Annotated in this window: 113 protein-coding genes and 1 pseudogene (1 of these 114 only partly in view); 72 read left to right on the top strand and 42 right to left on the bottom strand. The window is 68.8% G+C overall.

Annotated elements, in window-relative coordinates:
- Positions 1–1,135 carry the 3' end of a serine/threonine-protein kinase gene (locus IG98_RS47275; protein WP_169750174.1) on the top strand. Its footprint begins 1,310 nt before the window's first position, so 1,135 of the gene's 2,445 nt are visible here — the last part of the coding sequence; its start codon lies beyond the left edge, outside the window; it ends in the stop codon at positions 1,133–1,135.
- A gap of 8 nt (positions 1,136–1,143) precedes the next feature.
- On the opposite strand, the gene IG98_RS0125110 is transcribed toward IG98_RS47275, so the two are convergent.
- Positions 1,144–1,863: a hypothetical protein gene (locus tag IG98_RS0125110; RefSeq protein WP_030916887.1), complete on the bottom strand. Its 720-nt coding sequence runs from the start codon at positions 1,861–1,863 to the stop codon at positions 1,144–1,146.
- Between the two features lie 66 nt (positions 1,864–1,929).
- Between IG98_RS0125110 and IG98_RS0125105 the strand changes: the two genes are divergently transcribed.
- The 3 genes from IG98_RS0125105 (at position 1,930) to IG98_RS0125095 (ending at position 3,867) form a co-directional block, all read left to right on the top strand.
- Positions 1,930–2,724: an ABC transporter ATP-binding protein gene (locus tag IG98_RS0125105; protein WP_030916885.1), complete on the top strand. Its 795-nt coding sequence runs from the start codon at positions 1,930–1,932 to the stop codon at positions 2,722–2,724.
- A gap of 130 nt (positions 2,725–2,854) precedes the next feature.
- Positions 2,855–3,610 (top strand): sulfite exporter TauE/SafE family protein, encoded by a 756-nt coding sequence (locus tag IG98_RS0125100; protein WP_030916882.1) that lies wholly within the window; start codon positions 2,855–2,857, stop codon positions 3,608–3,610.
- Between the two features lie 29 nt (positions 3,611–3,639).
- A complete protein-coding gene (locus tag IG98_RS0125095; RefSeq protein ID WP_030916880.1) occupies positions 3,640–3,867 on the top strand; it encodes a hypothetical protein in 228 nt (75 codons plus the stop codon).
- Between the two features lie 70 nt (positions 3,868–3,937).
- On the opposite strand, the gene IG98_RS0125090 is transcribed toward IG98_RS0125095, so the two are convergent.
- The 5 genes from IG98_RS0125090 to IG98_RS0125070 all read right to left on the bottom strand — a co-directional run bounded on the left by IG98_RS0125090 (position 3,938) and on the right by IG98_RS0125070 (position 8,779).
- Positions 3,938–4,804, bottom strand: coding sequence for a Rieske (2Fe-2S) protein (locus tag IG98_RS0125090; protein ID WP_245651696.1), 867 nt, complete (start codon positions 4,802–4,804; stop codon positions 3,938–3,940).
- A gap of 89 nt (positions 4,805–4,893) precedes the next feature.
- A complete protein-coding gene (locus IG98_RS0125085) occupies positions 4,894–5,448 on the bottom strand; it encodes an HD domain-containing protein (protein WP_245651701.1) in 555 nt (184 codons plus the stop codon).
- Positions 5,449–5,549: 101 nt separating this feature from the next.
- Complete coding sequence (locus tag IG98_RS0125080) at positions 5,550–7,715, bottom strand: molybdopterin-dependent oxidoreductase (protein ID WP_030916869.1); 2,166 nt, start codon at positions 7,713–7,715, stop codon at positions 5,550–5,552.
- A 136-nt stretch (positions 7,716–7,851) separates the two neighbouring features.
- Positions 7,852–8,532, bottom strand: a complete 681-nt coding sequence (locus IG98_RS47270; RefSeq protein ID WP_051752842.1) for a hypothetical protein — start codon at positions 8,530–8,532, stop codon at positions 7,852–7,854.
- Positions 8,519–8,779 carry a hypothetical protein gene (locus tag IG98_RS0125070; RefSeq protein WP_030916864.1) on the bottom strand — a complete coding sequence of 87 codons (261 nt, stop codon included), beginning with the start codon at positions 8,777–8,779 and terminating at the stop codon, positions 8,519–8,521. The genes IG98_RS47270 and IG98_RS0125070 overlap by 14 nt, the downstream gene beginning before the upstream one ends.
- A 465-nt stretch (positions 8,780–9,244) precedes the next feature.
- Here IG98_RS0125070 and IG98_RS0125065 point away from each other — a divergent pair, with 465 nt between their 5' ends.
- From IG98_RS0125065 to IG98_RS0125055, 3 genes are all read left to right on the top strand, one after another.
- Positions 9,245–10,105 (top strand): helix-turn-helix domain-containing protein, encoded by an 861-nt coding sequence (locus IG98_RS0125065; RefSeq protein WP_030916861.1) that lies wholly within the window; start codon positions 9,245–9,247, stop codon positions 10,103–10,105.
- 32 nt (positions 10,106–10,137) lie between these two features.
- Positions 10,138–10,344 (top strand): DUF397 domain-containing protein, encoded by a 207-nt coding sequence (locus IG98_RS0125060; protein ID WP_030916858.1) that lies wholly within the window; start codon positions 10,138–10,140, stop codon positions 10,342–10,344.
- A 423-nt stretch (positions 10,345–10,767) separates the two neighbouring features.
- Complete coding sequence (locus tag IG98_RS0125055) at positions 10,768–10,968, top strand: DUF397 domain-containing protein (RefSeq protein ID WP_030916855.1); 201 nt, start codon at positions 10,768–10,770, stop codon at positions 10,966–10,968.
- 133 nt (positions 10,969–11,101) lie between these two features.
- Here the strand turns inward: IG98_RS0125055 and IG98_RS0125050 are convergent, their stop codons facing one another.
- Positions 11,102–11,899 carry a catalase gene (locus IG98_RS0125050; protein WP_425428083.1) on the bottom strand — a complete coding sequence of 266 codons (798 nt, stop codon included), beginning with the start codon at positions 11,897–11,899 and terminating at the stop codon, positions 11,102–11,104.
- Between the two features lie 125 nt (positions 11,900–12,024).
- Between IG98_RS0125050 and IG98_RS0125045 the strand changes: the two genes are divergently transcribed.
- The 3 genes from IG98_RS0125045 (at position 12,025) to IG98_RS0125035 (ending at position 15,645) form a co-directional block, all read left to right on the top strand.
- Positions 12,025–13,134 carry a CapA family protein gene (locus IG98_RS0125045; protein WP_030916849.1) on the top strand — a complete coding sequence of 370 codons (1,110 nt, stop codon included), beginning with the start codon at positions 12,025–12,027 and terminating at the stop codon, positions 13,132–13,134.
- Positions 13,135–13,247: 113 nt separating this feature from the next.
- Complete coding sequence (locus IG98_RS0125040) at positions 13,248–14,966, top strand: SDR family oxidoreductase (RefSeq protein WP_030916846.1); 1,719 nt, start codon at positions 13,248–13,250, stop codon at positions 14,964–14,966.
- Positions 14,967–14,997: 31 nt separating this feature from the next.
- The gene (locus IG98_RS0125035) at positions 14,998–15,645 is read left to right on the top strand and encodes a TetR/AcrR family transcriptional regulator (protein WP_084195622.1); all 648 of its coding nucleotides are present in this window, start codon (positions 14,998–15,000) and stop codon (positions 15,643–15,645) included.
- Here IG98_RS0125035 and IG98_RS0125030 read toward each other — a convergent pair.
- The gene (locus IG98_RS0125030) at positions 15,621–16,316 is read right to left on the bottom strand and encodes a hypothetical protein (protein WP_157594496.1); all 696 of its coding nucleotides are present in this window, start codon (positions 16,314–16,316) and stop codon (positions 15,621–15,623) included. The two genes, IG98_RS0125035 and IG98_RS0125030, sit on opposite strands and share 25 nt — an antisense overlap.
- Positions 16,317–16,518: 202 nt before the next feature.
- Here IG98_RS0125030 and IG98_RS0125025 point away from each other — a divergent pair, with 202 nt between their 5' ends.
- Positions 16,519–17,025 carry a tetratricopeptide repeat protein gene (locus IG98_RS0125025; protein WP_245651695.1) on the top strand — a complete coding sequence of 169 codons (507 nt, stop codon included), beginning with the start codon at positions 16,519–16,521 and terminating at the stop codon, positions 17,023–17,025.
- An 81-nt stretch (positions 17,026–17,106) separates the two neighbouring features.
- Here IG98_RS0125025 and IG98_RS0125020 read toward each other — a convergent pair whose 3' ends face one another.
- From IG98_RS0125020 to IG98_RS47265, 8 genes and pseudogenes are all read right to left on the bottom strand, one after another.
- Complete coding sequence (locus tag IG98_RS0125020) at positions 17,107–17,976, bottom strand: hypothetical protein (RefSeq protein WP_030916837.1); 870 nt, start codon at positions 17,974–17,976, stop codon at positions 17,107–17,109.
- Positions 17,977–18,096: 120 nt separating this feature from the next.
- Positions 18,097–20,679: an ATP-dependent chaperone ClpB gene (gene clpB / locus IG98_RS0125015; RefSeq protein ID WP_030916834.1), complete on the bottom strand. Its 2,583-nt coding sequence runs from the start codon at positions 20,677–20,679 to the stop codon at positions 18,097–18,099.
- Positions 20,680–20,880: 201 nt separating this feature from the next.
- Positions 20,881–21,133, bottom strand: a pseudogene (locus tag IG98_RS0125010) (heat shock protein transcriptional repressor HspR); the annotation flags it as partial.
- A 2-nt stretch (positions 21,134–21,135) separates the two neighbouring features.
- Positions 21,136–22,335, bottom strand: coding sequence for a molecular chaperone DnaJ (dnaJ, locus tag IG98_RS0125005; protein ID WP_030916828.1), 1,200 nt, complete (start codon positions 22,333–22,335; stop codon positions 21,136–21,138).
- Positions 22,336–22,369: 34 nt separating this feature from the next.
- Positions 22,370–22,987 (bottom strand): nucleotide exchange factor GrpE, encoded by a 618-nt coding sequence (gene grpE, locus IG98_RS0125000; protein WP_030916826.1) that lies wholly within the window; start codon positions 22,985–22,987, stop codon positions 22,370–22,372.
- 28 nt (positions 22,988–23,015) lie between these two features.
- Positions 23,016–24,887 (bottom strand): molecular chaperone DnaK, encoded by a 1,872-nt coding sequence (dnaK, locus tag IG98_RS0124995; RefSeq protein WP_030916824.1) that lies wholly within the window; start codon positions 24,885–24,887, stop codon positions 23,016–23,018.
- Positions 24,888–25,143: 256 nt separating this feature from the next.
- A complete protein-coding gene (locus IG98_RS0124990) occupies positions 25,144–25,620 on the bottom strand; it encodes a hypothetical protein (protein WP_030916822.1) in 477 nt (158 codons plus the stop codon).
- 37 nt (positions 25,621–25,657) lie between these two features.
- The gene (locus IG98_RS47265) at positions 25,658–25,840 is read right to left on the bottom strand and encodes a PIN domain-containing protein (RefSeq protein ID WP_051752840.1); all 183 of its coding nucleotides are present in this window, start codon (positions 25,838–25,840) and stop codon (positions 25,658–25,660) included.
- Positions 25,841–26,058: 218 nt separating this feature from the next.
- On the opposite strand from IG98_RS47265, the gene proC reads away from it, so the two are divergent.
- From proC to IG98_RS0124940, 9 genes are all read left to right on the top strand, one after another.
- Positions 26,059–26,853 carry a pyrroline-5-carboxylate reductase gene (gene proC, locus IG98_RS0124980; protein ID WP_030916816.1) on the top strand — a complete coding sequence of 265 codons (795 nt, stop codon included), beginning with the start codon at positions 26,059–26,061 and terminating at the stop codon, positions 26,851–26,853.
- Positions 26,854–26,939: 86 nt separating this feature from the next.
- Complete coding sequence (locus tag IG98_RS0124975) at positions 26,940–28,178, top strand: MFS transporter (protein WP_051752838.1); 1,239 nt, start codon at positions 26,940–26,942, stop codon at positions 28,176–28,178.
- Between the two features lie 232 nt (positions 28,179–28,410).
- Positions 28,411–29,574: an acetoin utilization protein AcuC gene (locus IG98_RS0124970; protein WP_030916810.1), complete on the top strand. Its 1,164-nt coding sequence runs from the start codon at positions 28,411–28,413 to the stop codon at positions 29,572–29,574.
- Between the two features lie 292 nt (positions 29,575–29,866).
- The gene (locus IG98_RS0124965; protein ID WP_030916807.1) at positions 29,867–30,646 is read left to right on the top strand and encodes a phosphatase; all 780 of its coding nucleotides are present in this window, start codon (positions 29,867–29,869) and stop codon (positions 30,644–30,646) included.
- Positions 30,647–30,968: 322 nt separating this feature from the next.
- Positions 30,969–31,172, top strand: coding sequence for a helix-turn-helix domain-containing protein (locus IG98_RS0124960; RefSeq protein WP_012887307.1), 204 nt, complete (start codon positions 30,969–30,971; stop codon positions 31,170–31,172).
- Between the two features lie 305 nt (positions 31,173–31,477).
- Complete coding sequence (locus IG98_RS49020; RefSeq protein ID WP_018654693.1) at positions 31,478–31,576, top strand: 30S ribosomal protein bS22; 99 nt, start codon at positions 31,478–31,480, stop codon at positions 31,574–31,576.
- Positions 31,577–31,599: 23 nt separating this feature from the next.
- On the top strand, positions 31,600–32,625 hold the full coding sequence (locus IG98_RS0124950; protein ID WP_030916805.1) for an NAD-dependent epimerase/dehydratase family protein: 1,026 nt from the start codon (positions 31,600–31,602) through the stop codon (positions 32,623–32,625).
- Positions 32,622–33,593, top strand: a complete 972-nt coding sequence (locus IG98_RS0124945; protein WP_030916802.1) for a lysophospholipid acyltransferase family protein — start codon at positions 32,622–32,624, stop codon at positions 33,591–33,593. The genes IG98_RS0124950 and IG98_RS0124945 overlap by 4 nt, the downstream gene beginning before the upstream one ends.
- 160 nt (positions 33,594–33,753) lie before the next feature.
- On the top strand, positions 33,754–34,779 hold the full coding sequence (locus IG98_RS0124940; RefSeq protein WP_030916799.1) for an alpha/beta fold hydrolase: 1,026 nt from the start codon (positions 33,754–33,756) through the stop codon (positions 34,777–34,779).
- A gap of 45 nt (positions 34,780–34,824) precedes the next feature.
- Here the strand turns inward: IG98_RS0124940 and IG98_RS0124935 are convergent, their stop codons facing one another.
- The 3 genes from IG98_RS0124935 to IG98_RS0124925 form a co-directional block, all read right to left on the bottom strand.
- Positions 34,825–35,709, bottom strand: coding sequence for an HAD family hydrolase (locus tag IG98_RS0124935; protein WP_030916797.1), 885 nt, complete (start codon positions 35,707–35,709; stop codon positions 34,825–34,827).
- A 96-nt stretch (positions 35,710–35,805) separates the two neighbouring features.
- Entirely contained in the window at positions 35,806–36,393 is a 588-nt protein-coding gene (locus tag IG98_RS0124930) for a DUF5667 domain-containing protein (protein ID WP_157594495.1), read from the bottom strand.
- A 273-nt stretch (positions 36,394–36,666) separates the two neighbouring features.
- On the bottom strand, positions 36,667–37,311 hold the full coding sequence (locus IG98_RS0124925) for a sigma-70 family RNA polymerase sigma factor (RefSeq protein ID WP_051752836.1): 645 nt from the start codon (positions 37,309–37,311) through the stop codon (positions 36,667–36,669).
- Positions 37,312–37,515: 204 nt separating this feature from the next.
- Between IG98_RS0124925 and IG98_RS0124920 the strand changes: the two genes are divergently transcribed.
- Positions 37,516–39,357 carry a putative quinol monooxygenase gene (locus IG98_RS0124920; protein ID WP_157594494.1) on the top strand — a complete coding sequence of 614 codons (1,842 nt, stop codon included), beginning with the start codon at positions 37,516–37,518 and terminating at the stop codon, positions 39,355–39,357.
- Positions 39,358–39,407: 50 nt separating this feature from the next.
- Here IG98_RS0124920 and IG98_RS0124915 read toward each other — a convergent pair whose 3' ends face one another.
- On the bottom strand, positions 39,408–39,656 hold the full coding sequence (locus IG98_RS0124915; RefSeq protein WP_030916784.1) for a glutaredoxin family protein: 249 nt from the start codon (positions 39,654–39,656) through the stop codon (positions 39,408–39,410).
- A 285-nt stretch (positions 39,657–39,941) separates the two neighbouring features.
- Between IG98_RS0124915 and IG98_RS0124910 the strand changes: the two genes are divergently transcribed.
- From IG98_RS0124910 to IG98_RS0124880, 6 genes are all read left to right on the top strand, one after another.
- On the top strand, positions 39,942–40,649 hold the full coding sequence (locus tag IG98_RS0124910) for a redox-sensing transcriptional repressor Rex (RefSeq protein ID WP_030916781.1): 708 nt from the start codon (positions 39,942–39,944) through the stop codon (positions 40,647–40,649).
- 145 nt (positions 40,650–40,794) lie between these two features.
- The gene (locus IG98_RS0124900; RefSeq protein ID WP_030916778.1) at positions 40,795–42,135 is read left to right on the top strand and encodes a glutamyl-tRNA reductase; all 1,341 of its coding nucleotides are present in this window, start codon (positions 40,795–40,797) and stop codon (positions 42,133–42,135) included.
- Positions 42,132–43,052: a hydroxymethylbilane synthase gene (gene hemC / locus IG98_RS0124895; protein WP_030916775.1), complete on the top strand. Its 921-nt coding sequence runs from the start codon at positions 42,132–42,134 to the stop codon at positions 43,050–43,052. The genes IG98_RS0124900 and hemC overlap by 4 nt, the downstream gene beginning before the upstream one ends.
- Positions 43,049–44,629, top strand: coding sequence for a bifunctional uroporphyrinogen-III C-methyltransferase/uroporphyrinogen-III synthase (locus IG98_RS0124890; RefSeq protein WP_030916772.1), 1,581 nt, complete (start codon positions 43,049–43,051; stop codon positions 44,627–44,629). Before hemC ends, IG98_RS0124890 begins: the two co-directional genes overlap by 4 nt.
- 281 nt (positions 44,630–44,910) lie before the next feature.
- Entirely contained in the window at positions 44,911–45,897 is a 987-nt protein-coding gene (gene hemB / locus IG98_RS0124885) for a porphobilinogen synthase (RefSeq protein WP_030916769.1), read from the top strand.
- 192 nt (positions 45,898–46,089) lie between these two features.
- Positions 46,090–46,731, top strand: a complete 642-nt coding sequence (locus IG98_RS0124880; protein ID WP_030916766.1) for a bifunctional DNA primase/polymerase — start codon at positions 46,090–46,092, stop codon at positions 46,729–46,731.
- Between the two features lie 25 nt (positions 46,732–46,756).
- On the opposite strand, the gene IG98_RS0124875 is transcribed toward IG98_RS0124880, so the two are convergent.
- The 3 genes from IG98_RS0124875 to IG98_RS0124865 are packed head-to-tail and all read right to left on the bottom strand — an operon-like array spanning position 46,757 to position 50,885.
- Positions 46,757–47,398, bottom strand: a complete 642-nt coding sequence (locus IG98_RS0124875) for a response regulator transcription factor (protein WP_030916764.1) — start codon at positions 47,396–47,398, stop codon at positions 46,757–46,759.
- Positions 47,395–49,584, bottom strand: coding sequence for a sensor histidine kinase (locus IG98_RS0124870; protein ID WP_245651694.1), 2,190 nt, complete (start codon positions 49,582–49,584; stop codon positions 47,395–47,397). Before IG98_RS0124870 ends, IG98_RS0124875 begins: the two co-directional genes overlap by 4 nt.
- Positions 49,585–49,628: 44 nt before the next feature.
- Positions 49,629–50,885: a sensor histidine kinase gene (locus IG98_RS0124865; RefSeq protein ID WP_030916759.1), complete on the bottom strand. Its 1,257-nt coding sequence runs from the start codon at positions 50,883–50,885 to the stop codon at positions 49,629–49,631.
- A 197-nt stretch (positions 50,886–51,082) separates the two neighbouring features.
- On the opposite strand from IG98_RS0124865, the gene hemL reads away from it, so the two are divergent.
- The gene (gene hemL / locus IG98_RS0124860) at positions 51,083–52,381 is read left to right on the top strand and encodes a glutamate-1-semialdehyde 2,1-aminomutase (RefSeq protein ID WP_030916758.1); all 1,299 of its coding nucleotides are present in this window, start codon (positions 51,083–51,085) and stop codon (positions 52,379–52,381) included.
- 621 nt (positions 52,382–53,002) lie between these two features.
- Here the strand turns inward: hemL and IG98_RS47260 are convergent.
- Positions 53,003–53,539 carry an ATP-binding protein gene (locus tag IG98_RS47260; protein ID WP_051752834.1) on the bottom strand — a complete coding sequence of 179 codons (537 nt, stop codon included), beginning with the start codon at positions 53,537–53,539 and terminating at the stop codon, positions 53,003–53,005.
- Positions 53,536–53,823 carry a hypothetical protein gene (locus tag IG98_RS0124850; protein ID WP_030916752.1) on the bottom strand — a complete coding sequence of 96 codons (288 nt, stop codon included), beginning with the start codon at positions 53,821–53,823 and terminating at the stop codon, positions 53,536–53,538. The genes IG98_RS47260 and IG98_RS0124850 overlap by 4 nt, the downstream gene beginning before the upstream one ends.
- Positions 53,824–54,077: 254 nt before the next feature.
- Between IG98_RS0124850 and IG98_RS0124845 the strand changes: the two genes are divergently transcribed.
- The 4 genes from IG98_RS0124845 to IG98_RS47255 all read left to right on the top strand — a co-directional run bounded on the left by IG98_RS0124845 (position 54,078) and on the right by IG98_RS47255 (position 56,160).
- Positions 54,078–54,935, top strand: coding sequence for a helix-turn-helix domain-containing protein (locus IG98_RS0124845; protein ID WP_030916750.1), 858 nt, complete (start codon positions 54,078–54,080; stop codon positions 54,933–54,935).
- Entirely contained in the window at positions 54,928–55,131 is a 204-nt protein-coding gene (locus tag IG98_RS49015) for a DUF397 domain-containing protein (protein WP_084195620.1), read from the top strand. Before IG98_RS0124845 ends, IG98_RS49015 begins: the two co-directional genes overlap by 8 nt.
- A 42-nt stretch (positions 55,132–55,173) precedes the next feature.
- On the top strand, positions 55,174–55,485 hold the full coding sequence (locus tag IG98_RS54895; protein WP_425428081.1) for a DUF397 domain-containing protein: 312 nt from the start codon (positions 55,174–55,176) through the stop codon (positions 55,483–55,485).
- A gap of 252 nt (positions 55,486–55,737) precedes the next feature.
- Positions 55,738–56,160, top strand: a complete 423-nt coding sequence (locus IG98_RS47255) for a DUF3592 domain-containing protein (protein ID WP_157594493.1) — start codon at positions 55,738–55,740, stop codon at positions 56,158–56,160.
- 240 nt (positions 56,161–56,400) lie between these two features.
- On the opposite strand, the gene IG98_RS45250 is transcribed toward IG98_RS47255, so the two are convergent.
- Together IG98_RS45250 and IG98_RS0124825 are read right to left on the bottom strand one after the other, a co-directional pair.
- Complete coding sequence (locus IG98_RS45250; protein WP_169750173.1) at positions 56,401–58,023, bottom strand: tetratricopeptide repeat protein; 1,623 nt, start codon at positions 58,021–58,023, stop codon at positions 56,401–56,403.
- Positions 58,024–58,152: 129 nt separating this feature from the next.
- Positions 58,153–59,040, bottom strand: coding sequence for an EamA family transporter (locus IG98_RS0124825; RefSeq protein WP_051752832.1), 888 nt, complete (start codon positions 59,038–59,040; stop codon positions 58,153–58,155).
- Between the two features lie 74 nt (positions 59,041–59,114).
- On the opposite strand from IG98_RS0124825, the gene IG98_RS0124820 reads away from it, so the two are divergent.
- Positions 59,115–60,086 (top strand): LysR family transcriptional regulator, encoded by a 972-nt coding sequence (locus IG98_RS0124820; RefSeq protein WP_051752830.1) that lies wholly within the window; start codon positions 59,115–59,117, stop codon positions 60,084–60,086.
- Positions 60,087–60,227: 141 nt separating this feature from the next.
- Here the strand turns inward: IG98_RS0124820 and IG98_RS0124815 are convergent, their stop codons facing one another.
- Complete coding sequence (locus IG98_RS0124815) at positions 60,228–61,094, bottom strand: DMT family transporter (RefSeq protein WP_030916735.1); 867 nt, start codon at positions 61,092–61,094, stop codon at positions 60,228–60,230.
- 135 nt (positions 61,095–61,229) lie between these two features.
- Between IG98_RS0124815 and IG98_RS0124810 the strand changes: the two genes are divergently transcribed.
- Genes IG98_RS0124810 through ccsB form a run of 5 tightly spaced genes read left to right on the top strand, consistent with a single transcriptional unit; the run spans position 61,230 to position 65,881 of the window.
- Positions 61,230–61,868: a histidine phosphatase family protein gene (locus IG98_RS0124810; protein WP_030916732.1), complete on the top strand. Its 639-nt coding sequence runs from the start codon at positions 61,230–61,232 to the stop codon at positions 61,866–61,868.
- A gap of 56 nt (positions 61,869–61,924) precedes the next feature.
- Positions 61,925–62,494: a TlpA family protein disulfide reductase gene (locus tag IG98_RS0124805; RefSeq protein WP_030916730.1), complete on the top strand. Its 570-nt coding sequence runs from the start codon at positions 61,925–61,927 to the stop codon at positions 62,492–62,494.
- A 27-nt stretch (positions 62,495–62,521) separates the two neighbouring features.
- A complete protein-coding gene (locus IG98_RS0124800; RefSeq protein WP_030916727.1) occupies positions 62,522–63,256 on the top strand; it encodes a cytochrome c biogenesis CcdA family protein in 735 nt (244 codons plus the stop codon).
- The gene (gene resB / locus IG98_RS0124795) at positions 63,256–64,911 is read left to right on the top strand and encodes a cytochrome c biogenesis protein ResB (RefSeq protein WP_030916725.1); all 1,656 of its coding nucleotides are present in this window, start codon (positions 63,256–63,258) and stop codon (positions 64,909–64,911) included. Before IG98_RS0124800 ends, resB begins: the two co-directional genes overlap by 1 nt.
- On the top strand, positions 64,901–65,881 hold the full coding sequence (ccsB, locus tag IG98_RS0124790; protein WP_030916721.1) for a c-type cytochrome biogenesis protein CcsB: 981 nt from the start codon (positions 64,901–64,903) through the stop codon (positions 65,879–65,881). Before resB ends, ccsB begins: the two co-directional genes overlap by 11 nt.
- Positions 65,882–65,917: 36 nt before the next feature.
- Here ccsB and IG98_RS0124785 read toward each other — a convergent pair whose 3' ends face one another.
- A complete protein-coding gene (locus IG98_RS0124785) occupies positions 65,918–66,217 on the bottom strand; it encodes a PLDc N-terminal domain-containing protein (protein WP_245651693.1) in 300 nt (99 codons plus the stop codon).
- 224 nt (positions 66,218–66,441) lie between these two features.
- On the opposite strand from IG98_RS0124785, the gene IG98_RS0124780 reads away from it, so the two are divergent.
- Together IG98_RS0124780 and IG98_RS0124775 are read left to right on the top strand one after the other, a co-directional pair.
- Complete coding sequence (locus IG98_RS0124780; RefSeq protein WP_245651692.1) at positions 66,442–67,179, top strand: hypothetical protein; 738 nt, start codon at positions 66,442–66,444, stop codon at positions 67,177–67,179.
- A 10-nt stretch (positions 67,180–67,189) separates the two neighbouring features.
- Complete coding sequence (locus IG98_RS0124775) at positions 67,190–67,429, top strand: hypothetical protein (RefSeq protein ID WP_030916713.1); 240 nt, start codon at positions 67,190–67,192, stop codon at positions 67,427–67,429.
- Positions 67,430–67,551: 122 nt separating this feature from the next.
- Here the strand turns inward: IG98_RS0124775 and IG98_RS49005 are convergent, their stop codons facing one another.
- Positions 67,552–67,791 (bottom strand): BldC family transcriptional regulator, encoded by a 240-nt coding sequence (locus IG98_RS49005; RefSeq protein WP_012887349.1) that lies wholly within the window; start codon positions 67,789–67,791, stop codon positions 67,552–67,554.
- A gap of 265 nt (positions 67,792–68,056) precedes the next feature.
- Here IG98_RS49005 and IG98_RS0124765 point away from each other — a divergent pair, with 265 nt between their 5' ends.
- Entirely contained in the window at positions 68,057–68,254 is a 198-nt protein-coding gene (locus tag IG98_RS0124765) for a DUF4229 domain-containing protein (protein ID WP_030916708.1), read from the top strand.
- Here IG98_RS0124765 and IG98_RS0124760 read toward each other — a convergent pair.
- Positions 68,238–69,503 (bottom strand): hypothetical protein, encoded by a 1,266-nt coding sequence (locus IG98_RS0124760; RefSeq protein ID WP_030916705.1) that lies wholly within the window; start codon positions 69,501–69,503, stop codon positions 68,238–68,240. The genes IG98_RS0124765 and IG98_RS0124760 overlap by 17 nt on opposite strands.
- 78 nt (positions 69,504–69,581) lie before the next feature.
- Between IG98_RS0124760 and IG98_RS0124755 the strand changes: the two genes are divergently transcribed.
- The 18 genes from IG98_RS0124755 (at position 69,582) to IG98_RS0124665 (ending at position 89,070) form a co-directional block, all read left to right on the top strand.
- Positions 69,582–70,307, top strand: a complete 726-nt coding sequence (locus tag IG98_RS0124755) for a demethylmenaquinone methyltransferase (protein WP_030916702.1) — start codon at positions 69,582–69,584, stop codon at positions 70,305–70,307.
- Positions 70,308–70,458: 151 nt separating this feature from the next.
- On the top strand, positions 70,459–71,736 hold the full coding sequence (locus tag IG98_RS0124750) for a geranylgeranyl reductase family protein (protein ID WP_030916699.1): 1,278 nt from the start codon (positions 70,459–70,461) through the stop codon (positions 71,734–71,736).
- Between the two features lie 121 nt (positions 71,737–71,857).
- Positions 71,858–72,217 (top strand): NADH-quinone oxidoreductase subunit A, encoded by a 360-nt coding sequence (locus IG98_RS0124740; protein ID WP_030916698.1) that lies wholly within the window; start codon positions 71,858–71,860, stop codon positions 72,215–72,217.
- Positions 72,218–72,219: 2 nt separating this feature from the next.
- Positions 72,220–72,771: a NuoB/complex I 20 kDa subunit family protein gene (locus IG98_RS0124735; RefSeq protein ID WP_030916695.1), complete on the top strand. Its 552-nt coding sequence runs from the start codon at positions 72,220–72,222 to the stop codon at positions 72,769–72,771.
- Positions 72,772–72,850: 79 nt separating this feature from the next.
- Positions 72,851–73,528, top strand: coding sequence for an NADH-quinone oxidoreductase subunit C (locus IG98_RS0124730; protein WP_030916692.1), 678 nt, complete (start codon positions 72,851–72,853; stop codon positions 73,526–73,528).
- The gene (locus tag IG98_RS0124725) at positions 73,525–74,850 is read left to right on the top strand and encodes an NADH-quinone oxidoreductase subunit D (protein WP_030916689.1); all 1,326 of its coding nucleotides are present in this window, start codon (positions 73,525–73,527) and stop codon (positions 74,848–74,850) included. The genes IG98_RS0124730 and IG98_RS0124725 overlap by 4 nt, the downstream gene beginning before the upstream one ends.
- 38 nt (positions 74,851–74,888) lie before the next feature.
- Positions 74,889–75,599, top strand: coding sequence for an NADH-quinone oxidoreductase subunit NuoE (nuoE, locus tag IG98_RS0124720; RefSeq protein WP_425428086.1), 711 nt, complete (start codon positions 74,889–74,891; stop codon positions 75,597–75,599).
- A gap of 88 nt (positions 75,600–75,687) precedes the next feature.
- A complete protein-coding gene (gene nuoF / locus IG98_RS0124715; protein WP_030916683.1) occupies positions 75,688–76,974 on the top strand; it encodes an NADH-quinone oxidoreductase subunit NuoF in 1,287 nt (428 codons plus the stop codon).
- Between the two features lie 67 nt (positions 76,975–77,041).
- Positions 77,042–79,525 carry an NADH-quinone oxidoreductase subunit G gene (locus IG98_RS0124710; RefSeq protein WP_030916681.1) on the top strand — a complete coding sequence of 828 codons (2,484 nt, stop codon included), beginning with the start codon at positions 77,042–77,044 and terminating at the stop codon, positions 79,523–79,525.
- On the top strand, positions 79,525–80,874 hold the full coding sequence (nuoH, locus tag IG98_RS0124705; RefSeq protein WP_030916679.1) for an NADH-quinone oxidoreductase subunit NuoH: 1,350 nt from the start codon (positions 79,525–79,527) through the stop codon (positions 80,872–80,874). The genes IG98_RS0124710 and nuoH overlap by 1 nt, the downstream gene beginning before the upstream one ends.
- Positions 80,861–81,376 (top strand): NADH-quinone oxidoreductase subunit NuoI, encoded by a 516-nt coding sequence (gene nuoI / locus IG98_RS0124700; RefSeq protein ID WP_030916677.1) that lies wholly within the window; start codon positions 80,861–80,863, stop codon positions 81,374–81,376. Before nuoH ends, nuoI begins: the two co-directional genes overlap by 14 nt.
- On the top strand, positions 81,369–82,205 hold the full coding sequence (locus IG98_RS0124695; RefSeq protein WP_030916674.1) for an NADH-quinone oxidoreductase subunit J: 837 nt from the start codon (positions 81,369–81,371) through the stop codon (positions 82,203–82,205). The genes nuoI and IG98_RS0124695 overlap by 8 nt, the downstream gene beginning before the upstream one ends.
- The gene (gene nuoK, locus IG98_RS0124690) at positions 82,202–82,498 is read left to right on the top strand and encodes an NADH-quinone oxidoreductase subunit NuoK (protein WP_030916671.1); all 297 of its coding nucleotides are present in this window, start codon (positions 82,202–82,204) and stop codon (positions 82,496–82,498) included. Before IG98_RS0124695 ends, nuoK begins: the two co-directional genes overlap by 4 nt.
- A gap of 66 nt (positions 82,499–82,564) precedes the next feature.
- Entirely contained in the window at positions 82,565–84,427 is a 1,863-nt protein-coding gene (nuoL, locus tag IG98_RS0124685; protein ID WP_245651698.1) for an NADH-quinone oxidoreductase subunit L, read from the top strand.
- Positions 84,427–85,956 carry an NADH-quinone oxidoreductase subunit M gene (locus IG98_RS0124680; RefSeq protein WP_030916663.1) on the top strand — a complete coding sequence of 510 codons (1,530 nt, stop codon included), beginning with the start codon at positions 84,427–84,429 and terminating at the stop codon, positions 85,954–85,956. Before nuoL ends, IG98_RS0124680 begins: the two co-directional genes overlap by 1 nt.
- Entirely contained in the window at positions 85,953–87,503 is a 1,551-nt protein-coding gene (gene nuoN / locus IG98_RS0124675; protein WP_030916661.1) for an NADH-quinone oxidoreductase subunit NuoN, read from the top strand. Before IG98_RS0124680 ends, nuoN begins: the two co-directional genes overlap by 4 nt.
- 14 nt (positions 87,504–87,517) lie before the next feature.
- Positions 87,518–88,513: a polyprenyl synthetase family protein gene (locus tag IG98_RS0124670; protein WP_030916659.1), complete on the top strand. Its 996-nt coding sequence runs from the start codon at positions 87,518–87,520 to the stop codon at positions 88,511–88,513.
- Positions 88,514–88,668: 155 nt separating this feature from the next.
- On the top strand, positions 88,669–89,070 hold the full coding sequence (locus IG98_RS0124665; protein WP_037971156.1) for a MarR family winged helix-turn-helix transcriptional regulator: 402 nt from the start codon (positions 88,669–88,671) through the stop codon (positions 89,068–89,070).
- A 4-nt stretch (positions 89,071–89,074) separates the two neighbouring features.
- Here the strand turns inward: IG98_RS0124665 and rarD are convergent, their stop codons facing one another.
- A complete protein-coding gene (gene rarD / locus IG98_RS0124660) occupies positions 89,075–89,995 on the bottom strand; it encodes an EamA family transporter RarD (RefSeq protein ID WP_030916652.1) in 921 nt (306 codons plus the stop codon).
- Between the two features lie 136 nt (positions 89,996–90,131).
- Between rarD and msrA the strand changes: the two genes are divergently transcribed.
- Entirely contained in the window at positions 90,132–90,821 is a 690-nt protein-coding gene (gene msrA / locus IG98_RS0124655; RefSeq protein WP_030916647.1) for a peptide-methionine (S)-S-oxide reductase MsrA, read from the top strand.
- A 178-nt stretch (positions 90,822–90,999) separates the two neighbouring features.
- Here msrA and IG98_RS45245 read toward each other — a convergent pair whose 3' ends face one another.
- Positions 91,000–94,536, bottom strand: a complete 3,537-nt coding sequence (locus IG98_RS45245; protein WP_084195616.1) for a BTAD domain-containing putative transcriptional regulator — start codon at positions 94,534–94,536, stop codon at positions 91,000–91,002.
- A gap of 335 nt (positions 94,537–94,871) precedes the next feature.
- Here IG98_RS45245 and IG98_RS0124645 point away from each other — a divergent pair, with 335 nt between their 5' ends.
- Entirely contained in the window at positions 94,872–95,189 is a 318-nt protein-coding gene (locus IG98_RS0124645; protein WP_030916640.1) for a hypothetical protein, read from the top strand.
- Between the two features lie 12 nt (positions 95,190–95,201).
- On the opposite strand, the gene IG98_RS0124640 is transcribed toward IG98_RS0124645, so the two are convergent.
- Positions 95,202–95,390 (bottom strand): hypothetical protein, encoded by a 189-nt coding sequence (locus IG98_RS0124640; protein ID WP_030916637.1) that lies wholly within the window; start codon positions 95,388–95,390, stop codon positions 95,202–95,204.
- A gap of 97 nt (positions 95,391–95,487) precedes the next feature.
- Between IG98_RS0124640 and IG98_RS0124635 the strand changes: the two genes are divergently transcribed.
- From IG98_RS0124635 to IG98_RS45240, 6 genes are all read left to right on the top strand, one after another.
- Entirely contained in the window at positions 95,488–96,066 is a 579-nt protein-coding gene (locus IG98_RS0124635) for a TetR/AcrR family transcriptional regulator (protein ID WP_030916634.1), read from the top strand.
- A gap of 140 nt (positions 96,067–96,206) precedes the next feature.
- Complete coding sequence (locus IG98_RS0124630; protein ID WP_030916631.1) at positions 96,207–97,085, top strand: SDR family NAD(P)-dependent oxidoreductase; 879 nt, start codon at positions 96,207–96,209, stop codon at positions 97,083–97,085.
- 418 nt (positions 97,086–97,503) lie between these two features.
- Positions 97,504–97,974 carry a hypothetical protein gene (locus tag IG98_RS0124620; protein ID WP_030916628.1) on the top strand — a complete coding sequence of 157 codons (471 nt, stop codon included), beginning with the start codon at positions 97,504–97,506 and terminating at the stop codon, positions 97,972–97,974.
- Positions 97,971–98,327, top strand: coding sequence for a hypothetical protein (locus IG98_RS0124615; RefSeq protein ID WP_030916624.1), 357 nt, complete (start codon positions 97,971–97,973; stop codon positions 98,325–98,327). The genes IG98_RS0124620 and IG98_RS0124615 overlap by 4 nt, the downstream gene beginning before the upstream one ends.
- An 89-nt stretch (positions 98,328–98,416) precedes the next feature.
- Complete coding sequence (locus IG98_RS0124610; protein ID WP_030916621.1) at positions 98,417–99,013, top strand: ArsR family transcriptional regulator; 597 nt, start codon at positions 98,417–98,419, stop codon at positions 99,011–99,013.
- A complete protein-coding gene (locus tag IG98_RS45240) occupies positions 99,010–99,381 on the top strand; it encodes a hypothetical protein (RefSeq protein ID WP_211264094.1) in 372 nt (123 codons plus the stop codon). The genes IG98_RS0124610 and IG98_RS45240 overlap by 4 nt, the downstream gene beginning before the upstream one ends.
- Before the next feature lie 420 nt (positions 99,382–99,801).
- On the opposite strand, the gene IG98_RS0124600 is transcribed toward IG98_RS45240, so the two are convergent.
- Positions 99,802–100,719 (bottom strand): DUF6891 domain-containing protein, encoded by a 918-nt coding sequence (locus IG98_RS0124600; protein ID WP_030916618.1) that lies wholly within the window; start codon positions 100,717–100,719, stop codon positions 99,802–99,804.
- Positions 100,720–101,082: 363 nt separating this feature from the next.
- Here IG98_RS0124600 and IG98_RS0124595 point away from each other — a divergent pair, with 363 nt between their 5' ends.
- Both IG98_RS0124595 and IG98_RS0124590 read left to right on the top strand, forming a co-directional pair.
- The gene (locus IG98_RS0124595; protein WP_030916615.1) at positions 101,083–101,394 is read left to right on the top strand and encodes a type II toxin-antitoxin system Phd/YefM family antitoxin; all 312 of its coding nucleotides are present in this window, start codon (positions 101,083–101,085) and stop codon (positions 101,392–101,394) included.
- A 2-nt stretch (positions 101,395–101,396) separates the two neighbouring features.
- Positions 101,397–101,915: a type II toxin-antitoxin system RelE family toxin gene (locus IG98_RS0124590; RefSeq protein ID WP_030916612.1), complete on the top strand. Its 519-nt coding sequence runs from the start codon at positions 101,397–101,399 to the stop codon at positions 101,913–101,915.
- Between the two features lie 419 nt (positions 101,916–102,334).
- Here the strand turns inward: IG98_RS0124590 and IG98_RS0124585 are convergent, their stop codons facing one another.
- From IG98_RS0124585 to IG98_RS51995, 3 genes are all read right to left on the bottom strand, one after another.
- On the bottom strand, positions 102,335–103,018 hold the full coding sequence (locus tag IG98_RS0124585; RefSeq protein ID WP_030916609.1) for an HAD family hydrolase: 684 nt from the start codon (positions 103,016–103,018) through the stop codon (positions 102,335–102,337).
- Between the two features lie 518 nt (positions 103,019–103,536).
- Entirely contained in the window at positions 103,537–104,793 is a 1,257-nt protein-coding gene (locus IG98_RS0124575) for a mannosyltransferase family protein (protein ID WP_157594492.1), read from the bottom strand.
- A 150-nt stretch (positions 104,794–104,943) separates the two neighbouring features.
- On the bottom strand, positions 104,944–105,123 hold the full coding sequence (locus IG98_RS51995; protein ID WP_281178521.1) for a multicopper oxidase domain-containing protein: 180 nt from the start codon (positions 105,121–105,123) through the stop codon (positions 104,944–104,946).
- On the opposite strand from IG98_RS51995, the gene IG98_RS0124570 reads away from it, so the two are divergent.
- The gene (locus tag IG98_RS0124570; RefSeq protein ID WP_281178519.1) at positions 105,037–105,777 is read left to right on the top strand and encodes an IS5 family transposase; all 741 of its coding nucleotides are present in this window, start codon (positions 105,037–105,039) and stop codon (positions 105,775–105,777) included. The genes IG98_RS51995 and IG98_RS0124570 overlap by 87 nt on opposite strands.
- Positions 105,778–105,909: 132 nt before the next feature.
- On the opposite strand, the gene IG98_RS0124565 is transcribed toward IG98_RS0124570, so the two are convergent.
- On the bottom strand, positions 105,910–106,995 hold the full coding sequence (locus IG98_RS0124565) for a recombinase family protein (protein WP_084195615.1): 1,086 nt from the start codon (positions 106,993–106,995) through the stop codon (positions 105,910–105,912).
- A gap of 410 nt (positions 106,996–107,405) precedes the next feature.
- Entirely contained in the window at positions 107,406–108,392 is a 987-nt protein-coding gene (locus IG98_RS0124560) for an NAD(P)-dependent alcohol dehydrogenase (protein ID WP_030916599.1), read from the bottom strand.
- A gap of 376 nt (positions 108,393–108,768) precedes the next feature.
- On the opposite strand from IG98_RS0124560, the gene IG98_RS0124555 reads away from it, so the two are divergent.
- Positions 108,769–109,392, top strand: coding sequence for a DUF2306 domain-containing protein (locus tag IG98_RS0124555; RefSeq protein ID WP_030916597.1), 624 nt, complete (start codon positions 108,769–108,771; stop codon positions 109,390–109,392).
- A 147-nt stretch (positions 109,393–109,539) separates the two neighbouring features.
- Here IG98_RS0124555 and IG98_RS0124550 read toward each other — a convergent pair whose 3' ends face one another.
- Both IG98_RS0124550 and IG98_RS0124545 read right to left on the bottom strand, forming a co-directional pair.
- Complete coding sequence (locus IG98_RS0124550) at positions 109,540–110,190, bottom strand: response regulator (RefSeq protein ID WP_030916594.1); 651 nt, start codon at positions 110,188–110,190, stop codon at positions 109,540–109,542.
- On the bottom strand, positions 110,187–111,332 hold the full coding sequence (locus IG98_RS0124545; RefSeq protein WP_030916591.1) for a sensor histidine kinase: 1,146 nt from the start codon (positions 111,330–111,332) through the stop codon (positions 110,187–110,189). The genes IG98_RS0124550 and IG98_RS0124545 overlap by 4 nt, the downstream gene beginning before the upstream one ends.
- A 320-nt stretch (positions 111,333–111,652) precedes the next feature.
- Here IG98_RS0124545 and IG98_RS0124540 point away from each other — a divergent pair.
- Positions 111,653–111,849 (top strand): YciI family protein (locus IG98_RS0124540; protein ID WP_030916587.1); only part of this gene is annotated, 197 nt, incomplete at its 3' end.

The following is a 111,849-nucleotide window of genomic DNA, read 5'->3' as shown; positions in this document are numbered from 1 at the left end:
CCTCGCCCCCGATGACGGTACGCGGAGGCCGTCGTCCTCGACTCCCGCCACGCGGTCCTCCACGGCCGCCTCGCGGGCTGCCACGTCGGCCCCGACACCTGCCGCGCAGGCCCTGACCTCGGCCCCCACGGCGAGCCTCACGACGCCGCCGACCTCCGAGCCGCTCGCCATGCCGCCCGCCCCGGTGCTCTTCGACGGTCAGGACGGCAAGGCGCTCAAGGGGCACAGCAGGGCCGTACAGTCCCTCGCCAAGGTCGAGATCAAGGGCAGGCCCACGGTGGTCTCGGGCAGCCAGGACGGTTCGCTCGGGATCTGGGATCCCGCCGGGCACAAGAGGCTTCACCGGCTCCGCGGCCACCGGGGCGAGGTCTACGCGGTCGCCACCGTCACCTTCGGCGGCACGCCCTACGCGGTGACCGGTGGCTACGACCACTCCGTCCGCCTGTGGAACCTGAAGACCCGCAAGAGCAGGGTTCTCGGCCATCACCCCATCGCGGTCTTCTCCGCCGCGGCGGGCGTGGTGAAAGGTTCACCGGTCGCCGTCACCGGGGACGGTGACGGCACGCTCTACTTCTGGAACCTGAAGAGCCGCAGATTGCTCAAAGTCGTCTCCGCGCACCGCGACGACGTCAACTGGCTCGCCTTCGGCAAGATCGGAAAGCGCTCCGTCGTCGTGTCCGCCAGTGCCGACAAGACGCTGAAGATCTGGGACCTCGTCACCAGGAAGCGGTACGGCAAGGTCTACCGGGGGCACAGCGGGCGGGTCTTCTCGGTGGCCTTCGGCAAGCTGGGCGACCGCACCGTGATCGCCTCGGGCGGCAAGGACAAGAAGATCAGGATCTGGGACCCGAAGACCTCCAAGACCATCGGCAGGCCGCTCAAGGGGCACGGAGGCAACGTCTACTCCCTGGCGTTCGGCACGGTGGACGGGCGCACCGTGCTGGTGTCGGGCAGCACGGACGGGACCGTCCGGCTCTGGGACCCGGCCGAGGGCAAACCCCTCGGCAAGGCGATCAAGGCACACAAGGGCGGGGTCTACTCGGTCGCCGTCATGACCGTCGGCGACCGCATGGTGGCCGTCTCGGCGGGCAAGGACCGCACCGTCAAGCTCTGGAAGCTGACCTCCGGCCGGTGACCAGGCCCTCAGACCAGCTCGGTGATGGCGTGGTGGGCGACCACGCGGGCCCGGCGCACCGCGCGGTCGAGCTCACGCAGGGCCTCGGCGCGTGCGGCGAGCTGGCCCGAGGTGAGTCCCCGCTCGTCGGCTATGCGGAGCACCGCGGCGAGACGGGCGGCCAGGGCGGCGACCCGATGGGCGCGGGCAGGGTAGCCGGGAGCCAGGCCGTCATCGATGATTCTCAGCTGCCGGTGGCCCTGGGCCGGACCCTCCACGCTGAGCAGGGCGTCGGTGGCCACCCGCATCGCGCGGGTCAGCTCATGCTCCGCGTCGGCGAGAGAGGGCAGATCGGGTGCCGCGGTCCGGGCCTCCAGCACGCTCCAGCGAACCCCGGCGTACGATGACCCGCGGTGGTCCTTTACCGGGACCAGGCCAAGGCATCTGTCACCGAGCACGGCTGTCGCCGCCTGTCCGGCCTCGATGGCCGCGGAGTTGAAGGGGGGCGGTCCGGTGAGTCCGAGCGGGTCGCCCGGGACGGGCAGGGCCAGTCGCAGCGACTTCATACCCTCGATCCGCAGGTCGGCGAGGAACCCACGGAGGAGAAGGTCGCCGCTTTCCGCGGCGACGACTTGGGGGCCGGCCTGTCGTTCCACGCGGTCGGCGGCCTCGTCGAGGCCGACCTGTCCGGCGAGCCAGGCGTTGCCCCAGCAGACCAGGGTGGCCGAGATCGGTGAATCAGGGTGCACCGATCCACGATATGCGCTCACCCTGCAATAGGTTTTGTTCCAGCGATTCACAAGGAGGCGTAAGGGATGGGCGGTCAGGTGCTTCGGCTACAGGACGTCACCGTCCGCAGGGACGGGGCGGCCCTGCTGCGGGAGATCGACTGGACCGTTCACGAGGACGAGCGGTGGGTCGTCATCGGTCCCAACGGCGCGGGGAAGACGACGTTGCTGCAGGTGGTCGGGGCGATGCTGTTCCCCACCGAGGGCATCGTGGAGATTCTCGGCGAGCGGCTCGGCCAGAGCGACGTCTTCGAACTGCGGCCCCGCATCGGGCTCGCGAGCGCCTCACTGGCGGAGAAGGTGCCGCCGGAGGAGAAGGTCATCGACCTGGTGCTCACGGCCTCGTACGCCATCCTCGGCCGATGGACGGAGGAGTACGACTCCCACGACGTCACACGCGCCGTCGAGCTGATCGACCAGTTCGGATGCGCCCACCTGATCCGGCGCCGGTTCAACACGTTGTCCGAGGGGGAGCGCAAGCGGGTCCAGATCGCCCGCGCGCTCATGCCGAACCCGGAGTTGCTGCTGCTGGACGAGCCCGCCGCCGGCCTGGACCTGGGCGGGCGCGAGGACCTGGTCCGCCGCCTGTCGACGCTCGCGCACGATCCGAAGGCGCCGACCATGGTGCTGGTCACCCACCACGTGGAGGAGGTGCCCAGCGGGTTCACCCACGCGCTGCTGCTCCGGCACGGCTCCGTGGTGGCCCAGGGGCAGATCGAGCAGGTGATGACGGCGGAGAACCTGTCGCGCACCTTCAGCGTCCCGCTCAGCCTGGACCAGGGGCGGGACGGCCGGTGGTACGCGCGGGCACACCAGCCCTGAGCCCGTTTCGGTTGTCCAAAAACCGGTAAAGCATACCCCTGCTGTGAGACAGCGGCCGGGCTCCTCCTAGCATCCGGTAAGTGCCGTGCACCTCGTCATGGGCGCGAGCCTCACCAGCAAAGGGGAGTTCATGACACCGTGGGAGGCGGCCGCGATCTTCGTGGCCGGCATCGGGGCCGGAGGCATCAACGCCGTTGTCGGCTCCGGATCTCTGATCACGTTCCCGACCATGGTCGCGCTGGGGATGCCGCCGGTCCTCGCCAACGTCTGCAACAGTGTCGGCCTGGTCCCGGGCTCGCTGACCGGCGCGCTCGGCTACCGGGCGGAGTTGAAGGGGCAGCGCCAGCGGCTGATCCGGCTGGGAATTCCGACGATCATCAGTGCGGTGATCGGCGGGGTGCTCCTGCTCTATCTCCCCGCGGAGACGTTCAACATCGTGGTGCCCGTCCTGATCGGCGTGGCGTGCGTGCTGGTGATCGCCCAGCCGAGACTCAACAGGTGGTTGAGCGCCCGGCGGCAGCACGCCCAGCTGCACGGCGGCCCCTGGCTCTGGGTCGGTGTCTTCGCCTGCGGCATCTACGGCGGTTACTTCGGTGCCGCGCAGGGCGTGCTGCTCATCGGGCTGCTCGGCAGCTTCCTCGACGACGGCCTGCAGCGGATCAACGCGGCCAAGAACGTCCTCTCGCTGCTGATCAACATGTCCGCCGCGGCGCTGTTCATCCTGATCGCGGAGATCGACTGGCTGGCGGTGCTGATGGTGGCGCTGGGCGCCGCGATCGGTGGTTTCCTCGGCGCGAAGATCGGCAGGAAGCTGCCCGCTCCGGTACTGCGCTGGTTCATCGTCTGCATCGGCGTGCTGGCGATAGTCAAACTGGTGTACGGGTGAACCTGCCTACTAGTGGGTACCAATTAGGTATGAAAGGTGACAAGGTCGAGGTTGTCATCGACGCAGGAGACAGTTCCCGTACCTACGAGGTCAGCGCCACCAGAGCGGGACGCCGCGTTGAGGTGGCCAACGCACGCGGCGGCGTCGTCGAGGTGAGCGAGGTCACCCGGAGCGGAACGGCCGTGCGCACCGCCCGGTTCATGTCCAGCCGGATCCTCGCCCTGGTGGAACACCCCGCCGACGGCAAGTCCGCATAGCCCGAACAGGCCCGAAAAGGTCAGGGCCGGTGGCAGGCCGGTTCTCGTCGCGCCCGGGTGAGGTGGTCCGTCATACCTGGGCGGGACGGACCTGGAGCACCCCGTCGCGGCGGACCCGGGTCTCGAAGGACGGCTGGGGGGCCGTGGCCGGGCCGTGTACGACGGCGCCGTCGGAGAGTCTGAAGGTGCTTCCGTGCCACGGGCAGACCACGCAGGCGGTGCCCTCCTCCGAGATCAGGCGCCCCTGGTGGAGCGGCCCGGCCAGGTGGGCGCACTGGTCGGCGAGGACCGTGACGTTGCCCCCGACCCGGAGCACGAACAGGTCGATGTAGCCGAGCCGTCGCGTCACCGGACGTCCGTCGGGCAGATCGCCGATCTCGCACAGGTCGTGCCAGCCCAGCGGGACCAGGTGGGCGACGGACTCGGCGTGGTTGGACCCGGCCGCCTGCCGGTAGGCGAGGTGGCCGCCGAGGTAGCCGCCCACGCTCGCGGCACCCAGCCCGACGAACGACAGCAGCCGCCCGGTCCGGTCGCGCCCGGTCATCCGGAACACCAGCGACCCGGCGTAGAGCCCGAGGGAGGCCAGGTTGGCGATCGCGTGCACGAACCCCACCCGCTGCTGCTCGCGGTGGAGCGCGGACCAGTCGACGATGCCCGCGGCCACCGCAGGGGTGGCGGTGGCGAGTCCACTCGCGACCAGCAGTCGCGACGCGCGTGGATCCGAGCGGGTCACGTCGAGCACCGCGGTCGCCGCCCAGAGGCCCAGGCTCAGGTTGGCGAGTGGTGGATGGAGTGGTTTGCCAAGCGGTACCCCGTGCAGCAGGTCACGGAGCAGGCCGGGGCCGATCCGCCGGCGTACGGCCTTGGCGAGTATGCGGATCGGCCGATCGGCCCTGGGCGACCGTTCGATCCGCTCGGTGAACTCGACCCCGGGCACCAGACGCTTAAAAGTTCGGCGCCCTGTTTTGACGGTTTCCTTCACTATCGCCCCCCTCTTGACCCATAGGGACCTACCCGGGAACGGTGTTATGCACGCGCCAAATGTCCTCGGCTGACAGAGAGAGCGATGATCTCGGTGGCGTAGGCGCCCAGCGTCGCCGACCCCTCCTCGATGATTTTCACCTTCTCCAGCACCTGTTCCGCCGTCACCTTGTAGAGCGACCAGGTTCCGCCCTCATTGTGGTGATTGGCCATGATGGGCGCGATCCGGTCGAGGGCCTTGGCGAACTTGGCCTCGGGAGTCCTGCGCTCCTCGAACTCGTCCCAGAGGTCGCGCAACCGCGCGGCCTGGTCGTCCGGGAGCAGCCCGAAGATCCGGTCGGCGGCCTTGCGCTCGATGCCCAACTGGGCCTCGACGGCGGAGGCGTCGTAGATGAAGGTGTCTCCCGCGTCGATCTCGACGATGTCATGGACGAGCAGCATCGCGACGACCCTGTCGAGGTCGGTGCCCGGTGGTGCGTGTTCGGCCAAGACCATCGCCAGCATGCCCACGTACCAGGAGTGCTCGGCGTCGTTCTCCCGCCGCGACCCGTCCATGAGGGTGTTGCGGCGGACGATGCGTCTGAGCTTGTCGATCTCCATGGCGAAGGTGAGCTGAGCCTGTAGACGGTCCTGTGCTAAAGGGGTGGTCACGCGCGCAAGCCTAATGCGCGTCGATCCCCCTTTTCCGAGCGATCATGGGATCATGCCCGACCGAGTGTGACGGGAACCCCGTTGAACACGGCGTTTCCCGAGGGTAGGTCCACGATGGAATCATCTGTCAGCGCGTTCACGTTGACCCCCGTGTGCTTGGCGGCCACCAGTTGCGAGGTGCCCGCGTGTCCCCATCCGTGGGGCAGGCTCACCACGCCCGGCATGATCGTGTCGGTCGGCTCCAGCGGCACGACCAACTCGCCGGCCGCCGAGCGCACCACCGCGTGCTCGCCCAGCCCGAGCCTGCTCACGTCGTCCGGATTGATCTGCAGGGTGCACCGGTTGGTCCCGCCGACCAGCGGGCCCACGTTGTGCAGCCAGCTGTTGTTGGAGCGCAGGTGGCGCCGGCCGATCAGCACGATCTCCGCGGGGGGCACGGTCAGCCGCCCGCGCAGCCGCGCGACATCCTCGACCAGCCGCGGCGGGGCCAGCTCCACCCGTCCCGAGGTGGTGCGGACGATCTCCGTCAGCCGAGGTTCCAGAGCGCCCAGGTCGATGCCGTGCGGATTCGCCAGGAGCGTGGCCAGAGAGAGCCCGTAGGGGCCGAGCCTGAGCATGGCGTCCAGCCGCATCTCGGCTCCGCTGTCACCGTCCAGCGAGGCACGCAGCTCGGCCGGGTCCCCGCCCTCCATCGGTGAGCCGGGCGTCTCGACCGCCTTGCGGAGCATCTGGTCGAGGATCAGCTCGTCGAGCAGGGCCGGGTCGGCGTCCGCCCCCTGCCCGGAGGCAATCATCGTCAGCCGCGCCATGATCTCGGCCTCGGAGGGACGTCCCGGCTCCAGCGGCAGGATCGGCGGGGAGAACCTCGCGTAGTTGCGGACTGCGACGAACAGCAGTGACAGGTCGTAGTGCGGCGACTGCATCACCCGGGGCGGCGGCAGGATGACGTTCGCGTGCCTGGTGGTCTCGTTCAGGTACGGGTCCACGCAGACCATGAACTCCAGATCGCGGAAGGCCGTGTCCAGCCGGGGACCGCCCGGCGCCGACAGCACCGGGTTGCCGGCCACCATGACCAGCCCCCTGACCTGCCCCTCGCCCGGTGTCTCGATCTCGTCCGCGAGGGTGGCCACCGGGAGCTCACCGTTCGCCTCCGGCAGTCCGCGGACGCGGCTGTGCCACCGTCCCGTGGTGTACGGCTTGCTCCTGCGGCCGTTCTCCACCGCGGTCTTCGCGAACATGACCCCGCCGGGGCGGTCGAAGTTGCCGGTCAGGATGTTGACGACGTCGACCAGCCACTGCGTGACGGTGCCGAACTCGACGGTGCAGGTGCCGATGCGGGCGTAGACGGCGGCGGTCGGGGCCGCGGCCAGCTCGCGCGCCAGCCGTACGATCTCCGCGGCGGGCACCCCGCAGATCGGGGCCACGGTCTCCGGGGCGAAGCCCTCTGCCAGCCGTCCGACCTCGTCCAGCCCGTTGACCTCGACGCCCACCGAGGTCAGATCCTCGGCGAAGAGGGTGTGCACGATGCCGAACAGCAGGTAGGCGTCGGTGCCCGGCCTCACGAACAGGTGCTCGTCGGCGAGAGCGGCGGTGCGGGTGCGGCGCGGGTCGACGACCACGAGCCTGCCCCCGCGCCCGCGCAGCGCCTTGAGGCGGCCGGGGAAGTCGGGGGCGGTGCAGAGCGAGCCGTTGGACTCCAGCGGGTTGGCGCCCAGCATCAGCAGGTAGTCGGTGCGGTCCAGGTCGGGCACGGCGATGGCCAGCGGGTCGCCGAGCATCAGGCCGCAGGAGACGTGTTTGGGCATCTGGTCCGCGGTGCTCGCGGAGAAGACGTTGCGGGTGCCGAGGGCGCGGATCAGGGGAGTGCCGTACAGGGCGCCCGCCATGGAGTGGGCGGTCGGATTGCCGACGTAGACGGCCAGAGACCGGCGGCCGTGTGTGTCGATCACGCCCTTCAGGCCCTCCTCGACCGTGCGGAACGCCTCGTCCCAGGACGCCTCGCGCCACGTCTCGCCCGTCCGGATCATCGGGACGCCCAGCCGGTCCGGGTCCTCGTCGAGGCGGCCCAGGCTTGCCCCCTTGGGGCAGATGAACCCCCTGGAGAACGGGTCGTCCGGGTCGCCCTTGACCGAGGTGACGTGCCCGGTGTCGTCGAGGGTGAGCCGGAGGCCGCAGACGGCCTCGCAGAGGGGGCAGGTCCGGTGCGCTGTTCTCATCGGCACTCCTGAGTTCGGCAAGTGAACCCATCATGGTCATAGGCCGGGGCGAGGGGAAGCCCCCGAGGGTGAACTCGGGGGCCTCGGTGCCTTCAGGAGAACGGAACGGCCGGTGGCACCCAGGTGGAGGGGAGGATCACGCGGCCCGTTGCCGGTGGTCGGCGGGCTGGTGCGGCCCCGGGGGCAGTGCGGCGGAGCGGATACCGGACTCCTCCCGCGCGGCCCGGTGGGCCCGTGGGCCGACCCAGTCCGTCCACCCGTACAACCGGTCGAGTCCCACCGGGGGGCCGGTGAACTCGTCCCTGCGGACGATCTCGACGGTCAGCAGGTGCGCCCATCTGCGGTGCCGAAGGACCACGGTGTCGCGGGCGTAGCACGCCGCCGCGATCTCGGCCGAGAACGCCTCGAAGTCCTCGGCGCAGATCCCGGCCCTGGCGAGAATCAGCGCCCTCTCCCCGGCGGCGGAAGGAGTGATCCACAGCACCAGCGGGAGCCGTCCCGAGCGGGTGTGTATCCCGGTCTCCACGCATGCCCTCTGGAGACGGTGCCGGGAGATCAGACACCACGCGTGCGTCCGCACCCACCTGCGCCCGGAGCGGGAGGCGGCGGGGACGCCGGAGGTGCAGGCCAGCAAGGCGCAGGGCCACCAGTGGCCCTGCCTGAAGGAGAGAGCCGCCGCGGCCAGGACGGTCGAGACGGCGGCGAGCAGGACGATCTCCGTCCGCCAGCGCCACAGCCCGACGAGGAGGCCCGTCCGGCCGGGTGGCCGACCGTCGGGGTGACCGTAGCGGTTGTTGCGGAGGTTACGTCGCGACATCGCCGCCCGCCCTCTTGCCGGGGACGGGCGCCAGGGCGAGGGCGGGAGCGGCGGTCCGCTCGGCCTTGAGGAGGTCGAACCGGGGCTCGCGGTAGTGCCTGCTCACGAAACCGGTCCTGGTCACGGTCCAGCCGAGCCGGTGGGCCCACTCGTCCTGGTCCATGCAGAGCTCTCGGTCGGTGATGTAGATCAGATCGAGGAGGAGGGTCTTGATTCCGCAGAGCCCCTTGGTACGGTGGAAGGACATAGGAGACTCCCTTCGTGGTTTCAACGTGGAGTTCTTGTGCCAACCGGGTCGGTGGCCGCCGGCCCGGTGCTTTTTTGCGCCCGATCGGGCGCCCACTGACGCGTGCGACTCTGGGCCGTCGCCGGCCGATCCTCTCCGCTTCCCCTGCTGGCCTCCCCGGTTCAACTCCGTCGTGCTGGAGACGGCGCCGTTGCCGATCAGGTGCGCGCCCGTTTCGCCCCGTGCGCGATCGCGAAGGCCCTCGAAGACATCCCCGGATGATCACCGGTGGATTCCCCGATCTTCTGGGAACCTTCCTGTTCTGATAGTCGCTCAGCAGAGATTTCCCTGCAAGACTTGCCGTAAGGAAAAAAGCAACGAACTTCTCCGAATACACTGCAAATGACAGTGTAATTTGCACTACCATTCGTCTGGTTCCTGTTGAGGCCATGACGTCCACCCGCCCGTCATGGCGAGGAGGTCGTGATGCCGGAACGTGGTAGTCCAGCGCTCCGCCGGCGTCGGCTGGGCATGGAGCTTCGTCGGCTGCGCGAAGGCCTGAACATGACCGGCGACGAGGTGTCCGACCGTCTCGGCTGGTCGACCGCCAAGGTCAGCCGCATCGAGACCGCCAAGACACTGGCCAAGGTGGAGGACGTCGAGGCGCTCTGCGGGCTCTACGGGGTCGACGAGCGCCTCCGGGAGGCTCTGGCCGCGCTGCGGCACGACGCCGCCCGGAAGGGGTGGTGGGAGCGATATCGGAGTTCCGTCCCCGATGACTACATCACGCTCATCGGAATGGAGGCGGAGGCCACCATGACACGAAACTGGGAACCCCAGGTCGTGCCCGGCCTTCTCCAGACGAAGGAGTACGCCCGGGAGGTCCTCGCCGCGGGTCAACACGCCAGCCAGTTACCGTCGAGCTGGTTTCAGGATCGCGCGGAGATCCGGATGATGCGCCAGCAGACCCTGCTGCACGCGCCGCGACCGCTTACGCACATAAGCGTCTTCCACGAGTCCGTGCTGAAGAACCAGTACGGCGACGCCCAGGTCATGCGAGACCAGCTGCTGCATCTGATCGAGATCTCCCGGTTACCGCACGTGGAGATACGGATCCTGCCCCAGGACGTTCCGCCGCCGGTGTCCACGGGCACCTTCGTGCACCTGACGTTCTCCGACTTCCCCGATGTCGTCTACCTGGAGTCCTTGTTCGGTGGACGGTTCATAGAGGACGCGGAAATGGTCTACGGGTACGAACGGGCCTTCGGCCATCTCGCGGAGCGGGCCCTGGACGAGGTGGCGTCGCAGGAACTGATAAGAAACACAACGGAGTACTGGGAAAGATAGCGGCAGGCCGCTATGCACATATTGGAAGACAAATGAACGATAAACATATCGGCGCCGCCGAGTGGAAGAAAAGCTCGCTCAGTTCCGTGAACGGGAACTGTGTCGAGGTGGCGACGCTGGACGGGGGCCTCACGGGGGTCCGGGACAGCAAGGAACGGTCAGGGCCGGTCCTGGTCTTCGCCCGCGAGGAGTGGGGAATCTTCATCGGCGCAATCAAGAAAGACGGATTAGATCTCTGAGAACTGAAAACGGCCCGCCGGCCGCGGGTCGTTTCCCCGGGCGCCTTTCACCGCGAAAGCGGAGACGGGCGCCCGTCGTTTCGATCGGCCGCATCGTCGGGGCGCCCGGCCGGTCGGAGTCCGCCAACTCGGCGTGTCACCGGCCGACACGGACATGAGGAAACGCGCTCACGAACACGGTTGACGTGTCGGTCGGTTGATCAGGACCCCGAGGCACCTCAGGCGCGTGCCCACGTTCCTGACGGGGAGCCCACACGGGGCCAGACGGTGGGGGAACCGGGCGCTCCACCGTCGCCGGTCCCTCGGTGTGGGTCCTGACCCGATAAACCCGCTGGTTAGCGGACTATTCCAGGTAAGGGTCTTGTCTTTCCTCCTCTTCTCAATGAAATTCTGACATTGGTACTGTTGGGTGAGAGGACGGGCATGGAATCAGGTGATGCGTTGATCTGGAAGAAGAGCAGCCACAGTTCCCTCAACGGTAACTGTGTGGAGGTGGCACGGCTCTCCGGACGTGAAGTGGGTGTGCGCGACAGCAAGGACCGGGAAGGACCGGTGCTCGTGTTCGGCCATGCCGGATGGGCCGCGTTCGTCGGTGGGGTGAAAGGTGGGGAGTTCGACCTCTGAACGGTTCCGCACCTCGGACGGGGGCTTGCCCAACGGCGGTCAGGCCCCTTTCGCGTGTCTCTCCAGGAGAGCTGGGAAAAGCCGTATGGCTCGCACCTGCTGGAGACGCGAGCCATACGAGGAGAAGGTGTGACTATTCGGCGGTGACGCCCAGGCCCTGGGCGACGCCCTGGCCGAGGTCCTTGTGGATGTTCGTCCAGTACTCCACGACGCGCTTCCTCATCTCGGCGGTGACCTCCGGGGCGGAGGCGTGGCCGACGACATTGCTCACCAGGTGGGCGCGGTCGGTGTCGGACAGCACGTTCTCCCACAGGGCGCGGGGCTGGACGAAGTCGTCGTCCTCGCGGTGCAGGGTGTAGGCGGAGCGGATGATCTCACCGGTCACCTGGTAGTTCTCGCCCGCGTACAGCGCCGGGTCGGCCGCGGGGCCGCCGACGGTGTTGGGAGCGTAGACCGGGTCGCCCGGGTTGCCGAAGCGCATCTGGCCGTCCTTGTTGTAGCTGTGGACGGGAACCTTCGGCGCGTTGACCGGCAGCTGCTGGTAGTTGGCGCCGATGCGGTAGCGGTGGGCGTCCGGGTAGGAGAACAGCCGACCCTGGAGCATCCTGTCCGGGGACGGGCCGATGCCCGGCACCATGTTCGCCGGCTCGAAGCCCGACTGCTCGACCTCGGCGAAGTGGTTCTCCGGGTTGCGGTTCAGGACGAACCTGCCGATCGTGATCTCGGGGTAGTCGGCGTGCGGCCACACCTTGGTCAGGTCGAACGGGTTGAACCGGTAGTCGGCCGCGTCCTCGAACGGCATGACCTGCACGTTCACCGTCCAGGACGGATGGTCGCCGTTTTTGATCGCGGTGTGCAGGTCACGCATGATCGCCAGCCGGGCCGTGGTCACCCGAGGGCCCGCCTGCCGGATCCGGTCCTCGTCCTCCATGGATGAGACGGTACGCTCTAAAGTTGAATTACTCAAATAAGCTACTTAGTCAGGTTTTGAGGAGTCGAATCTCGTAGGGCGAGTTGTGCCACACGGCGCGGGCGAGATGGCATCCTCGGATACCGATGGACACGTACAGCACCGCCCGACGACTTGCCCTGGCCGCCACGATCACCGCCTCGGCCGTGCTCCTCGCGGCCTGCTCCACGGCCGAGCCGGCCACCCCCGGCGCGTTCGCCGACGCCGAGAAGGAGCCGACCCCCCAGACGGAGCCCACCCCTACCCCCGAACGCAAGCCGTACACCATCTCCTTCGGTGGCGACGTGCACTTCGAGGGCGTGTTGCGGACCCGGCTGAACTCCGACCCGAAGACCGCGCTCGGCCCGATCGCCAAGGTGCTCAGCCGCTCCGACCTGGCGATGGTCAACCTGGAGACCGCGATCACCACCGGTGGCACCCCCGCACCGGGCAAGCAGTACACCTTCCGTGCTCCGGCGGCCGCGCTGACCGCGCTGAAGGCGTCCGGGGTGGACGTGGCGTCCCTGGCGAACAACCACGGCATGGACTACATGCAGAGCGGGTTGACCGACTCCCTCGCCGCCATAAAACGCGCCAAATTCCCGGTTGTGGGCGTGGGCCGGAACGAGGCCGAGGCCTACAAGCCGTGGCGGACCACCGTGAACGGCAACCGGGTCGCCATCATCGGCGCCACCCAGGTGCTGGACGCGGAGTTCGTCGGGGCCTGGACCGCCTCCGGCGACAAGGCCGGCCTCGCCTCGGCCAAGAACGAGGCGCGGTTGATCCAGGAGGTGCGCAGGGCCCGCAGGAACTCCGACACCGTGATCGTCCACCTGCACTGGGGCACCGAACTGCAGAAGTGCCCCAACGAGGCGCAGCGGAGCCTGGCGCCCAAGCTGGTCGCGGCCGGGGCGGATGTCATCGTGGGCGGCCACGCGCACATCCTGCTCGGCGGCGGCTACCTGAAGAACAGCTACGTCAACTACGGCATGGGTAACTTCGTCTTCTACAACTGGGGCCCGGAGACCGGCAGGACCGGCGTGCTCACCCTGACGATCAACGGTCGCAGGGTGCTCAAGGACCAGTGGACCCCGGCCAGCATCCAGGGCGGAGTGCCGGTCCCGATCACCGGGCTCGGCAGGCAGCAGGCCATCGCGAACTGGAAGGCGCTGCGCGACTGCACCGGACTGGCCGCCAGACCCGGTCAGTCCGGCTGACCGGCGGGCCGGCCCCGTCCTCCCCGCGCCGCCTTCGAAGATCATTCAGGGGTGTGCGCGGCCGGCCTCTGTTCGACTACTGTCTTGGACAATCGGTCCAACAGGAGGTCGCGGTGCGGTGGGTCGAGTCCGGCGACGTACGGCTGGCACTGTTCGAGCAGGGTGACCCCGCCGCCCCCACGCTCCTGCTGGTCCACGGCTACCCGGACACCCACCGGGTCTGGGACGAGGTCGCCTCGCTGCTGGAGGACCGCTTCCACGTGGTCCGCTACGACGTCCGCGGTGCCGGACTCTCCGGCGCCCCGCGTGCCACCGAGGGCTACGACTACGACCACCTGGCCGCCGACATGACCGCGGTCCTGGACGCGGTGGGCAAGCCGAAAGTGCACCTCGTCGGGCACGACTGGGGCTCCATCCAGGGCTGGAAGCTGATCGGCAGGCCGGGAATCGAGGAGCGGATCCTCTCCTTCACCTCCGTCGGAGGTCCGCATCTGGACCAGGCCGCCCACTTCGTACGGCACGGCCGTCCGCACGAGGTCGCCGGGCAGCTCCTGCGCTCCTGGTACATCGGCGCCTTCCAGATCCCCGTCATTCCCGAACTCGTCCTGCGCGCCGTGCTGCCGCGCGTGATGAGACGGTCCGTACGGGCGGCAGGGCGCCCGGGGCACCCCGCGGACACGCTCGTCAGGGACGGCCTGAACGGCCTCGGCCTCTACCGGGCCAACATGCTGACCCGTCGCGGGACGCCCGCCGAGCCCGTCTCCCGGACACCCGTCCAGCTCATCGAGACCACGAGGGACCCGTTCGTCTCCTCCGCGCTGCTCGCCTCGACACGCCTGTGGGTACCAAGGCTGTGGCACCGTCGCGTCCCCGCGGGCCACTGGGCGCAGCGCAGCCATCCCCGGGTGATCGCCCGCATGATCGCCGAGTTCGCCGAGCACATCGAGGGGGCACCGCCCTCCAGGGAACTGCGCGGGGACCGGCCCGGCAGGCGCGGGCCCTACGACGACCGGCTGGTGGTGGTCACCGGCGCGGGCAGCGGGATCGGACGGGCCACGGCCCGCGCCTTCGCCGCGCACGGCGCCGAGGTGATCTGCGCGGACATCGATCTCGGCGCGGCCCGCCGCACCGCGCAGGGCATCGTCGCGGGTGGGGGCACGGCGCACGCCCGGCAGGTGGACGTCGCGGACGCCACCGGGATGGAGGAGTTCGCGCGGACGGTCAGAGACCGGTACGGCGTGCCCGACATCGTGGTCAACAACGCGGGAATCGCAGTGGCCGGTCCGTTCCTCGACCACTCGGTCGACGACTGGCGGCGGACCCTGGACGTGAACCTGTGGGGCGTCATCCACGGCTGCCGCCTGTTCGCCGCCCAGATGGCCGAGCGCGGCCAGGGCGGTCACATCGTGAACGTGGCCTCGCTCGCCGCCTTCCTGCCCAGCCGGCTGCTGCCCGCGTACTCGACGTCAAAGGCGGCGGTGAAGATGCTCAGCGACTGCCTGCGTGCGGAGCTCGCCGGGCAGGGGATCGGGGTCACCGCGATCTGTCCCGGGTTCGTCTCCACCGCGATCGCGCGGAACGCCACGTACGTCGGCGAGCTCGCCGAGGGCACCGGCAGGCCCGCGGGGAGGGCACTGGCCGCGCGCGGGTACCCGCCCGAGCGGGTGGCCGCGCACATCCTGCGCGCGGTCCACCGTGACCTGCCCGTCGTCGCCGTGAACGCGGAGGGCAAAATCGGTTACGCGCTCTCGCGGATCTCCCCGGCGGCCGTACGTCGGCTGGCACGGCTGGCCGGTGGCGGCGAAATCTCGCGATTGGCGAATAAGCAATGACCTGACGGCGTCAGGCGGGCAAGATGGTGGGGTGTCCACCGTGCCTGCCGAGGAGCCCTGCGAAGCCCCGCTGCGGCGTCAGCCCACCCAGCGACGGAGCGCACGGCGCGTGGAGCGAATGCTCGACGCGTGCGCCGACCTGCTGGACGAGATCGGCTACGACGCGCTTTCCACCACACGGATCGCCGAGCGCGCGGGGGTCGCGATCGGCTCGGTCTACCAGTTCTTTCCCGACAAGCGGGCCATCGCCCAGGCGGTGACCCGGCGCCACATCGAAGGGTTCGTCTCCCGGATCGGGAGACGCTTCCTGTCGGAGGACTACGCGGGCTGGTGGGACGCGGTCGACGCGATCATCGATGAGTACGTGGAGATGCACAGGAGCGTGCCGGGTTTCCGGTCCCTGCACTTCGGCGACGTGGTCGACCTCAACCTGCTCGACGCCGGCTCCGAGAACAACACGGTGATCGCCGGACGGCTGCGCGGCCTCCTCCTGCAGGAGTACGGCCTGGCCGACAGCGAGGAGTTCGACCTGGCCATCCTGGTCGCGGTGGAGGCCGGAGACGCGGTGCTCAAGCTGGCGTTCCGCCGTGATCCGAACGGCGCCCCGGAGATCGTGGCCGAGGCCAAGCGTCTGATCCGTGGCTATCTGAACCGTCAGTTCGCCCGGGTCTCGGTCTGAGAGAGCTGGGGGAGAAGGTTCTCTTCGAGAGACTCGCCGGTGCCCTCACCCGGGTTCTCGCCGCCGATCGGGTCCGGCGTGGTGAACACGGGTCCCGCGTCGGCGAGCCGTTCCCGATACTGCCGGACCCTGCCCCGGCGTTCGAGCTGGGACCACCGCTCCTGCGTGAAGGTCCCGCCGGCCGCCTCGGCAGTCCCGGCCGTCCCGGTCTCCACATGCCTCTGCGCCGTCGGTCCCTGTGCTTCCGGCGGCCCCTGCGCTTCCAGCCCCTGCGGGTTCTGCCAGGCTGTTCCCGGTCTCTGGGTGCTCTGCCGTTGCGCGCGCGGCCGTCTCTCGCGTGGCCACTCCGCACCCGGCCGGATCGGCACCGCTACGACCGTGCCAGGTCCGGGCGGCGGCGTCCCCGACTCGACGCGGGAGCTCCGGACGGGCTCGGAGGCCTCGCGGCCGGAGGGGGTGACCGGTTGGAGATGTCGTGCCCGATTGACCCGCTCCATCCTCTTGATCCGGGCGGCGAGCTTCTCGTGACGGAGCCTGCTCTCCAGGGTGAGCAGATCCTGGTGAGCCTGATCGATCGCCTCCATCTTGACCGACAGATATCCGGCGGATCCCGGAACGATCACAGAGAAGGCCAGGAGAAGCATCAGGGTGAAGGCCGTCTGCCTGGACATGCCCATCGCAGCTCCTCCCAATGATGTGCTCCCCTAGCAGGAGTCGTCGCTCATATGCCCGTTTTGCTGGAGAAACACGCGTACCGTAGTCGTTCGTTTACTCAAGGTCATATGGCCAATACCTGCCGTTGGCCGTACACGGTCGAGCGTCGCTCGGTACTCTCGCGATGTGGCGCATGTGACACGTGAGCAACTTGATCGATTGCTTGAGCAGGCACTTCTGGCCGACGATCACGAGGCCCTGGCTCGGCGACTCGAGGCCCTGGTCGAGGCGTACGCGTCCGGCGACATGTCGCGGGCGGCGATCCTCGTGCTCGCCGCCGAGGAGTGGCGGCAGGCAGGACAGCCCGCTCGGGCCCTCGACTGCTTCCAGCGGGCGGTGGACGACGGGGGCGAGGTGAGCGTCGATCCCCGGGCCGGGATCGCCGACACTCTTTTCGAGCTCGAACGGCCGGACGAGGCGAGAGAGGTGATCGCGGGGATTCAGGCCGTCGGCGCGGTCACCGCGGCCACCGCTCTCACGGTCGCCGAGACGCTCGTCGCCTACGGAGACCTCGGGGAGGCCCATCGGTGGGCCACCGAGGGGGCGCACCGGGCGGTGGAGGGCGGCGGTGAGCACATCGCCCTGCTCAGAACCCGCTACCGGATCCGCGTCGACCTTGGACTCCCCGAAGACGAGCTCGACGCCCTCCTTGACGCCTCCTGCTGACGGCGGCCTGCTCTGAAACCAGGAAAGGGCCGTGCCCGTTGGGGCACGACCCTTCTTCCATGGTGGTTCGCGATTCGGTGGTTACCCCACATTGAGGCCCGGGATCGTCCTCTCCAACGCCGGGAGGACGGAAGGCTCCGCGCTGCCCTCCGTCGTGGCGGCCTCGCCCGCGGCGGTGTCCGGCACCGTGGCAGTCTCCGGTGCCGCGGGGGCCTCCGGGCGTGCGGCGGCCGGAGGCTCCACCACCGGCGTTTCGGCCGATGGCAGGTCCTCGGTGACGGCGTCCGCCTGGGCCGGCTGGGGCAGCGGTGCCGTGTCGTCGTCCGGCGTGACCGCCGCGGCGGCGGGTCGCTCGGGCGCCGGGGGCACCGGGGCTCGCAGCCAGCTGATGCCGTCGCTGGGAGCACCCGGCGCGCCCGGCAGGCCGGGCAGATCCGGCGCGTCGGCCACGACGCTCACCCAGGAGTTCGTCCACTCGTGGCCGGGAAGGCTCGACAGCCCGAAGGGCAGCGCGTGGAAGCCGCTGCCCGCGGCGACGCCTCCGGCATCGGCGAAGCTGACCAGGGCTGAGGCCTGGGAGAGATCCGGCAGGTTGGTGGCGTGTGCGAGCCGGTCCGCGGTCACCGGCATCTCGCCGGTGCCGGCGGACACCGATGCCCCGGCGCCGTTCGTCGCGACCGACGTCTCGCCGGTGTTCGCGGTCGCCGGCATCTCACCGGTGTTCGCGGTCACCGATGCCCCGGAACCGTCCGCGACCGCCGGTGTTCCGACGTCGCCGGCCCCCTCGCAGGCGGTCGCCATGGCCCCGGGTGCCTGCGGCGCCCCCACCGTCTCGTGCTCCTGGCAGGGCGCGACCTCCGCCGAGGCCGGAGAGACCATGGTCCAGCCGGCGCCGGCGGTGAGCAGCGCCACCGCGAGGATTCCCCTGATGTTCCGTGATGAGTTCGACATGCGCATCCCCCTGTTGCGTTCGGTAATCCGATGACTGTCGAACGTAACAGGGGGGTCTTGCCCAGGGGCGCGCTTAACCCAATGGTGGTCGAGCCATTACCGGGGCCCGTCCGGTGATGGTCAAGCCCTTACCGGGCCGATGTTCAGGGAGTCGCTCGCCTCGTCGAGGTCGACCAGCACCTCGTCGCCGTCCTGGACCTCGCCGGAGAGCACCTCCTTGGCCAGCTTGTCGCCGATCGCGGACTGGACGAGGCGGCGGAGCGGGCGCGCGCCGTACAGCGGGTCGTAGCCCGTCAGTGCCAGCCAGTCGCGTGCCGCCGGGGTCACCGTCAGCGTGAGCCGCCGGTCCGCCAGGCGCCTGGCCAGGTGGGTCACCTGCAGGTCCACGATCCGGGAGAGCTCCTCGGTGCCGAGCGCGTCGAACTGGATCACGTCGTCGAGCCGGTTGAGGAACTCGGGTTTGAACGAGCTCCTGACCGCGGCCATCACGGCGGTCCGCTGAGCCTCCTTCGCCATGCCCGGGTCCACCAGGAACTGCGAGCCGATGTTGGAGGTGAGGATCAGGATCACGTTGCGGAAGTCGACGGTCCGGCCCTGGCCGTCGGTGAGCCGCCCGTCGTCGAGCACCTGGAGCAGGATGTCGAAGACCTCGGGGTGGGCCTTCTCGACCTCGTCCAGCAGCACCACGGTGTACGGCCTGCGCCGCACGGCCTCGGTGAGCTGGCCGCCCTCCTCGTAGCCCACGTAACCGGGTGGGGCGCCCACCAGCCGCGAGACGCTGTGCTTCTCGCCGTACTCGCTCATGTCGATGCGGACCATCGCCCGCTCGTCGTCGAACAGGAAGTCCGCCAGTGCCTTGGCCAGCTCCGTCTTGCCGACGCCCGTCGGGCCGAGGAACAGGAAACTGCCGGTCGGCCGGTCCGGGTCGGAGATGCCGGCCCGCGCTCGCCGTACGGCGTCGGAGACCGCTTCGACCGCCTGCCGCTGGCCGATCAGCCGCCTGCCGAGTTCCTCCTCCATGCGGAGCAGCTTGCTGGTCTCGCCTTCGAGCAGCCGGCCCGCGGGGATGCCGGTCCACGAGGAGATGACCTGGGCGATGTCGTCGGCGCCGACCTCCTCCTTGACCATCGGGTTCTCGGGCTGGGCGGTCTTGCTGGCCTCGGCGAGCTTGGCCTCCAGGCTGGGCACCTCGGCGTACATCAGCCGCGAGGCGGCCTCGAAGTCGCCGTCGCGCTGCGCGCGCTCGGCGGCGCTCCGCACCTCGTCGATCTGCTTCTTCAGGTCACCGACCCGGTTGAGCCCGGCCTTCTCCTGTTCCCACCGGCCGACCAGGGCGTTGAGCTCCTCCTGGCGGTCGGCGAGTTCCCCGCGGAGCCGCTCCAGCCGCTGCAGACTGCTCTCGTCGGTCTCCTTGGCGAGCGCCAGCTCCTCCATCTTCATCCGGTCCACGTTCCGCTGGAGCTGGTCGATCTCGACGGGACGGGAGTCGATCTCCATGCGGAGCCGGGAGGCGGCCTCGTCGACGAGGTCGATCGCCTTGTCGGGCAGGAAGCGGGAGGTGATGTAGCGGTCGGAGAGGGCGGCGGCGGCCACGAGTGCGCCGTCGGCGATCTGGACCTGGTGGTGTGCCTCGTAGCGCCCCTTGAGGCCGCGCAGGATGGCGATCGTGTCCTCGACGGTGGGCTCGCCCACGTAGACCTGCTGGAACCGCCGCTCCAGCGCGGGGTCCTTCTCGATGCGCTCGCGGTACTCGTCCAGTGTGGTGGCGCCGATCATCCTCAGCTCGCCGCGGGCCAGCATGGGCTTGAGCATGTTGCCCGCGTCCATCGCGCCCTCGCCGGCGCCCGCGCCGACCATGGTGTGCAGCTCGTCGATGAAGGTGACGACCTGGCCGTCACTCTCCTTGATCTCTCCGAGCACCGCCTTGAGACGTTCCTCGAACTCGCCGCGGTACTTGGCGCCGGCGACCATCGCGCCCAGGTCGAGCGCGATCAGGCGCTTGTCGCGCAGGCTGGAGGGCACGTCACCCGCGACGATCCGCTGGGCCAGCCCCTCCACCACGGCGGTCTTTCCGACGCCGGGCTCGCCGATGAGCACCGGGTTGTTCTTGGTACGGCGGCTGAGTACCTGGACGACGCGCCGGATCTCCGAGTCGCGGCCGATCACCGGATCGAGCTTGCCGGCCCGGGCCCGCTCGGTCAGGTCGATCCCGTACTTCTCCAGCGCCTGGTAGGTGTCCTCGGGCGTCTCGCTGGTCACCCTGGCGTGCCCGCGTACCTTCTCGAAGGCGTCGAGCAGCGCGTTCGGGCTCGCGCCGCGCGATTTGAGCAGTTCGGCGATGGGGCCGCCGTCCGTGGCGAGACCGACCAGCAGGTGCTCGGTCGAGACGTAGTCGTCCTCAAGGCCGCGGGCCCGCTGGGCCGCCGTGTTCATCACGGTGAGCAGTTGCCGGGAGCTCGACGGGGCGCTGACCGTTGCGCCCTGTGCCTTCGGCAGGGCCGCGAGCTGCTTCTCGGCCTCGATCCGCAACTGCTTCCAGTCGGCGCCCACCGCTTCGAGCAGGGGCACCGCGGTGCCGCCGGTCTGGGCGAGCAGTGAGGTGAACAGATGGGCCGGGGCGACCTCGGGGTTACCTTCCGCGGCTGCCCGTCGGATGGCGGAGGAGACCGCCGCCTGACTCTTCTGGGTGAGCTTGTAGTCCATTGACTTCCCTCGTGTGGTTCAGGAGGTGCTGCCGGCGACGCCGCGCGCCGCGGTGAGGCCGCTCTCCTCGGTCCGGTCACCGGCGCGGCCTCACTGGGGAGAGTTCTCAGGCGGGGGGCAGTTGGTACTGGATGAGGGCCCGGATCATGTTCATCTCCGCGCGGAGACGGTGGTTCTCGTCACGCAGGCGCAGGGCCTCCGTTTCGAGAACCAGGATTCGCTTGATGCCCGCGAGGTTGATGCCCTCCTCCTGGGAGAGCCGCTGGACCTCGCGGAGCATCATGATGTCGCGGGTGGAGTACAGGCGTCCGCGTCCCGCCGTACGGCCTGGGCTGACCAGGCCGAGACGGTCGTACTGGCGAAGGGTCTGCGGGTGCAGACCTGACAGCTGGGCGGCCACCGAGATCACATAGACGGGTGTGTCATCCGACAGATCGAAGTAGTTGGCTTCCATGGCTACTCGCTTCTGGCCTGTTCGATGAGGTCAGCCCGTGGGTCACCACCCGAGGTGGCGTCGCGGAACTCCTCAAGGGCCCCTCTCGCCTTGTCCTCCAGGTGCTGTGGCACCAGAACCTCGATGGTGGCGAGCAGGTCGCCCTTGGTGCCGTCCTTGCGTGCCACACCCCTGCCGCGCACCCGGAAGGTGCGGCCGTTCGGGGTGCCCTCGGGGATGCGCAGCGTGACCGGCATTCCCTTGAGGATCGGCACCTTGATCTCGGCTCCCAGCGCCGCCTCGGTGAAGGTGACCGGGACGGTGACCGTCAGGTTCTCACCCGTCCTGCCGAACACGGAGTGCGGCTTGACGTGGATCTGGACGTAGAGGTCACCGGCGGGGCCGCCGTTCTCCCCGGGGGCGCCCTTCGCCTTGATCTTGATGCGCTGGCCGTCGCCGACCCCTGCCGGGATGCGGGCCTGGATCGTGCGGGTGCTCTTGCCCCGCCCGCTCCCCTCACACACCTGGCACGGGTCGTCCACCAGCAGGCCACGGCCCTTGCAGTCGCGGCACGGCTCGGAGAAGGCGAAGTTTCCAAGGTTGCGGCTGGCCGCCCCGGTGCCCTCGCAGGTCGGGCAGACCCGCGGGGTGGTGCCGGCCTTGGCGCCGGTTCCCCCGCATGCGGTGCACGCGGAGGAACTGGTCAGGCGGAGTGAGACCGTGGTGCCCTCCACCGCCTCGGAGAAGGAGAGCGAGACCTCGGACTCGATGTCCTGGCCGCGCCGTGCCCTGGTCGACGTTCCGCCGGGGCGGCTCGCGCCACCCCGGTTGAAGAGGCCGCCGAAGATGTCGCCGATGCGCTCCCCGGCGCCGCTCTGCTGGTTGGTGCCCCCGAAGAGGTCTCCCAGGTCGAACGGGAACCCGCCCGCGCCGGTACGCGGAGCCCCTCCGGCCCCCGCGTAGCCGCCCAGACCCGATCCGAACAGCGCCCGCGCCTCGTCGTACTCCTTGCGGCGCTTGGTGTCGGACAGGATGTCGTAGGCCTCGGAGACCTCCTTGAACTTGGCGGTGCTCTCGGAGGTCTCCGAGCTTCCGGGGTTGGCGTCAGGGTGATACCTCCTGGCCAGCTTCCGGTACGCCTTCTTGATCTCATCGGCCGTGGCGGTCTTGGGCACACCAAGGACGGCGTAGTAGTCCTTCTCCAAGTAGTCCTTGGTGCTCATCCACGTTCCTTCTCAGAGATTGGATCTTGGGGGGTCAGTTGTCGTCCGCGGCGGGCTCTTCGGGCTCGGCCACCGCGACTCGCGCGGGGCGGAGCACTCGCTCGCCGATCCGGTAACCGGGCTGCAGGATCTCCACGCAGGTCGGCTCTGTGACGTCGGGGGAGTAACTGTGCATCAGGGCCTCGTGCACCATCGGGTCGAACGGTTCGCCCTTGGTGCCGAAGGCGCTCAGCCCCAGTTTCCCCGTGGCCGCCTCCAGCGACTCGCTCACCTTGGCGAAACCGCCGGTCAGCTCGCCGTGGTCGCGGGCCCGGCCGATGTCGTCGAGGACAGGAAGCAGTTCGGTCAGCGCGCCGGCCACCGCCTGCTCCTTGACCACGGCCCGGTCCCGCTCGACCCGCTTGCGATAGTTGGAATACTCGGCCTGAAGACGCTGTAGGTCCGCGGTGCGCTCGGCGAGTTGGGTGGCCAGCTCGATCGAGGCGAGGTCCGATGCCAGGGAGGACGAGGACGACCTGTCGGCCTGCTCCTTGTCGCTCTGACCCGTGGCCTCCGCCGAGGCCGCCTCACGGACCTGTCCCGTCTCCGGGTCTATCTTCCGGTTGTCGCGGATCACCGGCTCCTCCTCGGAACCGTTCTCGCGCGTGCTCACGCTGCTGCTCCCCTCGACTTTCCGGCCGTCACTTGGTGCCGCTGTCGCGCTTCGGCTCGTCGTCCACGATCTCGGCCTCGACCACGTCGTCGTCCGCCTTCTGCCCGGCGGTGGCGTCCGCCCCGGGGGCGCCGGTCGGGGCCTCGGAGGCCTGCGACTGAGCGTAGATGGCGGAACCCATCTTCTGGCTGACCGTGGCGAGCTTCTCCGCGGAGGCGCGGATCTCGGACGAGTCGGTGCCCTCCAGAGCCTTCTTGAGCTCGGCGACGGCCTCGTTGACCTCGTTCTTGATGTCCTCCGGGACCTTCTCGGCGTTCTCGCCGAGGAACTTCTCGGTCTGGTAGACGAGCGAGTCGGCGTTGTTGCGCGTCTCGGCCTCTTCGCGGCGCTTCTTGTCCTCGTCGGCGTAGGACTCGGCCTCGCGCATCATGCGCTCGATGTCGTCCTTCGGCAGCGCGGAGCCGCCGGTGATCGTCATCGTCTGCTCCTTGCCGGTGCCGAGGTCCTTGGCGGAGACGTTGACGATGCCGTTGGCGTCGATGTCGAAGGTGACCTCGATCTGCGGGATGCCGCGCGGTGCCGGGGCGATGCCGGTCAGCTCGAAGGTGGCCAGCTTCTTGTTGTACGCCGCGATCTCGCGCTCGCCCTGGTAGACCTGGATCTGCACCGACGGCTGGTTGTCCTCGGCCGTGGTGAAGACCTCGGAGCGCTTGGTCGGGATCGTGGTGTTACGCTCGATGATCTTGGTGAAGATCCCGCCCTTGGTCTCGATGCCCAGGCTCAGCGGGGTCACGTCGAGCAGCAGGACGTCCTTGACCTCGCCCTTGAGCACACCGGCCTGGAGGGCGGCGCCGATGGCCACGACCTCGTCCGGGTTGACGCCCTTGTTGGGCTCCTTGCCGCCGGTCAGCTCCTTGACGAGGTCGGCGACGGCGGGCATGCGGGTCGAGCCGCCGACGAGCACCACGTGGGCGATGTCGGAGACCTTGATGCCGGCGTCCTTGACGACCTGGTTGAACGGGCCCTTGCACCGCTCGAGCAGGTCGGCGGTGAGCCGCTGGAACTCGGCGCGGGTGAGCTTCTCCTCCAGGTGGAGGGGACCCTCGGCCGAGGCGGTGATGTAGGGCAGGTTGATGGAGGTCTCCGACTGGCTGGAGAGCTCGATCTTGGCCTTCTCCGCGGCCTCACGCAGGCGCTGGAGGGCCATCTTGTCCTTGGTCAGGTCGACGCCGTGGGCGTTCTTGAACCGGGTGGCGAGCTCGTCGACGACGCGCTGGTCCCAGTCGTCACCACCGAGGTGGTTGTCGCCGCTGGTGGCCTTGACCTCGACGAAGCCGTGGCCGTCCTCCTGGCCGACGTCGAGCAGGGACACGTCGAAGGTGCCGCCGCCGAGGTCGAAGACGAGGATGGTCTCGTCCTTGTCCTTGTCCAGGCCGTAGGCGAGCGCCGCGGCGGTGGGCTCGTTGATGATGCGCAGCACGTTGAGGCCGGCGATGGTGCCGGCTTCCTGGGTGGCCTGACGCTGAGCGTCGTTGAAGTAGGCGGGAACGGTGATCACCGCGTCGGTGATCTTCTCGCCCAGGTAGGCTTCGGCGTCCTGCTTGAGCTTCTGCAGGACGAAGGCGCTGATCTGCTGCGGGGAGAACTTCTTGCCGTCGATCTCGACGGTCCAGTTGGTGCCCATCTCGCGCTTGACCGAGCGAATCGTCCGGTCGACGTTGGTGACGGCCTGCCGCTTGGCGACCTCCCCGACGAGGACCTCGCCGTTCTTCGCGAAGGCGACCACGGACGGCGTGGTCCGCGAACCCTGGGCGTTGGCGATGACGGTGGGCTCACCGCCCTCAAGAATCGAGACGACGGAGTTGGTCGTCCCCAGGTCGATACCTACCGCACGTGCCATGAGTACGTCCTTGTAGTCAAAGTTGAGTCGATGCCACTCATAGTGGAACCTCGCGTGAGGTTTGTCAAACGACTTGAGCCTATTGGACTCAACCTTCGGCCGCGTGGAAGCATTCCCGATTTCCGGGCAACAGGCGGGATCCTTCGCCACCTCCGACGAGGGAGCGCGCGTGGTCGTTCCCGGCGGTGACCGGAGGTCGTCCGGTCACCGCCTGCGGGGGGCTGTCCTGGACACGCGTCCCCCGGAAAGTGCCGCGTCAGCGGGCGCCGTCGACCACCTTGCGGGAGCCGAGCGGCTTCTTGAGCTTGACCGTCGTCACCTTCTGGATGGCGATCTCGATGCAGGCGACGTTCTGGGCCTTGCTGCTCGGGCCCTCCCACAGGGTGACGGTCACCCGCTTGGCGGTCTCTCGTACGGTGACCCTGTCGAGCACGTTGCACGGCTCCACCCCGGACCACCAGGTGATCCGCAGGCTCCGGCCGTCCTTCGACGGCTTGGCCTTCAGCCACCTGACCTTGCGGGGGTTGTCCGTGTGACCTTCTGGTTTCGTTGGCCTGGGAGCGCCGCCGGTGGGTTCCTCCCGGGGGGCCACGGTGTGGCTCGCCGGCTCCGAGGGAGCGCCGGGAAGGGCGGTGCTCCGGCTCACCGGCTGCGAGGGGGCGGTGGCGCTGGGTTCGGTGCCGCAGCCCAGGGCCACCAGGAGACTTCCGGCCAGGATGGGGGTCACGATCATACGCATACCCCTAAGACGGATCGGGCGCCTGGACGGTTCAGGGCGTCCGGATGTCGCGCTGTCGCACCTCGTTCACGACCGCCGAGACGGTGACGAAGTCGTTGTCGACGTGCAGCACGGTCAACCCGGGGGGCACGGCGGTCGCGCACAGCAGCAGGTCGATCGGCCCTGCGGAACGACGTCGCCCTTTCTGGGAGAGCTTGTACTGCGGGTTCTCCACCCAGTGCCACGCCGACTTGGGGACGGCCGCCAGGCGGCAGAGATCGTTGAGTTCCGCCTCCAGTTCGTCGCGGTGGGCCGGACCGGTCGCGGAGCGGAGGAATCCGGTTCTCGTGGGCTCGCAGATCCTCAGAGCCCCCCTGTGCGCGGGATGACTTCGCGGAAAGACGGGGCCGATAGGCTGCGAGGAGTTTCGATCCCTGATTTCGAGGTGCTCACATGATCGCGATTCTTGGAACCGGCAAGATGGGGGAGGCCCTGCTGTCCGGGCTGCTCAGAGCCGGGTTCAAGCCGGGCGACGTGATGGCGACGGCACGACGTGCCGAGCGGGGCGAGGCCCTCGCGAAGCAGTACGGCGTACGGGTGGTCTCCAACGCCGAGGCCGCCAAGAGCGCCGACACGATCATCCTCGCGGTCAAGCCGCAGGACATGGGGGCCCTGCTCGCCGAGATCGCGGCGCACCTGCCGGCCGACCGGCTGGTCATCTCGGCGGCGGCGGGGATCACGACCTCGTTCGTCGAGTCGCGGCTCGGCGCCGAGATCCCGGTGGTCCGGGTCATGTCCAACACGCCGGTGCTGGTCGACGAGGCGATGAGCGTGATCTCGGCGGGAGCGCACGCCTCCGAGGAGCACCTCAAGCGCGCCGAGGACCTGTTCAGCCCGGTCGGCAAGGTGCTGCGCATCCCCGAGGCGCAGCAGGACGCGGCCACGGCCCTGTCGGGCAGCGGTCCCGCCTACTTCTTCTATCTCGTCGAGGCCATGGTCGACGCCGGAATCCTGCTCGGCATGCCCCGTGCCGCCGCCCTTGACATGGTCACCCAGTCGATCGTCGGTGCGGCGATCATGCTCCGTGACTCGGGCGAGCACCCGGTGATCCTGCGCGAGGCGGTCACCTCGCCGGGGGGCACCACCATCGCCGCCATCGCCGAGTTGGAGCGGCACAGCGTCCGAGCCGCCTTCCTGGCCGCCATCGAGGCCGCCAGGGACAGGGGACGCCAGCTCGCCGAGGGCTGAGCCCGCCCCTGCCAGGAAATCTATTAGGAAATTTTCCTATATAACGGCATCATTTTCCGCGGAACTTCGGGGGAGATGGGGCCATCGTGGGGCAGGCCGTACTGGGTGATGATCAGCGGGAACTCGGCGGCCACTCCGTCTGGACGCGGAGCTTCCTGCTCTTCTTCACCGCCAGATCGATCTCCATGCTCGGCGCGTCGATGGTCCCGTTCGCGACGGCGGTGGGGGTGGGCGGGCTCGGTCACGGTCCCACCGGGGTGGGGCTGGCGCTGGCCGCCTGGATGGCGCCCTTCGCGGTGCTGATCCTGTTCGGAGGGGTGTTCGCCGACAGGTTCACGCCGCGCCGCATGATGATCGGCGCCGACACGGTCCGGATGGTGACCCAGGGGATCAGTGCGGCGCTCTTCATCTCCGGCAGGCCGGATCTCTGGCAGATCCTCGTCATCTCCGCGATCAACGGTGTCGCCGCCGCGATGTACCAGCCGGGGGTCTCCAGCACGGTCCCGCGGGTGGCGCGGGACGTGCAGCGGGCCAACGCCACCCTGCGTGTCTCCGAGTCGATCATGATGTTGGCCGGACCGGGGGTCGCCGGCGCCATCGTCGGCTTCTGGGGGGTCGGCGTCGTCTTCGCGATCGAGGCCGCGGGGTTCGCCGTCAGCGCGGTCTGCCTGCTCCTCCTGCGCCTGCCCGCGGTCGCCTTCCAGGCCGTGGCGCGGTCGGTCTGGCGTGACCTGCGCGGTGGCTGGCAGGAGTTCCGCTCCAGGACCTGGATGTGGTCGGTGATCCTGGTCTGGACGGTCTTCGGCGTCGCTCTGTTCGGCCCGATGATTCCGCTGGGCTCGGTGCTGATCACCGAGCGGCTCAGCGAGACCGCCTACGGCCTGGTCATGTCCGCCTCGGGTGCGGGCACGGTCGTCGGCGGTCTGATCGCCATGCGGGTTCGCCCGGGACGGCCGCTGATGGCCGGCGCGATCGGCCTGTTCGGCTTCACCCTGGAGCCGCTCTCCATCGCCCTGGCATCGCCGCAGGGGGTCCTCATGGCCGCGCATGTGATCGGCGGCGCGGGATGGGCGTTCTGGTCGGTCATGTGGGCCACCAGTGTCCAGACCCAGGTGCCCGTGGAGGCGCTCAACCGGGTCACCGCCTACGAGGTCGCCGGCTCGACCCTGTTCGTTCCGATCGGCCAGGTGCTCGCCGGTCCGGTGGCGGGGGTGGTGGGTGCGCCGCAGTTGCTGGCCGTGTCCTCGATCGTGGCGGTCGCCGGATGCGTCTCGCTTCTCCTGGTTCCCGCTGTCCGGGGACTGCGCCGGGTGCACCCCACCTGACCGTGTCGTCCCGGCCTCCGGCCAGGTGGAAGGGCTTTCCGGGCAGCGGTGTCGTGTCCCGGCATCCGGGACTGTTAATAGCAATAAATTCGGATATTTCGCTCAGGTGAAAACCGCCCGGTCCTCCAAGACGCGTGCGTAAACCGCATTCCGTACACGTGCGGTAACGTCGAGCCGGGAGTAGGAAGATCGGGCCGTGGCGCGCGGCGTCGCGACCAGACAGGGAGTGCGCATGAGCCGGTCCGTGCGGGTTGTCTGGGACGATGCGCTCATCTCCTATGATTTCGGTCCGGAGCACCCGCTCGCGCCCGTGCGGGTCGAGCTGACCATGGCGCTGGCCAGGGAACTGGGCGTGCTGGACCTGGTGGAGATGAGCGGATGCGCGCCCGCCACCGACGACGAGCTGGCACTCGTTCACAAACGTGACTACATCGAGGCCGTCAAACGGGTCTCCGCCACCGGGCGACGCGACCTGGCCTGTGGGCTCGGCACCGTGGACAATCCCGCCTTCGTCGGAGTCCACGAGGCGTCCGCACTGATCACCGGGGCCAGCCTGGCCGCGGCCCGCGCGGTGTGGACCGGCGAGGTCGAGCACGCGGTCAACGTCGCGGGCGGCCTGCACCACGCGATGCCCGCCCTGGCGAGCGGGTTCTGCGTCTACAACGACCCGGGTGTGGCGATCGCGTGGTTGCTGTCCCAGGGCGCGTCCAGGGTCGCCTACGTGGACGTGGACGTGCACCACGGCGACGGCGTGCAGGCGATGTTCTACGACGATCCCAGGGTTCTCACCATCAGCCTGCACGAGAGTCCCCGCACGCTCTTCCCCGGTACGGGCTTCCCCAATGAGAGCGGCGCGGAGGGCACCGCGGTCAACGTGGCCCTGCCCGCCGGATGCGGCGACGGCGACTGGCTTCGGGCCTTCCACGCGGTGGTCCCGCCGCTGCTGCGGGGGTTCGCCCCCGAGGTCCTGGTCACCCAGCACGGCTGCGACAGTCACGCCCTCGACCCGCTGGCCAACCTGATGCTCAGCCTGGACGGCCAGCGCATGGCGTATGCGGCGCTGCACGAACTGGCCCACGAGACCGCGGGCGGGCGATGGGTCGTGACCGGTGGCGGAGGGTACGAGCTGGTGCAGGTCGTGCCCCGGGCGTGGACCCATCTGATCGCGGAGGTGGCGGGCCACCCGCTCGACCCGAGGACCGCCACTCCCGAGGCGTGGCGCACGTTCGTCAAGGAACGGACCAACCAGTCGGCACCCCTGACGCTGACCGATGGCCGGAATCCGGAATTTCGCGATTTCTCCACAGGTTATGACCCAGCAGATCCGATCGATCGGGCCATCATGGCGACAAGAAAAGCCATCTTCCCCTTCCACGGCCTGGACCCCCTCCCGTAAGCGCGAGGCCGTTGGTGAACCCCTGAGGGTGCGCCGACGAACGGGCCCGAAAGCCACAGGAGACAAGGTAAATGATCTGCCTTGAGGGACTACTCGTGAGGACGCGCCGGTGACTGGACTGAGGAGAGAGGGGTTGCGAGGAACGAGCGACCCTGAACGACGAGGGAAGTCACCGGGTCCCAGCGGCCGAACCGCGACGCGCCGGCGTCGCTGACGACACGGAGCGAAGCGGATGAACGACGAGGGAAGTCACCGGGTCCCAGCGGCCGAAGCGCGACGCGAAGCGTCGCCGATGACTCGTGCCGAGCTTCGTGAGCACCTGGTCCGGACTCGGATCGCCGGTGATGTGGCGACCAGCCGGGAGAACAACCTGGACCACTACCGGTCGCTGGCCAACCGTGACCCGCACTACATGTTCGGGCTGACCGTGGACGGCGCCTGGTCCTATCGGGACGTGCTGGAGTTGATGGCCAAGTCCGCCGGTGTGGTGGCCGATCCGCTGCACCGGGAGGGCCAGGACACCATCGACCCCGACCGTACGATCGAGGCGGTCGAGAAGATGGGCGACGCGATCGCGGGAGTGCTCAGCGGGGAGAATCCGCGGATCCTGATCGCCACCGGGCACCCCACCGGCCTGCTCACCGTTCACCTGGCCCTGGCCCGGATGCTCCGGGCGCGTGGGGCGGCCCTGATGAGCCCGGCCGAGGGGTGGTCGTACTGGGGCAGCGGGTTCGGCCGCAGGCGCAAGATCCGTTATCTGGACGACGTCGCGATGCTCGACGACAAGGGCGCCCTCGTGCACACCCACGATCCCGCCCCGATGCGGGCCATGATCGCCGAGCTTGGCGCGGACCGTCCCGATCTGGTGATCGCCGACCACGGCTGGGCCGGAGCGGCGGGCGAGGCGGGCATCCTCACCGTCGGATTCGCCGACAGCAACGACCCCGCGCTCTTCGTCGGGGAGGCCGAGGGCAAGATCGCGGTGACCGTCCCGCTCGATGACAACGTGCTACCGAGGTATTACGAACCGCTGACGCACCATCTGGTCGCGAGGGTCGCGCGAGCCCTCTGAGACGGGGGATGCGCAAATCGGGCCATCCCTATACAGGTATTTCGCGCCTGCATTCCATGGAGCTCGCCGACCGTTTGCCAACTTTTTGGTGATTGTGGGCGACTCTAATAGGAGATAGTTGGTCCGTTCCAAGATCGAAAACAGGGGCACGGTCCGGCTGCTGGCCAGCGATTTTGTCGGTTTCGCTGACGTGAGGCTTAGAGGGCTGAGAAAATAGGGGGTTTGCGTGCCCGGCCTCTCGACTTACGCTGACGGCAGTACACGTGCGTGAGCAATGGCACCAGTGGGGATAACCCGGATACACGTGCGGAAGAGGCGTCCGATGGGTGCAGGCGAAAGACCTCTCAGCGAGGTGAAGTTCCTGACGGTGGCAGAAGTGGCCACTGTCATGAGGGTGTCCAAGATGACTGTGTACCGACTCGTGCATTCGGGCGAGCTGCCGGCCATCCGGGTCGGTCGATCCTTCCGGGTGCCTGAGCAGGCGGTGCACGATTATCTCAGGGATGCCTACATCGAGGCAGGTTGAGACAGGGGGCTCGGCGCGCCGAGCCGAGCGGCCGGTGGAGGGAACATTCGGCCGTGAGGTGGGCGAGGCGCGCTGACGGCTCGTGAGTCTGTCCCTTCCGGTCGTGCCGGAGCATGATTTCCGGTGCGACCTGTATGTGACAGGTCTCTGTCTCGTCGAGGTAGCGACGTGTGCGCCACGTCGTGAGTTGATGTGCCCGGGGTCCCCCCGGGGGCGATCCACCGTGGATCGCCGGTAGTCTGTTGTGCCGGTGTGTTATCGCATGCCGGTTTGACATTCTCGGCTACCAGCTACCTGGGGGTCCCGTGGGCTCTGTGATCAAGAAGCGTCGTAAGCGCATGGCGAAGAAGAAGCACCGCAAGCTTCTGAAGAAGACCCGCATCCAGCGGCGTAACAAGAAGTAACAGCGCGGATCTGCGAGGCGCCGATGACCCACACCGTGCTTGTCACCGGGGTCTCGCGCCACATCGGCGCCCGAGTGGCGAGCGTTCTCGCGGATGACCCGGATATCGACCGGGTCATCGGAGTGGATACGGTGCCGCCGCCCTCGCTCTCACGTGATGGCGGCGTACCTCTCGGCCGGACGGAGTTCGTCCGCGTCGATCTGCGCAGCCCCGACATCGCGCAGGTGATCGCGGCCGCCGACATCGACACAGTCGTTCACATGAGCCTGGTGAGCGCTCCTCCCCGGAGCGGTGGCCGGGCACTCATGAAGGAGCACAACGTCATCGGCACCATGCAGTTGCTCGGTGCCTGTCAGCGGTCCGCGACGGTCCGCCGTGTCGTCATGCGCTCCACCACCGCCGTCTATGGTTCCTCCCCGCACGACCCCGCGGTCTTCACCGAGAACGCCGATCCGGCCGAGCCGCCGAGCCACGGCTACGCCAAGGATGCCTCCGAGGTGGAGGGCTATGTCCGGGGCTTTGCCAGGCGGCGCCGCGACGTGGTCGTGTCGACGCTCAGGTTCGCCAACTTCATGGGTCCCGGCGTCGACTCCCCGCTGACGCGTTACTTCGCCCAGCCCGTCCTGCCGACCGTGTTCGGGTTCGACCCCCGGTTACAGTTCGTTCACGAGGACGACGCGGTCGAGGTGCTGCGGCGGATGGCGATGGAGGACCACCCCGGCACGTTCAACGTGGCCGGGGACGGCGTGCTGCTCCTGTCGCAGTGCGCGCGCCGGGTGGGCCTGCTCTCGCTTCCGATGCCCTCTCCCGTCTTCGGTCTCCTGGGCGACCTCGCCCGAGGCGCGGGGCTGGTCGACTTCTCCCCCGAGCAACTCCGCCTGATGTGTCACGGCCGTGTGGTCGACACCGCCCTGCTGTCCGAGGCTCTCGGCTGGAAGCCGAAGTTCTCCACCGCCACCGCCTTCGCGGATTTCGTCCGCGCGCGCGATCTGGCCGGTGGCCTTCCCGCCGTCATGATGGACATGCTGTCCCGGACGGTGACGGGATGACCGAGGCGGCAGGGGAGAGCCGGGAGGCCGAGGTGATTCCCATCACCCGCGCCCGCACCTTTGGCGAGCCCGTCTCCGAGGAGACGCCGGACGGGCCTTTCCCCGGGCCGTCGGCGGGCGGAGGCGACGATCAGAGGCTGGCCGAACTGCTCGCCTTCCTGCGGCGCCGGGTGACCGGAGAGTACGAGGTCGACGAGTTCGGATTCGATCCCGAGCTCACCGACAGGGTGCTGCTGGAGCTGATCCGCCCGCTGTACCGCCACTGGTTTCGCACCGAGACCGTCGGCCTGCACAACGTGCCCGACGACTCTGGCGCCCTGGTCGTGGCCAACCACTCGGGCACCCTTCCGCTTGACGGGCTCATGCTGCAGGTGGCCCTGCACGACGAACATCCTGCGCGCCGCGCGCTCCGCCTGCTGGGAGCCGACCTGGTCTACCGGCTCCCGGTGCTCGGCCACCTGTCCCGTAAGACCGGCCACACCCTCGCCTGCCGCGAGGACGCCGACCGGCTGCTCCGCAAGGGCGAACTCGTCGGCGTCTTTCCGGAGGGGTTCAAGGGGGTCGGCAAGCCGTTCTCCGACCGCTACCGGCTGCAGCGCTTCGGGCGGGGCGGCTTCGTCGCCTCCGCCATCCGCGCGGGCGTGCCGATCGTTCCCTGCGCCATCGTGGGCGCCGAGGAGATCTATCCCAAGATCGGTGACCTGCGTTTCCTGGCCAGGGCATTGGGCCTTCCCTACCTGCCGGTCACGCCGCTTTTCCCCTGGTTCGGGCTCCTCGGGCTGGTCCCGCTCCCGTCCAAGTGGATGATCAGCTTCGGTGAGCCGATCCGTACCGACGAGTTCGACCCGGCCGACGCCGACGACCCGATGCTGGTCCTCAACCTAACGGACCAGGTCCGGGAGACCATCCAGCAGCAGCTGGACGAGCTCCGGCTCCAGCGCGGTCACGCGTTCCCGCCCTTCTTCTGAGGCTCTCCGGCATCTCGCCGACCGGCATGGAGAACTGCCGTGCGAGCGCGCGCCCGGGGGACAACCGGGGACGGTTTTTATTAGTCACACTGTCTAACAACGGGTGCTTTCTGTCGGTATGGTGTGCTCAACATCGGTCTTCTGGATCAGGGGAGTGGTCATGGGCGCAGGCCGTACCGCGACAGGGGCCGCCATCGCCGGACTGGCCGTGGGGGCGGCGCTGGGAGTCGCCGTACGGCGGCGCAGGGCGTACGCGGGCACGGCGCTCGGCGGGCACCGCGGCCGGTCGGTCACCGTCACCACCGGCGACGGCGTACGGCTCGCGGTCGACATCGAGGAGGCCGGGGCGCCCGAGCTGGCTGTGATCTTCACGCACGGCTGGGTGATGAACAGGCACTGCTGGCACTTCCAGCGCGAGGCGCTCGCCGGCAGGGCCACCCTGATCTTCTACGACCAGCGCGGGCACGGCGCCTCCTCGGCAGGTGCCCTCGACGCCTGCACCGTCGACCAGCTCGGTGACGACCTCGCCGCGGTGATCGAGGCCACCGTGCCCGAGGGGTTGCCGGTGGTCCTCGTAGGCCACTCCATGGGCGGTATGACGGTCATGGCGTTCGCCGGGCGGCATCCGGAGACGTTCGCCGCCAGGGTGGCGGGAGTGGCCCTGCTGAGCACGTCGTCCGGGCAGCTGAGCGGCGGCACGTTCGGACTCCCCGGGCCGATCGGGCGGCTCGCCCCGCGTGTCACGCCCCTCATGTTCGAACGCATGCTGGCCAGGGGCACGCTCATCGACCGCAGCGTGGCCCTTAAATCTCGCACCAACCTGCCGGTGACCCGGTACGTCGCCTTCGGGCCCCGCGCCCCACGCGAGCACGTGCGCTTCGTCAACGACATGGCCGCGGCCACCCCGACGGAGGTCATGGTCGGTTTCTTCCGCGACTTCCTCATCCACGACAAGCTGGCCGCGCTGGCCGCGTTCGGCGGGGTTGAGACGCTTGTCATGGTCGGGGACCGTGACCGTCTCACTCCACCGGCGCACAGCAGGCGCATCGCCGAGGCCCTGCCAGGCGCCAGGCTGGTCGTGCTCCCCGAGGCCGGCCACATGATCGGCCTGGAACGTCCGGAGGCCGTCAACCGGGAACTGTCCGCGCTGCTGGACCGGATCACGGCCGCCCGTACGGCAGGCTGACCGGAGCCGGACCAGGCCGTCCTGCGGGCGCCGGAGCGGGGGGGGTCAGCCGCCGGAACGGTAGTGGCGGCGCAGCGCGATGGCGGCGGCGATGCTCCCCGCGAGCGCCCCGGCGCCCGCCGCGATGGGCAGGCCGATCAAGGTCGCCTTACGCCCCGTGCGGAAGTCCTTTATCTCCCAGTCGTTCTCCCTGGCGAAGTCGCGCAACTCGGCGTCGGGGTTGATCGCGGTGGCGTGGCCGACCAGGGAGAGCAGCGGCAGGTCGTTCGCCGAGTCGCTGTAGGCGGAGCAGCGGGTCAGGTCGAGCCCCTCCCTGCGGGCCAGAGCCCTGACGGCCTCCGCCTTGGCCGGGCCGTGGAGCAGGTCGCCGACCAGGCGGCCGGTGTAGACACCGTTCTCGGTCTCGGCGACGGTGCCGAGGGCACCGGTCAGGCCGAGGCGCTGGGCGATCACGCGGGCCAGTTCCACCGGGGTCGCGGTGACCAGCCAGACTCGCTGGCCGGCGTCGAGGTGCGCCTGCGCGATGGCGCGGGTGCCCGCCCAGATGCGGTCGGCCATCACCTCGTCGTAGATCTCCTCACCGAGCCGGATGATCTCCTCGACCTTGCTGCCCGCCACGAACGCCAGTGCGGTCTCCCTGGCCTCTGCGATGTGGACCGGGTTCTCGTCGCCGCGGATCCGGAAGACCGCCTGGCCGAGCGCGAACCTGAACAGGTCCTTGCTGGTGAACAGGCCCCGGGAGGCGAGGCCACGGGCGAAGTGGTAGATGGACGCGCCGCGCATCATGGTGTTGTCGACGTCGAAGAAGGCGGCGGCCACCGGGTCGGGTTCGGCCATCGGCATCGCCACGGCGGCCGCGGCCGCGACCTCTCCGGCCGCCTGCTCCCCGACCGTCGCCGTTTCGCCCCGTCGTCGTAGTAGCCGCCTCATAGCACCTCAGCTTAACCGGGACACGGGGGGAGATCAGTGTTAGCCAAATGCGACGTCTCGCTGTCATACGCCATGGCACGACCCGGACGGAACAGGTTAATCGGGTGGAGCCAGGCCGTCGATGTAGTTGAGGTAGACGTGGGCCTTGATCTGATCCTCGGCGTCCATCTTGGGGATCATCCCACTGATCTGGGTGCGTTGTTTCTGGACGAAGCGCTTGAGTTCCCTGGCGCTCGCGGCGTCACGGCGCCGGACCTGCCGGAGAGAGGTCACCGCGGAGCGGGTGGTGTCCTCCATCGCCTGGAGGGTCTCCCCGATCATGTCCTCGCGCTCGCCGGAGCCCAGGAGTTCCTCGACCTCGCGGGCGCGGGTCTCCGCGTAGCCGAAGGAGCGGCCGGCCCGCTCGGCCTCGTCGGTGCTCAGGTGGAACAGCGTCCTCTCGGCGGCGCGCTTGAGCGGGTAGAAGGTGTCACCGGGCATCGACCGGTAGGTCCATATACCGGAGGCGACCATCGCGGCCACCAGGGCGACGCTCAGCAGTTGCGTGAACAGCTCCGTACGAGGTCTGCGCCGGGAGTGGCGCGGGCCGGTCAGCGGCCGCTCCGAGAGGTCCTCTCCGGGAGGGGTCTGGGTGAGCTGCTCGCGGAGCCTGGCGTGGAACTCGGGACGGGGGGTGGTCGCCATACGGTTACCGAGGCGCGACACACGGTTTTGGATGTGAGCCTGCGATCTCCGCGAGATTCCGGGCAGCCACTTCCCCATGAACGCTCCCTGCCGCCCCCAGCTCATGATCCATCGGTGTCACTTGCCTAACGATGACTCCGCACGTCAGGTTACGCGCCGCACCGGCATCGGCATGGTGAACAATCCTCTGGTGCCCGGCCGGCCGCGGGATTCTCCCCGCGGGTTCCCCTCGCCGGGGTCTCCCGGGGCGGGGTAAGGGGTGCGGGCGCGGCGTCAGCCCAGGTCCGAGGGGAGCGCGCGGGCCAGGGAGCGGATCGCGCGGAACTGCAGCGCCTTGATCGCGCCGCTCTTCTTGCCCATGATGAGCGCGGTCTCCGCCAGCGACATGCCGTGCAGGAAGCGCAGCACCACGCACTCCTGCTGCTCGGGGCCCAGGTCGCGGACGGCGCTGAGCACCCGGTCACTGATCATCGAGATGACGACGGCGTTCTCCGGGATGTGCGGGCCGTCGAGCGGAGTGTCGATCACCTCGGCCGTTGTGACCTCAAGACGGTACCTGCCGGACTTGAAGTGATCGGTGATCAGGTTCCTCGCGATGGTCACGAGCCAGGCCCCGAAATCACGCCCTTGCCACGTGAAGTCAGTGATCCGGCGGAGCGCGCGGAGAAAGGTCTCGCTCGTGAGATCCTCGGCCAGCGGGTGTGAGCCGACCCGGAAATAGACATAGCGGTAGACCAGGGTGAGGTAGCGATCATAGAGCGTGCCAAAAGCATCCGTGTCTCCGGTTTTGGCACGCAAAACGAGCCTCCGGAGTTCTTCGGAGGCATCCTCACGCAGAGTGAGGTCGTTGCTGCGGACGGGCTGGGCCATCCCGACGGTTGTGGGGAGGTGCCCGGCGAGCGGCCACGTTTCAGGCATCCGGTATCCCTGAGGGGAAGGGGGTACGGCGTGCCTGATCACTCTAGGAAACCAAGCGGTAATTCCACAATCCACTTCGAAGCGCCGTGACTGGGGGTAATCGCCAGATACGGTGTGGGGTCGGTTCTTTCACGCCGACTCCGGGAGCCGACCAAGGGTTCGGCTACCGGTTAGGGGGTAATGTCCGGCAGCATTGGAGACACCATGGAAGTCCTCGTCGCTGTCATCGCCTTCGCTGGTGCATTGCTCGCCGTCATCGCCACCGGTGCTCTCATCAGCCGTCTTCGCAGTGAGCCCAAGGGCTGGCTGATCGCCTGGAGCATCACGACGGCGTCTCTCTCCGTCTCACTCGGAGTAATCGCCGTCGGCTACTTAACCGGGTTCGGGGCAGGAACATTTCGCGTTTATCAACTGACCGGATCCATGCTGGCACCCCTGTGGCTGGCGGTCGGAGCCATCCAACTGCTGGCCCGTAAGGGCGCGGCCAGGTTCGCCTCATGGCTCCTGGGGATCGCACTCACCGTCATCGCGACGGTGATCCTGGCGGTCGACCCGGTCCTGCAGGACAAGGACTTCGCCAAGGTCCTCCCGCTGGGTAGTCACCACTGGGACCTGCCGTCGAAATACCTGCTGCTTGTCGTCCACGTGATCGCCGCGATCGTGCTGCTGGCCGGACTGGTGCTCGCGGTCATGCGCTGGCGCGGCGGCGACGACTACGACGCCGACAACATGCACGCGCTCCTGGTGCTCGGCCCCACCGGTCTCGCCCTGGTGGGAGCCGTCAGCTTCGCGGTGCCCGGAATGTTCACCGCGCTGCTGCTCTTCGTCACCGCCGCCGCCGTCTGGTACGCCATGCTCCGCCCGCTCGCGCCCTACGAGGACGACGAGGAGGAGGCCGCGGACGACGACTGGGAGAACCGCCCCCCGACACTCCGGCCCCCCGAGTACCAGCCCCGCGACGTGCAGGTCGCCGGACGCAGGATGTCCCAGGAGGCCCCTGGCGGCCGAGCCCTGGCCGAGGAGCCTCCCCGCCGCTCCGGACTCGGCGACCTCGTCGCCGAGTACCGCGCGGGCGACCGGGACGTCGACTACGCGGCGCGCATGGGGCAGCAGCCTCAGCAGCCTCCGCCGGGCGACGACAGGTTCGGCGGACCCGCCACCGGGATGTTCATGGCGGGTGAGTACGGCATGCCCTCCCCCGACCAGCCGTTCGGCGGTGACCTTGGCGGACGGGGTGGCGCCCCCGGGGCACAGCCGCCGGTCACGGGTCAGTTCGGCATGCCCTCCCCCGACCAGCCGTTCGGCGGCGACCTTGGCGGACGGGGTGGCGCCCCCGGGGCACAGCCGTCGGTCACCGGTCAGTTCGGCATGCCGCCCGGGGGGCCGGCGACCGGCGAGTACGACATCCCGGCCCACGAGTTCGGCAGGCACGGGGCTGTCGGCCCCGGCAGGCAGTCCGGTCCGGGCACCGGTGAGTTCGGCAGGACCGCCGGGCCCGCCACCGGTGAGTTCGGCAGGCCGGGCAGTCTCCAGCCCATGCCCGCCGACCAGGCGTTCGGCGGCGCGCCCTCCCCGGGCATGGACCAGGGGCGAGGCGGTTTTCACGGCTATGACCAGGCGTTCGGCGCCGCCCCCTCAAGCGGTGCCAGGTACCCGGACAGCCCGGGGGGCCCGGGTGGGGCGGGTGACCCGCCGGGCGGCTCGGGCCGTCCCTCGCCGAGCATCTTCGGCATGCTGACCGTCTTCACCCTCCTCGACGGCACCGGTGAGAGGTTCGACCGGCTCGCCGAGGAGACCGTCGAGGCGGTACGCCGATCCGAGCCGGACACGCTCATCTACGCCTGTCACTCGGTGAAGTCGGCGCCGCTCCAGCGCATCGTCTACGAGATCTACCGTGACGAGGTCGCCTACAGCGACCATCAACGCCAGCCGCACACGGAGCGTTTCGTCACCGAACGCCAGCCGATGGTGCTCGCCACCAACGTCATCGAGCTCACCATGAACGCCGCGAAGGTGATGCCGCTCCCGACGGCCTTCAGGCCGTGAACGCGGCGCGCGGGCGGTGGTCGTCCGCGCGCCGGATCGGGGGAGACGTCTCAGGCGCCGAGGGCGGCGCGGAGACGGTTCTCGTCGACGCGCCAGAAGTCGTGCTGCACGTCGTCGACGAAGGTGACCGGGATCATCTCCCCGTACCGTTCCTGATCCTCCGCCGAGGCTGTGATGTCGCGTTCCTCCCATGGGACGCCGAGTTCGGCGGCGACCCGTTCGATCACCGCCCGCGCGTCGTCGCACAGGTGGCAACCGGGCTTGCCGAGCAGGGTGATGCGATGGTCTCGGGGTGACATGACCGCCACGGTAGCCGAGTCGGGGCGCCACGCCGGACTGCCCGTCGACCTGCGTGGCGGGCGGCGGGCAGGCCGGTGACGGTCGCCGGGGAACCTGCCGAAGGCACAGGTCAGGGCCCTGATGAGGGGGTCGGACCACGAACCGGCGGAGGGGATGGCCAAGATTGTGAACACTCACTTTGTGCACCGGTTCACAAAAGGACTAACCTGAATGACAGTGGCCTCACCTCGTCATCCGTCGCGTCCGGGCCGCGCCGGTCGCCTGTCCCCCTGGAGCTCCGGCACGTGATCCGCCGTCTGTCCCAAGCCCGCGAACGCGGCATACCCGAGGCGACCGTCGCCCGGCTGCCGCTCTATCTGCGAGCGCTGAACGGCATGGCCGAGCGTGGCCTGGCGACCGTGAGCTCGGAGGACCTGGCCGTCGCGGCCGGTGTCAACTCCGCCAAGCTTCGCAAGGACCTCTCCCACCTCGGGTCGTACGGCACCCGGGGGGTCGGCTACGACGTCGAATATCTGATCTACCAGATCTCCCGTGAGCTGGGCCTCACCCAGGACTGGGCCGTTGCCATCGTCGGAGTGGGTAACCTCGGTCGTGCGCTCGCCAACTACGGCGGGTTCGTCTCCCGAGGATTCAGGGTCGCGGCGCTGCTCGACGCGGACCCTGAAGTGGTGGGCGACCACATCGCGGGATTGAATGTGGAGCACATCGACGAGCTGGAAGCCGTGATACGACGGCGGGGAGTGTCGATCGTGGTGCTTGCGACACCGGCAGTGGCGGCCCAGCAGGTGGCCGACCGCGTCGTTGCCGCGGGGGTCACCAGCATCCTGAACTTTGCCCCCGTTGTACTTTCTGTTCCAGAAGGCGTCGATATCCGTAAAGTCGACCTGTCGATTGAACTACAGATCCTTGCGTTCCACGAGCAACGTAAGACGGATCGGATGACTGGGGGGCCCACGATGGCCGAGGAGTGGCCCGAGGCGGTGGACTTGTGAGGAAGCACCGCGCACGAACTGACGGGCACACACTCTTCAGGCCTTTCCGGGCGACCGCGATGAGCGTGATCACTACGACGCGTGCCACGAACATGGGGACGACGAGGGCGGACCGCGCCCTCTCGGGGAAGGCGGTGGAGGGTCGATGAGCGTTCTCGTCGTCGGCCTGAGCCACCGCACGGCCCCGGTGGCCCTGCTGGAACGGGTCTCCGTCTCCGGTGACTCGCTGGTGAAGCTGCTCCAGGACGTCCATCGGGATGTCCACGTCGTCGAGGCCATGATCGTCTCGACCTGCAACCGGGTCGAGGTCTACGTCGAGGTCGACCGGTTCCACGCCGCGGTGACGTCGATCTCCTGGCTGCTCAGCACCCATTCCGGCGTCTCCATGGACGAACTGGCCGCCCACCTGTACGTGCACTACGAGGATCGTGCGATCGAGCACCTGTTCTCGGTCGGCTCGGGCCTCGACTCGATGGTCCTGGGCGAGGGGCAGATCCTCGGCCAGGTGCGTTCGGCGCTCAGGCTGGCCCAGGAGCAGGGCACGCTCGGCCCGACGCTCAACGAACTCGTCCAGCAGGCACTCCGGGTGGGTAAGCGCTCGCACACCGAGACCGGCATCGACCGGGCCGGCGCCTCACTCGTCGGGGTCGGGCTCACGCTCGCCGAGCGGGCCCTCGGCCCTCTTGAGGGGACGCGGGCCCTGGTGGTCGGCGCGGGCTCGATGAGCGCCCTGTCGGCCGCGACCCTGCAGCGGGCGGGTCTCACCGACATCGTGGTGGTCAACCGGACCCACGAGCGCGCGGTACGGCTGGCGCAGACGGTCGGCGGCCGGGCCGCCGAGTTCGGCGACCTGGAGAGGGAGCTGGCAAGGGCCGACCTGGTCATCTCCTGCACCGGCGCCACCGACGTGGTCATCACCGCCGACATGGTCACTCCGCACCGGATGTTCATCCTGGACCTGGCCCTGCCGCACGACGTCGACCTCGCCGTACGGCGGTTGCCCGGCGTGACACTGGTCGACCTGGAGTCCATGCAGGAGAGCGGGGCCGATGCCGGCACCGACGACGGTGGCCGGGCCGAGGCCGTCACCTCCGTGCGCGGCATCGTCGCCGAGGAGGTCGCCGCCTACCTGTCGGCCGAGCGCGCCGCGCGGGTCACGCCGACCGTGGTGGCGCTGCGGAGCAAGGCGGCGCAGGTGGTCGAGACGGAGCTTGAGCGGTTCGTCGCGCGGCTTCCCGAACTCGACGGACACGTCAGGGCCGAGGTCACCCAGACCGTCAGGCGGGTGGTCGACAAGCTGCTTCACGAGCCCACCGTGCGTGTCAAGCAGCTGGCGGAGTCGTCGGCGGGCGATCATTATGCGGAAGCACTCCGCGAGCTGTTCAATCTTGACCCGAAGGTGCCCGAAGCGGTGCGGCGTATCGAGACGATCGACGTCGAGCAGGGTAGGAACACCGAGCCGAGCAAGAAGGAGGCAGGCTTGTGAGCAGCATTTCTCCTCCGCTCCGGCTGGGCACGAGGCGGAGCGTCATGGCGACCACGCAGTCGGGCCTGGTCGCCGACCGCCTCACCGAGCTGACCGGAAGGGCCGTCGAACTCGTCGGCGTCGTCACCTTCGGCGACGTGACCCAGGGCGACCTCACGCAGCTCGGTGGTACGGGCGTCTTCGTCAGCGCGCTCCGTGACGAGCTGATCGAGGGCTCGATCGACTTCGCGGTGCACTCGCTGAAGGACCTGCCCACCACGCCCGACCCGCGCGTGGTCATCGCGGCGATCCCGCCGCGCGACGACCCCAGGGACGCCCTGGTGAGCGTCGCCAAGCTGGCCGACCTGCCGTCCGGAGCGAAGATCGGCACGGGCTCCCCGCGCAGGATCGCTCAGCTCCGGATGATCCGCCCTGATCTCGACTACGTTCCCATCCGGGGCAACGCCGACACTCGGATCGGCAAGGTGACCTCGGGCGAACTGCAGGGGGTCGTGCTCGCCGCCGCCGGGCTCGGCAGGCTGGGGCGCGAGGCCGAGATCTCCCAGATCTTCGAGGTCGAGGAGATACTCCCCGCCCCCGGTCAGGGAGCGCTGGCCGTGGAGTGCCGCTCGGACAGAGCCGACATGATCGAGCTGCTGGGCGTGCTCGACGACGCGCGCACCCGCGCCGAGGTCACCGCCGAGCGCGCGGTGCTCAACGCCCTGGAGGCGGGGTGCGCCGCTCCGCTGGGCACGTACGCGGCCGAGCACGGGCACGATCTGTTTTTGACCGCCGCCGCCGTCGCCGTCGACGGCAGGCGGGCGGTGCGCAAGTCCGCCGCCGGGAGCTCTTCTGCGCCCATGGATCTTGGTCGCGACCTCGCGGCCGAGATGATCGCCGAAGGGGCCGGCACGTTGATAGGGGAGCAGGCACATTGAGCTCCGGAAGTACCACCTTCGAGCACCCGTCCGGGTTCGTCGCCTTTGTCGGTGCAGGGCCCGGCGATGAGGGGCTGCTCACGCTACGCGGTGCCGAACTGCTCTCCAGAGCGGACATCGTCATCCTCGATCAGGAGGCGTACGGCTCGTTGCTACGTCACTGCCGCGAGGGCGTCGAGATCATCGGCGCGGCAGAGGAGGGCGCCGTCTCGCTGAAGGCCGTCAAGGCAGCCAAGGGCGGCAGCTGTGTCGTGCGGCTGTGCGCGGGCGACCCGATGTTCTTCTCCTCGATCACCGAGGAGGTCGCGGCCTGCGCCAAGGCGGAGGTGGACTTCGAGATCGTGCCCGGCGTGCCCCCGGCCACGGCGGTGCTCACCTATGCCGGGATCCCGGCCGCGGTGTCGGTGCCCGAGTTCCGGGTGGTGGACGCGACCCAGATCAAGGACTGGTCCGCCTACGCCGCGGGAGCGGGCACTCTGGTGATCTACAACGGCGTCGCCGAGGCCGTACCGATCGGCAAGGCGCTGATCGCGGCCGGCCGTCCCGACTCGACGCCGGTGGCGATCAGCAGTGCGGGAACCACGACCGAGCAGCACACCGTGGTGACCACGCTGGGCCGGATCGGGCCCGATCTCAAGCATGCCGGGATGGTCGAGCCCGCGCTGATCGTGGTCGGGGAAGCCGTCGGCATGCGCGACCGGCTGTCCTGGTTCGAGACCAAGCCGCTGTTCGGCTGGCGGGTGCTGGTGCCCAGGACCAAGGAGCAGTCGGCCGGCCTGGTCGACCAGCTGCGTTCGTACGGCGCGGTGCCCGAGGAGGTCCCCACGATCTCCGTCGAGCCACCGCGCACCCCGCAGCAGATGGATCGGGCGATCAAGGGCCTGGTCACGGGGCGCTACGAGTGGGTGGCCTTCACCAGCGCGAACGCGGTCAAGGCCGTGCGCGAGAAGTTCGAGGAGTACGGCCTGGACGCCCGCGCGTTCGCCGGGCTCAAGGTCGCGGCCGTGGGTGAGAGCACCGCGCGGGCCCTGGTGGAGTTCGGCGTCAGGCCCGATCTGATGCCGTCCGGCGAGCAGTCGTCGGAGGGCCTGCTGGTCGAGTGGCCGCCGTACGACTCGATGCTCGACCCGATCAACCGGGTGCTGCTGCCGCGTGCCGACATCGCGACCGAGACGTTGGTGGCCGGGCTGATCGAGCTCGGCTGGGAGTGCGACGACGTGACGGCCTACCGGACCGTCCGTGCCGCGCCGCCGCCCGCCCCCACCCGCGAGGCGATCAAGGGCGGTGGGTTCGACGCGGTGCTGTTCACCTCGTCGAGCACCGTCCGCAACCTGGTCGGCATCGCGGGCAAGCCGCACAACGTCACGGTCATCGCCGTGATCGGCCCGCAGACCGCCAAGACCGCGGAGGAATTCGGGCTCAGGGTCGACGTCATGGCCGACAAACCTTCGACTTCCGCTCTCGCGGCGGCGCTGGCGGAGTACGGTGCCAAGCAGCGGCAGGCAGCGGTCATGGCGGGGGACGTCCCCCGCAGGCCCTCGCAGACCCGAAGAGGGGCCCGGCGCCGCGCCAAGTAACCTTGAACAAGGCGGCTGCCCACGCGAGAAGGGCGGGCAGGCCGTGCTCGACGGTCCTGCGCGAGCGCGCCGGGCCGTGACCGGCGGCGCCCCGGCAGGCGGTGCGTCGCCACAGGTGGTAGGGCGTGGCGACCGGAGTGCCGCGGAACGCGGTGCGTGATGTGCGGTGCCGGGCGGCGCGCCATGAGGCAGCGGCGCGTCGCGGCGAGCGGTGAGCCGGCACACACATCGAGCTCCTCCGGCCCGCAGTCCCTTACCGGCCGGGGGGAGGGGGAGACACCATGACGGCCCAGTTCCCTGTCGCACGCCCGCGAAGGCTCCGCCGCACGGCACCGATGCGCCGGATGGTGGCCGGTACCCGGCTGCACCCGGCGGAGCTGGTGCTGCCGATGTTCGTGAAGGAGGACATCGGCCAGCCGAACCCGATCGGCTCGATGCCCGGGGTGTTCCAGCACACCCGCGACTCGCTGCGCAAGGCCGCCCACGAGGCGGCCGAGGCGGGGGTGGGCGGGCTGATCCTGTTCGGTATCCCCGCGGTGAAGGACGGCAGGGGGTCGGCGGCCGACGATCCGGAGGGGATCGTCCAGCGAGCCGTCGCCGATCTGGTCTCCGACGTGGGTGACACGATGGTCGTGATGACCGACACCTGCCTGGACGAGTTCACCGACCACGGGCACTGCGGCATCCTGACCGGTGAGGGGGAGGTCGACAACGACGCCACCCTGGAGCGCTACGCGGCCGCGGCGGTGGCCCAGGCACGGGCCGGATCGCAGGTGATCGCACCGAGCGGCATGATGGACGGCCAGGTGGCGGCGATCAGGACGGCCCTGGACGGCGACGGCTTCGAGCAGGTGCCGATCCTCGCGTACTCGGCCAAGTACGCCTCGGCCTTCTACGGCCCCTTCCGCGAGGCGGCCGAGTGCGCTCCGCAGTTCGGCGACCGCAACGCCTACCAGCAGGACGCGGCGGGACCGGTCGGGGAGGCGCTGCGCGAGGTGCGACTGGACCTCGACGAGGGTGCCGACGCCGTCATGGTCAAGCCGGCCCTGGCCTACCTCGACATCCTGCGCCAGGTGCGCGACGCCGTGCACGTGCCGGTGGCGGCGTACCAGGTCAGCGGTGAGTACGCCATGGTCGAGGCCGCCGCCGCGAACGGCTGGATCGACCGGGATCGGGTGATCATGGAGTCGCTGGTCGCGATCCGCAGGGCGGGGGCCGACATGATCCTCACCTACTGGGCGACCGAGGTCGCCGCGAAGCTGAGATGAGACCGGCGGCACGTACCGAGAACTGGAGGTTAGTCGCTTGCTGGAGATACGTGTGCGTTAGAGTGCGATAACCGGTGCGGATGTGTCCCAGGTGGCGTAGACCCTGGGGGGTTTGACGTTCCCACTGACCAGAGCGTGGACAGGTCGTCGCATCCGGGTGGCACGCGGGATGCGCGGACGACGGAGGACACAATGGTCGGGGTACCGATGGTTCGTCGAAACAGACGACATGGCCATCCGAAGCAGATGATCAGTTCTGTGCTGGAGTACGCCGCGCTGGGCTGGGCGAGCTGTCTGGGCGCGCGGCCGCTGAGAGGCGGTTCGCGCTCCTGCTCCTGCGACCGCGTCGGCTGTCCCGACCCGGGATGCCACCCCCTCTCGGTGGCCTGGCAGATGCAGGCCACCACCGACCCCACCCTGCTGACCAACTGGTGGCGGTACGAACCCGAGGCGAATGTGATTCTCCCCACGGGGCGGGTGTTCGACGTGTTCGACGTACCGCTCGCCGCGGGGCGCACCGCCCTCGCGAGCATGGACTCCGCCGGAGCAGCCCAGGGCCCGGTCGCCGTCAACGGCGACCGGGCCCTGTTCTATGTGGCCACCCGTAACGTCTCCGACGACGAGGACGAGTGGTGGTCCTGCGCCCTCGATTTCGGTCCGTCCACCATCGACGAGATGCCCGGTCTGCGCTGGCACTGCCGCGACAGCTACGTCCTCGCCCCGCCCTCGCTCCTGCCCAGTGGCGGGCACTGCTCGTGGCTGCGCCCGCCGGACGGCCGCCCGCTGCCCGACCCGCTCCGCGTCCTGGAGTTTCTCGCCGACGTCTGCGAGTGACTCCGGTACGGAGGAGGCCGCCCGGTCAGGGAGAGCCCCCCAGGCCGGCCTCGCGGGCGCGGACGATCGCCTGGGCGCGGTCGGCCACCTGGAGCTTCATGAAGATGTTGGAGACGTGGTTGCGCACGGTCTTGCCGGACAGGAAGAGGATCCCGGCGATCTCGCCGTTGCCCCTGCCCTGGGCGACCAGCCCGAGCACCTCCCGCTCCCGCTCGGTGAGCTCGGGGAAGGCGGTACGTGATGGATCGGGCATGCCGGTGAAGTAGGCCAGGACGCGGCGGGCGATCTCGGGCCCGTAGATGGCCTCGCCGGCGGCGACGGCGTGCACGGCGCGGGCGATCTCCTCGGCTCCGGCCTCCTTGAGCAGGTAACCGCGGGCCCCGGCACGCATCGCGGCGAACACCGAGTCGTCGTCACGGAACATGGTCAGCACCAGCACCCCGATCCGCGGGCTGGTCCTGATGATCGTCCTGGTCGCCTCGATGCCGTTGCCGCCGGGCATCTGCAGGTCCATCACGACCACGTCGGGCTGGAGCTCGGCGGCCAGTGCCACGGCCTCCTGGCCGTCGGCGGCCTCCCCGACGACCTCGATGTCCATGACCCCCAGCAGGCCGCGAAGCCCCTGCCGGAAGACCGGGTGGTCGTCCACGATCAGTACTGTGATCACTTGGCCTCCTCCACCGGCAACTTGGCGATCACCTCCGTGCCGCCGCCCGGCCTGTGACCGATCACACATGAGCCTCCCACCTCCGCCGCCCGCTCGCGCATCGAGGTCAGCCCCACGCCCGCGACAGGGTTCTCGGGCAGGCCGATCCCGTCGTCGGCGACCTCCACGCGCAGCTCGCCCGGCAGGCGGCGCAGCCGGATGAGGACGGTGGTCGCGCCGGCGTGGCGGCGGGCGTTGGTGAGCGCCTCCTGGGCGATGCGGTAGGTGGCGACCTCGACGGCGGCGGGCAGGTCGTCCAGCGGGCCGTCCACGGTTACCGCGGTCTCTCCGGCGGCTGCCCGCAGCGCGCCCTCCAGACCCAGATCGTCCAGCGCGGGCGGGCGCAGGCCGTACACCAGCTCGCGGACCGACGCGATCGTCGCGATCATCTCCTCGCGGATCCGGACCAGCAGCCTCCCGACGGCCTGAGGATCGGTGTCGAGCCTTCTCCGCGCCTCGTCGAGGGCGAACGTGACGCTGGTCAGCGCCGGGCCGAGCCCGTCGTGCAGCTCCCTGCCCAGCCTGCGGCGCTCCTCGTCGCGGGTGGACCGGATGCGTTCCCGGGAGCGGTGCAGGTCGGCGGTGAGCCGTACGGCGTGTGCCAGCTCGGCGAGGTGCCTGGCGAGCACCTCCATCGGCTCGCGGCCCGGCCGGACCCCCGCCACCATCAGGGTTCCGACCCAGTCCGCGTGCCAGAACAGCGGCATCTCCGTCACCCCCGGCCGAAGCTCCCCGTCGGTGAACACGCGCGTCGCGCCCCGCCCGGTGCGGACCTCGACGCCGACCCCGGTGGCTCCCAGTGCCCCGCGGATCAGGGTCACGGCCTCACCGAGGGCCGCCGTCGGGTCCTGCGCTCCCTGCCCGGTACGGCCGAGCAGGCCGACGACCCGGTAGGGGTCGCGCTCGACGGCGAAGACCCGGTCCACCAACCGCTGCAGCCGTAGCCGTACGGGGTGGAAGAGACCGCCCACGGCCAGCGCGGAGACCAGCCCGGCGCCTTGGCCCAGGTCGCTGGCCAGGGCGCCGGCCAGCCAGATCAGCCCGAAGTAGACGCCTCCGGTGACCGCGACGAGGGAGCCGTAGACCAGCGCCCGGTTGAGCACGACGTCGATGCCGTAGAGGCGGTAGCGCAGCACCGACGCGATGATCGACAGGGGCACTCCGGCCATGAAGAGGGTCTCCGTGGCCCCCAGCAACCAGGAGCCGGTCGCCACCCGGAGAATCCAGGAGAGCAGAAGCACCGCCAGCGCGCCGACGTACCAGCCGATCTGGCGCCGGAGCTCGGTGTCGCCCGCCCGATAGCGGAAGACCAGCGAGAGCACGCCGAGCGCGGTGAGCGCCATCATCGGGGCGCCGATGTACGACTCCACGGCGGGGGAGATCTCACGCAGCGCCTCGACACCGAAGGGGTTCGCGATCGGCAGCTGGAGCTCGAACTCGGGATCCGGGGCCAGTCCCAGGAACAGCGAGTGCCCGACCATGAGGACCAGGTTGGCGTACAGGACCGGCCGCCAGCGCCGGGAGGGCAGCCGGCCGTCGGGGAAGAGCAGCGGCAGCAGCGAGATGAACACCGGAACGTGCCACAGCCACAGCCACAGTGCCAGCCACCCGAGGTAGAGGGTGATCCCTCCGGGGTCGGTGAGGTAGAACCAGTGGGCGGCACTGTAGGCCAGGTAGTAGAGGCCGCCGACCACCCCGCTGATCCAGAGCAGCCAGGGGACGAGCAGCCGGGGCCGGCGCGTGACGAGGAACGCGCCGGCGACCGGGAACAGGAAGACCGTCGGATCCAGGGTGATGAAGTCCTCGCGCCAGGTCGAGGCGCTCAACTCGACCAGCCAGACCGCCAGGAGGTTGCAGACCGGCGCCAGTACCGCGCCGGTCCAGACGAGAACGGCCAATGCCGTCCGCCGCCGGTTCCCCGCGGCCTGTGAGGTCAGGGGGTCCTCGTCCCTGGGGAAGGGCAAGGCGTCTGCGGTCGCGGGGGCGGTCGCGGGCTCTTCGTTGGTGGAGGAGGTCGTTCCGCCTCCGTTCCCGGGGACGGTCACGGGGTCCGCGGTCACGGGGTCCGCGGTCACGGGGTCTGCGGTCACGGGGTCCGCGGTCACGGGGTCTGCGGTCACGGGGTCTGCGGTCGCGGGGGAGGTCATGCCGGCTCCGTTGTCCGTGAGTGAGGTTTCGCCGGTGAAGGAGATCACGGTGCTTCCGTTCCGAGGGGTAGCCGGGCGACGACCTCGGTGCCGCCGCCCGGACGCGGCCCGATCGTGCACGAGCCGCCCGTCTCCGCCGCCCGCTCGCGCATGGAGAGCAGGCCCACGCCGCCGCGGACCTTTTCCGGCAGGCCGATCCCGTCGTCGGCGATCGAGAGCCGCAACTCGCCGCCCGCCGTCGCGGCGTCCGCCGTGCCGTCGGATCCGCCTTCGGTGACCGCCCGTACCACCTCGGCCCGTACCAGGGTGATGGTGGCCTGGCCATGCCGGCGGACGTTGGTGAGCGCCTCCTGGGCGATCCGGTAGGCCGCCACCTCCACCGCCGGGGGTACGTCGTTCAGTGAACCGGCCAGTGCGACGTCCACCCGCGGTCCCGGCGCGTCGGCCAGCGAGCGTAGCGAGCCGGTCAGGCCGAGGTCCTTCAGCGCGGGCGGGCGCAGACCGTACACCAGGTCCCTGACGTCGACGATCGCGGTGCCCATCTGGTCGCGCACCCGGATCAGCAGCCCCTCCACGGCCTCGGGGTCCCGCTCCAGCCGGATTCTGGCCTCGTCCACGGTCATCGCCAGGCTGGCCAGCGTCGGCCCCAGCCCGTCGTGCAGGTCGCGGCGGAGCCTGCGCCGTTCCTCCTCCCGGGTGGTGAGGATGTGCTCCCTGGACCGCCGGAGGTCCGCGGTGAGCCGTACGGCGTGCGCCAGCTCGGCCAGGTGCCGGGCCAGCACGTTCAGCAGGTCCGGTGAGGGGGCGGGACCGCTGCTGAGCAGTCGTCCGACCGGTTCCCCGTGCCAGACCAGCGGAGTTTCGACCGGCCGTTCCCTCAGCTCGCCGTCGGTGACGGTGCCGCCGTGGACCTCGACGGCCACGCCGTCGGCGCGCAGCGCCTGGCGGACCAGTACCGCGGCGGTGGCCAGCCCCTCGGCGGGGTCCACGGCCTCCTGCAGGGTGCGGCTCAGCCGGTCGGCCACCCGGTAGGGGTCGTGCTCGACGCGGAGCAGCCGGTTCACGGCACACTGCAGGCGCAGCCGTACCGGGCGGAAGATCGCGCCCACGGTCAGCGCCGCGACGAGCCCGGCCACCGGGTCCTCGCCACCGGACAGCGCGCCGGTCAGCCAGGTCAGGCCGGAGTAGATCCCCCCGGCGACCAGCGCCAGCGCGCCGTAGACCAGGATGCCGTTGAGCACGGCGTGGACACCGGATGGCCGGGCGGCGGGGGGATGTGCGGGGGGCGTCGTGACTGCCATATGGGCAGGATCTCCCAGGTGATGTCCCGGTGTCCCGGGGCAGAAGTCCCGTTCTGGAATGATTTTTTCTAGTTCTCGCTGGTTCGCGGGTGTGTCCGGTGGGGAAGGTGCTTCCCGGCTCTGTCTCTCCGGGGGGCGAGGCCGGGGCGGGAACGCCGCAGGCGGAGGCTCGTCCCGCGGTGACTACCCTGGTGGACGTGAGCCGTACTGAGAACTCCGAGGACCTGTTCGCCCGCGCACGTGAGATCGTCCCGGGAGGTGTCAACTCCCCGGTCCGCGCCTTCGGAGCCGTCGGCGGCACGCCGCGCTTCATGGCTGCGGGGCAGGGGCCCTACATCACCGACGTGGACGGCAACCGTTACGTCGACCTGGTCTGCTCGTGGGGGCCGATGATCCTCGGTCACCGGCATCCCGCCGTGATCGAGGCCCTTCAGGAGGCGCTGCGCGACGGCACCTCGTTCGGTACGGCGACGGCCGGCGAGGTCGAACTCGCCGAGGAGATCGTCGCCCGGGTCGACCCGGTGGAGAAGATCCGCCTGGTCAGCTCCGGCACCGAGGCCACCATGTCCGCGGTACGGCTGGCGCGTGGCTTCACCGGCCGATCCAAGATCATTAAGTTCGCCGGCTGCTACCACGGCCATGTCGACGCCCTGCTCGCCTCGGCCGGTTCCGGCCTGGTGACCTTCGGCCTGCCCGACACCCCCGGCGTGACCGGCGCCTCGGCCGCCGACACCGTGGTGCTGCCCTACAACTCGATCGAGGCGGTCACCGAGGCGTTCCAGGCGTTCGGCGCCGAGATCGCGTGCGTGATCACCGAGGCGTGCCCGGCCAACATGGGCGTCGTCCCGCCGCTGGACGGGTTCAACGCCAGGCTGCGGGAGCTGTGCACCGCGCACGGCGCCCTGCTGATCATCGACGAGGTGCTCACCGGCTTCCGGGTCTCGGAGGCGGGCTGGTACGGGCTCGACCCGGTCGACGCCGACCTGATGACCTTCGGCAAGGTCATGGGCGGTGGCCTGCCCGCCGCCGCGTTCGGCGGTCGCGCCGACGTGATGGCTCACCTCGCTCCCGAGGGGCCGGTCTACCAGGCGGGCACCCTGTCCGGAAACCCGCTGGCCTGCGCCGCCGGTCTGGCCACCCTGCGCGCCTGCGACGAGGGCGTCTACGACCGGGTGGACGCCGCGGCCCTGGTCATCGGCCGCGCCGCCGCCGACGCGCTGGCCGCCGCCGGGGTGCCGCACCGCCTGCAGCGTGCCGGGAGCCTGTTCTCCATCTTCTTCACGGACGAGCGGGTGGTCGACTTCGACGCCGCCCAGAGGCAGAACACCGCCGCCTATCGGGCGTTCTTCCACTCGATGCTCGACCAGGGCGTCTACCTGCCGCCGTCGGCGTACGAGGCGTGGTTCCTGTCCGCCGCCCATGACGACGAGGCGCTCTCCCGCATCGCGGACGCCCTTCCCGCCGCGGCCAAGGCAGCGGCTTCCGTTTCCGTTTAGCAGGCGGTCTGTTCGGGTTCTCCCTGCCGGGTGTGTTAGCGCTTTGGTGGGTGCTTTCGTGGGTGTGTGTTCGCGCTCCGGTGGGCGGGTGCTCCGGGCGGCCGTCGTTGGTGGCGGGTCTGGGGGTCAGGCCTTCGGCCTGGCGGGCGCGGTGGTCGCGGATTCTTATAAGCCGCCCGGAGCACCCACCCACCTCCGCGCACCCCTTGTCCCGCCGTACGCCCTGCGGGCCGTAGTCGCTTTCTTACGGGTTGCCCATCGGGCTCTTGGACGCTGAAGCAATCCGTACAGGGGTCGTTCTGGGTCCATCGCCGTAGCTGAAGCAGCGGTGCGGGAAGGAGCGCAGGGGGCTCGCCGTATTTCGTCAGGCCCGTCGTGACCTGTCGGCCGTTGGTCGGCTTGCTGCGGTTTGTCGTTGCCGGTCATGGCTTGGCTCGGGGGCGAGTGTGATCGTCTGGTAGGGCGCATCGCGGCTCGGGCCGCCACCGCAACCGGAGGGTGCCTCGCTCCGCTCCTCTAGCGTGGTCCAGCCGGACGGGCACACCGCGACTCGGACCGTCACTGTGACCGGAGGGAGGGGTACGCCTCGTGCGAGGACTTCGGTCAGGTGGGCCAGGTGGGTCAGTTGGAGAGGGGGCCGGGTCTGTCAGGTTCGTCGGTTCTGTTGGCTCGGTCGGTTTTGTTGGTTTCGTTGGTTGGGAGGTGGAACCAGACGGCGGTGCCTGCTTCGGGGTCGTGGTGGGTGCCCCAGGCGGTGGCCATGGTCTCGACCAGGAGGAGGCCGCGTCCGCCGTCGCTGTCGAAGTCGGTCGCGCGGACGAAGGGGAGGCTGGTGGCCGAGCCGTCGTCGATGACCTCGGCGTGGATCATGCCGCCGCCCAGGCCCAGGCAGACCGTGATCGATCCTGCTGCGGTCCGTCCGGAGTCGGAGTGGACGACGGAGTTCGTCACGATCTCGCTGAGCAGCAGCACCACGTCGTCGAGGGCGGAGTCGTCGACTCTGCCGGTGAGCAGGTCCCGTGCCCAGGCGCGGACCGTCGCGACGGAGCAGGCCAGGCCCGCGAACTCGGCGTGACCCAGCGGGTGCAGTACGGCCCAGCGTGCTGCGGTTGCCCGCTGGCGTTCGTAGCGGCAGGTGGCCTGCCCGTAGGTGTTCATGCGATCGCCGCCGAGACGATGACGTCGGCTGCGTTGTCGGCCCCGGCCCAGACCCCTTCACCCGGCCGCCACACCCTGGCCCACCAGGGCCGCCAGACGAACATCCAGCCGCAGGCGCGACGGATGACGGCGATCCGGACCCGGGTCTCACCCCCGGACATGATCTCCAGCACCGGCTGCCCCACCTGGGGCAACACCAGCGAGGTGCCCACCCCCAGGCCCCGCAGATCCCACCCCAGCCGTACCAGGTGAATCAATTGCTCTTGCGGATCACGTGCACTCATAGCACTGACCTCCTATTACGGATTTGTTCCGCGCGACGATGGCTTTTGGCAGGAATGTCCACATCTGAGCGATGCGAAGAGAACCCTGCCTTGCGACACCCTGAAGCTCTTCCGCTCCCAGCGATCTAGAGCAACGGAAAGTGATTGCATGGTCATGCTGGGTTAGCATGGTGCTGTCTGTCAATGCACAATGCAGATTGAAATTAATCTGCGTATCGAAGACGGCCGGGTAGCCGCTCCATCACACTGAGCGCATGTCGCCCACATACAGCCCAACTGTTCGGCTCCGGCGTCTGGCTCGTGAACTACGCAAGATGCGAGAAGAAAACGGGCTAAGCCCTGAGAGTGCTGCAATCCGTCTCGGATGGAGCCGTAGCAAGGTGAGCCGGATCGAAACAGGACGTACTCGCGCGAGTGCCTCCGACGTTGCCAATGTCTGCGACCTTTATGGTGCGGGCTCGTCGGTTCGTGCTGGTTTGATTCAACTCGCCAAGGAGGTCCGTCAACGCGGCTGGTGGACCGCCTACGCCGATGTGTTCACCGGCTCCTATATCGGATTGGAGGACGAAGCTGCCCTGATCCATCAATGGGAGGTGCAGCTCGTCCCGGGTCTGTTACAAACCGAGGACTACGCCCGCGCGGTGATCAGCGCTGGGAGACCCGAACCGCACGACGCAGAGGACATCCATCGACGGGTCATGGCTCGCATGGCACGGCGCACACTGCTCAGCAGGCCCGATGCGCCGGAACTCTATGCGGTAGTAGACGAAGGCGTTATCCGCCGCCCGATCGGTAATCCCGAATCAATGCGTGATCAGTTGCAGGCATTGCTGGTCGCGGCGCGCCGTCCCAATGTGACGATCCGCGTCCTTCCCTACCGTGCTGGAGCACACGCCGGGCTGGAAGGGGCGTTCACTGTCCTGTCCTTCACAGAAGAGGTCGATCCCGACGTCGCCTACGTGGAGGGCACCGCCGGTGATGTATATATCGAGAGCTCAGATCAGATAGATCGCTATAAAATGGCATTTGAGCGCATCTGTGATGCGGCTCTGCCCCAGGATGCATCCATGGGGCTGATCGCCGAGGCGAAGGAGCAGCTATCTCATGACTGATCCGACAAACGCTGTGTGGCGCAAGAGCAGCCTGAGCGGCAGCGGCAACAACTGCGTCGAGGTGGCCCACATAGACAACCAGTACCTTGTCCGTGACTCCAAGAATCCTGGTGGCGCCACACTTGTCTTCTCGCCAGGTGACTGGGCTGCCTTCCTTGGCCGTGTCAAGTCTGGAGACTTCGACACGCGCCCCTGATCGCGTGATGAGTTAAAGAGGGTTTCCGAGAGGTGCGGGACGGTGGAGAACCAGCCTGTGGACCTGTCTCACGCAGAGTGGCGCAAGAGTTCGCGCAGTAACGGCAATGGTGGAGCGTGTGTCGAGGTAGCGCGCAATCTGGCCGGGATCGTGGCCGTTCGGGACAGCAAGGACATCAATGGTCCAGCGCTGCTCTTCTCCCCTAGCGGGTGGCGGGCCTTTGGAGCGGCGAAGACGAGGGCTCCGTCGATCAGTTCGGCACGTTCGAAGAAACCGGGTTCACCGTTGGGGCCCTCGGAAAGGCGGTCGAGGTCATCGGCGTTCCAACCCTTCGGGGGTGGAGTGGGCCAGTGATCGAGTGCGGCACCCATGCGGGGCACTGTAATTCCGGGCCTGTGGTGACCGGACCGTTTCAGGGAGTTTTAACCTCGGCCCGGATGGTGGGCGGGGGCGCGGCGTCCCAATGATCTACAAGTCGTTCTCCACTGTCGGCCTCTAGCCTCATCCGCGGTCCTCCTGAGCCGGAGCGACTCGGCGCGGTGCGGGCCCTCGAACGGGACTGCGACAGCGGCCCTTGAAGGAGATGAGAAGGAGGCGGTGGTGGACATGAGCATCGTGCCATTGCTTGGCATCGTGCCATTGTTTGGAATCGTGGTCGGAGCGGTGTTCGTCGGGGCCGGCATCTGGGTGATGACTGTCGGGCAGCGGCTGCGGCGGCACGGGGTGCGGGTGCCGGGCGTCGTCGTGGGACTGCGCAGGTCCAGAGGCGGCAGCCGCCTGTACTATCCCACGCTGCAGTTCCAGACGGTGCAGGGCTCCGTGGTGGAGGCCGCGTCGGATCTGGGCTCCAACCCGCCGCAGGTCCGTCCGGGCCAGCAGGTCATGGTGGTCTACGACCCCGAGCGCCCCCAGCGCGCCCGCCTGGACGGGGTGGGCGGCAGAGGCGTGCTCCTCGGCGTGCTGTTCCTGACCGTCGGGGCGATCATCCTGGTGGTCCCCCTGGTCGTCGCGGTCAGCTTCTGGTTGTGAGGGCGGGGGACGTCCTCGCCTGCGGCCAGGACGTCCGGGACGTCTGCACCGTCGGCGCGGATGTCTGGGACGTTCGCTGGGACGTCCTGACCATGGGGGACGTCTGGGCGTGAGCCCGGTGACGGTGTCGCCGCCGGAGGCCACAGCGTCGAGCCGGATGACCTGGCCACCGCTTCAAGCAGGTCGGGGTTCACCCGCACGCCGTGTTACCGCGGATTCCCCGGCAGCCGAGCGGCCTCGTCATTGCCTGCCGACCTTGGTCAGAAAGTCGGCGAGGTGATGGCGCGTGCGCAGGTAGTCGTTCATGTGGTCCGAAGGCCGGGAGAGAAACAGTTGCTGATGGGCCCAGAGGGCCTTCTGCATCACGAGCACGGCGTCATCGGGCCGGCCCAGCCCGTCGTACGTCATGCCGAGGTTGGACAAACAGCGGGCCAGCTCGGGCAGGAAACGTCCCTTGTCCACCTCGATGAGTTCCCAGTGGACGGTGGCGGCTTCCTCCTGGACGGACAGGAGATCCTCGGAACGCTCCAGCCGCACGTAAACCGCCTCCAGGCGGCCCAGGGCGTTGGCGAGGTCGGGCAGAAAACGCTCCGGAGCGGCCTGGGCCAGCTGCCGGCACATGTTGACGGCCTCCTGCCCGATGGTCGCGGCGTCGTCGAGCCGCCCCGCGTTCGTGAGCCCCCTACCGAAGCCGACCAGGGAGCGGGCATAGTCCGGCATGAAGCGTCCGGGATCGAGCTCGGCCAGCTCCTGGCGGAGATGGGCGGCCTCCTGGAACTGGGGCAGAGCGTCGTCGTGTCGGCCCTGCTCGGAAAACGCGTGGCCGAGGTTGATCATAGAGCGGGTGTAACCCGGCACGTAGCGTTCGGGGTCGTACCCGACCAGCGCCCGGTGGACGGCGACGGCCAGCTCCAGCGGGGGCACGGCCTCGTCCGGCCGCCCCAAGCGGGTCAACGCCAGCCCCAGGTTGGTCAGCGTCGCTGCTTTCCCCTCATAGATGGCGCCGATCTGCGGGCTGTACGGGTCGCGCTGGCCGGCCATTACCTTGTTGTAGGAGGCGACGGCCTCCTCAAGCAGAGGCACTGCCTCGTCGAGGCGGCCCACCTCCATGAGCGTCACACCCAGCTCGCCCACGGCGATGGCCAGTTCCAAAGTGGGCCGGCCTGATCCAGCGTCGGCCAGCCGCCGGTGAACGGCGACGAGCTCCTCGATCACGGGCAGCGCCTCGCCGGGCCGGCCCAGGTCCGACAGCACCGTCCTGAGTCCGTCCAGGGCGCGGGCCAGGTCGAGCAGGTGCTCCTCGGGGTCGGTGGCGACCAGTCCGCGCCGGATGTCGGCGGCCTCCCTCAGCGCGGCCACGGCCTCGTCGTACCGGCCCAGACCATTCAGCGCCGACCCCAGCTCGCACAGTGCCGAGCCCAGGGCGTCCGGGATCGGAGACCCGGGATCGTCCCGGTAGTCGGGCACGACAGCCAGTTCCCGGTAGAGATCGACGGCCTCCTCCCACACCGGTACGGCCTCGTCGGGCCGGCCCAGAGCGGACAGCAACGCACCCAGGTCGGTCAGGGCGGGAGCGAGCTCAAGAGCGTGCAGGCCGCGGTCCGTACCGATCAGCCGCCGGAGGGCGGCGACGGCCTCCTCGAAGGCGGGCAGGGCTTCGTCGAACCGTTGCAGCTCTATCAGCGCTCTGCCCAGGTCGGATAGGGAGTGCGCCAAGGGCGGCAGATGGTTTTCGGGATCGGCCTTGGCCAGCCCACGGTGGACGGCGACCGCTTCCTGATATCGGCCGAGTTGCTCTTCCAACTTCCGTTCCTCCATGCCTCTCCCCGCGGCGGCAGCCGACTGGCTGTCCTCGGGCCTCATCGCACCTTCTCCTCGGCGCCGTGGGCCTATCGCACCAGGCATGAGGGCTGGTGACGAAGCTAGAGACCGTTACTGGGAAACGGCTTGTAGATCACTGTTAGGAGACTCTGCTCCTGGTTGCTGACGTTTTCAGGGAGTTTTCGCCTTGGTCCGGACGGGGGCGGGGAGTGTGGCGGTCGTGCGGGGGCGGGTGCCGGCGTAGAGGACGCCGGAGATGATCAGGGTGGCGGCGGTGAGTTTGACGGGGGAGATGGGTTCGCCGGTGAACAGGGCGGCGGAGGACATGCCGAAGACCGGGACGAGCAGGGCGGAGGGCGCGACCACCGAGGCGTCGTAGCGCTGGAGCAGGAAGCCCCAGATACCGAAACCGCCGAGGGTGGAGATCAGCGCCACGTAGAGCACGGACAGGCTCCCCTCCACCGAGAACTCCAGCCGGGGAACACCCTCCACCAGCAGGGACAGGCCCAGCATGGGCAGGGCCGCGACCGCGCTGATCCAGACCATGAAGCGGAACGAGTTGGGCGGGGCGGCGCTCCTGACCGCGATGTTGCCCGCGCTCCAGAAGAACGCCGAGCCGACGACCAGCAGGAACGCGCCGACGGGACCGTCGGTGCCCAGGTCGGCGGCGATCAGTACCAGCCCGGCGAGCGCGACGGCCATGCCGGTGATCCGCCGCGCGGTGAGCCGCTCCCCCAGCAGGACGACGGCCAGGACGGCGGTGAAGACCGCCTGAACCTGGACGACGAGCGAGGTCAGCCCGGCGGGCATGCCCGCCCGCATGCCCATCAGCAACAGGGTGTACTGGCCGACGCCGAGTGTGGCCCCGGTGACGAGCACCTTCCGCCAGGGCACCCCGGGGCCGCCGACGAACAGCAGCGCGGGGAAGGCGGCCAGGGTGAAACGCAGCGCCACGTAGAGCAGCGGCGGAAAGTGCCGGAGCCCGACCTCCATGACGACGAAGTTGAAGCCCCAGAGGGCGGCGAGGCCGATGGCGAGGAGGAGGTGCCGGGTACGCATACATCCATCGTCGTTTTCAGTGATATTTCAGCACAAGCGAGAATTTCTGGCTTATATCGTTTAGAGTTGCTTATATGTTGGATCTCAACCGGCTCAAGGCGCTGCACGCGGTCTCCGTCTACGGATCGGTGGGCGCGGCGGCCGAGGCGCTCATGGTCACCCCCTCCGCGGTCTCCCAGCAGCTGGCCAAGCTGGAGCGGGAGACCGGCGCGACCCTGCTGGAGCGCAACGGGCGCGGGGTTCGGCTGACCGACGCGGCGGGGCTGCTCGCCGACCACGCCGAGCGCATCCTCGCGCTGGTCGAGACGGCGGAGGCCGACTTCGAGGCACTGCGCGGGCAGGTCGTGGGGCGGCTGGGCATCGGCGCCTTCCCCACGGCGGCCAGGGGACTGATGCCCGCCGCGCTGGCCCTGCTGCGTGCCCGCCACCCCGACCTGCGGCTCCAGCTCATGGAACGCGAGCCCTCGCGGCAGATCCGCGAGGTGGCCAGGGGAGAACTCGACCTCGCGGTGATCCAGGACTGGATGAACCGCCCGCTGGCCATCTCCGAGGGGCTGTCCCGGGCGACGCTCTTCGACGACATCGCCGACGCGATCCTGCCCGCGGGCCACCCCCTGGCGGACCGCGCCGAGATCGAGCTGGCCGAGCTGTCCGGCGAGCAGTGGATCAGCTCCTCACCGGGCACGGTCTGCCACGACTGGCTGGTCTACACGCTGCGCTCGGCCGAGTTGGAGCCGGACATCACCTGCATGGCGGATGAGTACCCCACCCAGATGGCCCTCGTCGCGGCCGGGCAGGGATGCGCGATCATCCCTCGGCTGGGCCGTGACTTCGTCCCCTCCGGGGTGCGGGTCGTCCCGATCAGGTCGCGCCCGACCCGCAGGCTCTACGCGCTCTGGCGCAGTGACGCCGCCCGCCGCCCGGCGATCCGCGCCGCGGTCGAGGCGCTGAAGGCCGTCTCCGCCGATTTCCACATCCCCATCTCCGACTCCGCCGGATCGGCGCCGTCCATCGTCCTGGCCGGGAGCGTCCACCCGGTCGAGTGAGGAGGCGCGGCCACCGTGCCAGGTGCGCTCTCCCGTGAGGTCGGGGACGCGGCCGACGGGTGCCGCCTCACGAGGACGGCGACGTGCAGTCCGGGCGACCGCGGCGGGCAGCGGATCCGATGGATGTCCGGAGCGCGGGGCTCAGCTGAGAGCGATCGTCACCACGCCGCCGACGATGACGCAGGCGGCCAGCAGCCGCCTGGTCAGGTCGCCCTCGGCCAGCAGCCTGCCGCCGAGCAGCACCGCGACGAGCACGCTGACCTCCCGTACCGGGGCCACCGCGCTGATCGGCGAGAAGGTGAACGCGGTCAGCGCCAGCAGGTAGGAGAGCGGCATCAGCACCGCCGCACCCAGCACCCGCATCCGGTGCTCGCGCCAGACGGGCAGGACCAGCCCCCGGCGGTGGCCGCCGAGCACCGGTGCGGTCAGCACGAGGGTGCGGCCGAGGTCGCCGAAGTAGTTGAGCAGGATCGGCGCGACCGCGAAGGCGCTCACCACCTGCTTGTCCCAGACGGTGTACGCCGCGATGAACACTCCGGTGGCCAGCCCGAACCCGATGCCGCTCAGATCCCGGCGACTGGGCCTGCGAGCCATGCTGAGCAGGAAGACACCCACCCCGATCAGGCCGATCCCCACGATGCCCGCCAGGCCGGGGCGCTCGCCCAGGAACAGGACGGCGACCAGGCTGGCCAGCAGCGGCCCGGTGCCCCGGGCGATCGGGTAGACCATCGACAGGTCACCGTGCCGGTAGCCACGCTGGAGGAGCGTGAAGTAGCCCAGGTGCAGCGTGGTGCTCGCGGCGATCACTCCGAGGTCGGCCCAGGAGAGGCCGGTGCCGCCGAGGAGGAGATAGCCGAGCGCGACCGGGGTCCAGACCGCCGTGGACGCCGCGGCCACCATCCAGACGAAGACGATGCCGTCGGCGTCGGCCGCCTGCTTGCTCAGCAGGTTCCAGCAGGCGTGGGCGACGGCCGAGGTGAGAATGAGGGCGAGGGCGAACAGGCTCACGGGGGACCTTTCCGGACCGCCGGACCGCGGAACCTTAGCCACAAACGCCCCAGACCCTACTCGCCCTCGCCACGCGCTCCCAGTGGTCCACCTGATCGGCTGTGGGCCCATGGCTGTGGGTAGGCTTGCGGAACCATGGCTGAGACCACCGTCGTTCACCTCCTGCGCCACGGTGAGGTGCACAATCCCGCTAACGTTCTGTACGGCAGGCTTCCCGACTACCACCTCTCCGACAACGGCGTGCAGATGGCTGAGACGGTGGCCAAGGCGGTCGCCGGCCGCGACGTCGTCGCGCTGTTCTCCTCCCCGCTGGAGCGCGCCCAGGAGACCGCCGCCCCGCTCGCCGCGACCTTCCATCTGGACGTCACGCTCGATGAGCGGCTGATCGAGGCTGAGAACATCTTCGAGGGGCTCCCCATCGGCGGAGGCGACGGCGTCTTCCGCAACCCGCGTTTCTACCGCTACCTGTGGAACCCGCTCCGTCCCTCCTGGGGAGAGCGCTACCTCCACTTGGTCGACCGGATGAGCGGCGCGATCAACGCCGCTCGCCGGGCGGCGCGCGGTCATGAGGCGATCATGGTGAGCCACCAGCTCCCGATCTGGATCATCCGGCTCGCCGCCGAGGGCAGGCGCCTGCCGCACGACCCGCGCCGCAGGCAGTGCGCGCTGGCCAGCCTCACCAGCTTCGCCTTCGAGGGAGACCGTCTGATCAGCGTGGGGTACAGCGAGCCCGCGGCGGCGCTCGTCAAACGCCCCACTGTGCCGGGCGCCTGACACCGCCGGTACAGTGATTGCTCTACCGGTTGTAGTACAGGGAGCCTCCGTCACCCATGCGCGCACAATCCTTTGCCGCCGTCGCGCTGCTCGTCGCCGTGACCGGATGCGCCGGAAACCAGGGGGCGCAGCCGCAGGCCGGTGACACCCGGTTCATCGCGGGCGACGGCAAGATCACCCTGTTCCAGGCCGCCGACCGCAAGGTCGCGCCGCCGGTTGAGGGGGAGACCCTCGACGGGGGCACCGCGACACTCGCCGCGCACAAGGGCAAGGTCGTGGTGCTCAACTTCTGGGCCTCCTGGTGCGCGCCCTGCCGGGCCGAGGCGCCGGTGCTCAAGGACATCTCCGCCAAGACCAAGGCGGACGGCGTGGAGTTCCTCGGCATCGACTTCAAGGACCGCAAGGCCGACGCGCTCGCCTTCGAGCGGAGCCACAAGTCCGGTTACCCGAGCATCTTCGACCAGCCGGGCAAGGTCGCGCTCTCCTTCCAGGGCACGGTCCCGCCCGCGGCCATCCCCTCCACACTGATCATCGACCGCCAGGGCAGGATCGCCGCCAGGGCACTCGGCGCGGTCAAGTACAACGACCTCCTCGACGCCGTGACCAAGGTCGGTAATGAGAGCTGACGGCCCCGGGCGATGGCTGGGCCCGCGATGAGCGCCGACCTCGCGAGCACCGTCGCGAGCGGTTCGCTGGCGCTGGCACTGCCGATAGCGGTCGCGGCCGGACTAGTGTCGTTCCTGTCGCCGTGCGTGCTGCCGCTCGTGCCCGGCTACCTGTCGTACGTGACCGGCATGAGCGCCGATCCCAGGCGGGGGCGCATGGTCGCGGGCATCGTGCTGTTCGTCCTCGGGTTCGCCGTCGTGTTCGTGGCCGGAGGGGCGCTCTTCGGCGGGCTCGGCGCGATGTTGTTCGGCAACGTGGGGATCATCACGCGGGTGCTGGGCGCCCTCACGATCGTGCTCGGTCTGGCCTTCATGGGGGTCATCCCCGGCCTGCAGCGTGACTTCCGCATCCACCGGCTCCCGGCCGCGGGCCTGGCGGGGGCGCCCCTGCTCGGCCTGGTGTTCGGCCTGGGCTGGACCCCCTGCATCGGCCCCACCCTCGGGGTCGTGCTCACCCTCGGCCTGAACGAGGGCAGCGCCGGCCGCGGTGCGATACTCGCCTTCGCGTACGCGCTCGGCCTCGGCCTGCCGTTCGTGGCGGCCGGGCTGGCCTACAGCAGGGCCCTGAGGACCTTCAAGGCGGTACGCCGCCACTCACAGCTGATCACGCGGGCGGGCGGCGTCATGCTGGTCGTCGTCGGCGTCCTGCTCGTCACCGGGCTCTGGGAGCAGCTCGTCGCGACGATCCAGGGCTGGGTCGGCGGATTCGAGCCGGTGATCTGATGGGGCACATCGACCCCGGGGCGGGAGAGCGAGCGGTGGCCGAGCCGCAGACGAAGACGGAGACGGTGACCGCGAGCGGTCCTGAGGCAGGCGGGAAGAACGAGGAACGGCGGCCCGGGGGAATCGGGGTCGTGGGCTGGGCGCGCTGGTTCTGGCGGACGCTCACCTCGATGCGGACCGCGCTGATCCTGTTGTTCCTGTTCGCCCTGGCGTCCATTCCCGGCTCGATCTGGCCGCAGCGCGGCGTCTCCGACGCCAAGGTCTTCCAGTACTTCGAGGACAGCCCCCGGCTCGCCGAGTGGCTGGACAGGTTCTGGCTGTTCGACGTGTTCAGGGCCCCCTGGTTCGCCGCGATCTACCTTCTGCTCTTCCTGTCCCTGATCGGCTGCGTGCTTCCCCGTACCATGACCCACCTGCGGGAGTCGCGCAGGAAGCCGCCCGCGGCGCCGCGCAACCTGGGCAGGCTGCCGCAGCACGCCTCCTTCGAGGCTCCGCTGACCGTCGAGGAGGCCGCCGCCAGGCTGCGCGCCAAGCGGTTCCGGGTGACCACGGGGCCAGGCTGGGCCGCCGCGGAGAAGGGCTACCTGCGCGAGTCCGGCAACCTGCTGTTCCACGTGGCGCTGCTCGGCCTGCTGCTCGCGGTCGGGATCGGCACGCTCTACGGCTACCGGGGCAACGTGCTGGTCGTGGAGGGCGAGGGGTTCGCCAACACGGTCGCGGCCTACGACCGCTACATGCCGGGGCAGCAGGTGAACGCCGAGTCGCTGGAACCGTTCTCCTTCACGGTCGAGGACTTCCAGGCGAGCTACATCGCGAAGGGCGAGAAGACCGGGCAGCCCCTCGACTTCGAGGCCAGGCTCAAGGTCGAGGACGCCCCCGGCGCCCCCGTGCGCGACTACGTCCTCAAGGTCAACGAGCCGCTGAACGTCAACGGCACGCAGAGCTACCTGATCGACCACGGGTACGCGCCGACCTTCAGGATCACCGACGGCAAGGGCCAGGTCGCCTTCGACGGGCCGGTGCCCTGCCTGGTCGTCCAGCCCGCCAACTTCACCTCCGAATGTGTGATCAAGGTCCCGGACGCGCAGCCGGAGCAGCTCGGCATCCTGATCGGTTTCCTGCCGACGACGGTCCCGGTGGGCTCGGAGTGGGTGTCGGTCTTCCCCGGTGCCGCCAACCCCACGGCCCAGGTCTACGGTGCCTTCGCCGGTGACCTGGGCCTGAAGGACGGCCGGCCGCAGTCGGTCTACGAGCTCGACCCCGACAGCCTGAAGAAGATGAAGCCGCTGGTCATGAAGGCGGACCCGCTGGCGGTCAACGAGAAGCTCACGCTCCCGGGCGGTATGGGCTCCATCGAGTTCACCGGCGTCAAGGAGTGGATCGCCCTGCAGATCACCCACGATCCCGGTCGGATGCCGGCGTTCGTCGCCTCGGTCCTCGCCGTGGCCGGCCTCGTGCTGACCCTGACCGTCCGCCGCCGCAGGGTGTGGGTACGGGTCCACGACCAGGCCGGTCAGCCCGAGGGCGAGAGCCGGCGGGTCGACGTGGGCGGCCTCACGCGTACCGAGGGTGGTGATTTCGGTGAGGAGTTCACCGAGATCGTCTCCGCTTTGAACCCAGGAATTCCCAACCCAGGAGTTAAGGATGCCCGTTGAGGTCGATGCCGGCCTCGCCACCCTGAGCGATCAGCTCATCTTGGCGACGGTGCTGCTCTACGTCTTCGCAATGATCGCCTACGCCCTCGACCTGGCCTTCAGCCGGTCCGCGGGGGCGGAGGCCCGTGCCGCGAAGCGGCCCGCGCTCGCCACCGTCGGTGCCACCGTCGGCACCGGCGCCGACCCGGCCGCACCGGCCTCCGCCCAGGCGGAGACCGAGGAGCCCGAGGACAGGACGCCCCCCGCCTGGGTGGTGCGGGTGGGGATGGTGGCCGTCGGGCTGGGCTGGCTCGGCTGGATCGCCAACCTCGCCTCTCTCATCACCCGTGGCCTGGCCGTGGACCGGTGGCCGTGGGGCAACATGTACGAGTTCGTGGTCGCGATGTGCCTCGCGACGGTGGGCGCGTTCCTGCTCATGCAGCTCCGCTACCGGGTCCGCTTCCTGGGCGCGTTCGTCACGGTCGCGGCCGCCCTGTGCCTCGGTTTCGCCGTACGGTACCTGCACGTGCAGGCCGGTCCCGTGGTTCCCGCGCTGAACTCCTACTGGGTCGCGATCCACGTGTCGGCGGCGATCGTCGCCGCGGGGCTGTTCATCGTGGCCGCCGTCTCCGGCATTCTCTACCTGATCAGGAAGGACACGGCGGTCCGCCTGCCGTCCCGGCAGGACCTGGAGCGGGTCGCGCACCGGGCCATCGTGATCGGCTTCCCGATCTGGACCTTCGCCGTCATCGCCGGGGCGCTCTGGGCGGACAAGGCCTGGGGCCGCTACTGGGGCTGGGACCCCAAGGAGGTCTGGGCGTTCATCACCTGGATCGTCTACGCCGCCTACCTGCACGCCAGGGCCACCGCGGGCTGGAAGGGCAAGGCCGCCACGATCGTGCAGCTCGTCGCCTGCGCCTGCCTGCTGTTCAACCTGGTCGGGGTGAACATCTTCTTCGGGGGCCTGCACTCCTACGCCGAGGTTCCCTGAGCCCGGCGACGAGGACTGACCGGCCGAAACGGCCGGTCAGTCCTCGTCGCGCAGGCGGCGGTCGAGGTCCTTGAGGAAGTCGGGGTCGTCGTCGGGGCCCTTCGGGGCCTCGGGGCGCTGTGGCATGTCCTCCGCCAGGAGTGAGCGGGGCGCCCTGGGGCCGTACGGCCGACCGAGCAGCAGCCAGAAAAGCCCTCCGACGGCCAGCAGCAGCACCACGATGAGCACCCAGAGGAGCTTGGGCAGGTTTCTGGATTCCTCGTCCGGCGTGGTGATGACGTCGAACAGGCAGTAGAGCCAGAAGGCGAGTATCGCCAGACCGACAAGCAGGGGCATGCCCGAACTGTAAGCCATTGTGAGACCCGTTGCTGTCAGCCCTCCATTACGGATGACTGGCGAGGGTTCACCCGGTTAACGTGGAACCCGTTGACACGTCCCCAGGGGGTGTGATGGCACAGTCGGGCGACAAGGGCCGCCATCGACGGCGGTGGTGGCAGCGAGGTCCGGGCACGCGTACGGAGAGTGCTGTCAGGGAAGCTCCACGTGATGTTTCCCATGAGGTGCCTCGGGAAGCGGAGCGCCGGGTCGGGGCGGTCACGGCCCCGGTGGTCGACCGCCCGCAGTACACCTGGAAGGACTTCGAGCTCGACGACGAGCGTCCCCGGGCACAGCCCAACTCTCCGGACACCCCGGATCTGGGTGACGGCCTGCGCCACTGCGGACGCCTGGAGCGCATTCTGCACCGTCAGTGGGATTCGCGGTGGGAGATCCCGCCTCCGGAGGTCGTGCGGGCGGTGGAGAGCCTGGCCAGGCTGCCCGACCTGCTGAAGGACAAGCTGGCCGACGGTCTCGACGGAATCTACGTCGGCGCGGGCGGGGTGCCCGACCTGGACGACATGGGGTACCTGCGCGGTGCGCCGCTGCCCTCGGGCCGGGCGACCTGGGACATCTGCGCGGGAGCGTACGGCGACCGCAAGATCGTGGTGGGGGATCGACCCTCGCCCACCCCCGACGTGATGATGCACGAGGTCGGGCACGCCCTGGACGACGTGGACGCCCCCAACGGGGACTGGGTCTCCGACTGTCCGGAGTTCGCCGCCCTCTACGCCCAGTGCGTTCCCGTGCTGGCCTCGGGGTTCCATCTCCAGTCGGGCGACCTGGGCCGCAAGGAGTTCTTCGCCGACGCCTTCGCCGCGATCGTCTCCCGGCAGCGCCCCGCGCTGGTCGACATGCTGGGCGGCGACACGCGAATGGCGCTCAACGTCATGTTGTTCTTCAACCGGCGCTACGGAATCTAGGTGATCTGGGATGTACGTCGTCAGGCTCGCTGACGGTACTCTGCGCGTTCCGCAGACCCTGGCCGGCGATGACGGGCGTCTGATCGGCAACGCCTATGTCGAGGTGTCTCCGGGGGATCCCGACTACGACCGCTGGCTGGCCGAGTCGGTCACCGAGGAGGAGTGGGCCGAGCGGCGGCGGCGCTGGTTGGTGGAGAACGACGACCTGGAGCGGGAGTTCCTGGCTTTCAAGGCCGAGCAGGAGACCTAGGCCGATTCGGGTACGGGTGTGGTCACCGTCCGGGTCGTGTGGCACTTCACACGACTCCACGGTGACCCTGCGGCTTCCGGGTAAGGCGCGCAGGATCACCGATGGTGTGACGTCCTAAGTCGTCAGACGCGCGGGGACTCGCCTGCAGGCCGTTCGGCCGTCAAGACGTCCTCTCCACGCAGAAGGGCGTGCACTTCCGACTCGCGGAAACGCCGGTGCCCTCCGGGGGTACGGATGCTGCTGATGCGGCCTGCCGCGGCCCAGCGTGTAACCGTCTTTGGGTCGACCCGGAAGAGGGCGGCAACCTCTCCGGGCGTCAGCAGACGCTCGCTGCTACTCTCCACAATCTCTCCCCCTCGCATCCCGCTTCCTGCCAGCGGGCGGACAGGTAACCAGTGTGCCGAGCGAAGCCTGATTTATCCGTGGTTTTCAACAAAGATCACGGGTTGTTATCTACTGCCTGCCCGATTGTTATATGATAGAGCCTCTTTGGGACTCTCGTGGGTGTTTCTTTACGAAACTGGTCTGTTGTGAACACTAGCAGCGCTCGCAGTCAATGCGAAGGGTGCTCCCGTGACCACCACGGCCATGCCTGGGCGATGAGCGCGGTGACGTAGCCTCGACGTTGTGCATCCCGTCATCGTTTACACCGCGTCCCGGGTCGGTCTACTCGCCGTGAGCCTGGGAGTGCTCTATATCCTCGGCCTGCGTCATCCCCTGATCCTGCTTGTCGCCGCGTTCCTGGTCAGTGGTGTGGCCAGTTACGTCCTGCTCTCAAAGCAGCGGGACGCGGTAAGCGAGCGAATCACTAAGAATCGGGAGTGATCGGCGAGGGGAACATGCCGACTCGGGCATGGTACTCGTGACCAAGCCGGGTTGTGTCACTACCAACGAGTAATCCGCCGGGATGGGCCAGGAATGCCTTGACTCCGATTCCGCGTTCCCGGGTGGGGTTCCATGTCAGGGCCCTGCCGGTGTGGGGGTGGATCGCTCCGATTCCCGGACGCGCCACCGCTCCGGGCCCCGCCGAGTCGTGGCCGAACGGGTTGTCCAGCCACCGCTGGTGCCCGCCGACATAGACCGCCGCCCCCGTCGCCGCCACCGCGTACAACGAGTCGCCCCCGGTGTGGTTCACCCAGGTCGGTCGCACCTCGCCGCGGGCGCGGGTCTCGAAGCGCGCGGCCGTGTCGCACATCCTGTCCCGCCCCCCGGGGCCGCCGGTCGTGACGACGGCGAGATAGCTCCCGTCGGGGGCGAAGTCCAGGCCCCGCACGTAGCCGGGGAAATCGGCCATGCATCTGCCCCGGTAGGCGCCGGTCCGCCAGGGCGCGACCTTGGCCGGTGACGCGGTGACGTCGATCAGGCCGAGTTGCGGGCGCGACAGGCCGTCGAGAGTGGCGAAGTCGCCGCCGACCGCCAGCCTGCCGTGACTCAGGGAGAGCGCGTGGACCCTGGTCCTGCCACCCCTGGGCTCGTCCGGCCTGATCGCGAAGGTCGGGTCGACCGAGCCGGTGACGGCGTCCAGTCTGGCCAGTGCGGTGAGGGCGACGGGGCCGAGCCGGGTGAAGTCGCCGCCGACGTAGAGGTGGCGGCCCAGCCTGGCCAGGCTGGTGACCGTTCCGCCGCGGACCTGGGCGCCGAAGTGGGCCACCGGGGATCCGTCGGACAGCCGGAGCAGGGCCAGGCCCCGCGTCCGCGCCCCGTCGGTCGTGGTGAACCGGCCGCCCGCGTAGACGGTGTCATGCACCCCCGCCGCCAGGGCCTGGACCGGGCGGTCGAGGCGCGGTGCGAAGCCGGGCAGCACCCGTCCGGTGGCCAGGTCGTAGGCGAAGAGGTTGTCGCGCGGCAGCACCCTCGTGCTCCGGGCCTCACGTACCTCGCTGAACGAGCCTCCGACCACCACCGTGCCGCCCACCAGCGCGATGGCGTTGACGATCCCGTCGAGCACGTGGGGAGTGGTGTTCACCGGATCGGTCAGGACGACCCTGCTGTGCTCCGTGGTGCCGGCGGCGGCGGTACCGGGGAGCATCAGGATCAGGGCCGCGGCCAGCGGGTAAGCGGTTCTGGCAAACATTCGACAATTTTTAGCATGCTCTGGGTAATCGAATAACTACTTTCCGTGGATTGTCGGGGCGGGCCTAGGCTTGGTGGCATGACGCGCGCTTCTCTGGACAAGCAGCCGCATGAGGTCGCCGCGATGTTCGATCGCACGGCCCGGCGGTACGACCTTGTCAACGACGTTATCTCCCTGGGGCAGGTCCGGCTGTGGCGTAAGGCGACCGCCGCGGCCGTCGACGCGGGCCCGGGTGAGCTGGTCCTCGACCTCGGTGCGGGCACCGGCACGTCCACCGACGCGTTCACCTCGCTGGGTGCCCGCGCGATCGCCTCCGACTTCTCGCTCGGCATGCTGAGCACCGGGGTCAGGCGCAGGGGCGGCTCGGGTCTCTCCGGAGGGGGAGTGCGGGGTGTCAGCTTCATCGCGGGCGACGCGCTGCGGCTGCCCTTCGCCGACGGAGTGTTCGACGCGGTGACGATCTCCACGGCACTGCGCAACGTGCAGGACACCGGCCAGGCGCTGCGCGAGATGTACCGGGTGGCCAAGCCGGGTGCGCGCCTGGTGATCCTGGAGTTCTCGCACCCGACGCCGAGGTCCTTCGACCTCGTATACTCGCAGTACCTGATGAAGCTGATGCCGCAGGCGGCCAGGCTCTTCGGTTCCAACGACGACTCCTACGAGTATCTGGCGGAGTCGATCAGGGCCTGGCCGGACCAGGCGGGGCTGGCGAAGATCATTCAGGAAGCGGGCTGGGAGCGGGTCGCCTGGCGCAATCTCACGCTGGGCATCGTGGCCCTCCACCGCGGATATAAGCCCGCATAGAAGATTGGCAGGCGATAGCAGTACCCACCTGACACTTTGCCCCGCAAAGGCGTTAGACTTCGGGCCGACAAGTTTGTGAAGACCTTCACAAAGGATCGAAAGGCCCCTTACCCCGAGGCCCCCAAAGATTTTGTAGGACAGGACAGGTCCCGTGACCGTGCCAGCCGCCATACAGCGGAATGTCGCTGAGGCTGACGCCGACGTCATCGTCGTCGGCGCCGGGCCCGCCGGTTCGACAACCGCTTTTCATCTCGCGCAGGCCGGACTTGACGTCCTGCTGCTCGAAAAGACCACCTTCCCCCGCGAGAAAGTCTGCGGCGACGGGCTGACGCCCCGAGCGGTCAAGCAGCTCATCGCCATGGGGATCGACATCGACGCCCCCGGCTGGGTCCGCAACAAGGGCCTGCGCGTGGTCGGCGGTGGAATGCGCTTCGAGCTCGACTGGCCTGAGCTGGCGAGCTACCCCGACTTCGGCCTGGTCCGCACCCGCCAGGACTTCGACGAGATCCTGGCCGGCAACGCGGTGAGGGCGGGCGTCCGCCTGCTGCAGGGGGTCAACGTCACGGCCCCGGTCCTGGACGACCGCAGCGGGCACATCGTCGGCGTCCTCGCCAGGCAGAACGGCGAGGAGGTCACCTACCGCTCCCGGCTGGTGGTCGCCGCCGACGGGAACTCCACCCGGATCTCCCTGGCCATGGGGCTGCACAAGCGTGAGGACCGTCCGATGGGCGTCGCGGTGCGGACGTACTTCGAGAGTCCCCGCCATGACGACGACTACCTGGAGACCTGGCTGGAGCTGTGGGACGGCGACACCCTGCTGCCCGGCTACGGCTGGATCTTCGGCGTCGGCGACGGCACGTCCAATGTGGGCCTCGGGCTGCTGAACACCAGCGAGTCCTTCAAGGGCATGGACTACCGCGACCTGCTCAAGCGCTGGGTGAAGGGCATGCCCGCCGAGTGGGGCTACGTCGAGGAGAACATGACGGCCCCGATCAGGGGCGCCGCGCTGCCGATGGCCTTCAACCGCCAGCCGCACTACACCCGGGGTCTGGTGCTGGTGGGCGACGCCGGCGGGATGATCAACCCGTTCAACGGCGAGGGCATCGCGTACGCGATGGAGAGCGGCCACGTCGCGGCCGAGATGATCGTCCAGGCACTGGGCAGGGTCACCCCCGCCCAGCGGGAACGTGTGCTGCGGGCCTACCCGCAGACGCTGAAGGACGCCTACGGCGGCTACTTCACCCTTGGCCGGGGCTTCGTCGAGCTCATCGGGCATCGCGGTGTGATGAACTTCGCCACCCGTCACGCGCTGCCGCACCCCCGCCTGATGAGGTTCGCGCTCAAACTCCTTGCTAATCTCACCGACCGGCGGGGTGACGCGTCGGATCGCATCATCAACGCCCTGTCGAAGGTGGCGCCACCGGCATGAGCCCAACGAACGCCGAACAGCTGGAACCCGGGGCGATGATCGCCCTGCCTAGACTTTCGAAATACACCAACATGCAGAGCTACGCGCCGGCGCGCGTGGAGATGGGAGAGGAGGCGTAGCGATGGAGCTGTACGCACCCATCCTGGTGCTCGCCGTTCTCGCGGCGGGATTTGCGATCTTCTCGGTGACGATCGCCCCCTTCACCGGTCCCAAGCGCTGGAACCGCGCGAAACTCGACGCCTACGAGTGCGGTATCGAGCCGACGCCCCAGCCCGTGGGCGGAGGTCGCTTCCCGCTGAAGTACATGGTCACCGCGATGCTGTTCATCGTGTTCGACATCGAGATCATCTTCCTCTATCCGTGGGCTGTCGCGTTCGACCAGCTCGGGATGTTCGGACTGGTCGAGATGGTGCTGTTCATCGTCACCGTGCTCGTGGCCTACACGTACGTGTGGCGCCGCAAGGGTCTGGACTGGGACTAGATATGGGACTTGAAGAGAAACTTCCAAGCGGGTTCATGCTCAGCACGGTCGAGCAGGTCGCCGGCTGGGCGCGTAAGAACTCCGTCTGGCCGGCCACCTTCGGTCTTGCCTGTTGCGCCATCGAGCTGATGTCCACCGGTGGTCCCAAGCACGACCTGGCGCGCTTCGGCATGGAGCGCGCTTCGGCGTCTCCGCGCCAGGCCGACCTGATGATCGTGGCGGGCCGGCTGTCGCAGAAGATGGCCCCGGTGCTGCGCCAGATCTACGACCAGATGGCCGAGCCCAAGTGGGTCATCGCCATGGGCGTCTGCGCCTCCAGCGGAGGCATGTTCAACAACTACGCGATCGTGCAGGGCGTCGACCACGTCGTCCCCGTCGACATCTACCTGCCCGGCTGCCCGCCGAGGCCCGAGATGCTCATCGACGCGATCGTCAAGCTACACGACAAGATCCAGAACACGAAGTTCGGCGCGCACCGTGCCAAGCAGATCGACGAGCTCGAACTGCAGGCACTGCGGACGTTGCCGCTGATCGACCAGGGAACCGCCAAATGAGCAGCGGTGAGCGACCGATGGCGCGAAGCGGATTCACAGCGGCCCGCGTGGCGAACGAGGAGCGGTAGGCGACCGAGACATGAGCACTGAAAACCTCCCGGAGGTCCCGGAGGAGCCCATCGCCCGCCTGGGCATGTTCGGCACCTCGGGTACCGGAGACACCTCGGGTTACGGCCGCCTCGTGGTGCGGCGCAAGCCCGAGCTCTCCACCCCCCGCCCGTACGGCGGGTACTTCGACACCGTCGCCGACGAGCTGGAGCGCGCCCTCGGCGGCGACTTCGCCGACGCCGTCGAGCGCGTGGTCGTCGACCGTGGCGAGCTGACCTTCCACGTCAGGCGCGAGCGGCTGCTCGACGTCGTCAGGGCGCTGCGAGACGACGCCGCGCTGCGCTTCGAGCTCTCGCTCGGCGTCTCCGGCGTGCACTACCCCCACCTGGCGGGCCAGGAACTGCACGCGGTGATCCACCTGTGCTCGATCACGCACAACCGCCGTCTGCGCGTCGAGGTCTCCTGCCCCGACGACGACCGACACATTCCCTCCACGGTCTCTGTCTACCCGACGCACGACTGGCACGAGCGCGAGACCTGGGACTTCTTCGGCATCGTCTTCGACGGACACCCGGCGCTGACCCGCATCATGATGCCCGACGACTGGGACGGCCACCCCCAGCGCAAGGACTACCCGCTCGGCGGCATCCCGGTCGAGTACCGCGGCGCCGAGATCCCCGCGCCGGACCAGAGGAGGTCCTACACGTGAGCGCCTTTGACGACGAGGCCACCGAGGGCACGGTCTACACCGTCTCCGGCAACGACTGGTCGGAACTGCTTGAGACCCTCACCGGCCAGCAGGACGAGCAGCTCGTCATCAACATGGGTCCCCAGCACCCGTCCACGCACGGCGTGCTCCGCCTGGTGCTGAACCTGGACGGCGAGACGGTCACCGAGGCCCGCACGGTCATCGGCTACCTGCACACCGGCATCGAGAAGAACCTCGAGTTCCGGACGTGGACCCAGGGGACGACGTTCGTCACCCGGATGGACTACCTGGCGCCGATCTTCAACGAGACTGCCTACTGCATGGGCGTCGAGAAGCTGCTCGGCATCACCGACCAGGTCCCCGAGCGGGCCCAGGCCATCCGCGTGATGATGATGGAGCTCACCCGGATCTCCTCGCACATGGTGGCCATCGGCACCTTCGGCATGGAGCTGGGCGCGACCACGCCGTTCCTCTTCGGGTCCCGCGAGCGCGAGATGGTGCTCGACGTGATGGAGTACATCACCGGCCTGCGGATGAACATGGCCTACGTCCGGCCCGGCGGCGTCTCCGTCGACCTGCCGGCCGGCGCCGTGGACAAGGTCGGCGAGCTGCTCAAGGTCATGCCGGGGCGCATCAAGGACATGCGCAAGATGCTCGACGCGAACCCGGTCTACCTGGCCCGCACCAAGGACGTCGCCTACCTCGACCTCACCGGCTGCATGGCGCTGGGCGTCACCGGTCCGATGCTGCGGGCCGCGGGCCTGCCGTGGGACCTGCGCAAGTCGCAGCCCTACTGCGGCTACGAGACCTACGAGTTCGACGTCCCGACGGAGAAGAGCGCCGACGTCTACGGCCGCTACCTGGTACGGGTGGCCGAGATGGAGGAGTCGCTCAAGATCATTGAGCAGGCTCTGGACCGCCTCTCCGGGCCGCTCAAGAGCGGCCGGGTGATGGTCGACGACAAGAAGATCGGCTGGCCCGCGCAGCTCGCGCTCGGCCCCGACGGCCTGGGCAACTCGCCCGACCACATCGCGCACATCATGAGCGGCTCCATGGAGGCGCTGATCCACCACTTCAAGCTGGTGACCGAGGGCTTCAGGGTCCCGGCGGGGCAGGCGTACGCCTCGGTCGAGTCGCCCCGCGGCGAGCTCGGCGCCCACGTGGTCAGCGACGGTGGCACCCGCCCGTACCGCGTACACTTCCGCGATCCGTCCTTCACGAACCTACAGGCCATGCCCGCGACGTGCGAGGGCGGCATGGTCGCCGACGTCATCTCGGCGGTGGCCTCGATCGACCCGGTGATGGGGGGTGTCGACCGATGAGCGCGCCCGTGGAGAGAGCGGTTGCCGGCGGTGAGCCGGTGGGTGGGCAGAGCACCCCGTCGAGCAACGAGGAGGTGAGCGCGACCATGACCAAGGGGTACGCGCCGGAAGTGCGCGAGCGCCTGGAGCGCGACGCCAAGGAGATCATCGGCCGCTACCCCAGGCCGCGGTCGGCGCTGCTCCCCCTGCTGCACCTGGTGCAGTCCGAGGACGGCTACGTCTCCGACGACGGCCACGAGTTCTGCGCCGAGATGCTCGGGCTGAGCAAGGCCGAGGTCGTGGGCGTCTCCACCTTCTACACGATGTACAAGCGCAGGCCGATGGGCCAGTACCACGTGGGCGTGTGTATCAACACGCTCTGCGCGGTCATGGGCGGCGACCAGATCTGGGACGAGCTCTCCGAGCACGTCGGCGTCGGTCACGACGAGGCGACCCCGGACGGGAAGATCTCGCTGGAGCGGCTGGAGTGCAACGCCGCCTGCGACTTCGCCCCGGTGATGATGGTCAACTGGGAGTTCTTCGACAACCAGACCCCGGACTCGGCCAAGCAGCTCGTCGACGACCTCAGGGACGGCAAGGAGCCCTCGCCGACCCGCGGCCCGAAGAAGCTCTGCACGTTCAAGGAGGCCTCGCGGGTGCTCTCGGGCCTGCCCGACGGCCTGGCCGGTGACGGCCCCTCGGCGGCGGGTCCCTCCCTGGAGGGCCTGAAGATCGCTAAGGCCAACGGGTGGAAGGCTCCCGAGGCGTGAACGGGCGCGAGGTCAACATGATCGGGCGAGCAGGTAGGCACGGTGCGGTCTCGTCATGGAGCGACGGGCTGCCAGGCGAGGAGACGAAGTGACCACTCTCACCCCGGTTCTCACCGCGAACTGGGACCAGCCGAACTCCTTCACGCTGGAGGGCTACGGCGACTACTCGGCGGCCAGGAAGGCGCTGGGCATGGACCCCGACGCGGTCATCCAGGTCGTCAAGGACTCCGGGCTGCGCGGCCGAGGCGGCGCGGGCTTCCCCACCGGCATGAAGTGGGGCTTCATCCCCCAGGGGGACGGCAAGCCGCACTACCTGGTGGTCAACGCCGACGAGTCCGAGCCCGGCACGTGCAAGGACATCCCGACGATGATGGCCAACCCGCACGCGCTGGTCGAGGGCATCATCATCACCGCGTACGCGATCCGGGCCAACCACGCCTTCATCTACGTGCGCGGCGAGGTGCTGCACGTCATCCGCCGCCTGCAGGCGGCGGTGGCCGAGGCGTACGCCAAGGGCTACCTCGGCACCGACCTCTTCGGCACCGGCTTCAACCTGGAGCTCGTCGTGCACAGCGGGGCGGGCGCCTACATCTGTGGCGAGGAGACGGCGCTGCTCGACTCGCTGGAGGGTCATCGCGGCCAACCTCGGCTCAAGCCCCCCTTCCCCGCCGTGGCGGGTCTCTACGCCTCGCCCACCGTGGTCAACAACGTCGAGTCGGTCGCGAGTGTTCCCTCGATCATCGCCAACGGCGCCGAGTGGTTCGCCGGGATGGGCACCGAGAAGTCCAAGGGCTTCGGCATCTTCTCGCTGAGCGGCCACGTGACCCGGCCCGGCCAGTACGAGGCCCCGCTCGGCATCACGCTGCGCGAGCTGCTGGAGATGTCCGGCGGCATCAGGGAGGGCCACCGGCTCAAGTTCTGGACCCCGGGCGGATCGAGCACCCCGATCTTCACGGACGAACACCTGGACGTCCCGCTGGACTTCGAGTCCGTGGGCGCCAAGGGTTCGATGCTCGGCACCCGGGCCCTGCAGATCTTCGACGAGACCACCTGCGTGGTGCGCGCGGTGCTCCGCTGGACCGAGTTCTACGCGCACGAGTCCTGCGGCAAGTGCACCCCCTGCCGGGAGGGCACCTACTGGCTCAAGCAGGTGCTCAAGCGGCTGGAGAAGGGCCAGGGCACCGAAGAGGACCTGACCACGATCACCGACATCGCCGACAACATCCTGGGCCGCTCCTTCTGCGCCCTGGGTGACGGTGCCACCAGCCCCATCCACTCGTCGGTGAAGTACTTCCGCGACGAATACCTCAAGCACTTCGAGATCGGCGGCTGCCCGTTCGATCACGCCCCGTCCACGCTGTGGGGGGCGAAGTGAGCACGCGCGGGAAGGCCACCGGCAAGCACAGCACCGTCTCGGTCGCCAGGCCGACGGAGGAGACGCCATGACCGTCGAAGCCACCACCCCGGCGCAGGCGCCGGTGAACCTGGTCACCGTCACCATCGACGGCTTCCAGGTGAGTGTCCCGAAGGGCACGCTGATCATCCGGGCGGCCGAGCTGCTCGGCATCCAGATCCCCCGGTTCTGTGACCACCCGCTGCTGGACCCGGCCGCCAACTGCCGCCAGTGCCTGGTGGACATCCCCGACGCGGGCAACGGCCGGGGGTTCCCCAAGCCGCAGCCCTCCTGCGCGATCGAGGTAGCCGAGGGCATGGTCGTCCAGACCCAGCTCACCTCGCCGGTCGCGGAGAAGGCACAGCGCGGCGTGATGGAGCTGCTGCTCCTGAACCACCCGCTGGACTGCCCGGTCTGCGACAAGGGCGGCGAGTGCCCACTGCAGAACCAGGCCATGTCCAACGGCCAGGGCGAGAGCCGCTTCGTGGAGAAGAAGCGGACCTTCGAAAAGCCGGTCGCGCTCTCCTCGGAGGTGCTGCTCGACCGCGAGCGCTGCGTCCAGTGCGCGCGCTGCATCCGCTTCTCCGACGAGATCGCCGGCGACCCGCTCATCGACTTCTTCGAGCGCGGGGCCAAGGAGCAGGTCGGAGCCGCGGACGGCCGCCCGTTCGAGTCCTACTTCTCCGGCAACACGGTGCAGATCTGCCCGGTGGGCGCGCTGACCGGTGCCGCCTACCGCTTCCAGGCCCGCCCGTTCGACCTGGTCTCCACGCCCAGCGCCTGTGAGCACTGCGCCAGCGGCTGCTCGCTGCGCGCCGACCACCGGCGCGGCAAGATCACCCGTCGCCTGGCCGGGGACGACCCCGAGGTCAACGAGGAGTGGAACTGCGACAAGGGTCGCTGGGCCTTCACCTACGCGACCCAGCCCGACCGGCTGAAGACCCCCCTCGTCCGTGACGAGGAGGGTCGCCTGGTGCCGGCCTCCTGGCCGGAGGCGTTCGCCGCCGCCGCCAGGGGCCTGTCCGCGGCGCGCGGGCGCGCGGGCGTGCTGGTCGGCGGTCGCGTCACCGTCGAGGAGGCGTACGCCTACTCGAAGTTCGCCCGGATCGCGCTCGGGACGAACGACATCGACTTCCGCGCCAGGCCGCACTCCGAGGAGGAGGCGCGCTTCCTGGCGCACGCCGTCGCCGGCAAGGGCATCGAGGTCCGCTACGCCGACCTGGAGAAGGCGCCGGCGGTGCTGCTGGCGGGCTTCGAGCCCGACGAGGAATCGCCGATCGTCTTCCTGCGCCTGCGTAAGGCATGGCGCAAGAAGGGGCTGAAGGTCTTCTCCGTCGCACCGTTCGCCGGCCCGGGGCTGGCCAAGATGGGCGGCACGCTGATCCCGGCGGTGCCGGGCACCGAGACCGACGTCCTGGACGACCTGGCCGCCGTCGACGTGATAGCCGCCGAGGCGATCAGGCAGCCGGGAGCGATCATCCTGGCCGGTGAGCGCCTCGCCACCGTGCCCGGTGCGCTGTCGGCGCTGCTACGGCTCGCCGACGCGAGCGGCGCCCGCCTGGCCTGGATCCCGCGCCGCGCCGGTGAGCGCGGGGCCGTCGAGGCCGGGGCGCTGCCGAACCTGCTGCCCGTCGGCCGCCCGGTCACGGACGAGACCGCCCGCGCCGAGGTGGCCAGGGCCTGGGACGTCACCTCGCTGCCCGAGGGCGAGGGCCGCGACACCACCGCCATGCTGGCGGCGGCGCTCGACGGACAGCTCGACGCCCTCGTCGTCGCGGGGGTCGACCCCTACGACCTGGCCGCGCCGCAGGCGGCCCTGCTGGCCCTGGAGAACACCCCGTTCATCGTGAGCCTGGAGCAGCGCGCCAGCGCGGTCACCGACCGCGCCGACGTGGTGCTCCCCGTCGCCGCGGTGGCCGAGAAGTCGGGCACCTTCGTCGACTGGGAGGGGCGCGGACGCTCCTTCGAGGAGGCGCTCGGGGTTCCGGGGATCATGAGTGACCTGCGGGTCGTCTCCGCGATCGCCGACGCCATGGACGTACACCTCGGCCTGCCCGACCCCGCCGCCGCCCGCCGCGAGATCGGCTCGATCGGCGCGTGGCGCGGCCCCCGGGCCGCGGCCCCCGGGGTGAGCGGCTCGCTCGCCGCCAGGCCGCAGGCCGGGGAGGCCGTCCTGGCCAGCTGGCACCTGCTGCTCGACGACGGTCGTCTGCAGGCGGGCGAGCCGTACCTGGCGGGTACCGCCCGCCCCGGTGTGGCGCTGGTGTCCGAGGCCACCGCCGCCGAATGCGGCCTGGTCGACGGCGGCGAGGTGGTCGTCGGCACCGAGCACGGCTCATTGAGCCTGCCCGTGCGGATCGCCGACCTGCCCGACCGGGTGGTGTGGCTGCCGGCCAACTCCGAAGGTCGCTCGGTCACCCGTGACCTGCACGCCGTCGCCGGTGATGTGGTCAGGGTCGGCGCGGTGAACAGCGCCGAGAGCACCACGGCCGGCGCGGTAAGCACCGCCGGCGAAGCTAACGAGGAGCGGTAATGAATGCCCGGACTCTTCTAGCGGCCGATCCGACCCTTGCCGACTTCGGCAAGGACCCGCTCTGGATCAGCATCATCAAGGCCGTTGTCATCTTCATCGTCCTGATGCTGGGCGTGCTGTTCGGCGTGTGGTTCGAGCGCAAGCTCATCTCCCGCATGCAGAACCGGTACGGTCCCAACCGGGCGGGCAAGTTCGGGCTGCTCCAGTCGGTGGCCGACGGCCTGAAGATGGGGCTCAAGGAAGACCTGATGCCCCGGACCGTCGACAAGGTGATCTACTTCATCGCCCCGGTCGTCCTGGCGGTACCGGCCTTCCTGGCCTTCTCCGTCATCCCGATGGGCCCGATGGTCTCGATGTTCGGTGTCCAGACGCCGCTGCAGCTCACCGACCTCCCGGTCGCGGTGCTGCTGGTGCTGGCGATGGCCTCGATCGGCGTGTACGGCATCGTGCTGGCGGGCTGGGGCTCGCGCTCCCCGTACTCGATCCTCGGCGGCCTGCGGGCCAGCGCCCAGGTGGTCTCGTACGAGATCGCGATGGGCCTGTCGTTCGTGGGCGTGTTCCTGTTCGCCGGGACGCTCTCCACCTCGGAGATCGTCAAGGCGCAGGCCTCGGGCGGGGTGTTCACGCTGGGCGGCTGGGAGATCCCGATGCCGTCCTGGTACATGATCCTGCTGATCCCGTCCTTCCTGATCTACATCATCACGATGCTGGGCGAGACCAACCGGGTCCCCTTCGACCTGCCCGAGGGCGAGGGCGAGCTGGTCGGCGGCTTCCAGACCGAGTACTCCAACTCGCTGAAGTTCGCGGTCATCATGCTCGCGGAGTACGTCAACGTCTTCGTGGTCTCCGCGGTGTCCATCACCCTGTTCATGGGCGGCTGGCGTGCCCCGTGGCCGATCTCCATGTGGGAGGGCGCGAACACCGGCTGGTGGCCGCTGCTCTGGTTCTTCGCCAAGATGGTGCTGGTCTTCGCCTTCTTCGTCTGGTGCCGCGCCTCGCTGCCGCGCGTCAGGTACGACCAGCTCATGGCCCTCGGCTGGAAGATCCTCATACCGATCAACCTGGCCTGGATCCTGCTCGTGGCCACCGTCAGGGCCCTGCAGATCGACAATGTCAACCGGTCGCTCGTGCTCATCCTGGCAGCGGTCGTGATGATCGGCTGCCTCGGGATCTGGTGGCGCTTCGACAGCGTGCTGCAGAAGCGCAAGGAGGCCAAGGCCGCACTGGTCGAAGCCGAGTTCGAGCAACTCCAAGCCGAGCCGACCGCGGGTGGCTTCCCTGTGCCGCCGCTCGACCTGCCGCACTACCACGGGGTAGAGCGCAAGGAGGTTCCCAGTGGGAGCAACTGATTGGCTGAATCCCATCAAGGGATTCGGCGTGACCTTCCACACGATGTTCAAGAAGGTCGAGACGGTCAACTACCCCGAGGAGAAGCGGCCCACGGCGCCGCGCTTCCACGGTCGGCACCAGCTCAACCGCTGGCCCGACGGCCTGGAGAAGTGCGTCGGCTGTGAGCTGTGCGCCTGGGCCTGTCCGGCCGACGCGATCTTCGTGGAGGGGGCCGACAACACCGACGAGGAGCGGTTCTCACCCGGTGAGCGCTACGGGCGCACCTACCAGATCAACTATCTGCGGTGCATCCTGTGCGGCCTGTGCATCGAAGCCTGTCCGACCCGGGCGCTGACGATGACCAACGAGTACGAGCTCGCCGACACCAGCCGTGAGAGCCTGATCTACACCAAGGAAATGCTGCTCGCGCCGCTCGGCCCCGGCATGGAGGTCCCGCCGCACCCCATGCGTCTCGGCGAGACCGAAGAGGACTACTACCGGCTGGGACGCAACAATGGGTGAGACCATCACGTTCTGGATCCTGGCGGTCGTCTCGGTGTCGGCCGCCCTCGGGCTCGTCTTCAGCCGCAAGGCCGTCTACTCGGCCCTGATGCTGGGCGTCGTCATGCTCTCCCTGGCCGTGCTCTACGCGGTACAGGACGCCCCCTTCCTCGCCGCGGTGCAGATCATCGTCTACACCGGCGCGGTCATGATGCTCTTCCTGTTCGTCCTGATGCTCGTCGGCGTCGACTCCGCCGACTCGCTGGTCGAGACGATCAAGGGGCAGCGCGTCTGGGCGGCGATCGCGGGCCTGGGCTTCGCCTTCCTGCTCGCCCTGGGGGTCGGCAACGCCACCTTCGCCGCGCCTACCGGCCTGGCCAAGGCCACGGAGGCCGCGGGCGGCAACGTGCCCTCCCTGGCGCATCTGATCTTCACGCGGTACGTCTTCGCCTTCGAGGTCACCTCGGCGCTGCTGATCACCGCCGCGCTCGGCGCGATGGTGCTGGCGCACCGCGAGCGCATCCGGCCCAAGGCCACCCAGCGTGACCTGGCCCGCGCCCGGTTCACCGGCCCGCAGCCTTCGCCGCTGCCGGGACCCGGCACCTACGCGCTGCACAACGCGATCGACATGCCGGCTCTGCTGCCCGACGGCACGGTCGCCGACAAGTCCATCAACCGGGTGCTCGCCAGGCACGAGATGGAGGGCGGTTTCACGCCGACCGACCCGGTGAAGGCGGCGCTCATCAAGCAGGTCCTGGAGAGGGACGCGGCACAGGACCGCGATTCCGACTCAGGCGACGAGCCCGTCCAGGCGGAGGACGCGGCGCCCCGGCAGGAGGACGGCAAGTGACCACTCACTACCTGGTGCTCTCCGCGCTGCTGTTCGCGATCGGCGCCATCGGCGTGCTGGTACGGCGCAACGCGATCGTGGTGTTCATGTGCGTGGAGCTCATGCTCAACGCTTGCAACCTCGCGTTCGTCACCTTCGCCAGGCAGCAGGGCAACCTGGACGGCCAGATCATCGCGTTCTTCGTGATGGTGGTGGCCGCGGCCGAGGTCGTCATCGGCCTCGCCATCATCGTGATGATCTTCCGAACCCGCAGGTCCGCGTCGGTGGACGACGCGAACCTGCTGAAGTACTAAGAGGTGGCCGTGGAACCCGCTGAGATCATCCAGCATTCCGGGGGTGTGATCGGAGTCTCCTGGCTCATGGTCGCGCTCCCGCTGCTCGGTGCCGCGATCCTGCTGCTGTTCGGGCGCCGCACCGACCGCTGGGGTCACCTCCTCGGTGTCGCGATGTCCCTGGGCGCGTTCGCGGTGGCGGTCGCGGCCTTCGTCCAGCTGCTCGGGCTGCCCGAGGCCCAGCGCCGCCAGGGGGTCAGGCTCTACGAGTTCATCCCCGGCCTGGCCGACATGGGGCTGCTGATCGACCCGTTGTCGATCAGCTTCGCCCTGCTGATCACCGGTGTGGGATCGCTGATCCACATCTACTCGATCGGCTACATGTCGCACGACCCGGGCCGGCGCAGGTTCTTCGCGTACCTGAACCTGTTCGTCGCCGCGATGCTCCTGCTGGTGCTGGCCGACAACTACGTCGTCCTGTTCGTCGGCTGGGAGGGCGTGGGCCTCGCCTCGTACCTGCTGATCGGCTTCTGGCAGTTCAAGCCCACGGCGGCGGCCGCGGCCAAGAAGGCGTTCATCGTCAACCGCGTCGGCGACTTCGGCCTGCTGATCGCGATCTTCACGATCTGGACGACGTTCGGCTCGGTCGCCTTCAACGAGCTCACCGGGGGTGCCGTCGACGGGGCGATCTCCTCCGGCGACGCCTCCCAGGGCACGATCACCGCGGTCGGCCTGCTGCTGCTCCTCGGCGCCTGCGGCAAGTCGGCCCAGCTGCCGCTGCAGTCGTGGCTGCTGGACGCGATGGAGGGCCCGACCCCGGTCTCGGCACTCATCCACGCCGCGACCATGGTCACCGCGGGCGTCTACCTGGTCGTCCGCTCCGGCGCGTTCTTCGAGGCCGCCCCGACCGCGCAGCTCGTCGTGACGATCGTCGGTGTGGCCACGCTGCTCGCCGGTGCGATCATCGGTTGCGCCAAGGACGACATCAAGAAGGGCCTCGCCGGCTCGACCATGTCGCAGATCGGCTACATGATGCTCGGCGCGGGCCTCGGCCCGGTGGGCTACGCCTTCGCCATCGCGCACCTGATCGCGCACGGCTTCTTCAAGGCCAACATGTTCCTCGGGGCGGGCTCGGTCATGCACGCCATGAACGACGAGGTCGACATGCGCAAGTACGGTGGCCTGTTCTCGGTGATGAAGGTCACCGCGGCCACCTTCATGATCGGCTACCTCGCGATCATCGGGTTCCCGCTGCTGTCCGGTTACTTCACCAAGGACGGCATCATCGAGACGGCCATGGAGCACAACCAGATCCTCGGCTGGCTCGCGGTCGTCGGCGCAGGCATCACCGGCTTCTACATGTCGCGGATGGTCTTCATGACCTTCTTCGGCAAGCGGCGCTGGGCCGACGACGCGCACCCGCACGAGTCGCCCTCCGTGATGACCGTGCCGCTGATCCTGCTGTCGATCGGTTCGGTCTTCCTGGGTGCCTTCCTGATCCTGGACAACCGGCTCATGAGGTTCCTCGCCCCGGCGGTCGGCCTGCCCGAGCACCTGCCCGGATTCCACCCCTTCAGCGTCCCCGGCCTGACCACGCTCGCGCTGGTCGCCGTCGGCGTCGTCTACGCCTGGTTCCGCTACGGTGCCGCCGAGGTGCCCCGCCTCGCCCCGCGCGGCTCGTTCCTCACCACCTTCGCCCGCCGTGACCTGTACGGCGACGCCCTGAACGAGGCGCTGTTCATGCGCCCCGGCCAGTGGCTGGCCCGGTTCGCGGTGTTCTTCGACAACCGCGGCATCGACGGCCTGGTCAACGGCCTGGCGGCGGGGATCGGCGGGACCTCCGGGCGGCTGCGCCGCATCCAGACCGGCTACGTGCGGTCCTACGCGTTGTCCATCCTCTTCGGTGCCGCCGTGGTCGTTGGCGCGCTGCTCTACGTAGGGAACATGTGATGCCCTGGCTCTCGACCCTGATTGCCGTGCCCGTTCTGGGCGCGGTGGGTGTCTCCCTTGTCAAGAGTGACAAGCTCGCGAAGCAGCTGGCGCTGGCGGTCTCACTGGTCGTACTGGTGCTCACCGGCGCCCTCGCGTACCTGTTCGAACCGGCCTCCAAGGAGCGCTTCCAGTTCGCCGAGGTCTACGAGTGGATCCCGAGGTTCGGCGTCCACTACGGCGTCGGCGTGGACGGCATCGCCCTGGTGCTGATCGCGCTGTCGGCGGTGCTCGTGCCGATCGTGATCCTCGCCTCCTGGCACGATGCCGACGGGACCGGGGCCGCGGCCCCGCCCAAGCGCTCGGTGAAGACCTACTTCGCACTGCTGCTGGTGCTGGAAGCGATGATGATCGGCGTCTTCGCGGCGACCGACGTCTTCCTCTTCTACGTCTTCTTCGAAGCCATGCTCATCCCGATGTACTTCATGATCGGGTCGTACGGCGGAGCCCAGCGGTCCTACGCGGCCGTGAAGTTCCTGCTCTACTCGCTCTTCGGCGGCCTGCTCATGCTGGTCGCGGTGATCGCGCTCTACGTGATCGCCGACAAGGGCACCTTCATGTTCCCCGAGCTGATCGGCGTGATCCAGGACCCGACCACGCAGAAGTGGCTCTTCGCGGGCTTCTTCATCGCGTTCGCGGTCAAGGCGCCGCTCTGGCCGTTCCACACCTGGCTGCCCGACGCCGCCGCGCAGGCCCCGGCCGGCGCCGCGGTGCTGCTGGTGGGCGTGCTGGACAAGGTCGGCACGTACGGCATGCTCCGCTTCTGCCTGGAGCTCTTCCCGGACGCGTCGAAGTTCTTCACCCCGCTGGTGATCGTGCTGGCGGTGGTGGGCATCGTCTACGGCGCGATCGTGGCCATCGGCCAGACCGACATGAAGCGCCTGATCGCCTACACCTCGATCTCGCACTTCGGCTTCATCGCGCTGGGCGTCTTCGCGATGACCAAGGACGCGGGCGCGGGCGCCACCCTCTACATGGTCAACCACGGCTTCTCGACCGGCGCGCTCTTCCTGGTCGCCGGCTTCCTGATCTACCGCCGGGGTTCCAGCCAGATCGCCGACTACGGAGGCGTGCAGAAGGTCGCCCCGCTGCTGGCCGGCACCTTCCTGATCGCCGGCCTGTCCGGGCTCTCCCTGCCGGGACTGTCCACGTTCGTCAGCGAGTTCATGGTCCTGATCGGCACCTTCGAGCGCTACCCGGTCGCGGCGATCATCGCGACGAGCGGCGTCGTCCTGGCGGCCGTCTACATCCTGTGGATGTACCAGCGCACGATGACCGGCCCCTCGAAGGAGCCGGCCCACGTCATGCCCGACCTCAACTGGCGTGAGATCTGGGTGATGGGCCCGCTGATCGCGGTGATCATCGCCATGGGCTTCTTCCCCAAGCCGGTGCTTGACGTGATCAATCCCGCGGTCGACAAGACGATCTCCAGCGTCCACATCGAACCGTTCACGCCCGCCGTGGCAGAGAAGAAGGGGGCCGGCCAGTGAACGGCACCATCCAAGCCCCGACAATCGAGTACGCGCTGCTCGCGCCGATGCTGCTGGTGTTCGGTGCGGCGATCATCGGGGTGCTGGTCGAGGCGTTCGCGCCCCGCGACCTGCGCAAGTCGATCCAGATGCCGCTCACGCTGCTGGCCCTGCTCGGCGGGTTCGTCCTGACCGTCCTTAACGGCATCAACGGCCTGCCGGATGCCCCGGCGGCCATGGGCGCGGTCGCGGTGGACGGGCCCGCCCTGTTCATCTGGGGCATCATCCTCGTCCTGGCGCTGGTCAGCACGCTCCTGATCAACGACGAGGACCAGTTCGTCGCGCAGGCGGCGGCGGTACCGGGAAGCCCGGACGAGGAGGAGGCGATCCTCAGCGGATACGCCCAGACCGAGGTCTACCCGCTGCTGCTGTTCTCGGTCGGCGGCATGCTGCTCTTCGCCTCCGCCAACGACCTGCTGGCCATGTTCGTCGGTCTTGAGGTCATGTCCCTGCCGCTGTACCTGCTCTGTGGCCTGGCCCGCCACCGCCGCCTGCTCTCGCAGGAGGCCTCGGTCAAGTACTTCCTGCTCGGTGCGTTCTCCTCGGCCTTCTTCCTGTACGGCACGGCCCTGATCTACGGCTACGCCGGGTCGGTGGACCTGAAGGCCATCAGTGCCGTGCTCACCGAGGTCAGCGGCCAGGAGACGCTGCTGCTGGTCGGCCTCGCGCTGCTCGGTGTCGGCCTGCTCTTCAAGATCGGAGCCGCGCCGTTCCAGGCGTGGAAGCCCGACGTCTACCAGGGAGCGCCCACCGCGGTCACCGCCCTGATGGCCTCCACGGTGCTCGTGGCGGCCTTCGGCGCGGTGCTGAGGGTCTTCTGGGTCGCCCTGGGCGGCCTGGAATGGGACTGGAAGCCGGTCATGTGGGGCATCGCGATCCTGACGATGATCGTCGGTGCGATCCTGGCCATCACCCAGACCGAGATCAAGCGGATGCTCGCCTACTCCTCGATCGCGCACGCGGGCTTCCTGCTCACCGGCGTCGTCGCGATCGGTGCCGCCGAGCAGAACAGGCAGGCCCTGTCGGCCATCCTGTTCTATCTGGCCGCGTACGGTTTCACCACGGTCGGCGCCTTCGCGGTCGTCACCATGGTCCGCGACGCGGGAGGCGAGGCCGGGCATCTGTCCCGCTGGGCCGGTCTGGGCAAGCGTGCCCCCGTTCTCGCGGGTATTTTCGCCTTCTTCCTGCTGGCCTTCGCCGGCATCCCGCTCACGAGCGGCTTCTTCGGCAAGTACGCCGTTTTCTCGGCGGCGGTCGCCGGCGACGCTCTGCCGCTGGTCATCGTGGGTGTGGTCAGCTCGGCGATCGCCGCGTTCTTCTACGTCCGGGTGATCGTGCTGATGTTCTTCAACGAGCCCGCCGTCGACGGGCCGTCCATCGCGACGCCCACGGTGGGCACCTCGGCTGTGGTCGCCCTCGCGGCAGCGGCTACGGTAGTGCTGGGGGTTTTCCCGCAGCCGGTGCTCGATCTCGCGGATCAGGCTGCGTCCGCGCTGTTCATTCGCTAGAGGAGTAACGGTTCATGGCTGCGCCACCGGTTGTTGATCTTCCGTTCGTCGACGAACGGTTGGCGCAGGACCTTGCTACCGGCCTGGCCGAGGTCGAGAAACTGCTGCGTTCCTCGGTGGAGAGTGAGGACGCCTTCGTCACGGAGGCGTCCAAGCACCTCATCGAGGCGGGTGGCAAGAGGTTCCGGGCCATGCTGGTCCTGCTCGCCGCCCAGTTCGGCTCGCCCGCGGCGGCGGGAGTGGTGCCCGGGGCCGTGGTGATCGAGCTGACCCACCTGGCGACGCTCTACCACGACGACGTGATGGACGAGGCCCCGGTCCGCCGGGGCTCTCCGTCGGCCAACGCCCGCTGGGACAACACCGTGGCCATCCTGACCGGCGACTACCTGTTCGCCCAGGCCTCGGAGATCCTCGCCGACCTTGGCTCCGACGTCATCAGGATCCAGGCGCAGACGTTCTCCCGGCTGGTCCGCGGCCAGATCCGCGAGACCATCGGCCCCCGCTCCGGCGAGGACCCGGTGGCCCACTACATCGGGGTGCTGGCCGACAAGACCGGTTCGCTGATCGCCACCTCCGGCCGCTTCGGCGCCATGCTCAGCGGTGCCACGCCCGAGGTGGTCGAGCGACTGACCCGGGCCTGCGAGGCCATCGGGGTCGCCTGGCAGCTCGGCGACGACCTGCTGGACGTCGCCTCGGAGACGGCCGAGTCGGGCAAGACGCCGGGCACCGACCTGCGCGAGGGCGTCCGGACCCTGCCCGTGCTCTACGTCCTGGCGTCGGACAACCCCGAGAGCGCCCGGCTGCGCGAGTTGCTGGCCGGTCCGGTGGCCGAGGAGGACATCGAGGAGACCCTGCGTCTGCTCCGCGCCGACCCCGCCATGGGACATGCCCGCGCCGAGCTGCTCGACTGGGCCGACCGGGCCCGCGAGGACCTCGCGGGCCTTCCCGACATCCCGGCCCGCGCCGCCTACCTGGCCCTCTGCGACTACGTCGTCGAGCGCTCCGGTTGACCGCCGGTCCAGGACCGGACCCAGTCCAACCCGGCTCGGCGACAGCGCCGAGCCGGGTTTTTCGTGTTTCTCCCACGATGTTATTTGCAGGGCAAAGCAAATAATGTATGTGCATGTAGACTCCTGCCGGACAGCACACTCCAGGAGGAATCACCATGTCGTGGGACCATTTCGCCCTCTTGCACGCACGCGTGGAGGCGGAGTTGACCAAGGCACTCCAGCGCGGTCACGGCCTGGGGCTGTCGGAGTACCGCGCACTGATCCAACTCGCCGCCGCCTCCGGTGGCTGCATGCGTATGCAGGAGCTGGCCGAGGCGGTGGGACTCAACCAGAGCTCGGTGACCCGCCTCGTCGCCCGCCTCGAAGAGGCCGGGATGACCCGGCGCGACCTCTGCTCGGATGACCGTCGCGGTGTCTACTCGGTGATCACCGAGGAGGGACGCACCCGCCTGGCCGATGCCACGCCCACCTATGAGCGCTCCCTGACCTCCGCGCTGGAGCAGGCGGGCTTCGACCCGCTCTTCACCCCTCTGGTCCTCGCCGTACGCGGCTCCTGAGGCTTTATGAGGCGTTCTGTACGGCTACCCGCTCGGACACCGTACGGCGGGCCTGGGTGGCCGTCCTGAGACTGTCCCAGGTGAAGACCGACAGCGCCAGCCAGATGATGGCGAACCCCACCCAGCGGCTGGGCGGCATGACCTCGTGCACGATGAACACCCCGCACAGGAACTGCAGGATCGGGGCGATGTACTGCAGCAGGCCGATCGTGGTGAGCGGCACCCTGATCGCGGCGGCGGTGAAGCAGAGCATCGGGACGGCGGTGACCACACCCGCTCCGGCCAGCAGGAGCGTGTGGCCCGTACCCCAGTTGCCGAACGTGCTCGTCCCCTGCTGTCCCAGATAGGTCAGGTAACCCAGCGCGGGCAGCAGCAGCACCAGTGTCTCGACCGTCATGCTCTCCGCCGCACCCACCCCGGCGGTCTTCTTGACCAGCCCGTAGGTGCCGAAACTGGCGGCCAGCGCCAGTGCGATCCACGGCGGCCGCCCGTAGTCGACGGCCAGGACGACCACGGCCGCCGCCCCCAGCCCCACCGCGGCCCACTGCCACGGTCTCAGTCGCTCCTTCAGTAGCAGGACGCCGAAGAGCACGCTGATCAGGGGGGTGATGAAGTAGCCGAACGAGCTCTCGACCACGTGCCCGGTGTTGACGGCGTAGATGTAGACGCCCCAGTTGAGCGTGACGAGCACCGCGGCCAGGACGAGCAGGCCGATCTTTCTCGGGGTGCGCAGGAGCTCGCGGAACCAGGACCAGTGGCGCCGCACCGCCAGGATGGCGACGACGGCGACCAGGGACCAGGCGATGCGGTGGGCGAGGATCTCCAGGGCGCCGGAGGGCTTCAGGAGCGGCCAATAGAGCGGGAACAGGCCCCACATGGCGTAGGCGGCGATGCCGTAGAGAACTCCGCGGCGCGTTTCAGGCATGACCCCTATCTTTACTCCTTACTTGATTTAATACAATTTAGCTGTACTTTTCGATCAGTTAAGAAACGCTTGTGGGAACACGGGGGAGTCGCCCCCGGTTGCTTCCTGGTGAGAACGTGTCAGGAGGAGGTTCGCAATGGGCTGGTTGTTCGGCAAGGACAAGACTTCCATGGTGTTCCCGGAGAACGCGCTCCCGGGCCGCGCCACCAGGATGGCGGTGCCCGAGCGTCATGAGGTTCTCGACGCTTCGCTGGCTCCGCCGTACCCCGAGGGGAGTGAGATCGCGGACTTCGGCCTCGGTTGTTTCTGGGGCGCCGAGCGCATTTTCTGGCAGACCCCGGGTGTGGTCTCCACCTCGGTCGGCTACGGGGGCGGCTACACCCCGAACCCGACCTACGAGGAGGTCTGCACCGGCCAGACCGGTCACACCGAACTCGTCCGCGTCGTCTTCGACCCGGCCCGGGTGTCCTACGAGGAACTGCTGCGCGTCTTCTGGGAGTCGCACAACCCTACCCAGGGCATGCGGCAGGGCAACGACGTCGGCACGCAGTACCGCTCGGCGATCCACGTCCACTCACCCGAGCAGGAGAAGGCCGCCCTGACCTCGCGTGACGCCTACCAGAAGGTCCTCACCGACGCGGGCTACGGCGCCATCACCACCCAGATCGCCCCCGCCGGCGACTACTTCTACGCGGAGCCGTATCACCAGCAGTACCTTTACAAGAACCCCGGCGGCTACTGCGGCATCGGCGGCACCAGCGTCAAACTGGGTGACCCGTCCGAGTGGGCCGCCTGTCAGACGGGCCTGGTCCCGACGGAGGAGTAGCGCCGAACCTCACCTTTACGGCTCACCCCCGGTTTTCGGGCGTGAGCCGTATCCGCCTGCGACTTCGTCATCGCCCTTCCGCCGATCCGGGCGGGTCGATGCCGGCCCTCCTCGGCCACTGCGGCACCGACGTCAAGCCAGGTGACCCAACGGCATGGCCCTGGCCTGCTGACCGGGACTACCCGTACCGGTCGAACGGGACGGCGACGGCTCCGATCTCAGCCAGGATGCGCCTGGCCTCCGCGCGGTAGGTGTCCGGCCGACCGGCGCGGGTGGCGATGGCGGCCAGTAGGAGGAGCACCCGCCCCTGCCCGAGCCGGTAACCGGACCGCCGGTGCAGGGCGAGGGCGCGCGTCGCGCGTTTCGCGGCCTGTTCCGGCCGGTCGCGGGCGAGATCGACGGTGGCGAGGACGAGCAGGCCCTGCCCCTCATACACGCGGTAGCCCGCGTGCCTCGCGACGGCCAGAGCCTGTTCAGCGTCGGCCTGGGCGGCAGAGAGCCGACCGGCCGACAGACGGGCCGCGGCCAGTTCCAGCCGGGTCTGCGTCTCCAGCACGCGGTCTCTGCCGGACTCCAGCTCGGTCAGGGCCGCCTCCAGATGCCCGATCGCTGAGGGGCTTTCCAGGTGCCGGTGCGCCGTGCCGAGCGCGGCCAGGGCGGCGGCCCGGGGCCGTCCGTCCGAGCCGCGCGTGACATGCATGATCGCCTCGGCCTCTCGCAGCGCCTGGTCGTAGCGGCCCGCGTCGCAGTGCACCGCGACGCGGGTGGTCCGCATGATCGGCTCCTCCACGGAGCTGCCGATCCGCCGGTAGGCCTCCAGCGCGCGGTCGGAGTGGGCGAGGGCCTGGTCGAACCGGCCGAGCAGGTGGCAGGCTTCGCCCAGCGCGTCGAGGGTGACGGGGTAGCCGTCTCCTCCCGACCCGGCGACGCTGTAGTGCGTCAGCACCTGCTCGCCGTACGACACGGCCTGGTCCAGGTCTCCGGCGTGCAGGGCCGTGAAGGCGAGCTTGACGAGGTTGACCGCCGCGCCCTCCAGATGGCCGCGCGCCAGGCTCAGTTCCAGGCCTCTGCGGTAGTGGCCGGCCGCGTCATGGAGCCGGCCGTGCCAGAGGTGCAGTGTGCCCAGCGTGGTGCACGTCGCCGTCAAGTGCTCCTGCCAGCCGAGCCGGGTGCTCACGCGGGCGGCCTCGTCGAGGTGGTGCCGGGCCTCCCCGGGTCGGCCGAGCTTGTTCAGGGTCTGGCCGAGGGCGAGTCTGGCCGCCGCCTGGCCTCGGGCGTCGCCCGCCGTCCGTGCAGCGGTAAGCGCTGCGGCAGCCGTCGCCTCGGCCGCCGTCAGGTCGCCTGACATCCAGAGGTAGCCGCGCAGCGCCAGCGCCAGGTGCCAGGCCTCCTGACGCGCCGAGCCCGCTGCGGCCTCCACCGTCGCGGTCACCAGGTTCGCCGACTCGGCGTCGAGCCACCTCCGAGCGTCGCGGGCGTCCGAGAATCCGGTGGCGGCCTCGCCGAGCGGCGGCAGACGCAGCATGTAGGGATAGAGGAAATCCGCCGCCGCCTCCACCCCGGACAGGTACCAGCGGCAGACCCGTCGGACGGCGGCCGCCTGCTCGGTGGGGTCGTCCTCGGAGGCCGCCTGGGCGCACGCGTGCAGCCGGACCAGGTCGTGGAAGGCGTACCGGCCCGCTGCCCGTTCCTTCAGCAGATGCTGGCCCGCCAAACGCTGTAGCAGCCGGTCCGTCTCGTCTGCGGCCAGGCCCGTCGCCGCCGCGGCGGCTTGCGGGGAGAAGTCCGCGCCGGGCACGAGTCCGAGGAGCCGGTAGGCCCGCCGTGCGTCGGGTCGCAGGGCGGTGTACGACCGATCCAGCGCGGCCCGTACGGCGGTCTCCGGATCCTCCTCGATCTCCAAGGCGGCGAGTCTGTTGCCGCGGGCCAGTTCCTCGGCGTAGCTCGCGATCACCCGCCCGGGCCGGTCCGCCAGGTGGGCTGCCGAGATCCGCAACGCCAGTGGCAGCCGGCCGCACAGGTCGGTCAGTCGCGCGGCGGCCTCGGGCTCGGCGTCGATTCGCCGCCGTCCGAGCACCGAGGCCAGCAACTCGTGTGCCTCCTGCCGGGACAGGACGTCGAGCACGATGCGCCGGGCACCCTCCATCGCGACCAGCCCGCTGAGGCGGTTACGGCTGGTGACGAGCACGAAACAGTTGGGAGCGCCGGGAAGAAGGGGGCGCACCTGCTTGGCCGAGGCCGCGTCGTCCAGCAGCAGGAGCATCCGCCGGTCGGCGAGGAGCGAGCGGTAGCGGGCGGCGGCCTGGGCGGTGTCGGCCGGGATCCGCTCCAGGGGCGTATCCAGCGCGCGCAGTAGCGCTGTCAGCGCTTCGGCAGTGCACAGTGGCGGTTCTCTGGAGTGACCCCGCAGGTTGAGGTAGAGCTGCCCGTCAGGGAACCTGTCCCGGACCCGGTGCGCCCAGTGCACCGCCAGCGTGGTCTTGCCGACTCCCGCTGTGCCGGAGACCGTCATGATCGTCACAGCGGTGGGCTGGTCGGCGCTCGCCCTCACCAGGCCGTCCAGCCGGGCGAGTTCGCCGGCGCGGCCGGCGAAGCCTCGGACGTCCATCGGGAGTTGTGCCGGGATGGTGTGCCTGGCCTCGCCGATCGGGAGCTCCGGACCGGGGCCCGTCCGGCCGGGCGCACTGGGCCTGTCGGCGCAGGTGACCGTGCGACGGGGTGGCTCCTGGCGCAGCACCTGCAGGTGCGCCGCCGTCAGGACGGGCCCCGGTTCGGCGCCCAACTCATCCGAGAGCCTGCCGCTGACCGCCGTGAACAGACGTAGTGCGGAGGCCTGGTCCCCGGCGGCGGCCGTCGCCAGGATGAGGCGGGCGTACAGGGCTTCGTGCAGGGGTTCGTCGGCGACGAGCGTACGTAACCGGACAGCGACCCTTTCATGATCGCCAGTGCCCAGGGCGAGGTCCGCGAAGGCCAGCGCGACGGCGATGCGTTCGTGATTGAGCGCCACGGCGGCGGGGTGCTGAGCGAGCCGGGGGCTGTCACCGGTCAGCACCGGGCCGCGCCAGCACCGCAGCGCGGTGTCGAAGAGCTCCGCCGCCGTCGCGAACCGGCCCTCGTCGTGGGCCTGCCGCGCGCGGGCGACGAGATCGCCGAACCGCAGCACGTCGTGGTCACCGGCCTCCGAGGATAGGACGTAGCCGCCGTGACCCAGCGAGACGGCGGAGCCGGGCGTCCGCGTGTGTGTGAGCAGCTTGCGCAGGGAGCCGGCGTAGCCCTGCACCAGATTCAGACAGGACTTTGGAGGCCGCTCGCCCCAGAGCGTGTCGATGATCTCCTCACGGTGCACCGGTTGCCCCGGCCGCAGTGCCAGCAGGCCGAGCAACCGGCGCTGCATGCCCGACCGCACATCAACGTCCGCGTCGCCGACGCGGACGGAGAGCGGCCCCAGCACGCCGATCCGGAGCGGCTTCACGGGGCTCACGGGGCTCGCGGGGACGGTGGCCAGCAGCGTGTCCAAGTCGGCACCGGTGATGTCCAGTGCCTCAGCGAGCCGCGACAGGGACGAGGCCCGCGGACGGCTCACCCGGCCGGCCTCCAGGTCGCGCAGCGAACGTTCACTCAATGCGGCTTGAGCGGCCAATTCCTTCTGGTTGAGGCCGGCTCGCAGGCGACGGTCCAGGATAAACGAGCCCAATGTGTGCCGCTCTGTCTTCATAGGAAGCCGAAGCTACCACGATGATCGCCAATTTTTCGAAAACTGCCGGACTCCTGCCGGTTCCTGCCGGTCATCCTTTCCTGCAAGGTTTGCTTGGTGTCATTATCCCAGCTCAGAGTCTTATTGAGCAGCCGGTGAGAGCGCCGGCCCACGGGAGGACCCTCGTTTGGCGGCCGGGGTGATTTTCGTTTTCCTCTCGTTACGGTTTACTCCATGGCGAGCACCGCGAAACCCGCAGGGAATCGCCATGTCGACGATCGGAAAGGACCAACATGTTCAACATCGGACGGCGACTCAAGAGAGTGCTCAGCGCGACGGCTGTCACCGGAATAGCAATGGCGGTCGCATTCACCCCCGCCACGGCCATAGCCACGACCTCGTCGTCGGCGGCGTCGGCGGCCGGGTGCCAGTCGAGCCAGCTGGTTTACAAGTACTGGAAGACGGACACCAGCATCGGCACGTGGAGCAGGAACTGCTCCGGCGACTACCCCCTCAACTCGCTCGGCTACAAACTGGAGCCCGGCGGCTGGTCCGGATACATCGACTACAGCGACGGCAGCTGGGACTACTTCTGCGACTTCAAGGACAAGTGGCTGTCCAAGCGGGTCGTCAAGATACAGATGTCCGCCATGAAGATCGGATATTGCATCTAAGGACCCTCGGCGTCACATGCTGGCGCGGACGGTGAGCTGCGGGGTGAGGAGCCGGGCCTCCGGCGCGGACCTGCCCCGCAGCTTCTCCACGACCAGCCGTCGCGACGTGTCGCCCGAGCCCTCGGTTTCCGGGAGTTCGGCTCGCAGATCAGCCTTCTCATATCGCCGGGCCCTCCCCATCGCCGAACTGGAGCGGTGCATCGGCCGAGCCTTTGTGATCGAGACGTGCGTTGATGAGGATTCATCGCTCGAATCGACGCCTCGCGGCCCTTGACCGGCAAGCCGTTAGGCTGTGCCCGTGACACCCAGTGCTGAGCGAGGGACGGCGTTGCGCGCGGACGCCGCACGCAACCGCGCACGGGTGTTGAAGGTCGCCCGCGAGCAGTTGGCCATGGGCGACGACTCGCTCATGCTGAACACCATCGCCCGGCTCGCGGGAGTGGGCGTCGGGACCGTGTACCGGCATTTCCCCAACCGGCACGCGCTGCTGGAGGCGCTGCTGGCAGAACGCTTCCAGCAGCTCGTCGACGAGGCGCAGGCCGCGGCGGCCGACGAGGACGCCCTCTCGGGTTTGCATCGTCTTCTGCGTTTCACTCTCGGACGCATGCTGGACGACGCCGGGTTCGCAGCGGTGCTCGAATCCGCCAGCGACGCCGATGTGCAGACCTCGGAGATGAAGGTCGAGCTGGACGGTGCCGTCGCGGAGCTGCTCGACCGTGCCCGCCGCGCGGGCGCCATCCGGCGGGGCATCGGGGCGGACGATGTCCGTCGTCTGCTCTGCGGCATCGAGCACGCGGTCCGCTCCGGTGGCAACGACGCCCAGCATGCCGAGATCTACCTCGACGTCCTCCTTGAGGGCCTGCGCCCCCCGCGCTGACGGCAGCCTGGAACCCGCAGCTTGGAAGTTCGTTGCTGTATGCCCGTCTCCGCTAACCGGATAGTCATCCATTTATGCTACGGTGTGAGTACTAAAACGGATGGCTATCCGGTAGCGTTCGACCAGTGGAGGGCGGGGCCATGGGAAAACGGGCCGTGGTGACGGCGGGGACCGGAGGAATCGGCCTGGAGACCGCGATGGGTCTGGCGGCGACAGGTCACGCGGTGACCGTGATCGGGCGGAACGCCGAGCGGGGTGCTCGCGCGATCGAGAGAATCGACGCGGTGGCGACGGGGCAGGGGGCGAGGTTCGTCGCCGCCGACCTCGCATCGCTCGACTCCGTCCGAGAGCTGGCCGCCCGGCTCGCGGGAGAGGGCCCGCTGCACGTCCTGGTCAACAATGTCGGAGCGATGTTCGCGGATCGGCAGCAGACGGTGGACGGGATCGAGGCGTCGTTCGCCGTCAACCACCTTTCCCCGTACCTGCTGACCGAACTGTTGCTGGAGCCGCTCCGGGCTGGAGGACCGAGCCGGATCGTGAATGTCACCTCGGGCGCGATCCGGGCGGCCAAACGCTCTTTCGATGCCGTCGAGCCGCCGGGCGGCTACTACGGCTTTCACTGGTACGGCCGAGCGAAGCTCGCCAACCTCGCTTACACGCTGGATCTGGCGGAGCGGCTGCGAGGCACGGGCGTCTCGGTTTTCGCGGCCGATCCCGGTGGCGCGGCCACCGCGATGACCGACGGCACCATGCGGTCGCCGAAGATCGTTTCGCCGGGGCTGCGGCTACTTTGGCCGCTGGTCCGGCGTACCTTCGAACGCGCCACGTCCGGCTCTGCGTCACTGGCCGCACGGTCGTCGGTCCTCGCGGCGGCCGACGCCTCACTGGACGGGCGGACCGGCCTGGTCATCGGACCCGAGGCTCGTCCTGTCGCGCCCTTCCGCCCCGTCACCGACTCCCGAATGGCCGAGGCCGTCCTCCGGCTCAGCCGGCGACTGGCCCCGCTCACCTCGACCTGACCTTCACGCGGGAGAGAAGGCCGGACGGCTCGGCCCGGCCGCGGGGTCTGCGGCGCCGCCCAGATGGATGTGAAATCCGTCGCGCCAGGCCCCGTACTCCCGGAGACCCCGGCCTGGTGCCGGCCCTGCGAGTGAGGCCTCATCTCCTGCGGCCGATCCTGTGACCTGCGGGTCTTGAGCTCCGAGGGCTAGCCCTCCGACGTACGCGGCCGCGCCCGATCCCTGAAGGTCACCGCGCCATCGGAGGCGCCAACGTCAAGCCAGGTGACCCGGCCGAAGATGACTTCCCGCGTTTGCATGTCTTTCCTGGGTAAGTCGTCAGACGGTTTGGCTTGCCCGGTTTGCCGATAGGCGACGGCAGAGCAATCTCTCCTGCGTTCACCGTCTATCAGAATGTGTTCTGACTTATGATGGCAGGGTGAGTACTGGTAACGCCGACGCCGTCACCTTTTCGGACCTGTCGAGAAACCCCCGAGCCGTCGCCGAACGCGCCGCGCGCCTTGGCCGGGTACGCGTCACCCACCGCGATGCCCCGGACTTCTACCTGACCGCCGCCGACCGTGAGGATCAGCGCGGGCAGACGCTGGCTACCGCGTCCCGTCTGTTCCTCGCCCTCGTCAAGCACGATCCGACCGCCCGCGCGCTGGTCATCGCCATGCCCGAGGTCTTCCCCTGGGTGCGTCACCTCACCTCCGCCGAACTGCGTGCCTTCACCCTCGAACTGGTGGAGGCGCTCTCCGATGCCGCGGAGTTGGATGTCGATGTCACCACCCAGGAAGTCATCGCAGGCTGGCAGGCGACCGCTCGGATCAAGGCCGACCCCGTGCGCTACGCCCAGGCTCGCAAGGCCACAAGCGGCGACTTCGGGCCGGTAGAGGTCTCAGTATGAGTCCGAAGCGTGGTGACCGGGTCACGGTCCCGCCTCAGGACGACGAATGGGATATCCGGTTCGGTAGCAGCGATGCGGTCAAGGGATGGGAGGAATTGTGCCGGCACGCCTTGGCCAACACGCGCCGGTGCTTTGAGGCACTGCGCGCCGATCCACGCTCACGGGCCGATCACGAGCGTCAACATCGCCTACGCGGCGACCTCGCGACTCATCGTCATAACGGCAAGGACCTGGAGCAGTGGGAATTCGAGGTCACCAGCGGCGGGCGCGTCCGCTACGCCATCGACGACGCCACTCGCACCGTCTGGATCGTCTATGCCTCACCTCGTCACCCGAAAGACACCGACGGCTGAAACCGGAGGCGGGAATCCAACCAGGTGAAATGTCGATTCCAGCACGTGGGCACTATGACTTGCGTAAGCTGCAAGCTATCTTTCAGTTCATGAAACAGCCGCCGTCTGTCCTGCTTCCCTTGCTGCGCTCTCCCTTTCAGGGGGAACTCCTGGCTTGGCTCTTTCTCCATCCCGATGAGGAGTACGCACAGGTTGAGCTGGCAAGGCGGTTCGGTGTCTCGGCCTCGACCGTGACGCGCGAAGTCGATCGTCTCGCCGCGGCGGGTCTGGTCGCCGAGCGAAGATTCGGCAACATGCGGATGATTCGCGCGGACACCGACACGGTCGTGGCTCGACCGCTGACCGAGTTGCTCGCTCTGACGTACGGGCCGGTGGCCGTGCTCGGTGAACACCTGTCTGACGTCGCCGCCGTCGAGGAGGCGTACATCTACGGTTCCTGGGCCGCGCGCTACTCGGGAGAGCCAGGCCGGGTGCCGAATGATGTGGATGTCCTGGTTGTCGGCGCTGTTGATGAAGACGATCTCTACGACGCCGCCAGGGCCGCGGAACGGCAGCTCGGCAGAGAGGTGAACATGCGCCGGCTGAGCCGCGATGACTGGGAGTCTTCAGGCGGCGATCCCTTCCTGGAAACGATCAGGTCCCGGCCACTCGTACGACTCAAGATTGAAAAGAGGAACGTTCGGTGAGATGGGAGCAAGGGCGCGCCACTTTTGAAGGCATGCTGGGCCGCGGTGAGATCGAAAAGGTCGCGGCGAGCCGCCCGCAGGCCGAGGAGTTGCTCGCTCAGGCCGGGAAACACCTGGCGACCGCTCGTCTCGCGATGGAGTCGGATCCGATTGGCGCATACCAGTTGCTCTACGACGCGGCCCGTAAGGCGTTGTGCGCGGTGCTGGAGAATCAGGGGCTTCGAGCCAGTAGCCGGGGCGGCCATATCGTGGTGTACGAGGCGGTCAGCGCGCAGCTTGATCCACCGTTGAGCCGGAGCCTTCGTCCCTTTGACCGGATGCGTCGACGGCGGAATGAGGCAGAATACCCGCGTCTGGGGTCACCTTAATTCGACGCCGACGATGTTCGGGCCGACATAGCCAAGGTTGAGGCGATCATGGAGATCGCGGCGAAAGTGATCGATCAGATGCAACCTTTCTGACGACGCTTTGGCTGCCGCCTCGGAGAAAGTGCCGCCATAGGCTGTATCTCGAAGCGGGGCTGGCCACTGCGGGACCGCTGGCACCAACATCAAGCTAGGTGACCCGTCCGAGTCGTCCTGCCCGACGGGCCTGACGGACTCGGAGAAGTAAGCACAGGGGTGGGGAGACTCTCGTGCGGACTCGGGGTGGTATAGGGGGCCTGTCTCTTCAGCCTCATGAACGGCGAGGTGTGACCTGAGCTGACACGCAGTCTGCCCAGGATCGTCCCACGGTGGTCTTGGATCGTCGCCATTTCTGGCAACGATCCTCACTGCAGGTGTACCTGCTCAGCCGACGAGGCGTTTGCGCCAGTCGAGAGGGACAACAGTGATGGCCTGCCGGGGATCGCCGTTCCACTCCACCGAGAGGCCGGTTTCCCTGAGTGCGGCCACGATCTCTCGTCCGATGGACGCCGTTGTATCTGATGAGCCGTCGAACCCGCCGTACAGGAGTGCCAGCCCATGTCCGGCCGCGGCCGAGTCCGTGCACTGGCTGTGAAAGTAGACATGACCTCGGGCATCCGGTGAGCCCGCCGCTCCGATCTCCGCCTGACCGCAAGTACGGCAGCAGGTGAAGTTCTCCCTCGCCGTGATGCCCGCGGCTTCCAGGGCGGTGAAGGCCCGGCTGAGCCGTTCCGGGTCCGTCTCCCCCTTCCAGGAGGCCTGCTCCTCGACTCGTTCCAGCCACATTCGGTCCACCAGCCAGCGTGCCTGTTCGGGAGAGACCGGTCGGCGGTTCCCTGACACGAGATAGTCCTGTGCGATCTCGGCCAGTTGTGCTCGCGTCTCGTAACCGCCCACGATCACTTCACGGATGCGCGCATCGAGCTTCTCGCGCTCGTCCTCGTCAAGTTCGAGAGGAGGTGGAGGCTCAGGGAGGCCCAGGTCCAATGAGGTCCAGTTCAGTCCGGAGCCCCATTCGTCCTCCAAGCACGCCCAGCGGGTCATGGCCGTGATTACCGACACGGGCCTGTCGAGTATCGTCTGGAAGTGTCGGTCGGGTGCCCCGTCACGGTGTTCCAGCACATAGTCGCCTCCATCCTCGTGCCATACCTGAATGAAGACTTCGGGTAGGTCGGGAATCCGCTGGACGACCAGGAACCTGTCGTCCTGACCGCCCAGCCGGTTGACCAGTTCGGCGAGTCTCCCAGCGCTTGCCCGGACGTGCCGGCGACCGTCCTCTGTCAGTACGGTGATCGCGAACATACCGGTCACCCTGGCACAGGGCGCGGAGAGGTGACCAGCCCAGAGGGAAGGAAGCACCTACCGGGCACACGACTTGCGAAGGTCGTCGGCTACCCGGCGCGACCCGCGACCGGGGCCCCGCGGAGTGCCGCCTCATGGCACCAGGCACCGAACAGCCACTGCGGTGCCGGCGGCACCAACGTCAAGCTAGGTGACCCATCTGAGTGGGGCGCCTGCCAGACGGGCCTGGTCCCGACCGAGGAGTAGCTCTTCGCGCGCTGCCGTGGGCTCCGCCGACCTTTCAGGCGCAGGCCGTTTCGCTACGACGGCCTGCGATGCGGTTCGGTGATTGTTTCTCTATATAGTTTCCTATATAGTTTTTGCATGACTGTTCTCCATGATGCGACCGAGCTCACGGTCACCGAGGCCGCGCAGCGAGGGGTGGCCCGTCTGGTGGCTGATGCGGAGCAGGGGGCGGATCTGGTGGTGACCCGTCGGCATCAGCCGGTTGCGGCGGTTGTGAGCATGCGGCGTCTCAACGAGCTAGAAGAGGCCGCGGCCGATCTGCGGGATCTGGCGCTGGTTCTTGTGCGGGCGGCGACCGACAGCGGGCGACGGACGTCGATCGATGATGTCCTTTCCGCCTTCGGGCATACCCGTGAGTCGCTGGCCGCGCTTCCGGATGACGACGAGTAGCGGTGTCCGACGTCGTATTCACCGACCCGGCCGTTGACGATCTCCGCAGGATCGGGCCGGACGCGGTGCCCAAGGTTCTGAAAAAGATCCTTCTGCTGCTGGAGAATCCTGAGGCCGGTTACCCGCTAGGTGGGGAACTCACCGGATTCCGCAAGCTCGTCGTCGGCCGGAACACCTGGCGGGTCGTCTATCGGATCACCGATGACAAGGCGGTCGAGATCTGTGAGATCTGGGCGGTCGGCGAAAGGGCCGACGCGGAGGTCTACGCCGAGGCCAAGGCACGAGTCCGGGCGGCCGGCGGTTCGCGTCCCGATGTCGTCCGCCTCGGCGAGGTCATCGACCGCCTCGGAACTCTGACCGATCACATTCACATCGACGAGGTGCCTGCACGAGAGCCGGTTCCTGACTGGCTCGCCAATCGGTTGATCTACACAGTCGGCATGGCCCGCGAGGATGTGGCGGCACTCGGCCTGGAGGAAGCCGTCGATCTCTGGACGGAGTTTCGCTCGGGGGCACGTTAACCTGTAGTCGCCGTTCACAGGTGGCACTGTGCACGGTGAGAGCCATTTGGCGCTGGGTTACTGCGACATCGGCGGCACCAGTGTCAAGCTAGGTGCCCCATCAGAGTGGGCCGCCTGCCAGACGGGCTTGGTCTCCGCGGAGGAGTAATCCTCTATGGTCACGCTTGTACGGCTCACACTTACGTTCTAGGTGTGAGCCGTCTTGCTGTTGGGTGTGGTCGAGCTGTTGATCTTCCGCGTCCCGGACGGAATCACCGCTTCATAGCGTTCCTGCACCCCTTCATTACGAGTTAGAACACGATCGTCCAGGACCGTCTACAGCCGTCTTTCGGGCCTGCTCGGGCGGCCTTCATGAGGTCCCTCAGTCCACGGTCGTCCAGGTCCGTCCAGACCTGTTTTTAGCAACCGCGTTAGCAAGATCAACATTTGTGTCTTCCCCACTTCCGAATCGGTCGCCGAACCGCGTGCAGGATCTCCATCGCCTGCAGCACGTTCGTGACAACGTGGTCCGCCTGGTGCTCCTGGTCTGGCCAGGTCCCTCGGTCGATCCAGACCGTCCGGAGACCGGCGGCTCGTCCTCCATCGATGTCGGCGACTAGGTGGTCCCCGACCATCCATCCCCCATCGGCAAGAGTCATGCCGCACCGCCGGACGGCGATCTCGAACAGGCCGACATCGGGCTTGCGGATGCCTTCAAGCCCAGACAGCGCGTAGGCGTCGACCGCCTCGGCCAGTCCCGTCCGCTGAATCTTGCCGAGCTGGTTGTCCGCCGTCCCGTTGGTAACGATGGCAATTTTCCAGCCGGACGCACGGAGTCGAGCCAGGCCGTCCATCACCTCGGGTCGACAACGCACCAGATACGGCATGCGCCTGCGATAGTGGCCCCACAACTCCTTGACCGACTCAGTGAGAGCGAAGTAGTCGCGAACCTTGGCGAAGAAGACCTCACGATGCGGATAACCCGTCTGGTCGAGAGCAAGTAGCCAGTCAACCGCCTCGTGCTCAAGGCCGTGCTCGTCAGCGAACTCCCCGGTCCAGGTCTGGAACGCCTCGTCCACGTTGATGAGAGTGTTGTCCAGGTCGAAGAGCGCGAGTCGTTGCACAAGGATTCATCCTAGGTACGGCATCGCCACAAGCCTGAGCGCCTGTTTACAAACGGGAGCCGGTCACGACGTAGAGGGCTCTTCGCTCTGGTCACGTGGCAGATACGGTTCGGTGGCGTGTGATCATGTGAGGCGGGGTTGCTATATCCCACCGCTGTACACAGCATTTCGGCCGATGGTCAGCCCGAGTCACCCGATAGCAAGGAGACCCGTACTGCAGGGTCGCCCGGCCCAGGCCCGGAAGCCTCGGGGCAGTAAAGAGAGCACCACTTCAGTCTCCAATCCCCCCTGGTGGTGGAGGAGGTCGTTCGGGCTGTCAACGACGTCTGAATCTTGGCGTCGTCTGAATTCGAGGAGCTCGTCGCCATGATGGTCGAGGCGGACGTCCGGCTGCTGTCCGACGGTGGCGACCCCGAGCAGGACTCCTCCTGGCCCTGACGGCACCCGCCGCCCCGCGCCCGCCCTGACGCCCGCCGGTGGACCGCCGGGCGCGGGCGGAATGCCGGGCGCGGGCGGTGTCAGCCGATCCACGCGCCGGTGGTGAAGTTCCCGGTGTTGATCGCCATGACCGGGATCATGATGGCCATGCTCACCAGCCACACCCAGGGTCTTCGCACCCCCGCGACGCCGATGGCGATCCACAGGGGAAACCAGGTCAGCGACCCCCGGCCGATCGACATGTAGAACGACGACAGGGTGAGGAAGGACAGCACCTGGGGGGTGATGTACGCGAACTCCGGCCACTTGCGCCGTACCGCGAGGCAGCCGGCCAGCACCAGCAGCACCGCGGCCGAGATGATCTCCTCGTAGTAGGACGTGGTGAGCGAGGCGACGTCGTCGGACATGCTCCAGGTGTTGGCGAGCGCCTCCCACGGCCAGACGGCGTGCCGGCCCCAGAACCGGTCCTGCACCGAGTTGTAGGCCAGCCAGTCGCCGGTGCGGGTCCACTGGTAGACGCTGTACAGCACGAGCGGCACACCGGGGAGCGCGAGCCAGGGCAGCAGGCGCCACCCGCCCGGGCGTTTGCGGCCGTTCTCCGCCGCCAGGAACATGACGAGCAGCCCGAAGGCCAGGAACAGGCCGGAGATGCGCACCGTGGCGGCTCCGGTGGCGCACAGCGCGGCGTCCTCCCAGCGGCCGTTCCTGGCGAGCAGCCACGCCGAGACGGCCAGGGCGAGGAACAGCGCCTCCGAGTAGCCGGAGTACAGGAACACGGCGAACGGGCTGAGGAACAGCGCCGCCACCGCGTACCGGCCGCTGCCTGCCGCGTACGTCTCGGCGAGCCGCGACAGCGCCACCGCGAGCACCGCGCTGGCCACCAGCGAGATGATCATCGTGGCCAGCCGGCCGTCCTCGACGACCGGCCGCATCACCTTGATCAGTATCGCCATGCCGGGGAAGAACGCCGGCAGCTTCCCGGCGTCCTGCATGCCCGGGGGGCCGTCGTAGCCGAACTGGGCGATGGCGATGAAGTTCTCGGCGTCCCAGCGGGTGAACCGGTTGAGGAAGGGGTCGGTGGTCCGGCCAGGGCCGGCCAGGTAGGTGTAGATCAGCACACCGACGTGCGACAGCGCCCAGAGGAGCAGGGCCAGCCGGTCGCCGGGGTCAGTCAGGAACCTGGGCACCCACCGCCGCCCGGCCACCTCACCGGTTGACTCGCCGGTCGTCTCGCCGGAAGTCTCGGCGGTCGTCTCGCCGGGACGTGCGCCGGGTTCCGCGTCGGCCGGTTCCGGCTCCGTGATCTCCACCGGCCCGGCGGGCGCGCGATCAGTCATGCAAGAATCCTTATATAGCCGCAAAATCCGGGCAACCGGTTGCCCACGGCATGATCCTTCCGTGCCGGCCCGTCCCCGCTCATCTCCTGCGAAGACCACTTCCGCCCGGTGGCGGGATGCCCCGCCCCGCCGTGAAACTTCCACGCGGTGCTAGCCGCCGTGCCCGCCGTGGAAGGGGGATGTCACGCCCTCGTACCGCAGATGCAGGGCCATCCCCTGGTCGGCGTGCGCGAGGTTGTGGCAGTGGTTCATCCACACGCCGGGATTGGCCGCGCGGAACGCCACCTCCCACACCTCGCCGGGCCGCACGTCGAAGGTGTCTGGCGGCAGATCGTGTACGACCTGCAGGCCGCCGGGGACGCCCAAGGGCTGATCGGCTGGGAGGTGGGAGTCGATTCCACGATCTGCCGAGCCCACCAGCACGCGGCCGGGGCATCGACAAAAGCAAACCGGCAGGCCGAGCCGCCCGGCGGGGTGGAGGCCGAACCCGACGATCACGCTTTGGGCCGCTCTCGCGGCGGCCTGTCGACCAAGCTGCACCTGGCGTGCGAGCAGGGCCAGAAACTGCTGTCGCTGGTCGTGACCGCCGGCCAGCGCGGTGACGCGCCGCAGTTCGAGGCGGTCATGGCCGCCATCAGGGTGTTTCGTTCAGGGCCGGGACGGCCGCGCACCCGCCCGGCCCGGGTGCGGGCGGACAAGGCCTACTCCTTCCAGGCCATCCGTTCTCACCTGCGCCGGCGCGGTATCCGCGCCACGATTCCCGAACCGGCCGACCGGGTTCAAGGGCGGCTACGACGCGGCAGCCGCGGTGGCCGGCCTCCGGCCTTCGACCGGATCGACTACCGCGATCGCAACGCCGTGGAGCGCGGCATCAACCGGCTCAAGCGCCACCGCGCCCTCGCCACCAGATACGACAAGCTCGCCGTCCGTTACCAGGCCACCATCCATATCGCCGCCATCAACGACTGGCTCACCTGCCTTTGAAATAGGCTCTAGCCCGAGAGCCGTTGGCGGTACTCCAGTTCGCCCGGTGGCAAGGCCTGACGAAGGAGGGCCGCGGCAGCGATCGCCCAAGCCATGAGCGGTAACTAACCGAAGTCAGCGATCGTCACGGCCTCAGCTATCAGGATTGATCCCCGTTGACGGGATTGCCCGAGTCACTGTTTTCAACGGCTCAAACCGTTCCGCGTCCCGCACATGCTCATCAGTCCGGGCGGCGTTGGTGGCCACGCCGCCGCAGGCCGCGGTGCCCGGTACGTTCGGGCACACGTAGCGCGGCACGCCGGAGCGGGGACGGCCGCTCATCCGCCAGCCACACCGGCCGCACCGCAGAATCCCGGACAGCAAATAGGTCCGCCCGGTGGCGGCCTGGGCACGGAAATCACGAGCTGGATCACTCAACAGGGCGCGCAGCCGATCCGAGTCGGTGGCACTGATGATGGCGGGCCAGACGGCGTCGGCCACGATCTCCCCCAGCAGCGGGCGCGTGGTCTCGGCAGCGCTGCGGGGCGTGTGCTCGCGCCGTCCGCTGATCCGCGCCGACGCCAGCAACCGACGCAATGTCGTCGGGATCCAGTGACCTCCGGCAGGAGTCGTGATCTCACGCTTTCGGAAGTCTCGACACACGCTCGACAGCGACTCTCCGGCGAGTAGCCGTCGAGCGGCCTCCCGGATCACCTCGGCTTCCTCGTCGATGACCGTGACGCGGTCCTCGGCGTAGCCGTATGGGCGCATCCCTCCGCCGGAGACCTTGCCCGCCTCGGCACTCTGGCGGCGCTGACGCTTCTGCCGCTCGGCCTTGTGCTCGGCTTCATGCCGGGCGGCGGCTCCCAGCATCCGGGCGATCAGACGTCCGGTTGGGGTGGCGAGATCGATTTCCCCGGTGACGGTGGCCAGTTCGACGCCGCGCCGGTCGGCCAGGTCGATCACGTCTTCCAGCTCACGCGGGGAGCGGGTCAGCCGGTCGACGTGCCAACAGGCGATGGCATCGACCGTCCCTTCTTCGATGTCGGCCAGCAGACGCTTCCACGCCGGACGCGGCGCTCCCGAGTAGGCGCTGACGTCGTTGTCGGGGTAGACGTCCACCACAGTCCACCCTTTACGTTCGATCAGGGCTCGGCAGTCGGCCTCCTGGCGGGCGACGCCCAACCCTGCGCCCTCACGGTCCTGGCTGATCCGGCAGTAAATCGCGGCTCGTCGCATGGGTCACATAGATACACGTTGGTAGGCACCGGCGTTTCCTGGCCGGTGGGTGTCGTACCTGTCGGCCGCCCCTTCAAGGCAGGGGTCACCCGGTTGTTTTGAGTGGATCGGTGTCGGGCTTGCGAATGCCCTCGGTTTCCGAGAAGCCGAGCCATTCCGTCTACGCTCTCCGTCCCGCCGAGCCGCTGCAGATCGTGTGGGGCTTCTGCTCGCCCCGGTCGCCCTTCACCTATCCCGATGGAGAGTCGGTAACGGTCTGATCTGTAGATGCCACCGCGCACGAACCTTGTGGTTACCGCGGTTTCGGAGGAGTGGCCGGACGCGGAGACCCCTGGGGGCGATCAAGGGGTCTTCGCAGGCGGGACATCGGCCCGGTCGAGCGTCGTGCGCGTGGCGGATCCGGTGGTGCCTCAAACCGTGATGACGACCTTCCCCGGGGTGTGTCCCTCCTCCTGGTATCTGATGGCCGCCGGGATCTCTTCGAACGGGTAGCACCGGTCGATAACCGGGGTGATTCTGCCGTCCTCGACGAACTCGGTCAGTGTCATCAGGTTCCGTTTGTTCTCCGTGTATCGGACCACGTCCGCCAGGGTCGTCCGCTGGGACATGAACGGCGACGCCATGAACGCCGAGAACATGTGGCCAACGGGTTGCAGCCATCGGCCGCCCGGCCCGCCGACGATGACGCGGGTCCCTCTGGGGGTCAACACCCGCCGGCATGCCGACGGCGAGCGGCCTCCCGCGACGTCCAGCAGGAGATCGTAACGCCGTCCATTCCGAGTGAAGTCTTCTTTGGTGTAGTCAATGACCTCATCTGCGCCGATCGAGCGGACCAGGCCCACGTTGCGCGTGCTGCAGACGCCGGTGACCTCCGCGCCGAACACCCGGGCGAGCTGCACGGCGAACGTCCCCACGCCTCCCGAAGCGCCGTTGACGAGGACCTTCTGTCCTGGCTGGATCTGCCCCTCGTCACGCAGGCCCAGCAGGGCGGTGTTGGCCGCCATCGGTATCGCCGCCGCCTGCTCGTACGACAGGTTCTTCGGTTTCGGCGCCAGTTCGTCTTCCCGGACGCAGACGTACTCGGAGAAGCCGCCCTGCTTGGGCATCGCGAACACCTCGTCGCCGGGGCGGAACTCCGTCACGCCCTTGCCGACCGCCTCGACCTGTCCCGCCACGTCGGCGCCCAGGATGCCGATCTTCGGCTTGCGCAGTCCGGGGCCGCCGCTCATCAGGCGCGCGATGTACGGCTCCCCTCTCATGAGGTGCCAGTCATAGGGCTGGACGGAGGTGGCACGCACCCGGACCAGCACCTCGTCGTCGCCGGGCACGGGCTTGTCGATATCGGTGAGATCCAGTGCGTCGGGTGAGCCGTACGAACGTAGGACGAACGCCTTCATCACATTCTCCTCATCCATCGCGGGTACGGGTGTCAGCCGTGCCGCAGATCCATGATCGATGTCGTGGCCCGTGTCGGATGGGGCGGAGGTACCGCCGACCGGCGTGTCGCGAGCCACCGAGAATCAGCGTAGAAGGCCTGCGTAAAGGGCTCATCAGCCGAAAGTACGCCTGTTTGGCGGATGATCGGCCGACTCAGATCAGGCCGTTCTGGTGATGATCCGACACTGTCTCGGTCGTCACGATCGGGTCATGACCGACGAGAGCCTGACAGGACACCTTCCATCTCCGCAGTCGACGCGAAGCGGCCGGCCGGCGGATGACCAGAACACCGCGGAGACTTCCGCCGTAGCCTCCTCTGCCAGGGCGGATTGGCTCGTGCCCGCCGCGCTGGTGGTGCTCAGTGCTGTTCCGATCATCGCCGGAGCCGTCCGCCTGACCGAGCTGACGGGCGGCGCGGACATCACACCGGAGAACGCACGGTTCTTCGCGGCGCCCCTGCCGGTGGTGCTGCACATCCTCAGCGTCAGCCTGTACAGCGTTCTGGGGGCCTTTCAGTTCGCTCCCCGCTTCCGCCGCCGGAGGTCCGCCTGGCACCGCGTCGCCGGGCGGGTTCTGGTCCCGGCTGGACTCGTCGCGGCGCTCTCGGGGTTGTGGATGACCCTGTTCTATCCCCGCCCTGAGGGCGACGGCGATCTCCTTTCCGGCTTCCGGCTCGTGTTCGGCTCGACCATGGTCGTGGCCGTCGTTCTCGGCTTCGCCGCGATCCGGCGGCGAGACATCGCCCGGCACCGCGCCTGGATGATCCGTGGTTATGCGATCGGCCTGGGCGCGGGCACGCAGGCGCTGACCCACCTGTTCTGGTTCCTGATCATCGGCGCGCCCGGCGAGTTCTCCAGGGCGCTGCTCGTAGGCGCCGGATGGGTGATAAATCTCGCGGTGGCCGAATGGGTCATCCGTAGACGACCGGCCAATCCAACCCGCGCCCGGTCAGCACCTTGATGCCGCTGTGGGCGGTCCTGCGGGCCGGTGAAGGAAACGGGCCGTCAAGGACCGGGAACCTGTCGCCGGAAGTGCGGCAGGCGTCGCGGGGACGGTGGGCGGAAACCGGCCCGCCCCGCGAGGGGAGCCGTCGTGGCGTGGTCACTTCTAGACACGCTTGGTCTCGTAGGCCCACATGGCGATCTCGACGCGGTTGCGGGCGCCCAGCTTGGCCAGCAGGCTGGCGATGTGGGACTTCACCGTGCTGAGAGAGATGTGCAACTCGTCGGCGATCTCGTTGTTGGTCCGTCCACGTGCCACGGTGGCCAGGATCTGTTCCTCCCGGGCCGTGAGCGCCTCGATGGGGCGCACCGGCGGTGTGGCGGGCATGGTGCGGGCGAAGGTTCCCAGCAGCCGTGCGGTGACGCTCGGGGCGATGAGCGCGTCGCCGTCCGCGGCGGCGTGGACGGCCTGGGAGAGCAGGTCGGTTCCGGCGTTCTTGAGCAGAAAACCCCGGGCACCGGCTCGCAGCGCGGCGTAGACGTACTCGTCGAGGTCGAAAGTGGTGATGACGACGACGGCGAGGGGGTCCTTGACGCCTGGCCCGGCGAGGGAGCGGGTGGCTTCGATGCCGTCGAGGCCGGGCATGCGGATGTCGAACAGGCACACGTCAGGGTGTAGGCGCCGCGCCAGCTGGACTGCTCGCCACCCGTCGGCGGCTTCGCCGACGACCTCGATGTCCGGCTGGGCGTCGAGAATCATGGTGAGCCCGGTGCGGACGATCTCCTGGTCGTCGGCGACGAGCACCCGGATGCTCACGTCACCGCTCCGGTCCGGGGCAGTACGGCGGTCACGGTCCAGCCCCGATCCGGGGCGGGGCCGGCCTCACAGGTGCCGCCCAGCAGGTCAGCGCGTTCGATCATGCCGATGAGCCCGTATCCCGGTGACCCGGCCGAGCGTACGAGGCCGCTGTCGCCGTCGTCACTCACGCGCAGGCGCACCGACGTGTCGTCGGCGGCGACGCGAACCTCGATGCGGGTGGCGTGACGGGCGTGCCGTCGAGCGTTGGTGACCGACTCCTGGGCGATGCGGTAGATCGCAGCCTCGACGGACAGGGGAAGGTCACCGATGTCGTCGGAGATCTCCACGTCGACGGACGGGCCGGAGCGGCTCGGGCTCGGGCTCGCGAGCTTTTCGAGGTCGGTGATGCGACGGACGGGCGCCGGCCCCGCGGGCTGGTCCCGGCGCAGGAGGCGGACCATGGCGCGCATCTCGTCGAGGGCGTGTGCCGCCTCGGCCTCGATCACGTGCAGTGCCTCGGTCGCGGAGTTCGGCCGCGACGCCGAGGTGGCGATGCCCGCCTGCGCTCGGATCGCCATCGCCGAGATGTGATGGGCGACGGTGTCGTGCAGGTCGCGGGCCAGCCGTTCGCGTTCGAGCAGCTTGATCTGGTCGAGTTCGCGCATTCTCGCCCCGGCCCGGTAGCGGAGCGCCCCGCCCAGGGCGACGGCCGAGAACGTGACGGCGAACGCGCCGACCGCGTCGCCGGGGGTGAGGCGGCCGGAGAACAGCGAGAGGGAGACCGTGGCGATCATGATGGTCAAACCGACCGCGACCTCGCGCCCCGACCCCCATCGGAACAACGAGTACAGCAGGACCAGCACGTACACCATCGTGTACGTCTCCAGGGGGGCGCCGTCCGTCAACAGCGGGGCCAGGCTCGTGGTGGCGAAGACGATCACCACCATCAGCAGCGGCCTGGTCCGGCGCCACAACAGCGTGGGCACCAGCCCGACGGTGACGGTCACCGAGACGGCCCGCCACGGAAGATCGGGCCGCAGGACTCCTTCGAGCACCGCGACCGCCACGAGTACTCCCACGAGTGCCCAGTCCCGCCAATCCCGCGACGGCGGGCTGGGAGGGCGGGGCTCATCCCATACAGAGCGAAGAAGGGCGAGCACATGAACATGGTACGAAAGTCCACGCTGCTCGGGGCGGCCCAAAGTACCGGACACACATTTCGCCGTCGCGCGGCCTCGGCAGATACAGTGGCGATAAAAGATCTTGAAAAAGATTTGAGCGGGCTGTCGAATCGGGGCGACCCCGTTCGAAGCGTAGTCAGAGGGCCGAGAGGAACACCCGAGAGCCGGCTCGTGACTCGTGAGGAGAACGGTCATGACCCAGCGGACGACGAGGACCGCGCACCCGGTGACCTGGACGCCTAAGCACACCTGACCCCCGCAGCACACCGCCAAGAAAACAGGATCGAAGGAGACGTTCGATGCGATACATGATCACCATTAAGGTCACCAGCCAGCCTTCCACCCCGCCGTCGGCGGAGTTGATGGAGGCCATCGCCAAGCTCGGCGGGGAGGCCACCGCGGCCGGGGCGTTGCTGGACACCGCCGGGCTGGCCCCGAGCGCACAGGGCGCGCGGGTCACGATCACCGCCGGCAGGCTGAGCGTCACCGACGGCCC

It is taken from the genome of Streptosporangium amethystogenes (assembly GCF_000721075.1).
In the GTDB taxonomy this organism is placed as follows: Bacteria; Actinomycetota; Actinomycetes; order Streptosporangiales; family Streptosporangiaceae; genus Streptosporangium; species Streptosporangium amethystogenes.
This window is presented reverse-complemented; position numbering and strand designations above follow the sequence as displayed.

Excerpts from the sequence above, each read along its gene's own strand:
- IG98_RS0125105 (WP_030916885.1), top strand. The coding sequence starts at position 1,930 with ATGGGCGGTCAGGTGCTTCGGCTACAGGACGTCACCGTCCGCAGGGAC.
- IG98_RS0125100 (WP_030916882.1), top strand. The coding sequence starts at position 2,855 with ATGACACCGTGGGAGGCGGCCGCGATCTTCGTGGCCGGCATCGGGGCC.
- IG98_RS0125095 (WP_030916880.1), top strand. The coding sequence starts at position 3,640 with ATGAAAGGTGACAAGGTCGAGGTTGTCATCGACGCAGGAGACAGTTCC.
- IG98_RS0125085 (WP_245651701.1), bottom strand. The coding sequence starts at position 5,448 with ATGGAGATCGACAAGCTCAGACGCATCGTCCGCCGCAACACCCTCATG.
- IG98_RS0125080 (WP_030916869.1), bottom strand. The coding sequence starts at position 7,715 with ATGAGAACAGCGCACCGGACCTGCCCCCTCTGCGAGGCCGTCTGCGGC.
- IG98_RS47270 (WP_051752842.1), bottom strand. The coding sequence starts at position 8,532 with ATGTCGCGACGTAACCTCCGCAACAACCGCTACGGTCACCCCGACGGT.
- IG98_RS0125070 (WP_030916864.1), bottom strand. The coding sequence starts at position 8,779 with ATGTCCTTCCACCGTACCAAGGGGCTCTGCGGAATCAAGACCCTCCTC.
- IG98_RS0125065 (WP_030916861.1), top strand. The coding sequence starts at position 9,245 with ATGCCGGAACGTGGTAGTCCAGCGCTCCGCCGGCGTCGGCTGGGCATG.
- IG98_RS0125060 (WP_030916858.1), top strand. The coding sequence starts at position 10,138 with ATGAACGATAAACATATCGGCGCCGCCGAGTGGAAGAAAAGCTCGCTC.
- IG98_RS0125055 (WP_030916855.1), top strand. The coding sequence starts at position 10,768 with ATGGAATCAGGTGATGCGTTGATCTGGAAGAAGAGCAGCCACAGTTCC.
- IG98_RS0125050 (WP_425428083.1), bottom strand. The coding sequence starts at position 11,899 with ATGGAGGACGAGGACCGGATCCGGCAGGCGGGCCCTCGGGTGACCACG.
- IG98_RS0125045 (WP_030916849.1), top strand. The coding sequence starts at position 12,025 with ATGGACACGTACAGCACCGCCCGACGACTTGCCCTGGCCGCCACGATC.
- IG98_RS0125030 (WP_157594496.1), bottom strand. The coding sequence starts at position 16,316 with ATGTCCAGGCAGACGGCCTTCACCCTGATGCTTCTCCTGGCCTTCTCT.
- IG98_RS0125020 (WP_030916837.1), bottom strand. The coding sequence starts at position 17,976 with ATGTCGAACTCATCACGGAACATCAGGGGAATCCTCGCGGTGGCGCTG.
- clpB (WP_030916834.1), bottom strand. The coding sequence starts at position 20,679 with ATGGACTACAAGCTCACCCAGAAGAGTCAGGCGGCGGTCTCCTCCGCC.
- dnaJ (WP_030916828.1), bottom strand. The coding sequence starts at position 22,335 with ATGAGCACCAAGGACTACTTGGAGAAGGACTACTACGCCGTCCTTGGT.
- dnaK (WP_030916824.1), bottom strand. The coding sequence starts at position 24,887 with ATGGCACGTGCGGTAGGTATCGACCTGGGGACGACCAACTCCGTCGTC.
- IG98_RS0124990 (WP_030916822.1), bottom strand. The coding sequence starts at position 25,620 with ATGATCGTGACCCCCATCCTGGCCGGAAGTCTCCTGGTGGCCCTGGGC.
- proC (WP_030916816.1), top strand. The coding sequence starts at position 26,059 with ATGATCGCGATTCTTGGAACCGGCAAGATGGGGGAGGCCCTGCTGTCC.
- IG98_RS0124970 (WP_030916810.1), top strand. The coding sequence starts at position 28,411 with ATGAGCCGGTCCGTGCGGGTTGTCTGGGACGATGCGCTCATCTCCTAT.
- IG98_RS0124965 (WP_030916807.1), top strand. The coding sequence starts at position 29,867 with ATGACTCGTGCCGAGCTTCGTGAGCACCTGGTCCGGACTCGGATCGCC.
- IG98_RS0124960 (WP_012887307.1), top strand. The coding sequence starts at position 30,969 with ATGGGTGCAGGCGAAAGACCTCTCAGCGAGGTGAAGTTCCTGACGGTG.
- IG98_RS0124950 (WP_030916805.1), top strand. The coding sequence starts at position 31,600 with ATGACCCACACCGTGCTTGTCACCGGGGTCTCGCGCCACATCGGCGCC.
- IG98_RS0124945 (WP_030916802.1), top strand. The coding sequence starts at position 32,622 with ATGACCGAGGCGGCAGGGGAGAGCCGGGAGGCCGAGGTGATTCCCATC.
- IG98_RS0124940 (WP_030916799.1), top strand. The coding sequence starts at position 33,754 with ATGGGCGCAGGCCGTACCGCGACAGGGGCCGCCATCGCCGGACTGGCC.
- IG98_RS0124935 (WP_030916797.1), bottom strand. The coding sequence starts at position 35,709 with ATGAGGCGGCTACTACGACGACGGGGCGAAACGGCGACGGTCGGGGAG.
- IG98_RS0124930 (WP_157594495.1), bottom strand. The coding sequence starts at position 36,393 with ATGGCGACCACCCCCCGTCCCGAGTTCCACGCCAGGCTCCGCGAGCAG.
- IG98_RS0124925 (WP_051752836.1), bottom strand. The coding sequence starts at position 37,311 with ATGCCTGAAACGTGGCCGCTCGCCGGGCACCTCCCCACAACCGTCGGG.
- IG98_RS0124920 (WP_157594494.1), top strand. The coding sequence starts at position 37,516 with ATGGAAGTCCTCGTCGCTGTCATCGCCTTCGCTGGTGCATTGCTCGCC.
- IG98_RS0124915 (WP_030916784.1), bottom strand. The coding sequence starts at position 39,656 with ATGTCACCCCGAGACCATCGCATCACCCTGCTCGGCAAGCCCGGTTGC.
- IG98_RS0124900 (WP_030916778.1), top strand. The coding sequence starts at position 40,795 with ATGAGCGTTCTCGTCGTCGGCCTGAGCCACCGCACGGCCCCGGTGGCC.
- hemB (WP_030916769.1), top strand. The coding sequence starts at position 44,911 with ATGACGGCCCAGTTCCCTGTCGCACGCCCGCGAAGGCTCCGCCGCACG.
- IG98_RS0124880 (WP_030916766.1), top strand. The coding sequence starts at position 46,090 with ATGGTCGGGGTACCGATGGTTCGTCGAAACAGACGACATGGCCATCCG.
- IG98_RS0124870 (WP_245651694.1), bottom strand. The coding sequence starts at position 49,584 with ATGACCTCCCCCGCGACCGCAGACCCCGTGACCGCAGACCCCGTGACC.
- IG98_RS0124865 (WP_030916759.1), bottom strand. The coding sequence starts at position 50,885 with ATGGCAGTCACGACGCCCCCCGCACATCCCCCCGCCGCCCGGCCATCC.
- IG98_RS47260 (WP_051752834.1), bottom strand. The coding sequence starts at position 53,539 with ATGAACACCTACGGGCAGGCCACCTGCCGCTACGAACGCCAGCGGGCA.
- IG98_RS0124850 (WP_030916752.1), bottom strand. The coding sequence starts at position 53,823 with ATGAGTGCACGTGATCCGCAAGAGCAATTGATTCACCTGGTACGGCTG.
- IG98_RS0124845 (WP_030916750.1), top strand. The coding sequence starts at position 54,078 with ATGTCGCCCACATACAGCCCAACTGTTCGGCTCCGGCGTCTGGCTCGT.
- IG98_RS49015 (WP_084195620.1), top strand. The coding sequence starts at position 54,928 with ATGACTGATCCGACAAACGCTGTGTGGCGCAAGAGCAGCCTGAGCGGC.
- IG98_RS47255 (WP_157594493.1), top strand. The coding sequence starts at position 55,738 with ATGAGCATCGTGCCATTGCTTGGCATCGTGCCATTGTTTGGAATCGTG.
- IG98_RS45250 (WP_169750173.1), bottom strand. The coding sequence starts at position 58,023 with ATGAGGCCCGAGGACAGCCAGTCGGCTGCCGCCGCGGGGAGAGGCATG.
- IG98_RS0124825 (WP_051752832.1), bottom strand. The coding sequence starts at position 59,040 with ATGCGTACCCGGCACCTCCTCCTCGCCATCGGCCTCGCCGCCCTCTGG.
- IG98_RS0124820 (WP_051752830.1), top strand. The coding sequence starts at position 59,115 with ATGTTGGATCTCAACCGGCTCAAGGCGCTGCACGCGGTCTCCGTCTAC.
- IG98_RS0124810 (WP_030916732.1), top strand. The coding sequence starts at position 61,230 with ATGGCTGAGACCACCGTCGTTCACCTCCTGCGCCACGGTGAGGTGCAC.
- IG98_RS0124805 (WP_030916730.1), top strand. The coding sequence starts at position 61,925 with ATGCGCGCACAATCCTTTGCCGCCGTCGCGCTGCTCGTCGCCGTGACC.
- IG98_RS0124800 (WP_030916727.1), top strand. The coding sequence starts at position 62,522 with ATGAGCGCCGACCTCGCGAGCACCGTCGCGAGCGGTTCGCTGGCGCTG.
- resB (WP_030916725.1), top strand. The coding sequence starts at position 63,256 with ATGGGGCACATCGACCCCGGGGCGGGAGAGCGAGCGGTGGCCGAGCCG.
- ccsB (WP_030916721.1), top strand. The coding sequence starts at position 64,901 with ATGCCCGTTGAGGTCGATGCCGGCCTCGCCACCCTGAGCGATCAGCTC.
- IG98_RS0124785 (WP_245651693.1), bottom strand. The coding sequence starts at position 66,217 with ATGCCCCTGCTTGTCGGTCTGGCGATACTCGCCTTCTGGCTCTACTGC.
- IG98_RS0124775 (WP_030916713.1), top strand. The coding sequence starts at position 67,190 with ATGTACGTCGTCAGGCTCGCTGACGGTACTCTGCGCGTTCCGCAGACC.
- IG98_RS49005 (WP_012887349.1), bottom strand. The coding sequence starts at position 67,791 with ATGCGAGGGGGAGAGATTGTGGAGAGTAGCAGCGAGCGTCTGCTGACG.
- IG98_RS0124760 (WP_030916705.1), bottom strand. The coding sequence starts at position 69,503 with ATGTTTGCCAGAACCGCTTACCCGCTGGCCGCGGCCCTGATCCTGATG.
- IG98_RS0124755 (WP_030916702.1), top strand. The coding sequence starts at position 69,582 with ATGACGCGCGCTTCTCTGGACAAGCAGCCGCATGAGGTCGCCGCGATG.
- IG98_RS0124740 (WP_030916698.1), top strand. The coding sequence starts at position 71,858 with ATGGAGCTGTACGCACCCATCCTGGTGCTCGCCGTTCTCGCGGCGGGA.
- IG98_RS0124735 (WP_030916695.1), top strand. The coding sequence starts at position 72,220 with ATGGGACTTGAAGAGAAACTTCCAAGCGGGTTCATGCTCAGCACGGTC.
- IG98_RS0124730 (WP_030916692.1), top strand. The coding sequence starts at position 72,851 with ATGAGCACTGAAAACCTCCCGGAGGTCCCGGAGGAGCCCATCGCCCGC.
- IG98_RS0124710 (WP_030916681.1), top strand. The coding sequence starts at position 77,042 with ATGACCGTCGAAGCCACCACCCCGGCGCAGGCGCCGGTGAACCTGGTC.
- nuoH (WP_030916679.1), top strand. The coding sequence starts at position 79,525 with ATGAATGCCCGGACTCTTCTAGCGGCCGATCCGACCCTTGCCGACTTC.
- IG98_RS0124695 (WP_030916674.1), top strand. The coding sequence starts at position 81,369 with ATGGGTGAGACCATCACGTTCTGGATCCTGGCGGTCGTCTCGGTGTCG.
- nuoL (WP_245651698.1), top strand. The coding sequence starts at position 82,565 with ATGGTCGCGCTCCCGCTGCTCGGTGCCGCGATCCTGCTGCTGTTCGGG.
- IG98_RS0124680 (WP_030916663.1), top strand. The coding sequence starts at position 84,427 with ATGCCCTGGCTCTCGACCCTGATTGCCGTGCCCGTTCTGGGCGCGGTG.
- IG98_RS0124670 (WP_030916659.1), top strand. The coding sequence starts at position 87,518 with ATGGCTGCGCCACCGGTTGTTGATCTTCCGTTCGTCGACGAACGGTTG.
- IG98_RS0124665 (WP_037971156.1), top strand. The coding sequence starts at position 88,669 with ATGTCGTGGGACCATTTCGCCCTCTTGCACGCACGCGTGGAGGCGGAG.
- rarD (WP_030916652.1), bottom strand. The coding sequence starts at position 89,995 with ATGCCTGAAACGCGCCGCGGAGTTCTCTACGGCATCGCCGCCTACGCC.
- msrA (WP_030916647.1), top strand. The coding sequence starts at position 90,132 with ATGGGCTGGTTGTTCGGCAAGGACAAGACTTCCATGGTGTTCCCGGAG.
- IG98_RS45245 (WP_084195616.1), bottom strand. The coding sequence starts at position 94,536 with ATGAAGACAGAGCGGCACACATTGGGCTCGTTTATCCTGGACCGTCGC.
- IG98_RS0124645 (WP_030916640.1), top strand. The coding sequence starts at position 94,872 with ATGGCGGTCGCATTCACCCCCGCCACGGCCATAGCCACGACCTCGTCG.
- IG98_RS0124640 (WP_030916637.1), bottom strand. The coding sequence starts at position 95,390 with ATGCACCGCTCCAGTTCGGCGATGGGGAGGGCCCGGCGATATGAGAAG.
- IG98_RS0124630 (WP_030916631.1), top strand. The coding sequence starts at position 96,207 with ATGGGAAAACGGGCCGTGGTGACGGCGGGGACCGGAGGAATCGGCCTG.
- IG98_RS0124615 (WP_030916624.1), top strand. The coding sequence starts at position 97,971 with ATGAGTCCGAAGCGTGGTGACCGGGTCACGGTCCCGCCTCAGGACGAC.
- IG98_RS0124610 (WP_030916621.1), top strand. The coding sequence starts at position 98,417 with ATGAAACAGCCGCCGTCTGTCCTGCTTCCCTTGCTGCGCTCTCCCTTT.
- IG98_RS0124600 (WP_030916618.1), bottom strand. The coding sequence starts at position 100,719 with ATGTTCGCGATCACCGTACTGACAGAGGACGGTCGCCGGCACGTCCGG.
- IG98_RS0124595 (WP_030916615.1), top strand. The coding sequence starts at position 101,083 with ATGACTGTTCTCCATGATGCGACCGAGCTCACGGTCACCGAGGCCGCG.
- IG98_RS0124575 (WP_157594492.1), bottom strand. The coding sequence starts at position 104,793 with ATGACTGATCGCGCGCCCGCCGGGCCGGTGGAGATCACGGAGCCGGAA.
- IG98_RS0124565 (WP_084195615.1), bottom strand. The coding sequence starts at position 106,995 with ATGCGACGAGCCGCGATTTACTGCCGGATCAGCCAGGACCGTGAGGGC.
- IG98_RS0124560 (WP_030916599.1), bottom strand. The coding sequence starts at position 108,392 with ATGAAGGCGTTCGTCCTACGTTCGTACGGCTCACCCGACGCACTGGAT.